Source organism: Pseudomonas sp. NMI542_15 (assembly GCF_021283425.1).
Lineage (GTDB): Bacteria > Pseudomonadota > Gammaproteobacteria > Pseudomonadales > Pseudomonadaceae > Aquipseudomonas > Aquipseudomonas fortuita.
In genome coordinates, this window is the sequence record NZ_JAJSRO010000006.1 from 57,352 (window position 1) to 171,463 (window position 114,112).

Annotated in this window: 99 protein-coding genes and 1 tRNA gene (1 of these 100 cut by a window edge); 41 read left to right on the top strand and 59 right to left on the bottom strand. The window is 62.3% G+C overall.

Annotated features, from left to right (window positions below; genetic code table 11):
* Positions 1-534, top strand: partial view of an NAD(P)-dependent oxidoreductase gene (locus tag LU684_RS11615; protein WP_232894663.1) — the 3' portion only. It extends 81 nt beyond the left edge of the window; 534 of the gene's 615 nt are visible here — the last part of the coding sequence; its start codon lies beyond the left edge, outside the window; its stop codon occupies positions 532-534.
* A 98-nt stretch (positions 535-632) separates the two neighbouring features.
* Here the strand turns inward: LU684_RS11615 and LU684_RS11620 are convergent, their stop codons facing one another.
* On the bottom strand, positions 633-1,508 hold the full coding sequence (locus LU684_RS11620) for a LysR substrate-binding domain-containing protein (RefSeq protein ID WP_016488866.1): 876 nt from the start codon (positions 1,506-1,508) through the stop codon (positions 633-635).
* Between the two features lie 114 nt (positions 1,509-1,622).
* Here LU684_RS11620 and LU684_RS11625 point away from each other — a divergent pair, with 114 nt between their 5' ends.
* A complete protein-coding gene (locus LU684_RS11625; RefSeq protein ID WP_060517523.1) occupies positions 1,623-3,260 on the top strand; it encodes a 5-guanidino-2-oxopentanoate decarboxylase in 1,638 nt (545 codons plus the stop codon).
* A 132-nt stretch (positions 3,261-3,392) separates the two neighbouring features.
* On the opposite strand, the gene LU684_RS11630 is transcribed toward LU684_RS11625, so the two are convergent.
* Positions 3,393-4,313, bottom strand: a complete 921-nt coding sequence (locus LU684_RS11630; RefSeq protein WP_060517525.1) for an AraC family transcriptional regulator — start codon at positions 4,311-4,313, stop codon at positions 3,393-3,395.
* Positions 4,314-4,515: 202 nt separating this feature from the next.
* Between LU684_RS11630 and LU684_RS11635 the strand changes: the two genes are divergently transcribed.
* Together LU684_RS11635 and LU684_RS11640 are read left to right on the top strand one after the other, a co-directional pair.
* Positions 4,516-4,809, top strand: a complete 294-nt coding sequence (locus tag LU684_RS11635) for a putative quinol monooxygenase (protein WP_016488863.1) — start codon at positions 4,516-4,518, stop codon at positions 4,807-4,809.
* A 16-nt stretch (positions 4,810-4,825) separates the two neighbouring features.
* Entirely contained in the window at positions 4,826-5,092 is a 267-nt protein-coding gene (locus LU684_RS11640) for a hypothetical protein (RefSeq protein WP_016488862.1), read from the top strand.
* On the opposite strand, the gene LU684_RS11645 is transcribed toward LU684_RS11640, so the two are convergent.
* Both LU684_RS11645 and LU684_RS11650 read right to left on the bottom strand, forming a co-directional pair.
* Positions 5,093-5,698, bottom strand: a complete 606-nt coding sequence (locus LU684_RS11645) for a flavin reductase family protein (RefSeq protein WP_016488861.1) — start codon at positions 5,696-5,698, stop codon at positions 5,093-5,095.
* 118 nt (positions 5,699-5,816) lie between these two features.
* Complete coding sequence (locus tag LU684_RS11650) at positions 5,817-6,104, bottom strand: hypothetical protein (protein ID WP_054833436.1); 288 nt, start codon at positions 6,102-6,104, stop codon at positions 5,817-5,819.
* A gap of 341 nt (positions 6,105-6,445) precedes the next feature.
* Here LU684_RS11650 and LU684_RS11655 point away from each other — a divergent pair, with 341 nt between their 5' ends.
* On the top strand, positions 6,446-7,198 hold the full coding sequence (locus LU684_RS11655) for a COG4705 family protein (protein WP_023047319.1): 753 nt from the start codon (positions 6,446-6,448) through the stop codon (positions 7,196-7,198).
* Between the two features lie 162 nt (positions 7,199-7,360).
* Here the strand turns inward: LU684_RS11655 and LU684_RS11660 are convergent, their stop codons facing one another.
* The 4 genes from LU684_RS11660 to bglX all read right to left on the bottom strand — a co-directional run bounded on the left by LU684_RS11660 (position 7,361) and on the right by bglX (position 14,435).
* Positions 7,361-8,680, bottom strand: a complete 1,320-nt coding sequence (locus LU684_RS11660) for an MFS transporter (protein WP_024717451.1) — start codon at positions 8,678-8,680, stop codon at positions 7,361-7,363.
* Positions 8,681-8,910: 230 nt separating this feature from the next.
* Positions 8,911-10,245 (bottom strand): sigma-54-dependent transcriptional regulator, encoded by a 1,335-nt coding sequence (locus tag LU684_RS11665; protein ID WP_023047318.1) that lies wholly within the window; start codon positions 10,243-10,245, stop codon positions 8,911-8,913.
* Entirely contained in the window at positions 10,239-11,996 is a 1,758-nt protein-coding gene (locus LU684_RS11670) for a sensor histidine kinase (protein ID WP_016488856.1), read from the bottom strand. Before LU684_RS11670 ends, LU684_RS11665 begins: the two co-directional genes overlap by 7 nt.
* Before the next feature lie 147 nt (positions 11,997-12,143).
* Complete coding sequence (bglX, locus tag LU684_RS11675) at positions 12,144-14,435, bottom strand: beta-glucosidase BglX (protein WP_023047317.1); 2,292 nt, start codon at positions 14,433-14,435, stop codon at positions 12,144-12,146.
* Positions 14,436-14,621: 186 nt separating this feature from the next.
* Between bglX and LU684_RS11680 the strand changes: the two genes are divergently transcribed.
* The 4 genes from LU684_RS11680 (at position 14,622) to LU684_RS30735 (ending at position 17,628) form a co-directional block, all read left to right on the top strand.
* On the top strand, positions 14,622-15,239 hold the full coding sequence (locus LU684_RS11680; protein WP_016488854.1) for a TPM domain-containing protein: 618 nt from the start codon (positions 14,622-14,624) through the stop codon (positions 15,237-15,239).
* A gap of 144 nt (positions 15,240-15,383) precedes the next feature.
* Positions 15,384-16,598, top strand: a complete 1,215-nt coding sequence (locus LU684_RS11685; RefSeq protein ID WP_016488853.1) for a class I SAM-dependent methyltransferase — start codon at positions 15,384-15,386, stop codon at positions 16,596-16,598.
* Positions 16,599-16,787: 189 nt separating this feature from the next.
* The gene (locus tag LU684_RS11690; protein WP_083283771.1) at positions 16,788-17,063 is read left to right on the top strand and encodes a hypothetical protein; all 276 of its coding nucleotides are present in this window, start codon (positions 16,788-16,790) and stop codon (positions 17,061-17,063) included.
* 301 nt (positions 17,064-17,364) lie between these two features.
* A complete protein-coding gene (locus LU684_RS30735) occupies positions 17,365-17,628 on the top strand; it encodes an SWIM zinc finger family protein (protein ID WP_146018889.1) in 264 nt (87 codons plus the stop codon).
* Here the strand turns inward: LU684_RS30735 and LU684_RS11700 are convergent.
* The 7 genes from LU684_RS11700 to LU684_RS11730 form a co-directional block, all read right to left on the bottom strand.
* Positions 17,596-18,606 carry a DUF4917 family protein gene (locus LU684_RS11700; protein WP_232894664.1) on the bottom strand — a complete coding sequence of 337 codons (1,011 nt, stop codon included), beginning with the start codon at positions 18,604-18,606 and terminating at the stop codon, positions 17,596-17,598. The two genes, LU684_RS30735 and LU684_RS11700, sit on opposite strands and share 33 nt — an antisense overlap.
* A gap of 217 nt (positions 18,607-18,823) precedes the next feature.
* Positions 18,824-20,530, bottom strand: coding sequence for a SulP family inorganic anion transporter (locus tag LU684_RS11705; protein ID WP_232894665.1), 1,707 nt, complete (start codon positions 20,528-20,530; stop codon positions 18,824-18,826).
* Between the two features lie 210 nt (positions 20,531-20,740).
* Positions 20,741-20,814: transfer RNA gene (locus tag LU684_RS11710), tRNA-Gly, on the bottom strand.
* Between the two features lie 111 nt (positions 20,815-20,925).
* Positions 20,926-21,813 carry an alpha/beta fold hydrolase gene (locus LU684_RS11715; RefSeq protein ID WP_095115995.1) on the bottom strand — a complete coding sequence of 296 codons (888 nt, stop codon included), beginning with the start codon at positions 21,811-21,813 and terminating at the stop codon, positions 20,926-20,928.
* Positions 21,814-22,158: 345 nt separating this feature from the next.
* Positions 22,159-22,851 (bottom strand): pseudouridine synthase, encoded by a 693-nt coding sequence (locus LU684_RS11720; RefSeq protein ID WP_016488848.1) that lies wholly within the window; start codon positions 22,849-22,851, stop codon positions 22,159-22,161.
* 9 nt (positions 22,852-22,860) lie between these two features.
* On the bottom strand, positions 22,861-23,073 hold the full coding sequence (locus LU684_RS11725) for a cysteine-rich CWC family protein (RefSeq protein ID WP_080641083.1): 213 nt from the start codon (positions 23,071-23,073) through the stop codon (positions 22,861-22,863).
* Positions 23,066-24,547, bottom strand: a complete 1,482-nt coding sequence (locus LU684_RS11730; RefSeq protein ID WP_016488847.1) for a sensor domain-containing diguanylate cyclase — start codon at positions 24,545-24,547, stop codon at positions 23,066-23,068. Before LU684_RS11730 ends, LU684_RS11725 begins: the two co-directional genes overlap by 8 nt.
* A gap of 212 nt (positions 24,548-24,759) precedes the next feature.
* Here LU684_RS11730 and LU684_RS11735 point away from each other — a divergent pair, with 212 nt between their 5' ends.
* Entirely contained in the window at positions 24,760-25,209 is a 450-nt protein-coding gene (locus LU684_RS11735; RefSeq protein ID WP_016488846.1) for a hypothetical protein, read from the top strand.
* 30 nt (positions 25,210-25,239) lie between these two features.
* Here the strand turns inward: LU684_RS11735 and LU684_RS11740 are convergent, their stop codons facing one another.
* The gene (locus LU684_RS11740) at positions 25,240-26,346 is read right to left on the bottom strand and encodes an enoyl-CoA hydratase/isomerase family protein (RefSeq protein WP_016488845.1); all 1,107 of its coding nucleotides are present in this window, start codon (positions 26,344-26,346) and stop codon (positions 25,240-25,242) included.
* A gap of 125 nt (positions 26,347-26,471) precedes the next feature.
* Between LU684_RS11740 and ung the strand changes: the two genes are divergently transcribed.
* Complete coding sequence (ung, locus tag LU684_RS11745; RefSeq protein ID WP_016488844.1) at positions 26,472-27,164, top strand: uracil-DNA glycosylase; 693 nt, start codon at positions 26,472-26,474, stop codon at positions 27,162-27,164.
* Positions 27,165-27,189: 25 nt separating this feature from the next.
* Here the strand turns inward: ung and LU684_RS11750 are convergent, their stop codons facing one another.
* From LU684_RS11750 to LU684_RS11775, 6 genes are all read right to left on the bottom strand, one after another.
* Positions 27,190-28,872 carry a bifunctional metallophosphatase/5'-nucleotidase gene (locus tag LU684_RS11750; protein WP_232894666.1) on the bottom strand — a complete coding sequence of 561 codons (1,683 nt, stop codon included), beginning with the start codon at positions 28,870-28,872 and terminating at the stop codon, positions 27,190-27,192.
* Between the two features lie 122 nt (positions 28,873-28,994).
* Positions 28,995-30,020: an AbrB family transcriptional regulator gene (locus LU684_RS11755; RefSeq protein ID WP_232894667.1), complete on the bottom strand. Its 1,026-nt coding sequence runs from the start codon at positions 30,018-30,020 to the stop codon at positions 28,995-28,997.
* The gene (locus tag LU684_RS11760; protein ID WP_016488841.1) at positions 30,013-31,527 is read right to left on the bottom strand and encodes a tripartite tricarboxylate transporter permease; all 1,515 of its coding nucleotides are present in this window, start codon (positions 31,525-31,527) and stop codon (positions 30,013-30,015) included. The genes LU684_RS11755 and LU684_RS11760 overlap by 8 nt, the downstream gene beginning before the upstream one ends.
* Positions 31,528-31,530: 3 nt before the next feature.
* Positions 31,531-31,989: a tripartite tricarboxylate transporter TctB family protein gene (locus tag LU684_RS11765; protein WP_016488840.1), complete on the bottom strand. Its 459-nt coding sequence runs from the start codon at positions 31,987-31,989 to the stop codon at positions 31,531-31,533.
* 199 nt (positions 31,990-32,188) lie between these two features.
* Positions 32,189-33,169: a Bug family tripartite tricarboxylate transporter substrate binding protein gene (locus LU684_RS11770; RefSeq protein WP_016488839.1), complete on the bottom strand. Its 981-nt coding sequence runs from the start codon at positions 33,167-33,169 to the stop codon at positions 32,189-32,191.
* Positions 33,170-33,215: 46 nt separating this feature from the next.
* Positions 33,216-34,505, bottom strand: coding sequence for an OprD family porin (locus tag LU684_RS11775; protein WP_060519979.1), 1,290 nt, complete (start codon positions 34,503-34,505; stop codon positions 33,216-33,218).
* A gap of 200 nt (positions 34,506-34,705) precedes the next feature.
* Here LU684_RS11775 and LU684_RS11780 point away from each other — a divergent pair, with 200 nt between their 5' ends.
* Entirely contained in the window at positions 34,706-35,377 is a 672-nt protein-coding gene (locus tag LU684_RS11780; RefSeq protein WP_016488837.1) for a response regulator, read from the top strand.
* On the top strand, positions 35,370-36,749 hold the full coding sequence (locus LU684_RS11785) for a sensor histidine kinase (RefSeq protein WP_016488836.1): 1,380 nt from the start codon (positions 35,370-35,372) through the stop codon (positions 36,747-36,749). The genes LU684_RS11780 and LU684_RS11785 overlap by 8 nt, the downstream gene beginning before the upstream one ends.
* Before the next feature lie 126 nt (positions 36,750-36,875).
* On the opposite strand, the gene LU684_RS11790 is transcribed toward LU684_RS11785, so the two are convergent.
* The gene (locus LU684_RS11790) at positions 36,876-37,682 is read right to left on the bottom strand and encodes an HDOD domain-containing protein (RefSeq protein ID WP_016488835.1); all 807 of its coding nucleotides are present in this window, start codon (positions 37,680-37,682) and stop codon (positions 36,876-36,878) included.
* Positions 37,683-37,737: 55 nt separating this feature from the next.
* Positions 37,738-38,679: a CAF17-like 4Fe-4S cluster assembly/insertion protein YgfZ gene (ygfZ, locus tag LU684_RS11795; protein ID WP_232894668.1), complete on the bottom strand. Its 942-nt coding sequence runs from the start codon at positions 38,677-38,679 to the stop codon at positions 37,738-37,740.
* 134 nt (positions 38,680-38,813) lie between these two features.
* Here ygfZ and LU684_RS11800 point away from each other — a divergent pair, with 134 nt between their 5' ends.
* Together LU684_RS11800 and LU684_RS11805 are read left to right on the top strand one after the other, a co-directional pair.
* On the top strand, positions 38,814-39,068 hold the full coding sequence (locus LU684_RS11800) for an FAD assembly factor SdhE (RefSeq protein ID WP_016498168.1): 255 nt from the start codon (positions 38,814-38,816) through the stop codon (positions 39,066-39,068).
* A complete protein-coding gene (locus tag LU684_RS11805; protein ID WP_232894669.1) occupies positions 39,052-39,510 on the top strand; it encodes a protein YgfX in 459 nt (152 codons plus the stop codon). Before LU684_RS11800 ends, LU684_RS11805 begins: the two co-directional genes overlap by 17 nt.
* A gap of 102 nt (positions 39,511-39,612) precedes the next feature.
* Here the strand turns inward: LU684_RS11805 and nadB are convergent, their stop codons facing one another.
* On the bottom strand, positions 39,613-41,217 hold the full coding sequence (gene nadB, locus LU684_RS11810; RefSeq protein WP_023047119.1) for an L-aspartate oxidase: 1,605 nt from the start codon (positions 41,215-41,217) through the stop codon (positions 39,613-39,615).
* A gap of 445 nt (positions 41,218-41,662) precedes the next feature.
* On the opposite strand from nadB, the gene rpoE reads away from it, so the two are divergent.
* The 10 genes from rpoE to pdxJ all read left to right on the top strand — a co-directional run bounded on the left by rpoE (position 41,663) and on the right by pdxJ (position 51,674).
* On the top strand, positions 41,663-42,244 hold the full coding sequence (gene rpoE / locus LU684_RS11815) for an RNA polymerase sigma factor RpoE (RefSeq protein WP_003252049.1): 582 nt from the start codon (positions 41,663-41,665) through the stop codon (positions 42,242-42,244).
* 31 nt (positions 42,245-42,275) lie between these two features.
* Positions 42,276-42,872 carry a sigma-E factor negative regulatory protein gene (locus LU684_RS11820; RefSeq protein ID WP_016488830.1) on the top strand — a complete coding sequence of 199 codons (597 nt, stop codon included), beginning with the start codon at positions 42,276-42,278 and terminating at the stop codon, positions 42,870-42,872.
* An 8-nt stretch (positions 42,873-42,880) separates the two neighbouring features.
* A complete protein-coding gene (locus tag LU684_RS11825) occupies positions 42,881-43,846 on the top strand; it encodes a MucB/RseB C-terminal domain-containing protein (protein ID WP_060519994.1) in 966 nt (321 codons plus the stop codon).
* Positions 43,847-44,055: 209 nt separating this feature from the next.
* On the top strand, positions 44,056-45,462 hold the full coding sequence (locus LU684_RS11830; protein WP_371262331.1) for a DegQ family serine endoprotease: 1,407 nt from the start codon (positions 44,056-44,058) through the stop codon (positions 45,460-45,462).
* Between the two features lie 182 nt (positions 45,463-45,644).
* The gene (gene lepA / locus LU684_RS11835) at positions 45,645-47,444 is read left to right on the top strand and encodes a translation elongation factor 4 (RefSeq protein ID WP_024717450.1); all 1,800 of its coding nucleotides are present in this window, start codon (positions 45,645-45,647) and stop codon (positions 47,442-47,444) included.
* A gap of 5 nt (positions 47,445-47,449) precedes the next feature.
* Positions 47,450-48,304: a signal peptidase I gene (gene lepB, locus LU684_RS11840; protein ID WP_016488826.1), complete on the top strand. Its 855-nt coding sequence runs from the start codon at positions 47,450-47,452 to the stop codon at positions 48,302-48,304.
* Between the two features lie 161 nt (positions 48,305-48,465).
* Positions 48,466-49,155 (top strand): ribonuclease III, encoded by a 690-nt coding sequence (gene rnc, locus LU684_RS11845; protein ID WP_016488825.1) that lies wholly within the window; start codon positions 48,466-48,468, stop codon positions 49,153-49,155.
* Positions 49,148-50,050: a GTPase Era gene (gene era, locus LU684_RS11850; protein ID WP_003252061.1), complete on the top strand. Its 903-nt coding sequence runs from the start codon at positions 49,148-49,150 to the stop codon at positions 50,048-50,050. The genes rnc and era overlap by 8 nt, the downstream gene beginning before the upstream one ends.
* 156 nt (positions 50,051-50,206) lie before the next feature.
* Positions 50,207-50,890, top strand: coding sequence for a DNA repair protein RecO (gene recO, locus LU684_RS11855; RefSeq protein WP_016488824.1), 684 nt, complete (start codon positions 50,207-50,209; stop codon positions 50,888-50,890).
* Between the two features lie 61 nt (positions 50,891-50,951).
* Complete coding sequence (pdxJ, locus tag LU684_RS11860; protein WP_218115272.1) at positions 50,952-51,674, top strand: pyridoxine 5'-phosphate synthase; 723 nt, start codon at positions 50,952-50,954, stop codon at positions 51,672-51,674.
* Positions 51,675-51,740: 66 nt separating this feature from the next.
* Here the strand turns inward: pdxJ and LU684_RS11865 are convergent, their stop codons facing one another.
* Together LU684_RS11865 and LU684_RS11870 are read right to left on the bottom strand one after the other, a co-directional pair.
* The gene (locus tag LU684_RS11865; RefSeq protein WP_060519996.1) at positions 51,741-53,123 is read right to left on the bottom strand and encodes a heavy metal sensor histidine kinase; all 1,383 of its coding nucleotides are present in this window, start codon (positions 53,121-53,123) and stop codon (positions 51,741-51,743) included.
* Positions 53,120-53,794 (bottom strand): heavy metal response regulator transcription factor, encoded by a 675-nt coding sequence (locus LU684_RS11870; protein ID WP_016488821.1) that lies wholly within the window; start codon positions 53,792-53,794, stop codon positions 53,120-53,122. The genes LU684_RS11865 and LU684_RS11870 overlap by 4 nt, the downstream gene beginning before the upstream one ends.
* A gap of 258 nt (positions 53,795-54,052) precedes the next feature.
* Here LU684_RS11870 and LU684_RS11875 point away from each other — a divergent pair, with 258 nt between their 5' ends.
* A complete protein-coding gene (locus tag LU684_RS11875) occupies positions 54,053-54,256 on the top strand; it encodes a hypothetical protein (protein WP_016488820.1) in 204 nt (67 codons plus the stop codon).
* 69 nt (positions 54,257-54,325) lie between these two features.
* On the opposite strand, the gene cmoB is transcribed toward LU684_RS11875, so the two are convergent.
* Both cmoB and cmoA read right to left on the bottom strand, forming a co-directional pair.
* Positions 54,326-55,282 (bottom strand): tRNA 5-methoxyuridine(34)/uridine 5-oxyacetic acid(34) synthase CmoB, encoded by a 957-nt coding sequence (gene cmoB, locus LU684_RS11880; RefSeq protein WP_023047123.1) that lies wholly within the window; start codon positions 55,280-55,282, stop codon positions 54,326-54,328.
* Complete coding sequence (gene cmoA / locus LU684_RS11885) at positions 55,279-56,022, bottom strand: carboxy-S-adenosyl-L-methionine synthase CmoA (RefSeq protein ID WP_016488818.1); 744 nt, start codon at positions 56,020-56,022, stop codon at positions 55,279-55,281. The genes cmoB and cmoA overlap by 4 nt, the downstream gene beginning before the upstream one ends.
* Before the next feature lie 202 nt (positions 56,023-56,224).
* Between cmoA and LU684_RS11890 the strand changes: the two genes are divergently transcribed.
* A complete protein-coding gene (locus tag LU684_RS11890) occupies positions 56,225-57,415 on the top strand; it encodes an alpha-xenorhabdolysin family binary toxin subunit A (protein WP_145913744.1) in 1,191 nt (396 codons plus the stop codon).
* Position 57,416: 1 nt separating this feature from the next.
* Positions 57,417-58,352, top strand: coding sequence for an alpha-xenorhabdolysin family binary toxin subunit B (locus LU684_RS11895; protein ID WP_060519999.1), 936 nt, complete (start codon positions 57,417-57,419; stop codon positions 58,350-58,352).
* A 6-nt stretch (positions 58,353-58,358) separates the two neighbouring features.
* Here the strand turns inward: LU684_RS11895 and LU684_RS11900 are convergent, their stop codons facing one another.
* From LU684_RS11900 to LU684_RS11920, 5 genes are all read right to left on the bottom strand, one after another.
* On the bottom strand, positions 58,359-58,751 hold the full coding sequence (locus tag LU684_RS11900) for a protease inhibitor I42 family protein (protein WP_016488815.1): 393 nt from the start codon (positions 58,749-58,751) through the stop codon (positions 58,359-58,361).
* 107 nt (positions 58,752-58,858) lie between these two features.
* Complete coding sequence (lon, locus tag LU684_RS11905) at positions 58,859-61,276, bottom strand: endopeptidase La (RefSeq protein ID WP_016488814.1); 2,418 nt, start codon at positions 61,274-61,276, stop codon at positions 58,859-58,861.
* A gap of 240 nt (positions 61,277-61,516) precedes the next feature.
* On the bottom strand, positions 61,517-63,928 hold the full coding sequence (locus LU684_RS11910) for a glucose/quinate/shikimate family membrane-bound PQQ-dependent dehydrogenase (RefSeq protein WP_023047124.1): 2,412 nt from the start codon (positions 63,926-63,928) through the stop codon (positions 61,517-61,519).
* Between the two features lie 32 nt (positions 63,929-63,960).
* Positions 63,961-65,295: a carbohydrate porin gene (locus LU684_RS11915; RefSeq protein ID WP_023047125.1), complete on the bottom strand. Its 1,335-nt coding sequence runs from the start codon at positions 65,293-65,295 to the stop codon at positions 63,961-63,963.
* A gap of 219 nt (positions 65,296-65,514) precedes the next feature.
* The gene (locus tag LU684_RS11920) at positions 65,515-67,569 is read right to left on the bottom strand and encodes a TonB-dependent receptor (protein ID WP_016488811.1); all 2,055 of its coding nucleotides are present in this window, start codon (positions 67,567-67,569) and stop codon (positions 65,515-65,517) included.
* 164 nt (positions 67,570-67,733) lie between these two features.
* Between LU684_RS11920 and LU684_RS11925 the strand changes: the two genes are divergently transcribed.
* Positions 67,734-67,955, top strand: a complete 222-nt coding sequence (locus LU684_RS11925) for a VF530 family DNA-binding protein (RefSeq protein WP_016488810.1) — start codon at positions 67,734-67,736, stop codon at positions 67,953-67,955.
* Position 67,956: 1 nt separating this feature from the next.
* Positions 67,957-68,592: a Pr6Pr family membrane protein gene (locus LU684_RS11930; protein ID WP_016488809.1), complete on the top strand. Its 636-nt coding sequence runs from the start codon at positions 67,957-67,959 to the stop codon at positions 68,590-68,592.
* Positions 68,593-68,711: 119 nt separating this feature from the next.
* Here the strand turns inward: LU684_RS11930 and LU684_RS11935 are convergent, their stop codons facing one another.
* From LU684_RS11935 to LU684_RS11945, 3 genes are all read right to left on the bottom strand, one after another.
* The gene (locus tag LU684_RS11935) at positions 68,712-69,473 is read right to left on the bottom strand and encodes a siderophore-interacting protein (protein ID WP_016488808.1); all 762 of its coding nucleotides are present in this window, start codon (positions 69,471-69,473) and stop codon (positions 68,712-68,714) included.
* A complete protein-coding gene (locus LU684_RS11940; RefSeq protein ID WP_232894670.1) occupies positions 69,466-70,014 on the bottom strand; it encodes a PadR family transcriptional regulator in 549 nt (182 codons plus the stop codon). The genes LU684_RS11935 and LU684_RS11940 overlap by 8 nt, the downstream gene beginning before the upstream one ends.
* Positions 70,015-70,103: 89 nt before the next feature.
* Positions 70,104-73,253, bottom strand: a complete 3,150-nt coding sequence (locus LU684_RS11945; RefSeq protein ID WP_095115978.1) for a transglycosylase domain-containing protein — start codon at positions 73,251-73,253, stop codon at positions 70,104-70,106.
* A 390-nt stretch (positions 73,254-73,643) separates the two neighbouring features.
* Here LU684_RS11945 and LU684_RS11950 point away from each other — a divergent pair, with 390 nt between their 5' ends.
* The gene (locus tag LU684_RS11950) at positions 73,644-75,062 is read left to right on the top strand and encodes an amino acid permease (protein WP_016488805.1); all 1,419 of its coding nucleotides are present in this window, start codon (positions 73,644-73,646) and stop codon (positions 75,060-75,062) included.
* Positions 75,063-75,102: 40 nt separating this feature from the next.
* On the opposite strand, the gene LU684_RS11955 is transcribed toward LU684_RS11950, so the two are convergent.
* Positions 75,103-76,722, bottom strand: coding sequence for an FMN-binding glutamate synthase family protein (locus LU684_RS11955; protein WP_232894671.1), 1,620 nt, complete (start codon positions 76,720-76,722; stop codon positions 75,103-75,105).
* Between the two features lie 244 nt (positions 76,723-76,966).
* Positions 76,967-81,247: a DEAD/DEAH box helicase gene (locus tag LU684_RS11960; protein WP_232894672.1), complete on the bottom strand. Its 4,281-nt coding sequence runs from the start codon at positions 81,245-81,247 to the stop codon at positions 76,967-76,969.
* A gap of 130 nt (positions 81,248-81,377) precedes the next feature.
* Between LU684_RS11960 and LU684_RS11965 the strand changes: the two genes are divergently transcribed.
* On the top strand, positions 81,378-81,791 hold the full coding sequence (locus tag LU684_RS11965; protein ID WP_023047129.1) for an NUDIX hydrolase: 414 nt from the start codon (positions 81,378-81,380) through the stop codon (positions 81,789-81,791).
* Here the strand turns inward: LU684_RS11965 and metR are convergent.
* Positions 81,775-82,692: a transcriptional regulator MetR gene (metR, locus tag LU684_RS11970; RefSeq protein ID WP_016488801.1), complete on the bottom strand. Its 918-nt coding sequence runs from the start codon at positions 82,690-82,692 to the stop codon at positions 81,775-81,777. The genes LU684_RS11965 and metR overlap by 17 nt on opposite strands.
* Positions 82,693-82,888: 196 nt before the next feature.
* Between metR and LU684_RS11975 the strand changes: the two genes are divergently transcribed.
* Positions 82,889-83,884: an alpha/beta fold hydrolase gene (locus tag LU684_RS11975; protein WP_016488800.1), complete on the top strand. Its 996-nt coding sequence runs from the start codon at positions 82,889-82,891 to the stop codon at positions 83,882-83,884.
* 29 nt (positions 83,885-83,913) lie between these two features.
* On the opposite strand, the gene LU684_RS11980 is transcribed toward LU684_RS11975, so the two are convergent.
* The 7 genes from LU684_RS11980 to LU684_RS12010 form a co-directional block, all read right to left on the bottom strand.
* Positions 83,914-84,249, bottom strand: a complete 336-nt coding sequence (locus LU684_RS11980; protein WP_016488799.1) for a GlpM family protein — start codon at positions 84,247-84,249, stop codon at positions 83,914-83,916.
* Positions 84,250-84,274: 25 nt separating this feature from the next.
* Entirely contained in the window at positions 84,275-85,603 is a 1,329-nt protein-coding gene (locus LU684_RS11985; protein ID WP_016488798.1) for a sigma-54-dependent transcriptional regulator, read from the bottom strand.
* Complete coding sequence (locus tag LU684_RS11990; RefSeq protein ID WP_016488797.1) at positions 85,600-87,504, bottom strand: sensor histidine kinase; 1,905 nt, start codon at positions 87,502-87,504, stop codon at positions 85,600-85,602. The genes LU684_RS11985 and LU684_RS11990 overlap by 4 nt, the downstream gene beginning before the upstream one ends.
* A gap of 69 nt (positions 87,505-87,573) precedes the next feature.
* A complete protein-coding gene (locus tag LU684_RS11995) occupies positions 87,574-88,308 on the bottom strand; it encodes an amino acid ABC transporter ATP-binding protein (RefSeq protein ID WP_016488796.1) in 735 nt (244 codons plus the stop codon).
* Positions 88,305-88,976: an amino acid ABC transporter permease gene (locus tag LU684_RS12000; RefSeq protein ID WP_016488795.1), complete on the bottom strand. Its 672-nt coding sequence runs from the start codon at positions 88,974-88,976 to the stop codon at positions 88,305-88,307. Before LU684_RS12000 ends, LU684_RS11995 begins: the two co-directional genes overlap by 4 nt.
* The gene (locus LU684_RS12005; protein WP_016488794.1) at positions 88,977-89,723 is read right to left on the bottom strand and encodes an amino acid ABC transporter permease; all 747 of its coding nucleotides are present in this window, start codon (positions 89,721-89,723) and stop codon (positions 88,977-88,979) included.
* Between the two features lie 142 nt (positions 89,724-89,865).
* Entirely contained in the window at positions 89,866-90,783 is a 918-nt protein-coding gene (locus tag LU684_RS12010; RefSeq protein WP_016488793.1) for a glutamate/aspartate ABC transporter substrate-binding protein, read from the bottom strand.
* A gap of 340 nt (positions 90,784-91,123) precedes the next feature.
* Here LU684_RS12010 and LU684_RS12015 point away from each other — a divergent pair, with 340 nt between their 5' ends.
* Positions 91,124-95,251 (top strand): NEL-type E3 ubiquitin ligase domain-containing protein, encoded by a 4,128-nt coding sequence (locus tag LU684_RS12015; RefSeq protein WP_191086909.1) that lies wholly within the window; start codon positions 91,124-91,126, stop codon positions 95,249-95,251.
* A gap of 37 nt (positions 95,252-95,288) precedes the next feature.
* On the opposite strand, the gene glpD is transcribed toward LU684_RS12015, so the two are convergent.
* The 4 genes from glpD to LU684_RS12035 form a co-directional block, all read right to left on the bottom strand.
* Complete coding sequence (gene glpD, locus LU684_RS12020) at positions 95,289-96,818, bottom strand: glycerol-3-phosphate dehydrogenase (RefSeq protein WP_232894673.1); 1,530 nt, start codon at positions 96,816-96,818, stop codon at positions 95,289-95,291.
* A gap of 274 nt (positions 96,819-97,092) precedes the next feature.
* On the bottom strand, positions 97,093-97,848 hold the full coding sequence (gene glpR / locus LU684_RS12025; RefSeq protein WP_016488790.1) for a DNA-binding transcriptional repressor GlpR: 756 nt from the start codon (positions 97,846-97,848) through the stop codon (positions 97,093-97,095).
* Between the two features lie 101 nt (positions 97,849-97,949).
* Positions 97,950-99,449 carry a glycerol kinase GlpK gene (gene glpK, locus LU684_RS12030; protein WP_016488789.1) on the bottom strand — a complete coding sequence of 500 codons (1,500 nt, stop codon included), beginning with the start codon at positions 99,447-99,449 and terminating at the stop codon, positions 97,950-97,952.
* A gap of 51 nt (positions 99,450-99,500) precedes the next feature.
* Entirely contained in the window at positions 99,501-100,352 is an 852-nt protein-coding gene (locus LU684_RS12035; protein WP_232894675.1) for an MIP/aquaporin family protein, read from the bottom strand.
* A gap of 303 nt (positions 100,353-100,655) precedes the next feature.
* On the opposite strand from LU684_RS12035, the gene ybaK reads away from it, so the two are divergent.
* On the top strand, positions 100,656-101,126 hold the full coding sequence (ybaK, locus tag LU684_RS12040; RefSeq protein WP_016488787.1) for a Cys-tRNA(Pro) deacylase: 471 nt from the start codon (positions 100,656-100,658) through the stop codon (positions 101,124-101,126).
* Between the two features lie 34 nt (positions 101,127-101,160).
* Here the strand turns inward: ybaK and LU684_RS12045 are convergent, their stop codons facing one another.
* Both LU684_RS12045 and argF read right to left on the bottom strand, forming a co-directional pair.
* Positions 101,161-102,270, bottom strand: coding sequence for an ABC transporter ATP-binding protein (locus LU684_RS12045; RefSeq protein ID WP_016488786.1), 1,110 nt, complete (start codon positions 102,268-102,270; stop codon positions 101,161-101,163).
* Positions 102,267-103,187: an ornithine carbamoyltransferase gene (argF, locus tag LU684_RS12050; protein ID WP_016488785.1), complete on the bottom strand. Its 921-nt coding sequence runs from the start codon at positions 103,185-103,187 to the stop codon at positions 102,267-102,269. The genes LU684_RS12045 and argF overlap by 4 nt, the downstream gene beginning before the upstream one ends.
* A 374-nt stretch (positions 103,188-103,561) precedes the next feature.
* Between argF and LU684_RS12055 the strand changes: the two genes are divergently transcribed.
* Both LU684_RS12055 and grxD read left to right on the top strand, forming a co-directional pair.
* A complete protein-coding gene (locus LU684_RS12055; RefSeq protein WP_060520013.1) occupies positions 103,562-105,670 on the top strand; it encodes a molybdopterin-dependent oxidoreductase in 2,109 nt (702 codons plus the stop codon).
* 91 nt (positions 105,671-105,761) lie between these two features.
* Complete coding sequence (gene grxD, locus LU684_RS12060; RefSeq protein ID WP_016488783.1) at positions 105,762-106,097, top strand: Grx4 family monothiol glutaredoxin; 336 nt, start codon at positions 105,762-105,764, stop codon at positions 106,095-106,097.
* A gap of 57 nt (positions 106,098-106,154) precedes the next feature.
* Here grxD and bfr read toward each other — a convergent pair whose 3' ends face one another.
* Positions 106,155-106,628 carry a bacterioferritin gene (gene bfr / locus LU684_RS12065; protein ID WP_016488782.1) on the bottom strand — a complete coding sequence of 158 codons (474 nt, stop codon included), beginning with the start codon at positions 106,626-106,628 and terminating at the stop codon, positions 106,155-106,157.
* 201 nt (positions 106,629-106,829) lie between these two features.
* Complete coding sequence (locus LU684_RS12070; protein ID WP_016488781.1) at positions 106,830-107,048, bottom strand: bacterioferritin-associated ferredoxin; 219 nt, start codon at positions 107,046-107,048, stop codon at positions 106,830-106,832.
* Positions 107,049-107,272: 224 nt separating this feature from the next.
* Between LU684_RS12070 and LU684_RS12075 the strand changes: the two genes are divergently transcribed.
* On the top strand, positions 107,273-107,875 hold the full coding sequence (locus LU684_RS12075) for a peroxiredoxin (protein WP_012273884.1): 603 nt from the start codon (positions 107,273-107,275) through the stop codon (positions 107,873-107,875).
* Positions 107,876-108,034: 159 nt separating this feature from the next.
* On the opposite strand, the gene rnt is transcribed toward LU684_RS12075, so the two are convergent.
* Positions 108,035-108,682, bottom strand: a complete 648-nt coding sequence (gene rnt, locus LU684_RS12080) for a ribonuclease T (RefSeq protein WP_217435874.1) — start codon at positions 108,680-108,682, stop codon at positions 108,035-108,037.
* Positions 108,683-108,705: 23 nt separating this feature from the next.
* Entirely contained in the window at positions 108,706-109,752 is a 1,047-nt protein-coding gene (gene pyrC / locus LU684_RS12085) for a dihydroorotase (protein WP_016488778.1), read from the bottom strand.
* 130 nt (positions 109,753-109,882) lie between these two features.
* Here pyrC and LU684_RS12090 point away from each other — a divergent pair, with 130 nt between their 5' ends.
* Both LU684_RS12090 and LU684_RS12095 read left to right on the top strand, forming a co-directional pair.
* Positions 109,883-110,836 carry a flagellar protein MotY gene (locus tag LU684_RS12090; protein WP_232894676.1) on the top strand — a complete coding sequence of 318 codons (954 nt, stop codon included), beginning with the start codon at positions 109,883-109,885 and terminating at the stop codon, positions 110,834-110,836.
* Between the two features lie 185 nt (positions 110,837-111,021).
* Positions 111,022-112,239, top strand: coding sequence for an argininosuccinate synthase (locus LU684_RS12095; RefSeq protein WP_016488776.1), 1,218 nt, complete (start codon positions 111,022-111,024; stop codon positions 112,237-112,239).
* Between the two features lie 70 nt (positions 112,240-112,309).
* On the opposite strand, the gene LU684_RS12100 is transcribed toward LU684_RS12095, so the two are convergent.
* Complete coding sequence (locus tag LU684_RS12100; protein ID WP_016488775.1) at positions 112,310-112,792, bottom strand: hypothetical protein; 483 nt, start codon at positions 112,790-112,792, stop codon at positions 112,310-112,312.
* Positions 112,793-113,161: 369 nt separating this feature from the next.
* Here LU684_RS12100 and LU684_RS12105 point away from each other — a divergent pair, with 369 nt between their 5' ends.
* Positions 113,162-113,785: a response regulator transcription factor gene (locus tag LU684_RS12105; protein ID WP_016488774.1), complete on the top strand. Its 624-nt coding sequence runs from the start codon at positions 113,162-113,164 to the stop codon at positions 113,783-113,785.
* Positions 113,786-113,840: 55 nt separating this feature from the next.
* Here the strand turns inward: LU684_RS12105 and LU684_RS12110 are convergent, their stop codons facing one another.
* A complete protein-coding gene (locus tag LU684_RS12110) occupies positions 113,841-114,017 on the bottom strand; it encodes a PA3496 family putative envelope integrity protein (RefSeq protein WP_016488773.1) in 177 nt (58 codons plus the stop codon).
* Positions 114,018-114,112 lie beyond the last annotated feature (95 nt).

Here is a 114,112-nt window from a genome sequence, read left to right on the forward strand (position 1 = left end):
GTGTTGGCCATCGCCCGCGACCCTTCGCCACTGCAAGGGCGTGAAGGGGTGACCGTCAAGGCGCTGGATGCCAAGGACAGTGCGGCCCTGCAAGCGGCGGTAACGGGTGTGGACGCGGTGTTGAGCGCGGCGCATTTCTCGACCATCGAGCCGCATGCCATCATCGAGCCGGTCAAGCGGGCCGGGGTAAAGCGCCTGCTAGTTGTGGGGGGGGCCGGCAGCTTGCTGCTGCCGTCGGGGCATCGGGTAATCGACAGCCCGGACTTCCCGGAGGCCTACAAGGCCGAGGCCACGGCCGGGGTGCGTTTTCTGGAAGCGTTGCAGCGCGACCCAGACCTGGACTGGACATTCCTCTCGCCGTCGGCGGAGTTTGTTGAAGGTGAGCGCAGCGGGCGCTACAAAGTGGGCAAGGATCATCTGCTGATCGGTGCGGATGGCAAAAGCTGGATCACCTTTGCCGACTATGCCATTGCCATGCTCGACGAGCTGGAAAAGCCGGCGCATTCGCGGCAGCGGTTTACAGTGGGCTACTGAGTCGCCTGCTTCGCGGGCATGCCCGCTCCCACAGCTACAGCACAGTTCCCAAGGCCCATGCTGTACCTGTGGGAGCGGGCGCGCCCGCGAAGAGGCACTTATTGGCTAGCCTGGCTCTCCAGCCAGTCCAGTAACTCCATCAACCCTGGCGGCAAGCTTCTGGCCTGGCTTACCAGGTAATACCCTTTCCCGGTCACTACCTTCAGCGCAAACGGCATGCACAGCCGCCCCCCGCGCAAGTCATCGCCAATCAGCGACCAGTCGCCGATGGCCACACCCGTCCCCTGCGAGGCCATGGCCATCGCCATGTCCAGTGTCTCGAAATGCTGCTTCGGCCCATGAGTGGCCAACGTCACCCCCGCTGCCTGCAGCCACAACTGCCAGTCATGTTCATCCCGCGACGGGTGGAGCAGCATGTGCCGCGCCAGGTCTTCCACCTGCTGCAACGGTATCGGCCCCTCACGCAACGAGGGGGCGCACACGGGCGTAAGTTGTTCATCGAACAGCTTGCGCACATGCAGCCCGTGGTTTGGCGCATCGCCATAAACCACCGCTGCATCGAAGCCCTCGCGACGAAAATCCACGCCATGCTGCACCGTGGTGGTCAGCTCCACCGGTACGTCCGGGCGCAGTGCCTGCCATTCCATCAGGCGCGGCAACAGCCAGCGCATCACGCAGGTTGGGGCCTTGAGCTGCAAGGTAGTGCTGCGTCCACCGACCTCACGCACGCCTTGCTCAATCAGCGCGAATACCTGCTGTACACGAGGCAGCCAGTCCTGGCCTTCGCGGGTCAGGCTCAGCCCGCGGGCCTGGCGCTGGAAAAGCGCATAACCCAGGTGCGCTTCGAGGGCAGCGATCTGCCGGCTGACGGCGCCTTGGGTGATGTGCAGCTGTTGCCCTGCACGGGTGAAGTTGCAGTGCTGGGCGGTGACCAGAAAGGTGTGCAGGGCGGGCAGGGGCGGGAAGCGTTTCATCGTGCTGAGCCATGATGACAGGACATGGCTAGTATGTGTTTTTTTGCATTGTGGCGGTAGCCGTGGCTTGGGTCCAATAAGGGCATAATCCAACAATATTCAGGGTGAAAACCGATGGCAACCTGCGGCGAAGTACTGGTCAATCTCCTTGAAGGCTATGGCGTCGACCATGTCTTCGGCATTCCCGGTGTACATACCGTGGAGCTCTATCGTGGTCTGGCAGGCTCGTCCATTCGCCACATCACCCCGCGCCACGAGCAGGGTGCCGGGTTCATGGCTGATGGCTATGCGCGCACCCGTGGCAAACCTGGGGTGTGCTTCATTATTACCGGCCCGGGCATGACCAACATCACCACTGCCATGGGCCAGGCGTATGCCGACTCGATCCCGATGCTGGTGATTTCCAGCGTGCAGTCCCGTGACCAGCTGGGCGGTGGCCGCGGCAAGCTGCACGAGCTGCCCAACCAGGCGGCACTGGTGTCGGGTGTGGCCGCGTTTTCTCACACCTTGATGACGGCTGCAGACCTGCCGCAGGTGCTGGCGCGGGCATTTGCCGTGTTCGAGAGCGCCCGGCCGCGCCCGGTGCATATCGAAATCCCGCTCGACGTGCTGGTCGAACCGGCCGACTTCCTGCTGCCGGGCCGCCCGGTGCGTGGCAGCCGGGCAGGGGCAGCGCCGCAGGCCGTGGCGCAGATGGCCGAGCGCCTGGCAGGTGCAAGGCGGCCCTTGATCCTGGCGGGCGGTGGTGCGTTGGCCGCGGGGGCTGCGCTGGCGCGTCTGGCCGAACACCTTCAGGCCCCGGTGGCGCTGACCATCAATGCCAAAGGTTTGTTGCCGGCCAGCCACCCGCTGCAGATCGGTTCGACCCAGTCGCTGCCGGCTACACGCGCGCTGGTGGCTGAGGCCGATGTGGTGCTGGCGATCGGCACCGAATTGGCCGAAACCGATTATGACGTGACCTTCAAGGGTGGTTTCGAGATCCCGGGCAGCCTGCTGCGCATCGACATCGACCCGGACCAGACCGTGCGCAATTACTTGCCCGAGCTTGCGCTGGTGGCCGATGCCGGACTGGCTGCTGATGCATTGCTCGGTGCCTTGCAGGCCCTGCCGCAACCCGTGCGTGAAAGCACTTGGGGTGTGGCGCGCGTAGCCTGCCTGCGCCAGGCTCTGGCGGCAGGTTGGGACCAGCCAACCCTGAGCCAGACGCGCTTGCTGAGCGCGATTCTCGAACGACTGCCCAATGCTGTCCTGGTGGGCGATTCGACCCAGCCCGTGTACACCGGCAACCTGACCCTGGACATGGACCAGCCACGCCGCTGGTTCAATGCCTCCACCGGGTACGGCACCCTGGGTTACGCCCTGCCTGCGGCCATGGGCGCCTGGCTGGGGAGCGCGGAGCAAATCGGCCAGCGCGCGCCTGCGGTGTGCCTGATTGGTGACGGCGGTTTGCAGTTCACCCTGCCAGAACTGGCCAGCGCGGTGGAGGCGCAGGTGCCGTTGATCGTGCTGCTGTGGAATAACCAAGGGTACGAGGAGATCAAGAAGTACATGGTCAACCGGGCGATCGAGCCGGTCGGGGTCGATATCCATACCCCGGACTTCCTCGGCGTGGCGCGGGCGTTGGGGGCTGCGGCGGAGCATGTGACGGACGTGAAGCAGCTGCAAGCGGCGCTGGGGCAGGCGGTGGAGCGCACCGGGCCGACCTTGATTCAGGTTGACCAGAATCAGTGGCAGGAAACCGTGGCGGGTTGAAGTCAAGCTATTGCCTGTACTGGCCCTTTCGCGGGCTTGCCCGCTCCCACAGGTGCTGCACATACTCTGAAGTTGTGCTGTACCTGTGGGAGCGGGCAGGCCCGCGAAGAGGCCGGTACAGGAAAAACAGGATCAGCCAGCAGTAGCCCGCAACCGCGCCACATCCCGAATCGGTGGTGCGCCGTACAGCCGGCTGTACTCACGGCTGAACTGCGACGGGCTTTCATACCCCACCCGATAGGCGGCCACCGCCGCCTCAAGCCCGTCGTTGAGCATCAACCGCCGCGCCTCCTGCAGGCGCAGCTGCTTCTGGTATTGCAGCGGGCTCATCGACGTCACGGCCTTGAAGCGATGGTGCAAGGTCGAGGTGCTGAGGTTGACCTCCCGCGCCAGATCCTCGATGCGCAGCGGCAACTGATAGTTGTTGTTGAGCCAGGTAATGGCCTGGCAAACCCGGTGAGTCTGGCTGTTGGCCAAGGCAATTTCATACAGCCGGCAACCCTGCGGCCCCCGCAGCAGGCGATAGAGAATCTCGCGGCGGAACAGCGGCGCGAGCATGGCGATGTCGCGCGGGGTGTCCAGCAGGCGCAGCAGCCGCAGCAAGGCGTCGAGCAATGCGGCATCGGTCCTTTCCACATACAGGCCACGGCCTGAGGGCCGGTTGGGTACCAGCATCGGCCCGCTTTCGGCGATCAGCTGGCTGATCTCGGCCGGGTCCAGGTCCATGCGCAGGCCAAGGCTTGGGTTCTCCGGGCTGGCGTCGAGCCTCACGCCACTCAGCGGCAAGGTCACCGAGACAACCATGTAATGCAGTGGGTCATAGGCGTATTGCTCGTCCCCGAGGAACAGGGTTTTGCTGCCTTGGGCAAGGATGCACAGTGCGGGTTGTGCCAAGGTCGGCACCGAGCGCACGTTCTCGGTGTAGCGCACCAGGTACAGGTCATCGATGGCGGATGCCGGGCCATGAGGGTCGCCGGCGTGGCGGCGGATCAGCTCGGCCAGTTCCAGGCGCTGCAGTTCCAGGGGCGGGTCGATGGACGTGGCGGTGGTCATGATGGCGTTCCTCTACTGACCGACGCAGCATAGGTTTGGGCAAAGACGGGCGCTAGTCGAAAGCTGCACGTCGATTGCCTGATCCTGCCGCGCTGCAGGATCAGGCAATCGGCGAGCAGTATTGGCCTAACGCGCCGCGCGGGTGAGCCCCTAACCTTGGCAACCTGGCTTTTCCGTCCGCCTGCTTCAAGGAGATTGTGCAATGACCCTAAAACAACCGGTCACCCATCTTGCTTTCATCCGTGCCAGCAGCGGGCGCTCGGCAGAGCTGGGCGCGCGCCTGCGCGACCTGCTCGAGCCCTCGCGGCGTGCGCCGGGTTGCCTGAGTTTCACGGTGCAGCGCTCCCAGGCCGATGCCGACCTGTGGTTGCTCAGTGGCAGCTGGCAGGATCAGCAGGCGATGAGTGGCTACTTTGCTTCGCCGACCCTGGACGTGTTTGGCGAGCTGGTGCAGGCGCAAGTGGTCAGCAGCCTGGACTTGCATACCTTCGATTGAGGGTGGATGAGGTAAAGTGACGCCCTTGTTCAACCAAGCGGATAGCAACATGGCACGTAGGGAATTCACTCATTTCGAAGCGGTATCGGCGATGGTGCCGGTGGAAGGTGGCGGCTACAGCGCCGCCATTGCGGTCAAGGCCTTGAGCATGGGCGGCGCGCCGCGCTTTCACAAGGTCCTCGACGGGCAGGTATTCAAAGGCGCCGTGGCTGCCGACGAAGCGGCCACGGCCGAGCTGCAACGCCTGCAAGGCGTCAGCGAAGAGGGCGAACTGATCTGGTGATCAGGCCGGCGGGCGGGCCATCTTGAACAGGTTGCCCAGTTCGAAATAGTCCGCCGGGCCACCACCACGCAGAATCGGTTCGGCAGCAGCGGTATCGTAGATGCCGTTTTTCAGCAGGTGCTCGGCAATATGCACCGCCACCACTTCGCCAAGGATCAGCCAGCTGGGCACCAGCTCCTGGTCGGCCCGCTTGAGCTGGACGATCTGGCTGACCTTGCATTCGAACGCCACCGGGGTTTCGCCTACACGCGGCACGCTGACGATGCGCGAGGGCGTGGCGGTGAGGCCGCTCAATTCGAACTCGCTTACCTCGGCAGCAACCGGCGCGCAGCTCTGGTTCATCTGCTCGGCCAGGGGGCGGGTGGCCAGGTTCCAGACGAATTCGCCGGTCTGCTCGATGTTGTTCAGGCTGTCTTTGCGCCCGACACTGCAGAAACCGATGATCGGCGGGATGTAGTTGAAGGCGTTGAAGAAGCTGTAGGGCGCCAGGTTCAGGCGGCCTTCGCGGTCGTGCGAGGAAATCCAGCCGATAGGGCGGGGGCCGACGATGGCGTTGAACGGGTCGTGGGGCAGGCCGTGGCCTTTGGCAGGTTCGTAGTAATACATCTGTGCTGGGCTTGTTGGCCCTACCTCCTGATGGACAAGGTGCCTAGTGTGCCAAGCCTGTGCTCGCCTGCAAATGATCAAGCCCGGCCAAAGCCGGGCTGGTTGCTCGCATCAGGTATCAGCTGATGCGGTGGGCGTTGGTGCGGTCAAAGCCGTCTTCGGCGAAGCGTTGGCCACCGGTGCGGTCGAAGCCGTCTTCGGCGAAGCGTTGGCCACCGGTGCGGTCGAAGCCGTCTTCGGCGAAGCGTTGGCCACCGGTGCGGTCAAAGCCATCTTCAGCGTAGCTAGCGGACTGTGTTTGAGCCGCGGCAAAGGTGTGAGCGCTGGTACGGTCGAAGCCATCTTCGGCGAAGGCGCCAGCTGCGAAAACCGAAAGGGCCAGGGTGAGGATCAGTTTGTTTTTCATGGTCGGTGCTCCATCTGTGCGAGAGGTTGTTTGTTTCTATGGGTTTCATCCTACGCTGATTAATTTGATTAAAAAGCGCAAATAATAGCGTCTAAAAATCGAATATATCGATGTGTCAGGGCGCACTTCGCGTGAGTCAGGTAGCGGTGTCGATCACTCGCCGTAAGCTCTCGCGTATCGTTTCATCAGCCCTTGCAGCTTGAGGGTCGGGAATTAATGGGGCGTTAAGAACGAAATGTCTTGTTTCAAAGTTCAATCAACGCTTTTTTCATACCTCACCAACCGATTTTTCAGACGCTGCTCAGCACCATCGCCGCACCTCAAACTGGAGCGGCACAACAATGAACAAACTCCCGCAAATCACCTTGGCCTTCTGGGTCATGAAGATCTGCGCTACCACCCTTGGCGAAACCGCCGGCGACTTGCTGTCGATGACGCTGAACATCGGCTATGCACTCAGCTCGTTGATGCTGATCAGCGTGTTCCTGCTGACCTTGGTCGGCCAGCTCTACTCCCGCCGCTACCATCCGATGCTGTACTGGCTGGTGATCCTCTCTACCAGCACTGCTGGCACTACCATGTCCGATTTCATGGACCGCACCCTGGGTCTGGGTTATGCCACGGGTTCGGCCCTGCTCATCGGGATCCTGCTGCTGACCTTCCTGGTCTGGCGCCTGAGCGGCAACCCACTGGACGTCACCCGCATCAAGAATCGTTCGGGCGAGCTGTTCTACTGGGTAGCGATCCTGTTTTCCAACACGCTTGGCACTGCCCTTGGCGATTACCTGGCCGATGATTCGGGGCTTGGTTTTGCCGGCGGCGCGCTGCTGATCGGCAGTGCCATCGCATTGGTGGTAGTGGCCCGTTACTGGACGCGCATCCCCGGCGTGGTGTTGTTCTGGGTGGCGTTCGTGCTCACACGCCCATTCGGCGCCACCTTGGGCGACTTCCTCACCAAACCCCATGAAAAGGGCGGCCTGGACTTCGGCACAATCGGTTCGTCGGCCGTGCTGGGCGGGGTGCTGCTGGTGCTGGTGCTGATGGCCACCTGGTACCAGCGTCGGGAACCGCGCCAGGTGTTGGAGATGTCCTGAACAGGCTCTGAGGCACGAGTGCGCCGATTAACTGAGCTATTCGGCTCACAGGATGAGCCGAATAGCATGTTTAATCGGCTCACAGCGAGATGAGTGTTGATCGAACAAATGAAAAGGGCGCACCTGGAACGGCGCGCCCTTTTCATTTCAGCAGCTTCACATTCACTCGGTAGTAATCCGCGAGTGTTGCTTGGTGTCCTTCATGGTCGCGTAAACCAGCAGCGAGCAGGCGATACAGGCGGTGACGTACCAGTAGAAGCCGCTTTCCATGCCAGCGCTCTTGAACCACAAGGCCACGTACTCGGCGGTGCCGCCGAAGATCGACACAGTCAGGGCGTACGGCAGGCCCACGCCCAGAGCGCGGATTTCCGTTGGGAACAGCTCTGCCTTGACCACGGCGTTGATCGAGGTGTAGCCGCTGACGATGATCAGTGCTGCCATGATCAGGAAGAACGCGCCCCACCAGGTCTGGATGGTGTGCAGGGTGCTGAGGATCGGTACGGTGAACAGGGTGCCTAGCACACCGAAGGCGATCAGGATCGGACGTCGGCCGATCTTGTCGGACAGGCCACCGATCACCGGCTGCAGGCACATGAACAGGAACAGCGTGGCGGCCGAGATGGTGGTCGAATCGCTGATGCTCATGCCCACGGTGTTGACCAGGTACTTCTGCATGTAGGTGGTGTAGGTATAGAACGCCAGGGTGCCGCCCATGGTCAGGCCGACCACGGTCATCAGCTCCTTGGGGTGGCGCAGCAGGGTGCGCATCAGGCTTTCCTTGGCCTTTTCCTTTTTGGTGAACGAGGCGGTTTCTTCCATGCCGCGACGCAGGTACAGGGCAACCACTGCGCACAGCGCACCGATCACGAACGGCACGCGCCAGCCCCAGGCATACAGCTGCTCTGTGGTCAGGGTCTGTTGCAGGACAATCAGTACCGCCAGGGCGATGAGCTGGCCGGAGATCAGGGTCACGTACTGGAAACTGGAGAAGAAGCCACGGCGCTCCTTGCTGGCCATTTCGCTGAGGTAGGTGGCCGAGGTGCCGTACTCGCCACCCACCGACAAGCCTTGCAGCAGGCGTGCGATGACCAGCAGGATCGGTGCGGCGACGCCGATGGTTTCGTAGCCCGGGGTCAGGGCGATGACCAGTGAGCCGGCGCACATCAGCAGTACCGAGGCCATCAGCGCGGCCTTGCGGCCTTTGCGGTCGGCGTACAGGCCCATCAGCCAGCCACCGATTGGGCGCATGAGGAAGCCCACGGCGAAGATCGCGGCGGTGTTGAGCAATTGTGCGGTGGAGTCACCGGCCGGGAAAAAGGCCTTGGCGAAGTACAGCGAGAATGCGGCGTAGACGTACCAGTCGTACCATTCGACCATGTTGCCGATGGACCCGCTGAAAATCGACTTCAGGCGGCTGGCGGTGGTTTTTTCCGCGGCGGGCGCAGTGGCCGCCCCGGCGGGCAGGGAGGTGGCGTTATCCATCAGGGATACCTTCTCGTTGTTTTTGTGGAGCGCGCCGTGGCGCAGCTTGCCAGGGCAATTGCAGAAGGTGTGCCAAATGGGGGCGGGGTGATTCATTTGAGTGCAGGACCGTGTGGTACCTGGCCTGTAGGAGCGACCTTGCGTCGCGATGGGCTGCAAAGCAGCCCCAGGATCGCTCACAGATAAGCGGATTTTTGCCTATCAACGATTGCAGGTAAGCGGAAATCCGCTCATTCGCGCCCGACAAAGTCCTCGCGCACCAGCCCATGCCGCTGCATTTTTTCGTTAAGCGTACGCCGGGGTAGCTGCAACGCCTCCATCACCGACTTGATCTCGCCCCCATGCAGTCGCAAGGCTGCGCGCAGGCATTGCGCCTCGAACGCTTCCATCTGCTCGCCCAGCGAAGGCCCGGCAGGTGTCACTTCAATGTTTGGCGAACCCAGCCCCAACGCATGCCGCTCCGCCGCGTTGGCCAGCTCACGCACGTTGCCTGGCCAGTCATGCGATAGCAGCTGCGCCAGCTGTGGACCCGTTAACGGCAAGGCGTTACGACCGAGCTTTTCACCTGCGGCACGGGCAAAGTGCTCGAACAGCAGCGGAATGTCTTCGCGCCGCTCACGCAGCGGCGCCAGGTGCAACTCGGCCACATTCAGGCGATAGGCAAGGTCTTCGCGAAAGCGCCCGGCGCGAGCTTCCTCGAGCAAATCTGGCTTGGTCGCGGCAATGACGCGCAAGTCGACGCTGATGCTCTGGTTGGCACCCAGACGCTCCAGCTTCTGCTCCTGGATCACGCGCAACAGCTTGGCCTGTTGCGCCAGTGGCATGCTTTCGATTTCATCGAGAAACACCGTGCCCCCGTTGGCGTACTCCAGCTTGCCGATGCGCTTCCCCTGGGCGCCGGTGAAGGCGCCGCTCTCATGGCCGAACAGCTCGGCCTCGAACAGCGACTCGGGGATGGCCGCGCAGTTGAGTGCGACGAAGGGTTTGCTGGCGCGCGGCCCAAAATCGTGCAGGCAGCGGGCCACGCGCTCCTTGCCACTGCCGGTTTCGCCACGGATCAGCACATTGACCGGCAGGCTGGCCAGCTCCAGTACTTGTCGGCGCAGCTGTTGCAGGCCCTGTGACATGCCCAGCAGCGTGCCTTCCAGGCGGGACTTGAGGTCTGCCTGTTCGTGCAGCCGGCGGTTTTCCAGCACCAGCTGGCGCTTTTCCAGGGCCCGGCGCAGGCTGCCCAGCAGGTGCTGCGGGGTGAAGGGTTTTTCCAGGAAGTCGTAGGCGCCGCTGCGCATGGCCTCCACTGCCATCGGCACGTCGCCGTGGCCGGTCAGCAAGATGACAGGCAAGTCGGGGTCTTCCGCCTGCAGGCGTTCGAGCAACTGCAGGCCATCCATGCCCGGCATGCGCACATCGCTGATGATTACCCCGGGAAAGTGCTGCGGCAGGTGTGCCAGGCACTCTTCTGCGCGTGCGAACAGTTGCACGCCGAAGCCGGACAGGCTCAGCCATTGCTCGACCGCGGTGCGGATACTGGCTTCGTCATCGACGACGATCACTGAATTCAACATACAGGCTCCAGGTCACGGGGCAGGATAAGGCTCAGGCGTGCGCCACCGGGCAGGTTTTCGGCCTGCAACTGGCCACCGGCCTCGTGGACGATGCCGTAGGAAATGGCCAGGCCCAAGCCCAGTCCTTCGCCCACGGGTTTGGTGGTGAAGAACGGGTCGAAGACCTTGGCCAGGTCGGGCTGGGCAATGCCGCCCCCCGAGTCCAGCACACTCAGGCACCACCGCTCGCCCTCGGGCTCGATGCGCACCTCCAGGCGTTTGTAGCGCTTGTCGGCCATGGCGTCGAGGGCATTGCGCAACAGGTTGATCAGCACTTGCTCCAGGCGGATGGCATCGCCGCGTACCCAGGCCGGGCGCGCCAGGTACAGGGCAACCTCTACCTCCTCAGTGCGAATGCGGGTTTCCAGCAGATGCAGTGCCTGGTCGACAACGGTGGCCAGGTCGAGGCGCTCGCGCAGCCCGACCGGGCTGTTGCGGGCAAAGGTTTTCAGGTGGCTGGTGAGCGCGGCCATGCGCGTCAGCATTTGCTCCAGTGGCTCCAATGCCTGGCGCGCTTCGTCATGGCGGCCATGGTCGAGCAGCAGGCGAAGGGTTTCCAGTTGCATGCGCTGGGTGGTCAGTGGCTGATTGATTTCGTGGGCCATGGCGGCCGACATCTGCCCGAGCGCCGCCAGCTTGGCTGATTGCACCAGGCCTTCTTGAGCAGTGCGCAGTTCGCGGGTGCGCTCCTCGACCTGGCGCTTTAGTTCTTGCCGGCTGCGCTGGCGCAGACGGGCCAGGCGCAGGCGCTGGCTGACGAACAGGGCGGCGAACACCAGGCTCAGCCAGACGGCAGCGGCGCCGAGGGCGGCATTGCGGCCGTCGGCGGCGACCTGCGGTTTGCGCAGCAGGTGCAAGGTCCAGTTTTCGCTTTCCAGTGGCAGGCTTTCCCACAGGTACTCGGCGCTGCCCTCGGGGCCTTGCACGCGGCTGAGGGTACTGTTGGCGGCAAAGCGCGTCAGCACCTGATGCTGCAACGGCACCAGCGGTTGCTTGTCGTACTGGCGTGTTTCGGCCAGTTCGGCACGGTCGGCACCACTGAGCGGCTGCAGCTCGCGGTAACGCCAGCCGTCCTGGTTGGCAATGAAGGTGATGCCGCGGGCGTCGCTTACCAGCAGGATGTCGCTGCCCTGGCGCCACTCGCGTTCAAGTTCAGGGAATTCCAGCTTCACCACCATGGCGCCGAGGAAGCGGCCATGCTCGTCGTTCACTGCGCTGGCGAGGAAGTAGCCCGGCACGCCACTGGTCACGCCCACGGCGTAAAAGCGGCCACTGCCCTGGCTGCGGGTCTGCTTGAAGTAGGGCCTGAAGCCGTAGTTGGAACCGACGTAGCTGCTGGGCAGCCGCCAGTTGCTGGCGGCGATGGCCAGGCCGGTGCGGTCAAGCAGTTCGAGCGTGGAGGAATTTGCGGCGCCGTTGATGCGTTCGAGCTTGCGGTTCAGGGCGTTCTGCACCTGTTCGCTGACAGGGTCGCGCAGGGCGGCGATCAGTTCCGGGTCCAGCGCCAGCACGGCGGGCAGGGCGCGGTAGCGGTCTATCAGGGTGTGCAAGGTATTGGCGTACAGGCCCAACTGCTGGCTGGCACGCCGGGCGTCGTCTTCCATGGCCTGGCGCTTGGCCTGGTGCATGGCCCACCCGGCACTGAGGGCGGTGCCCAGCACGATCAACAGGGTGATCAGCCCCAGACGCAGGGCGCGAAAGGAAAAGGGCATCGGGGCGGATCCGGATGATGGTGATATCGGGGTTGGCCTCTTCGCGGGCTTGCCCGCTCCCACAGGTACTGCACAGGTCCATCGGGCTGTGAGTATCCTGCGGGAGCGGGCAAGCCCGCGAAAGGGCCGGTACAGGCGACCTTTCAGTTACAGCAGTTCGAAGCTCTGCTGTTGCACCGCCTGGGAATCCAGCCCGACCTGGACATTGAACTCCCCTGGCTCGGCAACCCGCTGCAGCTGGCCATTGTAGAACTTCAGGTCTTCCTCACTGATGCGGAAGGTCAAGGTGCGTGACTCGCCCGGCTTGAGCATCAGCTTCTGGAAGTTCTTCAGTTCCTTTACCGGGCGGCTCATCGACGCCGACACATCTTGCAGGTACAACTGCACCACGGTCTCGCCGGCTACCTTGCCGGTGTTCGCCACCGTCACCTTGGCCTCCAGTGTATCCCCGCGCTTCAGGTCCTTGTTCGAAAGCTTCAGGCCCGACAGCTCGAAGCTGCTATAGCTCAGACCATAGCCGAACGGGTACAGCGGGCCGTTGGGCTCTTCAAAGTACTGCGAGGTGTAGTTGCCCGGTTTGCCAGGGGTGAAGGGCCGACCGATGCGGGTGTGGTTGTAGTACATCGGGATCTGCCCGACCGAGCGCGGGAAGGTGATGGCCAGCTTGCCGGACGGGTTGTAGTCACCGAACAGCACGTCGGCAATGGCATTACCGCCTTCAGTTCCGGCAAACCAGGTTTCGAGAATGGCGTCGGCCTGCTCTCGCTCCCAGCTGATCGACAGCGGCCTGCCGTTCATCAGCACCAGCACCAGCGGTTTGCCGGTGGCCTTGAGGGCTTTGATCAGCTCGCGCTGGCTGGCCGGAATTTCCAGGGTGGTACGGCTGGAAGACTCGTGGGACATACCGCGGGACTCGCCGACCACTGCCACCACCACATCGGATTGCCTGGCCGCCTTGACCGCTTCATCGATCAGCACCGCAGGCGGGCGCGGGTCGTCGACGATTTCCGGGGCGTCGAAGTTGAGGAAGTTCAGGTAATCGAGGATCGCCTTGTCGCCAGTGACGTTGGAGCCTTTGGCGAAGACCAGCTTGGCCTTGCCTTCCACGGCGCGGCGCAGGCCTTCGCGTACGGTCACCGAATGCACCGGTTTACCGTCGGCGGCCCAGCTGCCCATCATGTCGATCGGGGCATCGGCCAGCGGGCCGACCAGGGCGATGGTGCCGGCCTTTTTCAGCGGCAGGGTCTGGTTGCGGTTTTCCAGCAGCACCAGGCTGCGGCGTGCCACGTCGCGCGCAGCTTCGCGGTGCAGGCGGTCGTTGCCGTAATAGTCTTTCAGGTCGGTTTCGGCTTTGCCGATGCGCACGTAGGGGTCCTTGAAAAGGCCCATGTCGTACTTGGCACCGAGCACTTCGCGTACCGCCTGGTCCAGTTCGCGCTGGGTCACTTCGCCGGACTTCAGCAGGCCTGGCAGCTCTTCGCCGTACAGGGTGTCGTTCATGCTCATGTCGATGCCGGCCTTGATCGCCAGCTTGGCGGCTTCACGGCCGTCACGGGCGACGCCGTGGCGGATCAGCTCCTGGATGGCGCCGTGGTCGCTGATGGTCACGCCTTTGAAGCCCCACTCCTTGCGCAGCAGGTCATTCATCAACCAGGTGTTGGAGGTGGCCGGCACACCGTTGATCGAGTTCAGCGCCACCATCACCCCGCCAGCACCGGCGTCAAGCGCGGCGCGGTACGGCGGCAGGTAGTCGTTGTACATTTTCGGCAGGCTCATATCGACCGTGTTGTAGTCGCGCCCGCCTTCCACTGCACCATACAGGGCGAAGTGCTTGACGATGGCCATGATGCTGTCGGGGTTGGCCGGGCTGCTGCCCTGGAACGAGCGCACCATCACCTGGCCGATCTTCGAGGTCAGGTAGGTGTCCTCGCCGAAGCCTTCGCTGGTACGGCCCCAGCGCGGGTCACGGGCGATATCGACCATGGGGGCAAAGGTCATGTCCAGGGCGTCGGCCGAGGCTTCGATGGCGGCAGTGCGGCCGACCTTGGCGACGGCGTCCATGTCCCAGGTGGCGGCCATGCCCAGGCCGATCGGGAAAATGGTGCGTTCGCCGTGAATGGTGTCGTAGGCGAAGAACATCGGGATCTTCAGTCGGCTGCGCATGGCCGCGTCTTGCATGGGGCGGTTTTCGGGTGCGGTGCGCGAGTTGAAGGTACCGCCGATGCGGCCTGCTGCGATTTCCTCGCGGATCTTTTCGTGGGGCATTTCCGGGCCGATGCTGATCAGGCGCAGCTGGCCGATCTTCTCGGCTTCGGTCATCTGGCTGATCAGGTGCTCGATGAACGCCTGCTTGTCCTGCAGGGGCGGGGCGTAGGGGGCGGCAAGAGCCGCCTGACTGGCAAGGCCCATGGCCAGGCCCAGCAAAGACAGTTTCATCATCAATTCCGTTGTGGGGCCTCTGCCGTATCCAGGGTGATACGCGCGCGGCCGGAGTTTTCAGGCGGCTATTGTTGTACGATTTGCAGGCTTAGGTTCCAGCAGCGGATTATGCCTGAATATGTCCCCTGCGGATGAAGCCCCGAGTGCCGGGACAACAACTATAAGAACGCTCAAGAGACCGACGGCATGACCCCCTTCGACGAGTACCATCAACGGCAGATTGCCGAAGCCATTGCGCGTGCCGAACGGCGCACCGATGCCGAACTGGTGACGGTGCTGGCCCGCCGTGCCGACGATTACGCCTATTGGCCGTTGTTCTGGGCCGCCGTGCTGGCGCTGGTTGTACCGGGCCTGTTGCATTGGCTGCTGGGCTGGCCCGGCGTGCGTGGCTTGCTGGTGGCCAACGTGCTGCTGTTCGTCGGCTTGTGCCTGCTGCTACGCAACCCGCGCCTGGCCGGCTGGCTGATCCCCCGTGGCCTGCGTCGCTGGCATGCTTCTCGGCTGGCCCGCCAGCAGTTTCGCGAGCAGAACCTGCAGCGCACCGCAGGCGCCACGGGCGTGCTGATTTTCGTCAGCGAGGCGGAGCGGCATGTGGAGATCCTGGTCGATCGGGGTATCGAACACTGCCTGGATGCTGAAGCCCGCGCGGCCATGGGTGCCCGCCTTGCCGAACAGGTGCGCCAGGGCCAGACGTTGCAGGGCTTTGTCGAGTGCATCGAGGCGTGTGGCGAGCTGCTTGGCCAGCACGTGCCGGCAACCCATGCCCGTAACGAGTTGCCCAACCGGCTGGTCATTCTCGATTGATTCGGATCCGCCTGGCTTGACGCGTTCCCTGTGGGAGCGGGTTCACCCGCGAATGCTGCCTGGAGGCTACCGACGCATTCGCGGGTAAACCCGCTCCCACAGGGTGTAGAATGCGCTTCCCGCTATTCGAGGCACCGTTTCTCCATGTCCGCCAGTACTTCCGCCCACTCCGCGCCGGATGCGCGCGCTCAGTTTCTCGACCTGCTGAACGCCGCCCTGCACGGCGATACCTTGGTCAAACTGGTGCTGGCGCGCCATGTCGGTGCCGACCAGACATTGCAACGGATCATCGCCAAGCCGCTGCAGGTCAAGGGCCAGCCGTGCCTTTCGCTGGTCTACCGCCACCAGACGCGTGACATCACCCGCAACCTGCCGCTGGACCAGGCCCAGGCGCTGGTCGCCGAGCTGCTGCCAGACAGCTTCCGCAACGCCCACCTGTTCGATGCTGACGGCGAAGTGCAGCTGACCTTCAGCAAGAAGGGCAAGCCGATGCTGCAGCGTCACGGCGCACAGGCACCGCGTGATGTCACTGCCAGCAGCGGCCATGACCGCGAGAAGAAGCGTTACCTGGCGTTGTCGCGCCCGTTTTTGCGTGACCTGGGCGTAACCGATGCACAAGGCGCGCTGATTCCGTCGATGTCGCGCAAATGGAAGCAGATCAACAAGTTCATCGAGGTCTTCGACCACGCCCTGGCCAGCGCTCCGGTGCCTGCCGGGCAGGCACTGCGGGTGGCCGACTTTGGCTCGGGCAAGGGTTACCTGACCTTCGCCATGCACGATTACCTGCGCAACAGCCTGGGCCGCGACGCACAGGTAACTGGCGTGGAACTGCGCCAGGACATGGTCGACCTGTGCAACAGCGCTGCCGCACGCCTCGACCACCCGGGCCTGGAGTTTCAGTGCGGTGATGTGCGCAGCGTGGTGCCTGAGGCCATCGAAGTGATGATCGCCCTGCATGCCTGTGACATCGCCACCGACTACGCCATCCATACCGGTATCCGCTGCAACGCCGCGATCATCATGTGCTCGCCGTGCTGCCACAAACAGATCCGCCCGCAACTGCATAGCCCGGGGTTGCTGCAACCCATGCTGCAGTACGGCCTGCACCTGGGCCAGCAGGCCGAAATGCTGACCGACAGCCTGCGCGCGCTGTACCTGGAAGCCTGCGGTTACGAGACCAAGGTGTTCGAGTTTATCTCGCTGGAGCACACCAACAAGAACAAGATGATTCTTGCGGTGAAGCGGCCCAAGGCGGCAGATAACGGGGCGTTGCTGGAGAAGATTGGCCAGCTCAAGGCGTTCTATGGGGTGCAGGAGCATTGCCTGGAGACGTTACTGCGGGCGGATGGGTTGCTCTGACGGCTGCACGTCGGACCTGATTGAGGCGCACATTGGGTATGAATCTCCAATCGATGTAGGGAAATTCCTAATCGCACTTTGCGGCGATTTCTTTCATCAGCCTTTCTGTAGTGTGGCGTGCACGCTTGTCGAGCGTTTTGGTTGTCAATTGACAACTCTCGAGTGGCGGGCTCACACTGGAGAAAGCTGATGGCACGCCCCTGTCACGCCAAGAAAGAGGTCGAGCAGGCCTTGAGGCACGCAGAGTCAAAGGGATGGAAAATCGTAGTGGGCGGTGGGCACTGTTGGGGAAAGATGTATTGCCCCCTCAATGATGCCGATTGCCGGTGCGGGGAATACTGCATTGTCAGCGTATGGAGCACGCCGAAGAGTGCTGGCAATTTTGCGCGACAGCTAAAGCGTGTGGTCGACAACTGTTCGGGCAGCCGGAAGGCAGCTCATGCGCCGAATGCTTGGAAGGAGTAATCGCAATGGAGTACGAGTTCACCCTGAAGTATCAATTGGGCGAAAACGAAGATACCGATGTGCTATTGGAGCGTCTGGCTGAAGGCGGGTGTGATGATGCGTTGGTTGGCGTAGGTCAGCCGGGTCGGTTGGCACTGGCATTCATTCGCGAATCTTCCTCTGCCAAAGAGGCTATCGAGAGCGCGCTTGCTGACGTTGGCAAAATTGTTCCGCGGGCTCGCCTGATCGAAGCGACTCCCGATCTCGTGGGGCTTACCGATGTGGCTGAGATCATCGGCATGTCTCGGCAAAACATGCGGAAATTGATGGTGGCGCATTCGGTCAGCTTTCCTGCACCTGTTCACGATGGCAGTACTTCTCTCTGGCACCTTGCCGACATTTTGCTCTGGTTGCAGGAGCGAGGCAGCTACTCGATTGCTCAGGGCACCTTGGAGCTGGCTCGCATAGCGATGGCTGTCAATGTTTCCAGTTCATACAAGCGTGTTTTCGGCGAGTCTGGCTTGGCCCATTGAGCTTGAGCACCGAGCCCACCTCATCTTCGGTTAAGCGGCATCTCAATAGCTAACGCCGCCAGCCCCATCGGATGCGTACTGGCATCAAAGAAATGCACCTGCGTCCCCGCCAGATTTCCGAATCGATCAATATAGTGTTGCTTCTGGTTGATCACTGAAGCCTCGCTCAATGGCCTTATGGCAATCGACAGATGCTGTGGCCGCGCCTGGCGGATGGCTTCGAGCAGGTGCTGGTCACTGCTGTCCAGATGCTGCCCGAACAGGCATAGCCCCTGGCTTTCCCGGGCCATCTGCCCCAGGCACCAGCTCAGGTAGTCCGAGTTGCGGATGGCGCGCAGTTTTTCGTCGCTGCGGTCTTCGTTGACGAACAGCGGCACCTCTGCGGGGATGTTCACCGCAAAGCCATCGAGCAGCTCGGCGTTGTCGGCGCTGCGTTGGCGTGTGGTGCCGTCAGGCAGCTTGAGCAAGTGCAGGCCGCCATGCAGGTGCAGCACCCGGGTGCCTTCGCTGCGGGTGCGGCGCACATCGAAAAAGCCTTGCTCGTCGAACAGGTTGGCGAAGCCCTGCGGAGCATGTTGTACGGCCCAGGGCAGCAGCAAGTCGTAGTTGCTGGTGTAGATACTGCGGTAGCCGCGCAGGGCCTGGTTGAGGGCTGCCAGGGTGGTGGCTGGCATCAGTGACCACGGCAGGTGCACCGTGCGCACGGCGTGGATCAACCCTTCCTTGATCGAGTAGTAGCGGTTCAGCGGCGCGGTGGAGTTGATGGCCAGCGCGGCGTTGGCGCGCACGGTGGTGTTGAGGGCGCTGAGCACGGGCTCGAACAGTTCTGTGCCCAAGGATTTGAACAGCGCCTGGTCGCTGACCGCCAGGCCTTTCTTGCGGCCGGCGCGTTGCGCTTCCTCGAACAGCGAGAAGTAGCCAAACGGCTTCCACACTGCGCGGCTGGCACCGTTGCCCAGCAGCAGGGCGTCGCAGGGGTGGCGGGCAGCGAGTTCTGGCCAGGGGGTGAGGGTGGCGTCAAGTGCGGGCATGCTGGGGTCCGTTGGGTGGAGCGGAGAACGGGGGCGACTTTAGCATGTCATGCACGGTGTGCGAGGGTTGGTGTCCACGCCAGGGTCTTGTGTTGGCTGCACTGGCCCTGTCGCCGGCAAGCCAGCGCCTACAGGTACGGCACAGCCCATGAGCCTTGCGTCGTACCTGTGGGAGCTGGCTTGCCGGCGATAGGGCCAGTGGTCATAAAACACCTCTTTAGTCCTGCTCGGCAGCCGGCACACCGCGGTTCCGGTTGCGCCACACCCGGTACGCGCGAATCCCGGCCCGTACCGATCCGAACAGCAGCTTGTCTTCCATTTCCCGCGCCATCCCCGAGCGCACCAGCATGCGCAGGAACGTACCCCGGGCGCGTGCGATGGCAAAGAAGATGCCTTGCGCGGCCAGGGTGTCGCGTACTTCACGCAGGGCAGCGATGCCGCTGACGTCGATGTTGGTGACTGCTTCGGCATCGAACAGCACGGCCTTGGGCTGGTCCTGGCTCTGTACCGCCTCGAGCAGGCGCATCTTGAAGTAGTCGGCGTTGAAGAACAGGATCGCGTCGTCGAAGCGGTACACCACCAGCCCTGGCACGGTGCGCGCGTCCTTGAATTTGCGGATGTCGACCTGGCCTTCGGTCCCAGGCAGCCAGCCCAGTACGGCATCGGTGGGCTGGTAGATGCTGTACAGCAGGCGCAGGATCGCCAGGGTGACGGCAAACACGATACCGGGCAGCACGCCCAGACCCAGTACGCCGACCGTGGTCAGCAGACACAGCCAGAACTCGAAGCGGCTAAGACGCCGGATGCTGCCCAGTGACTTGATGTCGATCAGCCCCCAACCGGCCATGAGCAGCACGGCGCCCAGTGCACCCTGCGGGATCCACGCCATGGGCGCGGTGAAGAACAGCAGGATCAGGGCGATCACCAATGCCGCGATGATGCCCACCAGCTGGCTTTTGCCACCGACCATGTCGTTGACTGCCGTACGCGAGTCGGCGCCGCTGATGGCAAAGCCCTGGGAGATGCCGGCCGCCAGGTTGCTGACGCCCAGGGCGACGAACTCGTGGTTGGCGTTGATCGCATAGCCATGCCGGGCGGCAAAGCTGCGCGCTGTCAGCATCGCGCTGCAGAAGCTGACGGTGGCAATACCCAGGGCGTCGCGCAACAGGCTTTTCATTTCCTCCAGGTTGCTGTGCGGCCAGGCCAGCTGCGGGATGCCGGCAGGTACCGGGCCCAGGACGGCAACGCCGAAGCGGTCAAGGCCGAACAGCCCGGCCAGCAGCATGAACAGCGCCACTACCGTGAGGGCTGCAGGCAGGCGCGGGTAGCGCCGCGGCAGCCAGATCAGCAAGCCCAGGGCGGACAGGCCGATGAGCAACGTGACCCAGTGAATTTCCCCCAGGCGCTGGAAGAAATTGATCAGGCTGAGGATGAAACCGTCGCCTTCGATCTTGAACCCTACTACTTTGGACAGCTGCCCCGCGATCAGGCTCAGGCCGATGCCGTTGAGGTAGCCGATCAGGATTGGCCGCGAGAAGAAGCTGGCGATGAAGCCGGCACGGGCAAGGCCGGCAGCAATCAGCATCACGCCGACCAGCACGGTGACGATTACCGACAGTTCAACGATGCGCTGCGGGTCGCCCATGGCCAGCGGAGCCACAGCACCGGCGATCATCGCGCAGGTGGCGGCATCGGGGCCGACCATTAGTTGCCGCGAGCTGCCGACCAGGGCATAGACCATCATGGGCAGAACGCAGGCATACAGGCCGTATTGTGGCGGCAGGCCGACGATTTGCGCATAGGCGATGGCGATGGGGATCTGGATCGCTGCGACCGAGAGCCCGGCCTGCAGGTCGGCATGCAGCCACTCGCGGCGGTAGTGCAGCAGGTTGGCAAGGCCCGGTAGCCAGCGGGAAAGAAACATGCGTCATCCTTTCGAAATGTTTCACGAATCCATTGAGCATATGCGCCACAAGCCGTTTCGCGTGCACGCGTATACATCCGCAGGGCATTGAAGCGGATCAGCAGGCAATTGGCCATAGGCCAGGTCAACGTGGAGGCAGAAACGAAAAAAGGAGCCAAGGCTCCTTTGGACTGCGATGACGTTGCTGGAACGTCATGCTGGAATGCAATGTGGAGCGGGTAGAGGGAATCGAACCCTCAACTAAAGCTTGGGAAGCTTTCGTTTTGCCACTAAACTATACCCGCGTCTGCGCAGCACTTTTTACCAGAACCCTCCAGGAATTAGAAGCCCAAGTTATAAAAAAAGCTTGTCGGCACCCCATGGCTTGCGGGATCAGCTACAGAGTGCCGAGGCGCTCAGATGGCCAACGCATGCTGCCCCTGCTGAACCTGCCGGTAGTGTTGACGAGGCTCACGCACAGTCGGCTTGAGGAAGCCCAGCAGGGCGCTACGGGTATTTTCGCAGGCGGTCTTGTTTTCCATGTCGAGGAAATGCCCCGCGTCGCGGATCACGCTGAACTGGCTTCTGCCCACATGCTTGCCGAACTGCCGGGCATCTTCGGCCGTGGTGTATTCGTCGCGGTCGCCGTTGACGAACAGTACCGGGATGTCGATATTCCGCGCACCCTCCAGCGCTCGTCCCAGGTCGTGTTGCAGTACCTGGTTGATGTGAAAGTGCATCTGCGCGTACTCGTGGCTGTCCAGGCTGCTGACGTGCCGGTAGTTGAAGCGCTTGAACAGTGACGGCAAGTGCTTGCCGATGGTGTCGTTTACCAGGTTGCCGACCTGATACCGGTCGCAGGCGGCCAGGTACTGGCAGCCACGGTCCAGATAGTCGCGCATCGGCTCGTTGATCACCGGCGAGAACGAACTCACCACTGCCTTCTTCACGTTCCGCGGCTGGTGCGCCAGCGCCAGCAGCGTGCTTGCGCCACCCCACGAGAACGACATTACATGGTCTGCCTGAAAGTGCTCTATCAGCTCCAGGAGGATATGCGACTCGGTCTCCTTGCTGATCAGGCGCTCCTGACGGTTATGCGGCTTGGACTTGCCGGCATATGGCTGGTCGAACAGTACTACATTGAACTGCGGGTGCAGGTTACGTACCGTCTGGGCGAACGAGGCGGTGGTGGCCAGCGAGCCATTGATCAGGATGATCGTATTCTCGGCCGCATCCGCGCGATAGAACTCCGTGTAAACCCGATACTGACCTTGGATATCAAGTACAGCGATTTCTGGCCTCATGTCATCGACTCCTGGCGCAAAAAGGGTATTCGCGTCACCTAGGGTGCACGTTCTTTATGACAGGTAGGCATTTGCCTGAAGAGAAACCGGGGGGCCCTGTGTCGATCCTTGGCACGTGCGTCGACGGTATTGTTTTTGGCGGGCAATTTGCCGTGCCCCAAGGCATCAAGGCTTTGGGTAGCCGGCAAAAAGTGTCTTCGACTGCAAGCGTGACTTGGTAGTCACATGCAGACTGACGATTTGGATTCAAGCAGTGGGTCGCGGATCGCGCAAGTGCCGTTCGGGGGGAAATGTGACTTTTGTCGCTCAGTGGTCGTATGACGACCCTGCACTGTCTGTGCCGGCCTATACAGTGGCTATCTCTGCCGCCGTCAGCTCCCGGAAGTCCCCCGGCGCCAATCCCGGGTCCAGGCGGATCGCTCCCATGCTCTCCCGGTGCAACATCACCACCTTGTTGTCGAAGAACCCGAACATGCGTTTGACCTGGTGATAGCGCCCTTCGACGATCGCCAGCCGAGCCCGGCGCGGGCCGAGGATATCCAGCTGGGCGGGCTGGGTAGTCAGGTTCTCGAAGGCAAAGTAGAAGCCCTCACGGAACCTGGCCACATAGTGCTCGCCAATTTCGTTTTCGGTTTCCACCAGATAATGCTTTGGCAGCTTGGTGGCAGGCTGGGTCAGGCGCCGAGACCATTGGCCATCGTTGGTCAGGAGCATCAACCCGGTGGTGTTGAAATCCAGGCGCCCGGCAATGTGCAGGTCATCACGCAGTGCTGTGGGCAGCAGGTCGAGCACGGTGGGGTGTTGCGGGTCCTGGGTGGCGCTGACGCAACCCTGTGGCTTGTGCAGCATCAGGTAACGCGCGGGGCGGCCCGCCTGGAGCAATTGCTCGTCCAGCTCGACACGGTTGAATTCACGCACCTCGGTCAGCGGGTCGCTGACTACTCGGCCATCCAGGCGCACACGGCGTTGCGCCAGCATCAGGCGAACTTGCTGGCGGTTGTGGCAGGGGAGGTTGGCGAGGAAACGGTCGAGGCGCATTGGAACAGGTCAGTGGGGAGTGGTGGAGCGCAGTTGTGCTTCAACGGCGGCGCAGCGCGGGCACAGGCAGGCTTTGTCCCGCAACTCGGCGGGCAGGGCCTGCAGCACGGCCGGATCGATACTGACGCTATAGCACCAGCAAGCCTGGGTGGCCCGACGCGGGTCGGCCAGGCTGCATTGGTTCAGGGCTCCGCAAGCGGGGCAGTGTTGGCTGTCATTCATGGCGGGTTTCACTGCAGACGCGGTTGCGGCCGGCCTGCTTGGCACGATAAAGCGCACGATCGGCGCGGGTCAGCAGGGCGTGCAGGGTATCCCCTGGCTGCAGGCTGCTCAGGCCGATGCTGATAGTCAGGCGCAGCGGCTGTTCTTCGTAGCTGAAGGTCAACTGTTCGGCACGGCGGCGGATCTTTTCCGCCACCTCGATGGCCTGTCGGCCTTCGGCTTCACGCAGCAGCACGATGAATTCCTCACCGCCCCAGCGGCACAGTATATCTGACTGGCGCAGGCTGCCTTGCAGTACATTGGCGAATTGGCGCAGCACTTCGTCGCCTGCCAGGTGGCCATGGGTGTCGTTCAGCGCCTTGAAGTGGTCCAGGTCGATCAGCAATGCCACCAGCGGCCCACTGTCGCGCTGGGCTTCGTGCAGGGCTTGGGCGGCGAGCAGGTCGAAGCTGCGCCGGTTGGGCAGGCCGGTGAGGCTGTCGAGGGTAGCCAGGGCTTCGGTGCTGGCCTGGTGACGGCGGACCATGGCATGCACCAGCGCCAGGACCACCAGCGTAATCATCGCGCAGATGGCCAGGTTCAGGTACAGAGAGTGGCGGATGCGGTCGAGGGCGCCGGTTTCGCGCTTGTCCACCAACAGGTACCAGTCCAGTTCGGGCAGGTGGCGCACATTCAGGAAGTGGCTGTGGTTATCGCTGTCGCGGTATTCGTGGCTGCCTTCACCGGGCACCAACTGCTCGGCCAGTACGTCGTTCAGTTCGGGGTTGTCGCTGAGCGGCTGGCCGACCCGCAGACCATGCGGGCCACCTTCCGAGCCGGTCATCAACACCCTGCCCTTGGCGTCGGTGAACACCACCGAACGCTGGTAGCGGCGTTGATACTGGTCGATCAGCTTGACTACCGACGATACGCTCAGCCCGACGCCGGCGGCACCGATGAAGCGGTGCTGGTAGTCGTGCACCTGGTAGTTGATGAAGACCGCCAGGCTGTCCTGGTTGGCCATGTCCAGATCGACGTTGATCTCATAGGGGGCTTTGAGGTCACGCAGGCGGAAATACCAGGCATCTCGCCAGGTGCCTGGTTCGACGTGCTTCAGCACGCCTTTGGCCTGGTAATAAGTGAGGGTGCGGTCAGACACGAAAAAGGATGTGGAAGTGTCCTGCTTGCCCATGACTTCGCCAAGGTAGCGCGTCATGCGCTCGGTATCCTGCTCGCCGGACAGCACCCAGTCGCGCAGGAAGGTGTCCTGGGCCATCATCGAGGCGATCAGCACCGGACGGATAAGGTCCTTCTGGATTTCCGAGTAGACCGTGTCGGAAGTCAGCGGCAGTTCGGTATTGATGATGCCGTCGCGAATGGCGCTGCGCGAGGCGAAGTAGCTGAGCAGTGAAGTGGCGAGGAAGCCGCAGGCCAGTAGCACCAGCAGGGTAAAGATCAGCGAGCGCTGCGAAAACAGAGCGGAACGTAACGGCATGATCTTCCCGTGATGTGTGCCAGGGCGCCCATTCTAGTGAGATGGCCGGCAAATGACTGCAAGTTTTTTGGGGTTATCGCACCTGTATCAAATTATTGCATAAACGGCACTGCACCTCGGCTTCGCGGTCTTATTCAGTGTCGATGAACGCGTTATGCATCGATGCTCGCCAGCGCCGCTGTTCGGGCACTCCAGCGGTCCAGGAGGCCGCCATGTACTCTCGAATCCTGTTGATCGCCCTCTTGGGGCTGATGACTTCTGCCTGCGCCCCGTACTACGAGAGCGGGGGCTATTATCGCTCGGATTACTACTCTACCGACCGCTACGTGTCGCCAGGGTACTACCGCTATGACCGTTACTACGTGGCGCCGCAACCGCGCTATTACTACCAGCCGGCACCGCGTTATTACTATCGGTCGGCGCCCGCGCCGCAATACCGGCCGTATCCGCAGCCGGGTGTGAACCAGTGGCACGGCAACCCGCGCTATGACTATGGCAACCGCAATCGGCAGGACTACAGGCAGGATCGGGACCGGCATGATTATCGTGATGGCAGCCAGCGCTACCAGCACGGCGACTGGCACTCCAATGGGCAGGGTAATGATGGCGGACGCCGGGATGGCCGACCTGGGCAAGGGCGAGGCGGAAACTGGCAGCGTTAGTTGAATGAACGCTGCCCCAGATCCTTGAAGTCAACTCAGATCCGCCAATGGATGCCGCCCCTCCCACGCCTTGGAAAAATGCGCCTCGACTACCGCCGCCGGCACCTGAGCCACATCCGGCCAGTGCCAGCGGGGGTGGTTGTCCTTGTCCAGCAAGCGGGCTCGCACGCCTTCGCTGAATTCCGGGTGGCGGCAGCAATTCAGGCTCATGCAGTATTCCATCTGGAACACTTGCGCCAAAGACAGGTGCTGCGCCCGGCGAATCTGTTCCCACACCAGGTGCGCGGTCAGCGGGCAGCCGTCGTGCAGCCGCTGGCCTGCTTCTGCAAGCAGTGGGTCGTCATGGTGCTTGAGCCCCTCCAACGCCCGCCAGGCCGCTGCAGCATCGGCCACATCCAGCAACGCATCGATCACCTGCCGCCGTGGCAGCCACTGGGCTTCGGGCAGCTCGGCGCAGGCGCGGTGCTGTTCGGCCTTGAGCAGGCTGTTCAATTGCAGGGCGGTCTGCTCCTGCCAGTTCAGTTGCAGCAGCTCTTCGATCAGTGCCTCTTGCTGGTGCTCCCCAAAAAAGCGGTCCGCCAGGCCCAGATCGAGGGCGTCGCGTGCATTGATCGGCGCTCCGGTCAGCCCCAGAAACAACCCCAGCTTGCCCGGCAGCCGGGCGAGGAACCAACTGGCACCCACGTCGGGGTACAGGCCGATACTGATTTCCGGCATCGCCAACCGGCTACTGGGTGTGACAATGCGTACATTGGCGCCCTGCAGCAGCCCCATGCCGCCGCCCAGCACATGCCCATGGCCCCAGCACAGCAGCGGCTTGGGGTAGGTGTGCAGGGTGTAATCCAGGCGGTATTCGGCGGCGAAGAACGTGGCGGCCAAGGGCGGCACGCTGCCGGGGTGCTCACGGCAAGCCTGCACCAGTGCCCGCACATCGCCCCCGGCGCAGAATGCTTTGCTGCCGTTACCGCGCAGCAGCACGCAGACGACCCCAGGGTCGCGCGCCCAGTCATGCAGTTGTTCGCCCAGCACCTCGATCATGGGCAGGTTCAAGGCATTGAGCGCCTTGGGCGCATCCAGGGTTGCGATGCCGATGCGGGCGCCGTCGGCGCCGGTGAGTACCTCACAATGAATGGCCATGGACTACCTCGCTCAGTCATCGCACAAGTATGGCCTGCCTGCCCGAACATGCCGGTCGTCGGTCGGATCGTTTGACAAGCGGGATGGGCTTACCTAGTGTCGCGCCATTGTTTACGGATGCCCCCATGACTGACGACGATCGCATCAAACTCGAACCCAGCTGGAAAGCCGCACTGCGCGCTGAATTCGACCAGCCCTACATGCATCAACTGCGCGAGTTCCTGCGCAGCGAGCGGGCCGCCGGGAAGGAAATCTACCCGCCAGGGCCGCTGATCTTCAATGCGCTCAACTCGACACCGCTGGATCAGGTGAAGGTGGTCATACTCGGCCAGGACCCCTATCACGGGCCGGGCCAGGCGCACGGCCTGTGTTTCTCGGTGCAGCCGGGCGTGGCCACGCCGCCGTCGCTGGTCAATATCTACAAGGAATTGCAGCGCGACCTGAACATCCCGATCGCCAGCCACGGCTACCTGCAGAGCTGGGCCGAGCAGGGCGTCCTGCTGCTCAACACCACCATGACTGTGGAGCGTGCCAATGCCGCGTCGCATGCCAAGAAGGGTTGGGAGTTGTTTACCGATCGGGTGATCCAGGTGGTCAGCGAGCAGTGCCCGAACGTGGTGTTCCTGTTGTGGGGGGCGCATGCGCAAAGCAAGCAGAAGCTGATCGACGGGACCAAGCACCTGGTGCTGAAGTCGGTGCATCCGTCGCCGTTGTCCGCTTACCGCGGGTTTCTGGGGTGTGGGCATTTCAGCCGGGCCAACAGCTTCCTGGAGCAGCGGGGGCTTGTGCCCATTGACTGGGCACTGCCCCCGTTGTGAAAAACCCAGTGGGGTACGTGATTGCTCAGGGGGTCATGCTGATACGTGGCTCGCCGCTTTGGCCAATTGCAACACCCCGCGCATGGTTCTGGCGCACATACGCAACCAAGGCCTCCACGTCGGAGATGCCAGCGTCCTGACGTTGCCTTCCTTCCTTGAGCGTAGTCAAGCCACCGCCACCATCGGCCAGGAACAGATTGCTGACCACCCGGTAATAGGTCGATGGTTCAACGCGTTTGCCGTCGAGACGTACGCTTTCCTCGACAACCCGGCTGCCAGCCGGCCGTGATCCATCCCATTCATAATGGAAACCTTTGGATACTTGCAGTGGATTGAAATTGCCCCTGTTCCATTGAAGGTTGAGCAGTTCAATGATCTGCTTGCCTGTCAGCTCCTGAACCACCAGTGGGTTATCGAACGGTTGTACGGCGAATAACTGTTCGTAGGTCAGGTCACTGTTGGCAGGCTGTATAAGATCACTTCGCAACCCACCCAGATTGAGGAAGGCAATCTGTGTCTGAAATGGCTGGGTCATGGCCAGTTGGGCATCCGTGACGAAGTTCCCCAAGGTGGTTTCACCGGCGGCATTTACTTTGCGGTTAAGCTCTGCTGTGGCGATGCGGCCTATGGGTTCGAGCAATTTTTCCCCGGAGCGGTGACGCACTTCTTCCAGCAAGCTGGTCAACTTGGCATTCGGCACGTAAGCCTGCGGGTCTACCGGAAGATTGCGGGCGGTGATGGTTTTGACGTTATGGGTTCCTGGCGTTACCTCCAACTTCAACTGGGTCATGAAGTGGCCGTATTTGCCAGCCTGGGTAATGCTCAGGTCACCGACCTTGCATTGATAGCTGGCATGCGAATGGCCGCTGATCACGGCATCTACTGCGGGATCCAGCCGTTTCGCCACGTTTACGATTGCGCCATCCAGCTGGCTGCAATCCTGCTTGTCGAACGGCTCGGAGGTATGTCCCCCCTGGTGCATGACTGCAATGATTGCATTGACGCCTTTGGCTTTCAGCTCCGGAATCACTTCATTGATGGCGTGCGCTTCATCCGTGGCTTTGAGCCCTGCGAATGCTCTCGCCGAGACCACTTTTTCCATGTTCCGCGGCACTGCACCGACAAACGCTATCTTGACGCCTTTTACCTCCTGGATATGGTAGGCCGGCAGCAAGCGTTTGCCCGTCGTGGTATCGATCAGGTTGGAGGCTATGTAAGGGAAGCCACTTCCTGGAAAGGTGCCGCGGAACTTGCACGCCTTTTCCGGGCGCGTTGATTCGCACCCTCCGTGAATCTGGCGGAGGAACTCCGCCTTGCCGGCATCCAGTTCGTGGTTCCCGGATGAGCTGACAATCATGCCCATCGAGTTCAGGGCCTCAAGCACTGGCTCGTCAGCCCAGAGTGCTGAAGTTGCGGGGCTGCCCCCTATCAGGTCGCCCGCCCCAATGAACAGCAGTTCGGGGTCTTGCTTTCGCAGTTCATCGAGCATGGCGCCGAGTGTGGCAATGCCGCCATAAGTCAGGCGGGTAACGCCCTGCGCGCTGGGGTAGTCTTGAGGGTTGGGTTCCATGTAACCATGAAGATCATTGATGGCGACCACGTTGATCTGGACGGGTGCAGGTGACTCTGCGGCAAGACTGCCTCCACTGAAGGCAAGGCAAGCCCAGGCAATGGCCGAGCGACAGTTGCAAGAAAGACGGACCTTCATCATTACCTCTTGAGTGCCGGGAAGTGTGTGGGTTTGCCGCCGATGAGGGCAGCAAACCGACTCTATTCACCCAGGCACTGGGCAAGTGGTAACTATCTATTTTCAGGGGGCTTGCAGCGCGATTACCTGTTATCCCACAAGCGGAAAAGCGGTTCTGCGAGAAACAACACCAAGATCAACCGCATCACCTGCAGCGCCGTCACCAGCGGCACTGACAATTGCAACGTTTCGGCCGTGAGGCTCATTTCGGCGATACCTCCAGGCATCATGCCCAGGGTAAGCGAACGAAGGTCCAGCGCTGTCATCTCACTCAACACCCACGCGGCACTGCCGGCAATGGCCATGCACAGTGCCGTGGCCAGCAGCGTGCGGGCCAGAAACGACGGGGCCCGGCGGAAGAATGCGCGGTTGAAGTGACAGGCCAGGCCGCTGCCGATCAGCCACTGGCCGATCTGGCTGGCGCCATTGGGCAGGGCGATCTGCAGGTTACCGGCCAGGCTGACGGTGGCCGCCACCAGTAATGGCCCGAACAGCCAGGGGTTGGGTTGGCGCAACCGTTGCCAAAGGAATGCCACGGCGATGCCGAGCGGAGTGATCACCCCCAGCCAGCCCCAGCTGACGCTACCGGCGTGATTGAGCGGCACCCCGTCACCCAGCAGAAACTTGAACAGCGCGGGCACGCACAGCACCACCGCCAGTACCCGCAGGCTCTGCGCCGCCGCCACCTGGCTGAGCACTGCACCGTTACGGGCCCCCAGGTTGACCATCTCACCCGAGCCTCCAGGCATGCTGGCGAAGAATGCCGTGGCGCGGTCTTCACCGGTGCGCCGTAGCAGCCACACGCTGATTACGCTGGACAGGGTGGTGAACAGGGCGCCGAAGAGGATCAGCGCAAAATGGCTGCCCACCTGTTCGATCACCGCTGGCGTAAAGTGCAGGCCAATGCCGATGCCGATGATGCACTGCCCGCATTTGCGGCCGTTGGGAATCTCCGGCAGTTGCCAAGGTGTCAGGCAGCGCACCAGTATGATCGCCAGCAGCGAACCCACCATCCATGGCAAAGGCCAGCCGACCCGGCTGGCGAGGTAACCGCCAGCAAGGCCGACCAGCCCGGTTGCGACAAACAGCGGCAACGGTCTATCAGGCATCGGCCAGGGCCCGACGCTGCAGGCTGCGTTTGCGCCAGATGCGCAGCAGCGGCAGGGTAAGCATCAACACCACCAGCGCCCATACGCCCATGCTGATCGGGCTCGACCAGAGGATGCCCAGTTCACCGTTGGAGATCGACAGTGCGCGGCGCAGGTTCTGCTCCATCAGCCCGCCCAGGATGAAGCCGAGCAGGATCGGCGACAGCGGGAAGTCCAGCTTGCGCAGGATGTAACCCATGATGCCGATGCCGACCATCAGGAACAGGTCGAAGGTGGTGGCATGCACGGCGTATACGCCGATGGCCGTGATGATGGCGATCACCGGCACCAGCGCCCAGTTCGGCACGGCGAGGATACGGGTGAAGATGCGGATCATCGGAATGTTGAGGATCACCAGCATGATGTTGGCGATGAACAGCGAAGCGATCAGGCCCCAGACAATGTCCGGCTGCTGTTCGAACAGCATTGGGCCGGGGGTGATGTTGTACAGGGTCAGGGCGCCGATCATCACTGCGGTAGTGCCAGAGCCAGGTACCCCCAGGGTCAGCATCGGGACCAGCGCGCCACAGCAGGACGCGCCGATGGCGGTTTCCGGGGCTGCCAGGCCACGGGCATCGCCCTTGCCGAACTTGCCGCTTTCCCCAGCCAGGCGTTTCTCGGTCATGTAGGCCACGGCGCTCGCCAGCGTTGCACCGGCGCCAGGCAGAACGCCCATGATGAAACCGAGCAGGCCGCAGCGGATGTTGACCACAAATACCGAAGCCGCTTCCTTGAAGTTGAACAGCATGCGCCCGGTCGCTTTTACCGCCTGGTGACCATGGTGGGTCTTTTCCAGCAGCAACAGGATTTCACTGATGGAGAACAGGCCCAGCACCAGCACCACGAACTGGATACCGTCGGCCAGGTGCACGCTGTCACCGGTGAAGCGGTAAACGCCGCTGTTGGCATCGATGCCCACGGCCGACAGGAACAGGCCGATCAGGGCGGCAATGAAGGTTTTCAACGGTTTGTCACCCGCCATGCCGCCCAGGGCGACAATGGCGAACACCATCAGTACGAAGTATTCCGCCGGCCCGAAGGCGATGGCCCATTTCGCCAGCAGCGGGGCGAACAGCACCATGCCGCAGGTGGCGATGAAGGCGCCGATGAACGAGCTCCAGGCCGACAGCGACAGGGCAACGCCTGCCAGGCCTTGGCGAGCCATCGGGTAGCCGTCCAGGGTGGTCATCACGGTCGAGGCTTCGCCCGGGATGTTCAGCAGGATCGAGCTGATACGTCCGCCGTATTCGCAGCCCAGGTACACCGCGGCCAGCAGGATCAGCGCCGACTCTGGCGGCAGGCCCAGGGCGAAGGCGATGGGGATCAGCAGGGCCACGCCGTTGATCGGGCCCAGGCCCGGCAGCAGGCCGACCACAGTGCCGATCAGGGTGCCGGAGAGGGCGGTGACCAGGTTGTAAGGGGACAGGGCAACGCCGAAGCCCTGGCCCAGGTAGCTCAAGGTATCCATGTGTCAGTTCTCCAGTACGCTGAGCAGGCCAAGGGGCAGGGGCACGTCCATCACGCGGTCGAACAGCCAGTAGAGAAGCAGGCTCATGCCGGCTACCACGATGGCGCTCTGCAGCCAGCGGCCGCCATACAACCGGGCCATGGGCAGGCCGACCAGGATGGCGCTGAGGATGAAGCCCAGGGCTTCGAAGGTGGCCGCGAAGACGATCAGCAGGCCTACGCAGGCGGTGATCTTGGTCAGGGTTTCGCGGTCCAGTTCCGGTTCGTCGTCCTTGCGCACGATGGGCGTGGGGCGGAACACCAGGTACAAGAGGCCCAGGCTCATGAGGCCAAGCATCAGCAGTGGGTAGGCGCGCGGGCCTACCGGTTCATAGGAAAACGCCGCCTGGTAGGGCCAGGCCATCACGGCCAGGGCGGCGCACACCGCCAGCAGGGCCAGGGCGAAGATGCGTTGCAGGATCATTGGGGAATCCTCGTTGGGATTGCTCAAGTGAGATGCAAGTCCTGTAGGAGCGGCCTTGTGTCGCGATGGGCCGCACAGCGGCCCCTGGCACAGCCGATACGATGCTTCGGGCACATCGCATCGGCAGGTTTAGCGGCCGCTTCGCGCCCGATCGCGACACAAGGCCGCTCCCACAGGGGTGGTGGTGAATCCGACAGGCTTACTGGATCAGGCCAAATTCCCTGGCCAGTGCCTTGTAGTCGGCCACTTGCTTCTTCACGTAGCCGTCCAGCTCTTCGCCGGTCATGGCGAACGGGAACAGCTCGCGCTGGTCACGCAGCTTGGCGAAGTCTTCCGAAGCCAGCATCTTGTCGAACGAAGCCTTCCACCAGGCATAGTCCTCGTCGCTCACCTTTGGCCCAAGGTAGAAGCCGCGCACTACCGGCCAGACGATGTCGTAGCCTTGCTCCTTGGCGGTGGGGATGTCTTTCATCTCGGGCTCGTCCAGGCGGTTTTCCGAAAACACTGCAAGGATGCGCATGTTGCCGCTCTGAATGTGCGGCATGGAGTCGGAAATGTCGGTAGAGCCGACCTGGATGTGACCGCCCAGCAGCGCCGTGGCAATTTCGCCACCGCCTTCCAGGGCCACGTAGCGCAGGTCACGCGGGTTGATGCCGGCAGCCTTGGCGATCAAGGCAGTCTGCATCCAGTCCTGGCTGCCGACGGTGCCGCCAGAGCCGATCACCACCTTGCTCGGGTCTTTTTTCAATGCCGCGACCAGGTCGTCGAGGGTCTTGTAGGGCGAGTCGCTTTTCACGGCGATGGCGCCGTAGCTGGTGCCGACAGCCGCCAGCCACTTTACTGCGTTTTCGTCGAAGCGGCCGAACTTGCCTTGGGCCAGGTTCAGTAGTGAGCCGCTCGACCAGGCCACCAGGGTACCGGCATCGGCCGGGCGTTGGGCGACCACGGCGTTGTAGGCCACCGCGCCAACACCGCCGGGCATGTAGGTGACGCGCATGGGTTTGCTGAGGATCTTTTCCTGCACCAGGGCGCTTTGCACCAGCTTGCAGGTCAGGTCGAAGCCACCGCCCGGCGAGGCGGGGGCGATGCATTCAGGGCGTTTCGGTTCGGCGGCCAGAGCGTTGCCGGCCAACAGCAGGCAGCCGGTAGCGAGAACGAGGCGGCGCAGTGAAAAGGTCATCGTCTATCTCCGTGAGCGTTGTTGTTATTGGATTACCGCTATGGGGTTACCACAGCGCCACGCTGTAGCTGACCAACAGCCTCACTTCGTCCGCGTCGCGGGCGAAGTTGGAGCGGAAGGTGGCGTTGCGCAGGCGCACGGCGACGTTCTTCAACGGGCCGCTTTGTACCACGTACTTCAGTTCGGTGTTGCGTTCCCACTCTTTGCCTTCACCACCGGTCGCGCGGCTGACATTGTCACCGCTGATGTAGCGGGTCATGAAGGTCAGGCCGGGTACGCCGAGCGCGGCAAAGTTGTAGTCGTAACGCGCCTGCCAGGAACGCTCGTCGGCACCGGCGAAGTCGTTGATCTGGACGAAGTTGACCAGGTACGGGTCGGCGCCATCGACATATGGGAAGGCGCTGTCGCCCGACAGCTGCTGCCAGGCAGCGCTGACCTTGTGCCCGCCCAGGACGTAGCTGAGCATGCCGTTGATGGTGGTGTTGTCGATGTTGCCGGCCTTGGCGGCGCCAGCATCGTCGCTCACTGCCAGGCGCAGGTCGGCACCGAAGGTGCCCGGGCCCCAGGGTTGGGTGGCGACCATGCCGATAAAGTGCTGGCGGTAGATATCGTCGAGCTGGGCGAAGTGGTAGCTGCCGGTGATGCGGTCGGTGAACTGGTAGTCCAGGCCGCCCAGGGTCAGGTTGTCGGCGCTGAAAGTGCCACCGAAGCGGCCATTCTTGTTGTTCAGCGCCAGGTCTTCCCAGTTGGTGTCGTTGCGGTCCTTGGCCTTGTCCAGGCGCCCGCCGGTGAAGGTCAGGCCCTTGATTTCCCTGGACGTGAGCAGGCCGCCTTCGAAGGTTTGCGGCAGGATGCGCCCGTCGTTGGGCTGAAGAGTCGGCAGTTCAGGGATCAGGGTGCCGATTTTCAGCTCGGTCTGGGAGAGCTTTACTTTGCCGGTCAGGCCCAGCTTGGAGTATTCGTCGGCGGCCTTGCCGTCATCGTGGGTCGGCAGCAGGCCGGTATCGGTGCGGTCGGGGCTGGAGTCGAGCTTGATGCCGAGCATGCCCAATGCGTCCAGGCCAAAGCCTACGGTGCCATCGGTATAGCCGGACTCAAAATTGAGGATGAAGCCCTGGGCCCACTCGTCGCGCTTGGATTGTTGCGCGCTGGTACCGTCGCGAAAGTCGCGGTTGAAGTACATGTTGCGGGTTTCGAAGGTGGCCGTGCTGTCTTCGAAGAAGGCGGCCTGGCTCATCGGGGCGACACCGGCAAGCGCGAGGGCGCTGGCGATGGCTGAGGGGCGTGCGGCAAAGGAACGGGTAGGCGTGAACGCCTGCGGCTGCGATGACAGCATCGTCGATGACTCCGTTTATTGTTCTTATTTGTTGCACCTTGCTGGTGCTTTTTTCGGCGCGAGGAGCGACCGTGGTGCGATGCTAGGCAACGAACCTTTCGCTAACCTTTCAGTGAGAAAGGTTTGTTACAAGGGGCTTCACAGGCCTGAGGACAGCGGTACACTCCGCGCCACCGCCCCACCCGAGCAGGGAGAAACCGATGCGTGTGCTGCTGGTCGAAGACCACCTGCAACTGGCCGAAAGCGTGGCCCAGGCCTTGAAAAGCCACGGCCTGACCGTGGATGTGCTGCATGACGGCGTGGCTGCCGACCTGGCTCTGGCCAGTGAGGAGTACGCCGTGGTTGTGCTGGATGTCGGCTTGCCGCGCATGGATGGCTTCGAGGTGCTGGCGCGCCTGCGTGGCCGTGGCAAGACCGTGCCGGTGCTGATGCTGACGGCGCGCAGTGACGTCAAGGACCGGGTCCATGGCCTTAACCTGGGCGCCGACGACTACCTGGCCAAACCGTTCGAGTTGACCGAGCTGGAAGCACGGGTCAAGGCCCTGCTGCGCCGCAGTGTGCTCGGTGGCGAGCGTCAGCAACGCTGCGGGCCGCTGGTTTACGACCTGGATACCCGGCGCTTCACCCTCGGTGACGACAACCTGACCCTGACCTCGCGTGAGCAAAGCGTGCTGGAAGCGCTGATCGCCCGCCCGGGCCGGGTGATGAGCAAGGAGCAGTTGGCGGCGCAGGTGTTTGGCCTGGACGAAGAGGCCAGCCCCGACGCCATCGAAATCTACATCCACCGCTTGCGCAAGAAGCTCGACGGCCACCCGGTGGCCATCGTCACCTTCCGCGGCCTGGGCTACCTGCTAGAGCACCGCGATGCGTGACAACGGCAGCCTGCGCGGGCGCTTGCTGGGTAATCTGGCGCTGCTGCTGGTAGTGCTGATGCTGGCCAGCGGCCTGAGCGCTTACTGGAATGGCCGCGAGGCCGCCGACACTGCCTACGACCGCACCCTGCTGGCCTCGGCGCGGACCATCGCCGCCGGCCTGTCGCAGCGTGACGGTTCGCTGAGCGCGGATGTGCCCTACGTGGCGCTGGACACCTTCGCCTACGACAGTGCCGGGCGTATCTACTACCAGGTACTGGACATCAAGCAGCGGCTGATTTCCGGCTATGAGAACCTGCCGCCGCCGCCGCCAGGCACCCCACGCACCGATGACTACCCGGCCCTGGCACGGTTCTACAACGCCACCTACCTTGGCCAGGATGTACGGGTGGTCAGCCTGCTGAAGGCAGTGAGCGAGCCCAACATGAACGGCATGGCGGAGATCCGCGTAGCCGAAACCGAGGAAGCGCGGGTGCGCATGGCCCGTGGGCTGATGGCCGACACCCTGCTGCGTTTGGGCATGCTGGCGCTGGGCGCGCTGGTGATGGTGTGGTTTGCCGTGAGCGCGGCGTTGCGGCCGCTGGAGCGCCTGCGCACGGCGGTGGAGGAGCGCCAACCGGATGATTTGCGGGCCTTGCCGGTGGTGCAGGTGCAGCGCGAGCTGAGCCCGTTGGTGCGAGCCTTGAACCACTTTACCGAGCGCTTGCGCGGCCAGTTCGAGCGCCAGGCGCAGTTCATCGCCGACGCCGCCCATGAACTGCGTACGCCGCTGGCAGCTCTGAAGGCGCGGGTCGAGTTGGGGTTGCGCTCGTCCGAGCCGCAGGAGTGGCGGCAGACCTTGGAATCTGCCGCCCAGGGCACCGACAAGCTGACCCACCTCGCCAACCAGCTGTTGTCATTGGCGCGGGTCGAGAACGGTGCACGGGCAATTGCCGAAGGCGGTGCGCAGCGCCTGGACCTGAGCCAGCTGGCCCGTGAGCTGGGCATGGCCATGGCGCCCCTGGCGCACAAGCGCGGGGTGGCGCTGGCCCTGGAGGCCGAGGCCCCCGTATGGCTCAAGGGTGAACCGACGCTGCTCAACGAGCTGTTGAGCAACCTGGTGGACAATGCCCTGGCGCATACGCCGGCGGGGGGCAATGTGATTTTGCGGGTGGTGGCGCCGGCTGTGCTGGAGGTAGAGGATGATGGGCCAGGTATTCCCGAGGCTGAGCGCGAGCGGGTGTTCGAGCGGTTTTACCGGCGCAGTGCGCAGGGTAGCGGGCTTGGCCTGGCGATTGTCGGCGAGATCTGCCGGGCGCATCTGGCGCAGGTGAGCCTGCATGATGGCGAGAAGGGCGGGTTGCGGGTACGAGTGAGTTTTATCGCCGATTGATGTGTTGATTCCGCTGGCCCTATCGCCGGCAAGCCAGCTCCCACATAACACCGCATGGCTTGAGGTCAAGGCAGTCGAAGTGGGAGCTGGCTTGCCGGCGATAGGGCACGGGCAGGCTGACACAGCTCAGCGCAACATACTGCGCGCCTCAAGCAGTTCATCCACTTCCAGCTCGGTACCAAAAGGCAACCTCAGGTGACGGTACGCGGGCAGTGCCGCCAACGGACGTTGACGACCACGCTGGCTGATACAGCGGGCGATCTGCACGATGTCGATGTAGTCGACCTTGTCGGTCTGCCGGTCCAGGTCCTGAACCTGGCTCGGCAAATTGATCAACTGCTCCGGAAACTCCCAGGCCTTGAGAATCTTGTCCCCCAGTACCGGCTGGATCTGCTCGATCACGTAATGCAGGCAAACCGGGTCGGACAACAGCTCGTTGTGCTCTTCGGCATAGATCAGCACTGGCAGCGCACCGATCTGGTTGACCAGCCCGCCCAATGTGGCCTGTTCAGGCTTGAGCTGGGTATAGCGGCGACAAATTTCGTAGCTGATGCCTGCCACTTCCAGGCTGTTGGTCCAGATCTCGCGAAGCTTCTGTTCAACTGCCGGTGAGCGTGCATGGAAAATCTGCTCGATCACCAAACCAATGGCCAGGTTGCAGCTGTAGTTGATGCCCAGTCGCGTGATGGCGGTATGCAGGTCGGTCACCTCGACCGCCGCACGCAGCAGTGGGCTGTTGACTACCTTGATCAGGCGCGCTGAAAGGGCCGCATCCCGACCAATCACCTTGCTCAGGGCCGCTACGCTGATCTCGCTGTCTTCCGCTGCCTCGCGGATGCTCAAGGCAACCTCGGGCAGGGTTGGCAGGACCAGGTCATCCTTTTCGATGGCATCGAGCAACTGTGCTTGAACCATCTCGGCCAGCTTGTTCATTGACGTGTCTACCGCAGTGGTGGTGCGGCCCCGCCACGGGGGCGGGGCAGGCTGGTCAGCGCTGGATTTCCCGGTCGCGGTCCAGTTCGTAAGGCAGGGTCAGCACCTGCAGGCGTGGGCCTTCGAGGCTGCCCAGGTGCAGGTTGTCGTCTTCCACCGCGTCGGCGCTGAGCACCGCGAGCAGTTCGCAGCCAGCACCGTTGCCGGCGGCAATGACTACTTCACCGACCGCCGAGCTGTGGGTGGGCGAGAAGATCGCGGCACCCGGGGCCGGGATGGCCTGCTGGTCCAGTGCCAGTCGGTACTGGCGGCGCTTGAGCTTGCCCAGGTACTGCATGCGGGCGACGATTTCCTGACCGGTGTAGCAGCCTTTCTTGAAGCTGACGCCGTCGACGGCCTGCAGGTTGATCATCTGCGGGATGAACAGCTCACGGGTCGGTCCCATGACCTGGCCGATACCGGCACGAATCTGGCCTAGCAGCCATTCGTTGAGGCTGCCTTCAGGCAGGGCGCTGGCGAGGGCCTGGCGTACCGTGTCGGCATTGTCCGCCGGTACCCACAACTCCACACGTCCTGCGGACACGGCAATGGCGATCAGGCCTTCATGGCGCACGGTACTGCCGGCGTTTGCAGGCACGTCGAGCCCAAGCGCCTGTAGCGCAGCGTCACCGCCTTGCAGCCCGAAGCGTGCCCAGGCGGCGCTTTCGTCGGTCAGCGTGGCCTTGGAGAACACAGCGTACTTTTTCAGGTCGGCCAGTTGCGCCTCTAGCAGTTCGCTGGCCATGGCCAGCAGGTAACCGTTGCCTTCGGGCAAGATGCGAAAGCTCGACTGCATGCGCCCCTTGACCATGCAGCGGGCGCCGAGGCTGGAATGTTCCTGGCTGAGGTAGGTGATGTTGCAGGTCAGCTGGCCTTGCAGGAACTTGCCTGCATCGGAGCCGCGGACGGCGAGGATGCCCTCGTGGGACAGGGGGCAGAAGAAAGCGGAATCGGCCATGGGTCATCGCGGTGGCTTAAAGACTGGCGGCCATCATAGAACGCCGGTAACAAAATAGGTAGGTGACTAGACCAACGCCCGGTGTCGCCATGCTCGCCTGCCTGTATACTGGCGGGCCATTCGAGGAGGGCCCCATGGTCGAACAAACTGAACTCAACCGGCTTTTCTGGCATAGCCGCCGCGGCATGCTGGAACTGGACGTACTGCTGGTGCCTTTCACCCAGGAAGTCTACTCCACCCTCAACGAGACCGATCGCGAACTGTACGTGCGTCTGTTGAGCTGCGAGGACCAGGACATGTTCGGCTGGTTCATGGAGCGCACCGAGTCCGAAGACCCGGAGCTGCAACGCATGGTCCGCATCATCCTGGACCGTGTCCAGCCCAAGTGAGTGCTTCGAGTGCCGCTGGCAAGGCTCGCGCCTGCTGCTAGCGGCCTACCTGGTTTGCCAGGTGCTGGCGTGGCTTGCCGTGTGGGCGAGCCCGTTGCCTGATTGGCTTTCCTTTTCTGTTGTCGCCGCCTGTATCGCCCACGCTGGCTGGGCCATTCCCCGACGAATCCTGTTAACCCATGAGCATGCCGTTGTTGGGCTGCGCCGTGATGTGCGCGGCTGGCAGGTGTTCTGCCGTGCCCGTGGCTGGCAACCGGTGCGGTTGTGCCGGGACAGCGTGGCGTTGCCGCGGCTGGTGGTGTTGCGCTTTGAGCGGGCGGGGCGATGGATGGGGCAGAGCCAGTGCATACCGCAGGATGCGCTGGGGGGGGATGAGCATCGGCGCCTGCGGGTGCGGCTGAAGTTCAGCCGACGGCGCTGGGCAACGACAGCGGTGGGGTAGGGCCGAGAGGTGTTCGCCGTGGCAGGTTCAGAGCCCGGGAGACCGAGCGCAGCTCGCGATGCGCCGCGCGGGCGGCGCTCGATCTCACACACGCTGCACATTTCAGAGTGGGCTGAGGATGGTGTCCTTGGCCTCGTCCAGCATCCCCGGGTAATCCAGTGTGTAATGCAACCCACGGCTTTCCTTGCGCTGCATGGCTGACAGAATCATCAGTTCGGCCACCTGCGCCAGGTTGCGCAGTTCGATCAGGTCGCGGCTGACCTTGTAGTTGCTGTAGAACTCGTCGATTTCGTCCAGCAGCAGGCGAATGCGGTGTTGGGCCCGCTGCAGGCGCTTGCTGGTGCGCACAATACCCACGTAGTCCCACATGAACCGCCGCAGCTCATCCCAGTTGTGCGCGATGATCACATCCTCGTCCGAGTCGGTGACCTGGCTGGCATCCCACCCTGGCAGGGCCTTGGGCATTGTCACGTGTTCAAGGTGCGCCTGGATGTCGGCAGCGGCGGCGCGGCCATAGACAAAGCATTCCAGCAGCGAGTTGCTGGCCATACGGTTGGCGCCGTGCAGGCCGGTGAAGCTGGTTTCGCCGATGGCGTACAACCCTGGCACGTCTGTGTGACCGCGGTCGTCGACCATCACCCCGCCGCAGGTGTAGTGCGCCGCCGGTACGACCGGGATCGGCTGGCGGGTGATATCGATGCCAAAGGCCAGGCAGCGTTCGTACACGGTGGGGAAGTGGCCCATGATGAAATCGGCCGGCTTGTGGGTAATGTCCAGGTACACGCAGTCCACGCCCAGGCGTTTCATCTCGTGGTCGATGGCGCGGGCCACGATGTCGCGCGGGGCCAGCTCTTCGCGCGGGTCGAAGCGTGGCATGAAGCGCTCGCCATTGGGCAGGCGCAGCAGCGCACCTTCACCGCGCAGGGCTTCGGTAATCAGGAAGCTTTTGGCCTGTGGGTGATACAGGCAGGTCGGATGAAACTGGTTGAATTCCAGGTTCGCCACCCGGCAGCCCGCACGCCAGGCCATGGCGATGCCATCACCACAGGCGCCATCGGGGTTGCTGGTGTACAGGTAGACCTTTGCTGCACCGCCGGTGGCCAGTACGGTGAAGCGCGCGCCGAAGGTGTCCACCTCACCGGTGTTGCGGTCGAGCACGTAGGCGCCCAGGCAGCGCTCGCCCGGCAGGCCCAGGCGACGTTCGGTGATCAGGTCGACCGCCACGCGCTGCTCCAGCAACTGGATGTTCGGGCGCCGGCGGGCCTGTTCCAGCAGCGTGGTGAAAATGGCTGCGCCAGTGGCGTCGGCGGCGTGGATGATACGCCGATGGCTATGGCCGCCCTCGCGGGTGAGGTGGAACTCGAAGCCTCCGTCGTCAACGCTGGAGTGCTCGTCGCGGGTAAAGGGCACACCTTGCTCGATCAGCCACTGGATCGCTTCGCGGCTGTGTTCGACGGTGAAACGCACCGCCTCTTCATGGCACAGACCGCCGCCGGCATTGAGGGTGTCCTCGACATGCGACTGCACGGTATCGGTGTTGTCCAGTACTGCCGCGACCCCGCCCTGGGCCCAGAAGGTCGAGCCGTTGGCCAGGTCGCCCTTGCTGAGGACGGCAACACGCAGGTGGCTGGGGAGGTTCAGTGCCAGGCTGAGACCGGCGGCACCGCTGCCGATCACCAGGACATCATGTTGGAATTGTTGGCTCATGTCGGGACACTAGTAATCTTTAGAGGGGGCGCGGCACAATAGTCACGCGCAGATGGCATTGTGAAACTATCGTTAAACTTGGCCAGGTTGCCTTTATAGCAGCCCGAGGTGGCCAATTTCCATGCCACTTGGCCACTTACCGAGGCGCGCGGCAACCTTTGTGGGAACTTTCCGACATGGCCGGAAATCCTATGAAGGTTGCCCGCACGTCACAATTTGTCGAGGCGACGCGGGGCGGCGAGACCTGTTCGGGTTGTCCCTGCGTATTCGAAACCTGATTATCGACGTAGCCGGCCGTGCCCGCGCCGCGTCTTCCGTGCAAGCCGACCAAGGGCTGCAGGAAACTTGCTTGGAGGGGAGAACTTTTGCGAAAAGCCCGAGTCTATGGTTGCAAGCCTGATCGATGGCTGTTGCAACGCTCCTTCGAGTTCACTGAGGAGTGTTCATGCTAACCCAGGAAGAGGATCAGCAGCTTGTAGAGCGCGTTCAGCGTGGTGACAGGCGAGCTTTCGATCTGTTGGTGCTGAAGTATCAGCACAAGATTCTCGGGTTGATCGTGCGGTTCGTTCACGATACCCACGAGGCCCAGGATGTCGCACAGGAAGCCTTTATCAAGGCCTATCGTGCGCTTGGCAATTTCCGCGGTGACAGTGCGTTTTATACCTGGCTGTACCGCATCGCCATCAACACGGCGAAGAACTACCTGGTGTCCCGTGGAAGACGGCCACCAGACAGTGATGTGAGCTCTGAGGATGCGGAGTTTTACGACGGCGATCATGGCCTCAAGGATCTCGAGTCCCCAGAGCGCTCGTTGTTGCGGGATGAAATCGAAGGCACTGTCCATCGCACCATCCAGCAACTGCCCGAAGACCTGCGTACGGCATTGACCCTGCGCGAGTTTGACGGGCTGAGTTACGAAGACATTGCCAGTGTCATGCAATGTCCGGTGGGTACCGTGCGCTCTCGAATCTTCCGCGCTCGGGAGGCCATAGACAAAGCCCTGCAGCCGTTGTTGCAGGAAACCTGAGACAGCGGCGACAGCCAAGAGAGGAACCGCCATGAGTCGTGAAGCTTTGCAGGAATCGCTGTCCGCGGTAATGGATAACGAAGCGGACGAACTGGAACTGCGTCGGGTGCTGAGCGCCGTAGACGATGCTGAAACCCGTGCCACCTGGTCGCGTTACCAGGTAGCCCGTGCAGCCATGCACAAGGAGCTGCTGCTGCCCAACCTGGATATCGCCTCGGCGGTGTCTGCGGCGCTGGCTGACGAAGCCGTACCGGCCAAGGTTAACAAGGGGCCATGGCGCAGCGTCGCTCGTCTGGCGGTTGCCGCCTCGGTCACCGTTGCGGTGCTGGCAGGCGTGCGGATGTACAACCAGGATGAAATCACCGGCGCCGAGCTGGCTGCGCAGCAGCCTGCGCAACAAGGCCTGAGCATGCCACAAACTCAGGGCCCCGCTGTTTTGGCAGGCTATAGTGAAAGCAGTGAGCAACCGACCGGGCCGATGGCTAACGGCGTGCTGCAAAACCAGGCCGGCTGGGATCAGCGTCTGCCGGGCTATCTGCGCCAGCATGCACAGGAGTCCGCGCTCAAGGGTACTGAAACTGCCCTGCCGTATGCCCGTGCCGCCAGCATGGAAAACCCCGCTAAATAAGGAGGATCATGCGCGCGCTACCTCTTCTGTCGCTGCTGATTGGCAGCTGCATGACGGTGCCGGCATTGGCAGCCAACTCATCGCCCGAGGCGAACGAGTGGCTGAACAAGCTGGCACTGGCCGAGAAAAAGCAAAGTTACCAGGGCTCGTTCGTCTACGAACGCAACGGTAGCTTCTCTTCCCACGATATCTGGCACAGGGTCCAGGACGGCAAAGTCAGCGAGCGGTTGCTACAGCTTGATGGCGCCGCCCAGGAAATACTGCGCGTGGATGGCAAGGTGCAGTGTGTCAGTGGGACCTTGGTCAGCGGAGTGACCGCCCCTACGGACACTGCGCAGCGTGTGCTTGATCCGCTGAAACTGATGGGCTGGTACGATCTGAGCGTTGCAGGCAAGTCACGGGTCGCCGGGCGCGATGCCGTGATCTTGACCCTCACTCCTCGCGACCAGCACCGCTATGCCTTCGAATTGCATCTGGACCGCGCCACAGGCCTGCCACTGCGTTCGTTGATGCTCAACGACAAAGGGCAGTTGCTGGAGCGCTTCCAGATGACGCGCCTCGATACCGACGAACCGCCTGTCGACGATGACCTGCGCCCCAGTGCTTCATGCAAGCCGGTGCAGCGTGTTGCCTCTGTCAGCAACGACAGCGTCGCTGGCTGGCGCTCGGACTGGCTCCCGCCAGGGTTCGAGCTTGTCAACAGCTCGGTACGGCGTGATCCCAAACATGACAGCACGGTCAGTAGCCTGATGTACGACGATGGGTTGGCGCGCTTCTCGGTGTTCCTTGAACCCGTGAAGGACGATACCGGGACCGATGTGCGTACCCAGCTTGGCCCGACCTCGGCGGTTTCGCGACGGCTTAACACCCCCAAAGGCAAGGTGATGGTCACCGTAGTTGGCGAAATTCCGCTGGGTACGGCAGAACGCGTCGCGTTGTCGATGCGGCCCCAGGATGCCCAGGCGCGCCAGTAATGGCGCGCTTTTGAGGGCCATGCCAAGGCGAACGGATATGCGCCTGAAATGAAATTAAAGCATTGTCATTTGCAATCTACTGGCAAATTTTCTATAGGTCAGGCTTCTAGGAGCCTGGCCTTTCCTGCATTGTGCAGGGGCCTTTCTAAACTACCGCTCGTTGTGACGGGAGCCGTATGTCTACACCACGCTTGAAATCCTACCTATCGATGTTCGCCGCTGTGCTCATGCTCGGCCAGGTGCTCACCGCCCAGGCCGAGGAAGCCTTGCCGGACTTCACCACGCTGGTCGAGCAGGCCTCGCCCGCCGTGGTCAACATCAGTACCAAGCAGAAGCTGCCAGATCGTCGTATCGCCGCGGGGCAGATGCCGGACCTGGAAGGCCTGCCGCCGATGTTCCGCGAGTTCTTTGAGCGCAACATGCCGCAGCAGCCGCGTTCGCCGCGTGGCGACCGCCAGCGCGAGGCGCAATCGCTGGGTTCGGGCTTCATCATTTCCAGCGATGGTTACGTGCTGACCAACAACCACGTGGTGGCCGACGCCGACGAAATCATCGTCCGCCTGTCGGACCGCAGCGAGCTGCAGGCCAAGCTGGTCGGCACCGACCCGCGCACCGACGTGGCCCTGCTGAAAGTCGAAGGCAAGAACCTGCCGATCGTGAAGCTGGGTGATTCCGAGAAGCTCAAGGTGGGCGAGTGGGTGCTGGCCATTGGTTCGCCGTTCGGCTTCGACCATTCGGTGACCAAAGGTATCGTCAGTGCCAAGGGCCGTACGCTGCCTAATGAGACCTACGTCCCGTTCATCCAGACCGACGTCGCCATCAACCCGGGTAACTCGGGCGGCCCGCTGTTCAACATGAAGGGCGAAGTGGTGGGTATCAACTCGCAGATCTTCACCCGTTCTGGCGGCTTCATGGGCTTGTCGTTCGCCATCCCGATCGATGTGGCGCTCGATGTGTCCAATCAGCTGAAGAAAGATGGCAAGGTCAGCCGCGGCTGGCTGGGTGTGGTGATTCAAGAGGTCAACAAGGACCTGGCTGAATCCTTCGGCCTGGATAAACCAGCGGGTGCGCTGGTGGCCCAAGTGCTGGAAAACGGCCCGGCAGCCAAAGGTGGCCTGCAGGTGGGTGACGTGATCCTGAGCATGAACGGCCAGCCGATCGTCATGTCGGCCGACTTGCCGCACCTGGTCGGTAGCCTCAAGGACGGTGAAAAGGCCAAGCTGGAGATCATCCGCAACGGCAAGCGCCAGACCCTGGACGTCGGTGTGGGCGCCATGCCGGATGACGATGCCGACATCGGTACCGGTGCCGGCGCCGAAGGCAGCGCCGAGCGCAGCAGCAACCGCCTGGGCGTATCGGTGGCTGACCTGACCGCCGAGCAGAAAAAGTCCCTCGAACTCAAGGGCGGCGTGGTTATCAAGGAAGTGCAGGATGGCCCTGCAGCGATGATCGGCCTGCGTCCGGGTGACGTCATCAGCCACCTGAACAACCAGGCCATCGGTTCGGCCAAGGAATTCACCGAAATCGCCAAGGAACTGCCGAAGAACCGCTCGGTGTCCATGCGCGTGCTGCGTCAGGGGCGTGCCAGCTTCATCACCTTCAAGCTCGCTGAATAAGCGGATTTGCAGGCAGGAAAGGGCAGCTACGGCTGCCCTTTTTCATGAAAATTCACAATTGCAGACGCCAAAGCGCTGCACAGCCCGATAGAGGAATCTCCCATATCCCTGCTGCTTGAGGTACAATTCCCGGCTATTTTTCGGCGGGCGTCCCGGCTCGCAGCCTTTTCGAGTGTTGACCCGTGAGTGATTTGAGTCATATCCGCAATTTCTCCATCATCGCCCACATCGACCATGGCAAGTCGACGCTGGCCGACCGTTTCATCCAGATGTGCGGTGGCCTGTCGGCACGCGAAATGGAAGCCCAGGTGCTTGATTCCATGGACCTGGAGCGCGAACGCGGGATTACCATCAAAGCCCACAGCGTGACGCTTCACTACAAGGCGCAAGACGGCAAGACCTACCAGCTGAACTTCATCGACACCCCCGGCCACGTCGACTTCACCTACGAAGTCTCGCGCTCGCTGGCAGCCTGTGAAGGCGCACTGCTGGTGGTTGACGCCGGCCAGGGTGTTGAAGCCCAGTCCGTGGCCAACTGCTACACCGCCATCGAGCAGGGCCTGGAAGTCATGCCAGTGCTGAACAAGATGGACCTGCCCCAGGCCGACCCGGACCGCGTCAAGGACGAGATCGAGAAGATCATCGGCATCGACGCCACCGACGCCGTGGCTTGCAGCGCCAAGAGCGGCATGGGCGTGGACGAGGTTCTCGAGCGCCTGGTGCACACCATCCCCGCGCCCGAAGGCGAGATCGACGCACCTTTGCAGGCGTTGATCATCGACTCCTGGTTCGACAACTACCTGGGCGTGGTCTCGCTGGTGCGGGTGCGCCAGGGCCGCGTCAAGAAAGGCGACAAGATTCTGGTCAAGTCCACCGGCAAGGTGCACCTGGTCGACAGCGTGGGGGTGTTCACTCCAAAACACACCCAGACCGCTGATCTGAAAGCCGGCGAAGTAGGCTTCATCATCGCCAGCATCAAAGACATTCACGGTGCGCCGGTGGGTGACACCCTGACCTTGTCCTCGACCCCCGAGGTCGAAGTGCTGGCGGGCTTCAAGAAAATCCAGCCGCAGGTTTACGCCGGCCTGTTCCCGGTCAGCTCTGACGACTTCGAAGACTTCCGCGACGCATTGCAGAAGCTCACCCTCAACGACTCGTCGCTGCAGTACATGCCGGAAAGCTCCGACGCCCTGGGCTTCGGCTTCCGTTGCGGTTTCCTCGGCATGCTGCACATGGAGATCATCCAGGAGCGCCTTGAGCGCGAATACGACCTGGACCTGATCACCACAGCACCGAGCGTGATCTATGAGCTCGAGCTCAAGACCGGTGAAACCATCATCGTCGATAACCCGTCAAAGCTGCCGGACGTCTCGTCAGTGACCGACTTCCGCGAGCCGATCGTCACCGCGACCATTCTGGTGCCGCAGGAGCACCTGGGTAACGTCATCACCCTGTGCATCGAGAAGCGTGGCGTGCAGCGCGACATGCAGTTCCTCGGCAGCCAGGTGCAGGTGCGTTACGACATGCCGATGAACGAAGTGGTCCTGGACTTCTTCGACCGTCTCAAGTCCACCAGCCGCGGCTATGCTTCGCTGGATTATCATTTTGATCGCTACCAGTCGGCCAACCTGGTCAAACTGGACGTACTGATCAATGGCGACAAGGTCGATGCCCTGGCATTGATCGTGCACCGCGACAACGCGGCCTACAAAGGCCGTGCGTTGACCGAGAAGATGAAGGAACTGATCCCTCGGCAGATGTTCGATGTGGCGATTCAGGCAGCCATTGGCGGCCAGATCATCGCGCGGACAACCGTCAAGGCGCTCAGAAAGAACGTACTGGCCAAGTGCTACGGTGGTGACGTCAGCCGTAAGAAGAAACTGCTGGAGAAGCAGAAGGCCGGTAAGAAACGCATGAAACAGGTCGGCAACGTGGAAATTCCACAGGAAGCCTTCCTCGCCGTGCTCAGGTTGGATAGCTAGGTCCTATGTCGCTAAATTTCCCGCTGTTGCTAGTCATCGCCGTCTTCGTCTGCGGTCTGCTGGGCTTGATCGACCTGCTGTTCCTGGCCCCGCGCCGGCGTGCGGCAATCGCCAACTATCAGGGCAGCGTCAGCCAGCCCGAGATGGCCGTTGTCGAGCGCCTGAACAAGGAGCCGTTGCTGGTCGAGTACGGCAAATCGTTCTTTCCGGTGCTGTTCATCGTGCTGGTGCTGCGTTCATTCCTGGTCGAGCCGTTCCAGATTCCTTCGGGGTCGATGAAACCGACCCTGGAAGTGGGCGACTTCATCCTGGTGAACAAGTTCTCGTACGGTATTCGCCTGCCGGTGATCGACAAGAAGGTCATCGAGGTAGGTGACCCGCAACGCGGTGATGTAATGGTGTTCCGCTATCCGAGCGACCCGAACGTCAACTACATCAAGCGAGTGGTCGGCCTGCCGGGCGACCAGATCCGCTACACCAACGACAAGCGGTTGTTCGTCAACGGCCAGCCGATTGCCGAACAACTGGTGGGTACCGAACCGGGCACCTTGGGCAGCGCCGAGCTGTACAAGGAAAAACTCGGCGCGGCCGAACACCTGATCCGCAAGGAAATGAGCCGTTATCGCATGCCGCCGGACCAGCAGTGGACCGTGCCGGCAGGCCATTACTTCATGATGGGCGACAACCGCGACAACTCCAACGACAGCCGTTACTGGGATGACCCGAACATCCCCAAGGAACTGCACGGCATGGTTCCGGACCGGAACATCGTCGGCAAGGCCTTCGCGGTGTGGATGAGCTGGCCAGAGCCCAAGCTCAGCCACCTGCCCAACCTGTCGCGGGTCGGCCTGATCCATTGATACCCTTCGGCGCTGTCCAGCAGACAGCGCCGAATGCATTTCTGACATAGGCTGTGTTCTCAGGGATCGGGAGATTCGTCGCAAACGGCGGCGGGCCACAGCCAAACAGTCTTTCAGGATGTTGATTTGAACAACGCGTTGAACAACAAACGGGTGGTTGCATGAGTGCTTCCCTTGCCCATCTGGAGCGAAAGCTCGGTTATACCTTCAAGAATCAGGACCAGATGCTTCTGGCGCTGACCCATCGCAGCTATGCCGGGCGCAATAACGAGCGTCTGGAGTTTCTCGGTGACGCCATTCTCAACTTCGTCGCCGGCGAAGCGCTGTTCGAGCGCTTCCCTCAGGCACGCGAAGGCCAGCTGTCGCGGCTGCGCGCGCGCTTGGTCAAGGGCGAGACCCTGGCCCGCCTGGCCCGTGGTTTCGACCTGGGCGAATACCTGCGCCTGGGGTCGGGTGAGCTCAAGAGTGGCGGGTTCCGTCGCGAATCGATCCTGGCCGACGCCCTGGAGGCACTGATCGGTGCCATTTACCTGGACGCTGACATGGACACGGCCCGCGAACGTGTACTGGCCTGGCTGGCCGACGAGTTCGAAGGCCTGACCCTGGTCGACACCAACAAAGACCCGAAAACCCGGCTGCAAGAATTCCTGCAATCACGCAGCTGTGAGCTGCCGCGATACGAAGTCGTGGATATCCAGGGTGAACCGCACTGCCGTACCTTCTTCGTCGAATGCGAAGTCGTGCTGCTGAACAACAAGAGCCGTGGTCAGGGCGTTAGCCGGCGTATTGCCGAGCAAGTCGCTGCCGCGTCCGCACTGATCGCCCTGGGCGTGGAGAATGGCAATGACTGATAGCAACCCGACTCGCTGCGGCTACGTGGCCATTGTCGGCCGCCCCAACGTGGGCAAGTCGACCTTGCTCAACCACATCCTGGGGCAGAAGCTGGCGATCACTTCGCGCAAGCCGCAGACCACCCGCCACAACATGCTCGGTATCAAGACCGAAGGTGATGTGCAGGCGATCTACGTTGACACCCCCGGTATGCACAAGGCCAACGACAAAGCCTTGAACCGCTACATGAACCGCAACGCCTCGGCGGCCCTCAAGGACGTTGACGTGGTGATCTTCGTGGTCGACCGTACCAAGTGGACCGACGAAGACCAACTGGTGCTGGAGCGCGTGCAGTACGTGACCGGCCCGCTGATCATCGCAGTCAACAAGACTGACCGCATGGAAGAGAAGGCCGAGTTGATCCCGCACCTGCAGTGGCTGCAGGAGCAACTGCCAAACGCCGAAGTCATGCCGATTTCTGCGCAGCAGGGGCACAACCTCGAAGCGCTGGAAGCACAGATCGCCAAGCACCTGCCCGAGAACGATCACTTCTTCCCCGAAGACCAGATTACCGACCGTAGTAGCCGCTTCCTGGCCGCCGAACTGGTGCGCGAGAAGATCATGCGCCAGCTGGGTGCGGAGTTGCCGTACCAGATCACGGTGGAGATCGAGGAGTTCAAGCAGCAGGGCCATGTGCTGCACATTCACGCGTTGATTCTGGTTGAGCGCGACGGCCAGAAGAAAATCATCATTGGCGACAAGGGCGAGCGTATCAAGCGTATCGGTTCTGAGGCGCGCAAGGACATGGAAGTGCTGTTCGACTCCAAGGTCATGCTCAACCTGTGGGTCAAGGTGAAGGGCGGCTGGTCCGACGACGAGCGCGCCCTACGCTCGCTGGGCTACGGCGACCTCTAAGGCTCAAGGCGGCCCTTGTGGGAGCGGCCTTGCGTCGCGAAAGGGCTGCGAAGCAGCCCCAGCCATTTTGGCGGCAATGCTGAAATCCGGGGGGCCGCGTTGCGGCCCTTTCGCGACACAAGGCCGCTCCCACAATCACGGGCTGGGTGAACGCTAATGGAACAACCTGTCGGCCAGCCAGCCTACGTGCTGCACAGCCGTGCCTACAAGGAAACCAGCGCGCTGGTGGACTTGTTCACGCCGCAGGGCCGCGTGCGCGCCGTACTGCGGCGTGCGCGTGGCAAGGGCGGCAGCCTGGTGCGGCCATTCGTGCCACTTGAGGTGGAGCTGCGCGGGCGTGGCGAGCTGAAGAATGTGGGGCGGATGGACAGCGCCGGCATAGCGGCCTGGCTGCACGGGGATGCCCTGTTCAGCGGCTTGTACCTTAATGAGCTACTCATGCGCCTGCTGCCCGCCGAAGCGCCATTCCCGGCCCTGTTCGAGCACTACGCCCTGACCTTGCAGGCCTTGGCTGCCGGGCGCCCGCTGGAGCCGCTGCTGCGCTCGTTCGAATGGCGGCTGCTGGACGAACTGGGTTATGCGTTCTCCTTGAATCATGACGTCAACGATCAACCCATCGCGGCCGACGGGCTGTACCGCTTGCGTGTGGATGCCGGCCTGGAGCGGGTCGAATGGGTGCAACCCGGCCTGTTCCGCGGCATCGAGCTATTGGCCCTGGCCGACGCCGACTGGGACACCGCCGGCGCTTTGCTCGCGGCCAAGCGCCTGATGCGCCAGGCCCTGGCGGTTCATCTGGGCGCAAAACCGTTGGTCAGCCGGGAACTGTTTCGCAAGCGCTGATCACGACGTATGCTGTGGGGCTAAACCTTCAGGAGAGCCTTTCGTGACTCACAGCAACCGCATGCTTCTCGGCGTAAACATCGACCACGTGGCGACCCTGCGCCAGGCCCGGGGCACGCGTTACCCTGATCCGGTCAAGGCTGCCCTGGATGCCGAGGAAGCGGGCGCCGATGGCATCACCGTGCACCTGCGTGAAGACCGTCGGCATATCCAGGAGCGCGATGTGCTGCTGCTCAAGGATGTGCTGCAGACGCGCATGAACTTCGAAATGGGCGTCACCGAAGAAATGATGGCCTTTGCCGAAAAGATCCGCCCGGCGCACATCTGCCTGGTGCCTGAAACCCGTCAGGAACTGACCACCGAAGGTGGCCTGGACGTGGCGGGGCAGGAGGCACGGATCAAGGCGGCAGTGGAGCGTCTTGCCCGCACCGGTGCCGAAGTGTCGTTGTTCATCGATGCTGACGAGCGCCAGATCGAGGCCTCTCGCCGGGTGGGGGCGCCGGCCATCGAGCTGCATACTGGGCGTTATGCCGATGCCGAAACCCCCACCGAAGTGGCCGAGGAGCTCAAGCGTATCGTCGATGGCGTTGCGTTTGGCGTGGGGCAGGGGTTGATCGTCAATGCTGGCCACGGGCTGCATTACCACAACGTCGAGGCGGTGGCGGCGATCAAGGGCATCAATGAACTGAACATCGGCCATGCGCTGGTGGCGCATGCCTTGTTTGTAGGCTTCAAAGCCGCAGTGGCCGAGATGAAGGCACTGATCGTGGCGGCTTCGCGCTGAGAGTTTGGTTGCCTGTTCTGGCCCTTTCGCGGGTCTACCCGCGAAAAGGCCGGTACAGGCAATCGATTATTCGGCAGGAAACACCAGAGTGAAGCGGGTAGGCCCAAGGGGGCTGCTGTTCACTTCGACCCGCCCGCCATGCAGCTGCATGATCGACTTCACGATTGCCAACCCCAACCCGGTTCCGCCCTCCAGCCGCGAACGCCCCGGGCCCACCCGGTAAAACCGCTCGAACAAGCGCGACTGGTGTTCTGTAGCAATGCCAGGCCCCTGGTTCTCTACCGAAAGCCATACTTCGCTGCCTGAACGTTCAATCCGCAACTCGACTCGCTCACCCTCAGGGCTGTGCCGGATGGCATTGCTCAACAGGTTCGACAATGCCCGCTGAAACATCAGCCGGTCCCCCAGCGCCGTCCCCCAGCCCTGCACACGCAGCTCAATCGCTTTCACCTCGGCACTGAAGGCAAACAGCTCGACCACTCGCGCTGCCTCGTCAGCCAAGGCCAAGGGTTTCAATGCAACCTGCGTTTGCGGCTGGCTGACCTGGGCGAGAAACAGCATGTCATTGATGATGCGGTTGAGCCGGGTCAGCTCCTCGATACTGTCTTCCAGCACTTCCCGGTAGTTGGCGTTGTCCCGCTCACGGGCCAGGGTCACTTGCGCCTTGCCCATCAGGTTGCTCAACGGGGTACGCAACTCATGAGCCAGATCGTCGGAGAACTGCGACAACTGGCTCACGCCCTGATCGAGGCGGTCGAGCATCACGTTGATGCTACTGGCCAGTTGCGCCAGTTCTTGCGGCAGGCCGGTAGCCGGCAGGCGGTGTTGCAGGTCTTGGGCCGACACTTGCCCGGCAATACGCCGGAAGCGCCGCAGCGGTTTCAGGCCGCGCTGCATCAGCCACCAGGCACCCGCGCCGATCAACACCAGAAGCAGTGGCAAGGCGAGCAAGGTCGAGTGCAGGTAGGCTTGCAGCAGGGCGTTGTCGTCGGCGCGGTTCAGCGACATCATCACCTTCACCGGCGTGTTGTCGCGCAGGCGCATCTGCCGGGTCACGGTGAGGAACTGGTTGCCGCTGCTGTCGCGCCATGCGTGAAAGGCCAGGCGGGCATCGGTGTGCAACTCGCTCACCCGCGACTCCAGGGCCGGGCCCAGGCTGAGCAGGTGCGGGTGGCGGCCTTCCAGGGCCAGTACGCTGAGGCTGAGGTTGTCATGCCCCATGACCAGGTCGAGCAGTGGATGGGCGCGACTGCCCAGGTCCTCGCTGCGCAGATCGACGCGCAGGTTGTGCTCGACCTGCAGCATCTTGCGCGCCAGATCCTTGCGTGCGCGGCTGTCCAGTTCGTGATCCAGGGCGAACACGGCCAGGCAGGCCAGCAGCAGCACCAGCGCGGCGCCCATCAGTGTCACGCTCAGGCCCAGGCGCAACGACAGGCTCGCGTTTTTCAAACGCGGGCCTCAAGGACATAGCCTACGCCGCGCAGGGTATGGATGAGCTTGTTGTCGAACGGGTCGTCGATCTTCGCCCGCAGGCGGCGGATCGAAACCTCGACCACGTTGGTGTCGCAGTCGAAATTCATGTCCCATACCAAGGAGATGATCTGAGTGCGCGAAAGCACTTCGCCAGTCTGGCGCATCAGCAGGTGCAGCAGGGCGAACTCCTTGGCGGTCAGGTCGATGCGTTGCCCGGCGCGGTAGGCGCGGTGCCGGCCAGGGTCCAGTTCCAGGTCGGCGACGCGCAGGGTGCTGGGCTGCAGTTGCTGGTCGTTACGCCGCAGCAGGCTGCGGATGCGCGCCAGAAGTTCAGGGAATTCGAACGGCTTGAGCAGGTAGTCGTCAGCGCCCAGGTCCAGGCCTTTGACCCGGTCGGCCAGGCGACCGTGGGCGGTAAGCATCATGATGCGCGTGGCCGATTCGGCTCGCAGCCGCTGCAGCACGGTCCAGCCATCGATTTCAGGCAGGTTGACATCGAGGATGACCAGGTCATAGGGCTGTTGGCGGGCCAGGTGCAGGCCGTCGGTGCCGGTGTGGGCGCAGTCGACCACGTAGCCGTTTTCACGCAGGCCTTGTTGCAGGTAATCGGCGGTACGCAGCTCGTCCTCGATGATCAGTAGGCGCATGGGGTGCTCGGTGTGATGAAAGGGGGCAATTCTCGACCCTGTAGTGACATCAGGGTCAAGAACCAGGATGTTACGGCATGAGAAAAGGCCTGCGGTGCAGATAACGGATTTGTCATTCTGCTGTTATCTGGCTGTAGGCCAGGGCCCTGGTAGGCAACACAAGGCCAGATTGCAGGACTGTAATCCCCGCCTCACCTTGCTGTTAGCTGCCCCTCGCTAGGATGGCCGTGTCTGATCGGTTACCACGAGGCAAACACGATGAACCTGACCAAATACCTGCTGTTGGCCGCCCTTGCCCTGGGCAGTGCCAGTGTCTATGCCGAGGGCGGTGCGGAGCGCTCGAAGCAGTTCTGGCAAGCCTTCCGCGAAGACCAGCAGCGCTTGCACGGCGACAAACAACAGGCCGTCGCCGAACGCGAACGAAAGGCGCAAGAGAAGGCCCGCGAGGTGGCCAAGGATTGAGGTCACAACACCTGCGCCGCGACAGCTCCTCGCCGCAGGTGGATTCAGGCGCCCGACCGGGCGCCTTTTTTATTTGCGCGCCAGCAGGGTGGCGCGGCGGGGGGCAGGCAGGCCTTCGATGGTCTTGCTGTGGTCGTTCGGGTCGAGGAAGTCGCCCAGCGACTGGTAGCGCATCCACTCGGTGCTGCGCTGCTCCTCGACGCTGGTAACGCTCACATCGACGCAACGCACATCGCTGAAGCCGGCACGGCGCAACCAGCGCGCCAGGGCGGGTACCGACGGCAGATACCAGACGTTGCGCATCTGTGCATAGCGGTCCTCCGGTACCAGCACCTGGTTTTCGTCACCTTCGATTACCAATGTTTCCAAAACCAGCTCGCCTCCTTTGACCAGGCAGTCCTTGAGCGCCAGCAAGTGCTCGATGGGTGAGCGCCGGTGATAGAACACGCCCATGGAAAACACGGTATCGAAGCCTTCCAGGTTTGCAGGCAGTTCTTCAAGGGCGAAGGGCAGGTGCCAGGCTGGCAGCTCCGGCAGGTACTGCTGCACGGCCTGGAACTGGCAGAAGAACAACCAGTTGGGGTCGACACCAATTACCATGTCGGCGCCGGCACCGAGCATGCGCCACTGGTAATAGCCGTTGCCGCAGCCGACGTCGAGCACGCGTTTGCCCTTGAGGTCCAGGTGCGGGCTTACCCGCGACCATTTCCAGTCCGAATGCCATTCGGTGTCTACATGCACGCCAAACAGATCGAACGGCCCTTTTCGCCAGGGCGACAGGCCCATGAGTGCCTGGCGCATCTGCGCGCGGGTAGCGTCGTCGCAATCGCAGTCCAGGCGCAGCCCGTTGACCAGGTCGATTTCGCTGGGTTGCAGGGCAGGCAGGGCATCGAGCGCACCGCGCCAGCGGTCGAGGTCGCCGTGGCCTTTCTCCAGCTTGGCTTCCAGTTGTGCTTGCAGGCCTTGCGACCAGGAAGCCAGTGGCGTGCCCGCCAGGCGGCGGACGAGGGGGGACAGATCGATCATGGCAGGGCTATCAACGAGGCGAAGTTAAGGCATTGGAACCACGGCACCACTTTGGAGAAACCGGCGGCGCGCAGGCGCTCCTGGTGTGCTTGGAGCGTATCGGGGCGCATCACGTTTTCGATGGCGCTGCGCTTCTGGGCGATTTCCAGTTCGCTGTAACCGTTGGCGCGCTTGAAGTCCAGGTGCAGTTCATTGAGCAGGTCCTGCTCTTGCTCATCGGCGAAACGCAGCTTCTCCGAAAGGATCAGCGCACCCCCCGGCAGCAGCGCCTGGCGAATACGCCCGAGCAATTCCAGGCGTTGGTCGGGGGCGATGAATTGCAGGGTGAAGTTCATCGCCACTACCGAGGCAGGCTCGAAGGGCAGGGCAAGGATATCGGCTTCCAGCACTTGCACCGGCAATAGCTCCTGGAACATCGAGTCCTGAGCGGTGAGGTACTGGCGGCAGCGTTCGGCCATGGCGGCGGAATTGTCCACCGCGATCACCCGGCAGCCGTCGCTGCGAACATGGCGACGCAGCGACTGGGTGACGGCGCCCAGCGATGCGCCCAGGTCGTACAGAGCGGTGCCTGGCTGGGCGAAACGCGCAGCCAGTACGCCGAGGTTTTCGACGATGGTCGGGTAACCGGGCACCGAACGCTTGATCATGTCCGGGAACACGCGCACCACGTCTTCGTTGAAGACGAAATCGGGCACCTGCTCCAGGGGCTGCGAGAAAAGGCGGTCGGGTTGTTTGCTCACGGTGGGCTCGATACAGGGTGAAACGGGTGCGCATTTTATCCAATGGCCACGCATCTTGCCATGGCAATGCTTCAGGGTCGGAGCGTTCATGCCTGCAGCAGTGAACTTTCCCACAGCGTTAAGTTATCCGGGTGAATGTATTCAGGGGGGTTCGGGTGGACACTCCAACTGCCTTTACTTCATTGGTTTCATGGGTTGAGAAATGAATATAGCAACTGTGCAGGAAGAGCTACCCGTCGATGATCTGGACCTGGTTTCCAGAGTGAAAATATTGCCAGAACGCTATTTTTCATTCATTGAAAGCCGGCTCGATGGTGGTCAGCAAGTTGGTGGTTTGCTGACGGCAGATAATTTGAAATGCATTAAGCGGTACGTCAATACCGTTAACCATTTACCGCGGACGCAGGTGGAAATCGAGAGGGAGGTCGATTACGCCGCCCTCGGTATTAAAGCGTCGATGGTCAATGAGCTTTACGTGGCGCTGCACCGGCATGCCGCTGAATGGGACATACTGGAACGCAGTATAAAACAGCTGGGGCCTGAAATTGAGATGTTTGCCGAAAGCCTGGTGCAGCGTGGCAGTAGCCTTTTGGAAAACCTTGAAAGCAGCGACGTGTTCATGGCGATCAAGAAACGCAAGGCCGAGGAGGGCGACGATGTTTACACCTCGGCGCTCAGCGAACATGAACAAGCACAGATCGCCAGTGTGCTGACGCTCGGCATTTCCGAACTGGTGAAGGAAATTGAATGCACTCGCCGGCGTATCGTTGACGTCGACAGCCGTGCCAACTGGTTCAACAATGAAATCAAGCGTGAACTCAAGCCGCGTATGGGACGCTTGTTGAAGCACTTCGATGAGAAGGTTTCCCATCAGGAAATCCTGGAAAAACGCAAGCAACTCGATCAGTGGGACGAGCAGGTCGACCAGTTGAAGGCTGAGTACGATGCCCATGTTGGCTATGCATTCACCGGTATCTTGTTGGGGCCGATCGGTCTGGTGATAACCGGTGGCGTATTCGGAAACAAGGCAGAAGCTATCAGGGCTACAAAGAATGCGCTGATTGAAAGACGCGATGAGTTGGCCAATGCACTGGGCAAGCTGGCGCCGGCCTTGAAGGACTTCGAGCGTGTTTCGACGCTGGTCAGAGATTTGCAATTCAGGTGCAAGGATCTGTCGGCGGCGACCAAGCGGTTGGCCGATGTTTGGTTGTTCCTCGCTTCGTATGCCGACAACTCTGTCAATGAAGCCAAAGAACTGAGTACCGTCGTCCAGCTTGAATCCTTTGTTCTTGATTTTTCGGAGGTTATCAAACCGTGGACCAAAATAGGCAGTGTGTGCCATACGCTGTCAGAGCTGTTCAATGAACTGATTGACGAGTATGAGGAAGCCTGACATGGAAATTGCCAATACTCAAACCGTCACGCCAGATGTTGTAGAGATGCAAAATCTGCAGGATCAGATATTCCAGCTCATTGGAAGTTGGGAAATGAACGTGCTGCCTGCCGCACGCGAGCAACTGGATGAACTGTGTACACTGTTGCTGGCTGTCGAGCGCGCATTCAAGGAGAGCTTGATAGGCGGTATCGTATTGCTGGAGGATCGGCGATTTATTCCGGGTGTGGACAGCGGCGCTTCGCAGCGCAGGCTCGCCAGTGTACTGGAGCGTTTGAATCAGCATCACGCGCACTTGGCCAGGAAAAACTTGCGGTTGGAGCTGTTTTCGCTATCGGCGCTTGTCGACGCCTTGCCAGAGTTGGCAGCGCGAACGGCCGGCCTTCAAGTACAGGCAGTCGCATTCGATGAACGATTGATGCAACTGCAACAGCAGCGTGCAGATATTGTCCAGGCTATCGAGCTGTTCGAGAAACCTTCGGTTGCAAGCGCACTGAAAGGCCTCATCCCGAGCGATGATGAGGTCGATCAGATAATGGGATTGATCACCGATCCGAAATTCGACGCCGGCCTGTTCAAGGCTGTGACGCAAAAGCTTGCACGGCATGCTGATGCGCTTGACGGGGCCAAGACATTCGTCGACCTGGGCAAAGCCCGTGGCCGGCTGGATAGCAAGATCGAGGCTGCAGTGGACGACCAGCGGCAGGTGCAGCGAACCCTGCAAGCGGCGCGGGAAGAACTGGAAGCGGTCACGGCGCTGTCGGGCTTGGTGCCGCTGAAGAACGGGTGGCTACATGAGCTTCGCAAGGTAGAGTCTGAGTGGCAGGCGCAGGCCGCCAGACTCAGCGCAACCATGGATCTGGAAGCTGCCACAGTCGCGCTGGACGGTTTGTGTGAGTACCTGAAGGTGGTGCAACTGCTGTATGACCGCAGTTGATTGCCCTCAGCGGACGACAATCTTGCAGTCGAAGGTTTGTACCGGGGCGACTTCTGCAGCCCATGGCTGTTGGTAGACCAGTAGCAACTGGGCATCTCCGGTGCTGGTAGCCTGGAAGCGCCAGGTGGAGACACCGGCGCTTCCGACCACGTCTTGATCATCGGGGGCGTTGTAGACCTCCGGGCCGAGGCTGCGCAGCACAGCTGATGCGGCATTCTTGACGAGCCAGCGATAGCCGGTGGATGGATTGCCGGGCAAGCTCAACGTCAGTGTCTGGCCTACCTGCAGTCGCGTTGGGCATTCACTTTCGGCATCCAGCTCGACAGGCTGTGTGGGGTATTGGGCACAGGCAGAAAGCAGGGTAAAGCTCAGGGGAACGAGCAGACGAGGGGCGGTCATGTTGGCTCCGTAGGCTGACGATGCCTGAGGATAACCGATGCTGGTGGGGTTTTGTGTGCCCAGTGCCGTCCTCTTCGCGGCTTAAGCCGCGAGGAGGACGGCACAGGTCAGAACAGGACTTTGGCCACGTCGGCAAAGCGCTTGGCGAAATGCACTGTCAGGCCTTCTCGCAGGTAGTCCGGCAGCTCCTCGAAGTCGCCGCGGTTAGGCTCGGGCAGGATCAGTTCGAAGATCTTCTGCCGCCGCGCCGCAATCACCTTTTCGCGTACCCCGCCAATCGGCAGCACCTGGCCGGTGAGGGTGAGCTCGCCCGTCATGGCTACGCCTTTTTTCGGTGCCTGATCGCGGGCGAGGGACAACAGGGCACTTGCCATGGTGACGCCGGCACTCGGGCCGTCCTTGGGCGTGGCGCCTTCAGGAACGTGCAGGTGGATGAACGCTTCGTTGAAGAAGCCAGGATCGCCGCCAAACTGCTTGAGGTTGGAGCTGACGTAGCTGTAGGCAATTTCGGCCGATTCCTTCATCACGTCCCCCAGCTTGCCGGTCAGCTTGAAGCCGCGGTTGAGCGTGTGGATGCGGGTCGCCTCGATCGGCAGCGTGGCACCGCCCATGCTGGTCCAGGCCAGGCCGGTGATTACCCCTTTGCCAGCCAGTACCTGCTCACTGCGGAATACGGGAATGCCCAGTGCGGCCTCCAGGTCCTTGGTGCCGATCTTCAGCTTGGCTTCGGGGTCTTCCATCAGCTTGACCACCGCTTTGCGCACCAGTTTGCCCAATTGCTTCTCCAGCTGGCGCACGCCGGCCTCGCGGGCATAGCCCTCGATAACCAGGCGCAGGGCGCTGTCGCTGATGCTCAGGCTGGTCTTGGAAACGCCAGCTTTTTGCAGTTGCTTGGGCCACAGGTGGCGCTTGGCGATGGCCAGTTTTTCCTCAGTGATGTAGCCGGACAGGCGGATCACTTCCATGCGGTCGAGCAACGGCCCGGGGATCGAGTCGAGGGTGTTGGCGGTGCACACGAACAGCACCTTGGACAGGTCCAGGCGCAGGTCGAGGTAGTGGTCGAGGAAGTCGACGTTCTGCTCCGGATCGAGGGTTTCCAGCAATGCCGAAGCCGGGTCGCCCTGATAGCTTTGGCCCATCTTGTCGATCTCGTCGAGCATGATGACCGGGTTCATCACTTCGACCTCTTTCAGGGCCTGTACCAGCTTGCCGGGTTGTGCGCCGATGTAGGTGCGGCGGTGGCCCTTGATTTCGGCCTCGTCGCGCATGCCGCCAACGCTGAAACGATAGAACGGCCGGCCAAGCGATTCTGCAATGGATTTGCCGATGCTGGTCTTGCCCACCCCGGGCGGGCCCACCAACAGCACGATGGAGCCGCTGATTTCGCCTTTCCAGGCGCCCACGGCGAGGAATTCGATGATGCGTTCCTTGATGTCGTCGAGGCCGGCATGGTGCTGATCAAGGACTTTGCGTGCATGCTTGAGGTCGAGCTTGTCTTTGCCGTACACGCCCCACGGCAGGGCGGTGGCCCATTCGAGGTAGTTGCGGGTGACGGCGTACTCGGGCGAACCGGTTTCGAGAATGGCCAGTTTGCCCATCTCTTCATCAAGGCGCTTGCGCGCCTGGGGCGGCAGGGTCTTGCCTTCCAGGCGCTGTTCGAACTGTTCCAGGTCGGCGCTGCGGTCGTCCTTGGTCAGCCCCAGCTCCTGCTGGATGACCTTGAGTTGCTCCTTGAGGAAAAACTCCCGCTGGTGTTCGCCGATCTGCCGGTTTACCTCGGCCGAGATCTCGTTCTGCAGGCGCGCGACTTCCACCTCTTTGCGCAGCATCGGCAGGACCTTTTCCATGCGCTTTAGCATGGGCACGCAGTCGAGTACTTCCTGCAACTGGTTGCCGGTGGCCGAGGTCAGCGCGGCGGCGAAGTCGGTGAGCGGTGACGGGTCGTTGGGGCTGAAGCGGTTGAGGTAGTTCTTCAGCTCTTCGCTGTACAGCGGGTTGAGCGGCAGCAGCTCCTTGATCGCGTTGATCAGGGCCATGCCGTAAGCCTTGACCTCGTCGGTCGGCTCGGCGGACTGGCGCGGGTATTCGACTTCGACCAGGTAGGGTGGGCGGTGATGCTTGAGCCAGTTGCGGATGCGTACCCGGGTCAGGCCCTGGGCGACGAACTGCAGTTTGCCGTTTTCACGGCTGGCATGGTGCACCTTGACCAGCGTGCCGTATTGCGGCAAGGCCGAGGTGTCGAAATGGCGATGGTCTTCCGGCGGGGTGTCCATGAAGAACAGCGCCAGGCAGTGGTCCGGTGACTTGGCCACCAGGTCGAGGGTTTCGGCCCAAGGTTCTTCATTGACGATGACCGGCAGTACCTGGGCCGGGAAGAACGGGCGGTTGTGGATCGGGATCACGTAGACTTTGTCCGGCAGTTGCTGGCCGGGCAGGGCGAGGGCGTGGCCGGGTTCGGCCGGGGAGGTGTGCTCGACTTCGCTGTGTTCGTCAGGGTGTTCCGGGAAATCCTGCTGGTCGCTCATGGGGCACCTGCGTGAATGGCTATGGTGCTTAGATGGGGCGCAGGGGAATCGGTTTCAATGGTAGACGAAGGGACCAGGGGAGGGTTTCATCTGTGATGGCCTGCACCGGCCTCATCGCCGGCAAGCCAGCGCCCACAGGTAACCCACCATTTTCAAGGTCGGTGGAATACCTGTGGAAGCTGGCTTGCCGGCGATGAGGCCGGTACAGGGGAATGAGCCCTGCAAGCAGGGCTCGGTAACTTAGTCAGCCAATTTGTAAGCGATGATGTAATCGCCCATTTTGGTGCCCAGCGAGCCATGGCCGCCGGCGGTTACCAGCACATACTGCTTACCATCCTTGCCGGTGTAGGTCATCGGCGTGGCCTGGCCACCCGCTGGCAGGCGGGCACTCCACAGTTCCTTGCCGTTGTTTACATCATAAGCGCGCAGGTATTGGTCCAGGGTGCCGCTGAGGAAGCCGACGCCACCGGCGGTGACGATCGAACCGCCCATGCTCGGCACGCCAACCGGCAGGCCGATCGGTACCGGGGTGCTGTCACGAGTGGTGCCGTTCTTGTGTTTCCACACCACCTTGTTGGTGAACAGGTCGATGGCGGCGACATAGCCCCAGGCCGGTGCCTGGCACGGTACGCCTAGCGGCGACATGAATGGGTGCATGGTGACCGCGTACGGCGCGCCGGTATTCGGCTGCACGCCGCTGGTCTCGCTTTCGCGCTTGCTGCCTTCGGCCACCTGCTCGCGCGGGACCATCTTCGACACGAAGGCCATGTAGTTGGGCGAGGTGAACAGCAGTTGGCGGACCGGGTCGACGGACACGCTGCCCCAGTTGAATACACCCACGTTGCCCGGGTAGATCAGCGAACCCTGCTCGGAAGGCGGGGTGTACTGGCCTTCGTAGCGCAGTTCGCGGAACTGGATGCGGCACAGCATCTGGTCGAATGGCGTAGCGCCCCACATGGCCTGTTCGGTCAGCTCAGGGCCCAGCAGGTTGAGGTCGGAGCGGGCCTGGGTCGGCGAGGTGTGGTCGCCCTTCACTGCGCCTTGCGGGGTGGGGATTTCGCGAATCGGCACGATCGGCGTACCGTCGCGGCGGTCGAGCACGTACAGGCTGCCTTGCTTGGTCGGCACGATGATCGCGGGTTTCACCCCATCGTCAGTCTTCAGGTGGACCAAGGTCGGCTGGCTGCCCACGTCCATGTCCCACAAGTCGTGGTGGGTAAACTGGTAGTTCCAGCGGGCCTTGCCGGTGGCCAGGTCAAGGGCGACCACGCCGGCGCTGTACTTCTCGGCGCCCGGGGTGCGGTCGGCGCCCCACTGGTCCGGGGTCTGGTTGCCCAACGGCAGGTAGATCATGCCCAGGTCTTCGTCGACGCTGGCGATCGACCACATATTGGCCGAGTTGCGGCTGTACATCTTGCCGGCGGCCAACGGCTTGGTGTCATCCGGGTTGTTGCTGTCCCAGTTCCACACCAGGTGGCCGTCGTGCACGTCGTAGGCGCGGATCACGCCCGACGGCTCGTTGGTCGACTCGTTGTCGGTGACATGGCCACCAATGATCACCAGGTCACGGGTGATAGCGGCAGGCGAGGTGGAGTAGTAGCCGCCGGCAGTGAAGGGACCGATGCCGGTGGTGAGGTCGATCACGCCCTGGTTGGCGAAGCCTTCGCAGACTTTGCCGTTGTCGGCGTTGATGGCAATCAGGCGGGCATCTGCGGTAGGCAGGTACAGGCGGCGTGGGCAGGCCTGGGCTACGGCCTGGCCGGCGTCGGTAATTTTCGGCGCCGGGCTGCCGTCGCGGCTGACATAGCGGTTTTCGTCATAGTACGAAACGCCGCGGCAGGTCATGTGGGCAAAGCCTTTGAAGGTGCCGGTCGGGCTCTTGACCTGCGGGTCGTAACGCCAGATTTCCGCGCCGGTGTCCGGGTCCAGGGCCAGCAAGCGGCTGTGTGCGGTGCAGGCGTAGAGCATGCCGTTGACCTTCAGCGGGGTGTTCTGGTTGGTCAGCTCCACAGGGTCGTTGTCGGTCGGCAGGTCACCGGTGCGAATGCGCCAGGCTTCTTCCAGGCGGTAGGCATTCTGCGGGGTGATCTGGCGCAGCGGTGAATAACGGTCGCCATGCTCGGTGCGGCCGTAAGCCTGCCATTCGCCATCAGGCATGGATGGGGCGGCGCTGGCCATTTCGCTGCTTTCGCGGCCCAGTTCGCCGAACACTTCGCCGGGGTGGGTGAACTGGCTGCCCAGCGCACATGCGCCCGAAGCAACCACCGCAACGCCGAGCAGTGCAGTGTTGGCTTTGCTGGCCGGGCCGATCAACGGACGACGTGCCCACGGCAGCAGCAGCACCACGCCGATGGCAAACCAGATGGCCAGGCGTGGCACCAGTTGCCACCAGTCCAGGCCCACTTCAAGCAGCGCCCATACAGTGCTGCCCAGCAGCACCAGGCCGTACAGGCCCAAGGCAATGCGGCGTTGGGCCAGCAGCAGGATGCCCGAGAGGGCAAAGCCGATACCGGCAATCAGGTAGTACAGCGATCCGCCCAGCTGGCTTAGCTTGATACCACCGGCCAGCAGGGCCAGGCCCATCAGCAACAGCAGCGCGCCGATCAGGCGAGGGAGCCAGCGGCTTCCTTGGTTGGCACCTTCAGTGCTCATCGTAGGTTCTCCGTCAGGTCAAAAAAGGGTGGTTAGAAACTGCTCTGGATCTTCAGGCCACCGATCAGGGCGCCATCGACCTGCGACACCCCGCCCGGGTGGCGGATGTACTGCAGGTTGGGGCGTACGGTGAGCCAGTCGGCCAAGTGGATGCCGTAGTACAGCTCGGCGCTGTACTCGGTGTCCTGCACCGGCAGGAAACCTGGATTGTCATAGTCGTAGAGCCCTGCGGCCTGGTTGGCCAGGCGGGCGTTCTTGCGGTAGGCGGGGTTGACGTGCACTCGGGCCAGGGCGAAACCGATGTCGTCCTTGGCGCGGGCGTCGAAAGGCCCTTTGTATACCAGTCCTGCCTGCACATAGTTGTCGATGGCATTGGTCTTCTTGTCGTGCACCGTGGCGTTGGCGAACAGGCTCAGGCCTCGCGACTGGTCGGATGCCAGCGAGGTTACTTGCTGCTGGGCGCCGAGCCACATGCCGTGCTTGCTCGAACTGCTGCGGTAGGCGGCGCCGCTGAGGGCGGCCGGCTGGCCGTTGCTGTCCTTGAGAACATCCTGTGCCTTGGCATTACTGTAGTAGTAGCCAGCGCGATATTCCCCTTTCAAACCTTGGATACGTGGGGTCCATACCAGTTCGACTGGCATTACCGCGCCTTGGGTGCCGCTGCCGCTGAGCTTGAAGCCGTTGCCAGATTCGAGGTTGGAGGGGTTCTGCTCGAACACGCCCACCTGGGTGTAAAGCGTGTCGCTGAGGTTGTAACGCACGCGCAGGGCCCATTGGCTGACCGGCCAGTTGTACCAGATGCCACCCACCCAGTTGCCTACCTGCGAGCCGCAAAAGGCCAGGTTCTGGAAGTCGCAAGGGAAGCTGTTGAAATCTTCGCCTTCGCCGAAGCGACCGAATTTCACATCCAGCGCACCCTCGAAGTACTTCTGCTTGATCCACATCTGCGTCAGCCGCCAGGTTTCGCCACGGCCCCAGACTTCCTGGGCCGAGGTGAAGCCGCCGACGCGAGGATCGTTGATGCGGTCGTTGCTGATGTTGTCGCCGTGGCGCTCGGTAAGGGTCAGCTGGAACTCGGTGTCATGCCAGCCGAAAATCTTGTCCAGGTCCAGGTGGCTGCCAAAGGTGAACTGGTCGCTGTAGCGAGCGGTACGGTCGTGGTCGAAGCCACCGTGCAGGTTGCTGCCCATCTCGCCGGTGTAGCCGAGGGTGAAGTCGTAGCCTTTTTCCAGCAATTCGCTGCGAGTGCCGCCCCAGTCACCGAGCATCCATGGGGAGTCGCTGGCGAACATTTCGCTGGCGGCGGCGGGTGTCGCCAAGGCGCTGAGGGCAAGGCCGATGTAACAGGTTTTGGGCAGTTGGAGCATGAGATAGCGCTATCTTTTTGATTATTGAAAAAACGGCAAGCGCATCGAAGGGCGTGCCCTTCAATGGATATGGCGACAGGATGGTTTCAGTGAAGCGATTCAGCTTCAGGCGGGCAGGATATAGCGGAAGTTGTAAGAAAAAAAGACAAATTGTCGCAGGGGATTGTTGTTCAGCGGGTAACAATAGCCTGAAGAGGGGCGCAAAGCGCCCCCGCGATTTCAGAAGGTGGTACGCAACCCCACTTCGACACTACGCCCCGGCGCCGGCGCGATATCGCGCAGGATCGAGCTGGCATAACGCACGGTCTGGTCGGTCAGGTTTTCGCCGCGCACAAACGCCAACCACTGGCTCTGGCCAACTTCGAAGCGGTAGCCAATGCTTGCACCCAGTGTGGTGTAGCCATCGGTGCTGGTTTCGTTGGCCGGTTTGCGGTGCTGCGACGCGGCATGCTGGACATCGACCCGCGCCTGCCAGCGGTCCAGTTCCCACACCAGGCCGCTGTTCAGGCGCAGCGGGGCGATGCGTGGCAGCGGTTCGCCGCTGTCGAGGTTCTTGGCCCGGGTGTAGTCACCAGACAACTCCAGCGCGAAGCTGCCGTAACGGTTCTCGACCAGTTGCCAGCGGTCCTGGGCCTCGATGCCGTAAAAGCGCGCCCGCACGCCCTGGTACTGGTATTCCGGGAAACCGTCGTGGTCATGGTCATGGTCGTGATCGTGGTCGTCCTCGCCATGGTCGTGATCATGCCCGCCCTCGCGCAGGTTGCCGGTGCCGATCAGCCCGATGTAGTTGCGAAAGTGGCTGTAGAACACCCCGACACTGCCTTTGTGGGTGCCATTGTCGAAGCGCAGCGCCAGGTCGGCAGAGATGGCCTTTTCCTTGTTCAGGCTGGCGTCGCCAACTTCAAAAGCGCCGGTGGCCACGTGCGCGCCATTGGCGTACAGCTCGTAGAACGTCGGGGCGCGCTCGGTGTAGCCGAGGTTGGCGGCCAGCGACCAGATCGGGTCGAGCTGGTACACCGCACCTGATGACAGGCTGAAGGCGTTGAAGCTGCTGGCGCTGTCGGCATCGACGAAGTTTTCGTTGCCTTTGGCGTCAGGGTCTACCCGAGTGTGCTCCACGCGTGCGCCCAGGCTCAGGTTCAGCCGCTGTGTGGCCTGCCATTGCTCCAGCATGAACAGCGCGAGGCTGTTGGTATGGGTGTGTGGGACAAAAGCCTCTTCGCCCAGGGCGGAAAATTCGTTGCGGCTGACCTGAGCACCGATCACCCCCTCCACCGGCCCGAGCGGTTGGTGGCGGGCTTCGATACGGGCTTCGTAGCCCTTGTTCTTGAAGGTGGTGTGCACCTCGCCTTCTTCGATCTCGCTGTGTTCGTAGTCGGTATAGCCAGCATCGATCTTGACGGAGCTGAACGGGCCATCCAGGTCACGCAGTTCGGAGGCGAAGGCGTAGTGGTCCTGTTTCATGTCCAGGCGCACACCGGATTCGGCCACCGAGCCGTAATTGCTGTCGTAGCGGCTATAAGACAGGCCGGCGTAACCGTGATCCCAGTGATAGGCGCCACCGACGGCACCGCCATCTTGGCGGCCGTCGCTGTTTTCCAGGCGGTGTTTGCTGCCGGGCTCATCGGCGTCACGTACCTTGGCGCTGCGGGCGTAGCCGGGGATGCGCAGGTCGTTGAATTGGCGGCTGTTGGCATCGAGATGCAGGGCGAAGGCACCGTTGCCCGCCTCCAATTTGCCGGCGCTGCTGCGGGTGGTGTCGGCGCCACCGTAGCGCAGCTCGCCGGCACCGTGGATGCCTTCGATCGGTGCGTCCGGGATGCGGTTGTCGAAGGTATTGACCACGCCACCGATGGCGTTGCCGCCGTAGAGCAGGGCGGCCGGGCCACGGACGATCTCGACGCGCTCGACGGTAACCGGGTCCAGCGGCACGGCGTGGTCATAGGACAGCGATGAGGCATCCAGGGCGCCGACGCCATTGCGCAGGATGCGGATGCGGTCGCCGTCCAGGCCGCGGATCACCGGGCGGCTGGCGCCAGGGCCGAACCAGGTAGAGGCGACCCCGGGCTGCTTGTTCAGGGTTTCACCGAGGCTGCCGTGCTGTTGTTGCAGCAGGTTGTCGCCTTCGAGCACGGTGCTGGGGGCGGTCAGCTGGCGGTTGCCCAGCGGATTGGCGGTAATTACCTGTGGTTCGAGTTCCACGGCCTGGCTGGGCGATGCAGCCAGCCAGAGCGCGACGGCAAGGGGGGAGAGACGAAGCGTTGGGTACAACATGGCGATGGGGCGTTCCTTGGCAGATGCTTTTTTAGTGTTACAACATAACATAACTATTTCAGCACAGAGGTTTTACGCCTGGCCAGCAGTTTTTCTGTCGACTTGACGGATCCCGTCCGCCACTACACTCGTGTAAGGTGCGCATCTTTCCAACGGAGCACAGCATGAGCACGGCCCAACACAACGCGCTGCACGGCAAGACCCTTGAACAGATCCTCACCGAGCTGGTGGCGCACTACCAATGGCAGGGCCTGGCCGAACGCATCGATGTGCGTTGCTTCAAGAGCAACCCCAGCATCAAGTCGAGCCTGGCCTTTTTGCGCAAGACACCGTGGGCGCGGGAAAAGGTCGAGCAGTTGTACGTGAAGCTGCAGCGCCAGGCCTGATATGCCGCGTCGCCCCTGGCTGACCAGCATCGCCGTGCTCGGCTGGTTCGGCCTGACCGTGCAGGTATACCTGGTGCTGCTGGCGCGCTGGCAGGAACAGGCCAGCCTGATTGGCGGCCTGATCAACGTGTTCGGCTATTTCACCGTGCTGACCAATACCTTGGTGGCGGCGGTGGTCAGTTATGCGGCGTTCGGTCGTGAAGGCCGAGTCAGGCGTTTTTTCCTGTCGCCGTCGGTGAGTACTGCGGTGGCTGCCAGCATCGTGCTGGTGGCGCTGGCCTACAGCCTGTTGCTGCGTCACTTGTGGCAACCGCAGGGCTGGCAATGGCTGGCGGACGAGTTGCTGCACGACGTGATGCCGGTGCTTTATGCCGTGTACTGGTGGTGGGAGGTGCCCAAGGGCAGCCTGAGGCTTTGGCACTTGGCGGTGTGGGCGATTTACCCGGCGGTGTACTTCGCCTACGCGCTGTGGCGGGGGAGCGAGATTGGCGTGTATGCCTATCCGTTCATCGATGTGGCGAGCCTGGGGTATGGGCAGGTGATGCTCAATGCCCTGGGGGTGCTGGCGGGGTTCTGGGGGATAGGGCTGGTGTTGCTGGGGCTGGATAAGTGGCGCGGGTCGAACAGATTCGCTTAGCGTGCACTGGCCCTATCGCCGGCAAGCCAGCTCCTACAGGTACCCCATAGCCTTCATGGGCTGTGCAATAACGGTGGGAGCCGGCTTGCCGGCGATAGGGCCAGTGCAGGCAACCAAGATCACTCGTCGTCCGCAGTCCCGTCGGCACGCCAGTAGGCCGCTGCCTTCAGCGCATCCTCCGGCACCCCTTTTTCCAGCAATAGCGCCTTGGCCTGGCGGGTCAGGGCTTTTTCCAGCGCCACCCAGCCGTACAACCGACCTTGCGGCAAGGTCAGGTTCTTCAACAGTTCCAGCAAATCTTCTTGCTGGCGACGCACCCAGATGACTTCGACTTGTGACTTGCTCGGCAGCGGCTGGCGCTCCTGCTCGTCTTCGATCTGGATCACCGCCAGCACCTGGCGGCCAGCCGGCAGTTCGTCCAACCGCCGACCAATCGCCGGAATGGCGGTTTCGTCACCGATCAGCAGGTAGCTGTCGAAAATATCCGGCACCACCATTGATGCTCGTGGCCCAGCGATGTCCAGGGTTTGCCCAGGCGCGGCCTGGGCGGCCCAGGTGGAGGCGGGGCCATCACCGTGCAGTACGAAGTCGATGTCCAGTTCATTGGCCACCAGGTCGATGCGCCGTGGCGTGTACTCGCGCATGGTCGGCCGTGCGCCACCGTCCCGGCCCATATTACGGGCCTCGATGGCCTGCTGTTGCTCCGGCGTTTCGGCGAACAGCAGCTTGATATGGTCATCACTGCCCACGCTGGTGAAACCCTGCAGTTCGGCACCGCCGAGGGTGATGCGGCGCATGCGTGGGGTCAGTTCGGTGACCCGCAGTACCTGCAAACGGCGTTGGCGGATCTGGTGGTTGACGCGGTGGATGGTGTCACTCATGGGAAGCCTCCTCCCTGACAGGTTCGGCCGGCCCGGAGGCGATGGCCTTGGCGGTATGGTTGAGCAAGTCGCGGACCCGTTGGGTCTCTTCCGGTGTCCAGCGGCCGCTGTGCATGTGCAGTGCGTGGCGCAGGTTGCCGACTGCTTCATGGATTTCTGGCGGGCGGTCGTGGCCGCGCAGGGCGCGTTTGCTGACCTCGATGCGCATGCGCACGCCGTCCAGGGCGACAGCCTGCTCGGCCAGGGCGCTGCGCCCGGCGTCGGTGATGGCATAGAGGCGTTTGCTGCCTTGCACCTGGCCACTGATCAACTCGGCCTCTTCAAGAAAATTCAGCGTGGGGTAGATCACCCCGGGGCTAGGGCTGTAGCTGCCGTAGAACAGGTTTTCGATCTGGCGGATAAGGTCGTAACCGTGGCCGGGCTGGTCTGCGAGCAGGTCCAGCATCAGCAGCTTGAGGTCACCGGGGGCGAAGACGCGTGGGCCGCGCTCGCCGCGGCCGGGGCGCCGCTCGAAGGGATCATGGGGGGTGTGTTCGCGCATGGGGACAGGGCTCCGTCGTTTGCGATATATCGTAAGATATTACTCAAGATATATCTAAAGACAAGCCTCTGGATGCTGATGATTATCATCTAGTCATTCGATACGTTCCCTGCAGCAGTCGGTGTGTTCACGGCCACCTGCGGCGGTTTGCACTCATTCGGATTGCCGGGCTGCAGGTACGGCATGAGAATCGGGGCCATGCCTTTGAGAACCTGCACCGGCAGCGCCGAGGTGAATTTGAATGCCTCTGCCGAGCGCCCCGGCACGAAGGCGGTGAGGGTGCCGAAGTGGTTGTCGCCAAGGAAGAACACAAAGGTGGCTGTTCGGTTCAGCGAGCGCGAGCCAATCAGCCGGCCACCGGCGCCGAAGCTTTCAATGCGGTTGTCACCGGTACCGGTCTTGCCCCCCATCACCAGTGGTGTACCGTCCTGCAGCTTGAAACTGCCGGAAATACGCCGCGCCGTGCCTGCATCCACCACCTGCGACATGGCGCCTTTCAGTGCGCGCGCCACTTCCACGGGCAGAATCCGCACGCCCCGGTCCGGGTCGGTGATCAACTTGGTCTCATAAGGTGTATTGGCTGCAAAGTGCAGGGTGTCGATGCGCAGGGTAGGCAGGCGTATGCCGTCGTTCTGGATGATGCCGACCAGTTCGGACAGGGCGGCAGGACGGTCGCCCGAACTGCCGATCGCGGTGGCCAGCGAGGGCACGAGGTGGTCGAATGGATAGCCAACGCGCTTCCAGCGCTGGTGGATGTCGAGGAAGGCTTCGATCTCCACCATGGTGCGGATGCGGCTATCGCGGGCCCCTTGGTAGCGGCTCTTGAACAGCCAGCTGTACACTTCTTGGCGCTCGAAACGGCTGGCGTTGACCATTTCGGTCAAGGTCGAGCTCGGGTTCTTCAGCAGGTAGCCGAGCAGCCAAAGGTCCAGCGGGTGGACCTTGGCAATGTAGCCCTGGTCGGGCAGGTCATATTTACCGGGGCCATAGGCATCGTACATCTCTGACAGGCGGCCGTCGGTCAGCTTGCCCAAGGCAGCCTTGTCGCCCTTGAGGTGGGCACGTACGAAGGCATTGAAGGTTTCCTGCCCTGCTTCAGGGAACAGGTAGCGGTGCACCGCTGCCAGCCGCTGTGGGGTCACGCGCATGCTGTCCAGGAAGGTGTCCAGGCGCTGCTGCGAGGTTTTGCGCTGGTATTTCTTCCAGAAGCGCATCAGGTAGTTGGTGCCTTCCTTGTCGGCGAAGCGGGCCAGGTATTCCTGGCGGCGAGGGTCGGCGTCGTCCTTGAGCAGCGGCACGCGGTTGTACGGCTGCTGGTAGGTCACGTAGCGCACCAGGTCGCGCATCAGGCGGATGAACGGCAGGTTGATCGATTCGCGTAGGGCATCCTTGAGTGTCGGGTTGCGGCTGTTGTCTTCCTTGCGGAAGTTGTTGAACACGTGCATGCCGCCGCCTGTGAAAAAGGCTTCACCGGTATTGGCGGAGTATTTGCGCTCCAGCGCGGCGTCGAGCATGGCGTCCAGGCTCTGGTTCTTGCTGTTCTGCGCCAGCCATTCCAGCGACCACTGGGTAATGCGGTCGAGTTCGGCGACTTCGACCTTCTTCAACTCGGCAGCGGGCTTGCCGGCGTACTTGTCGTGCAGTTCGGCGATGATCTCCAGGTATGTGGTCAGCACCCGCAACTTGGCGGTGGAGCCCAGCTCCAGCTTGCTGCCTTCGTTGATGTCGAAGGGCTGGTTGGTGCTGTCGGTCTGCACCCGTACTCGCGAGCCGTCGGCCGTGCGCTCAAACAAGGTGAAGCTGTAGCTCACTTGGTCGGTGGTCTTGGTGGTGAGCAGGCGCTCGCCGATCAGCCCCATCTGCGCGGCAAACTCGGGGTCGGCAAGGTTTTTCAGGTACTGGCTGACCTGCAGTTGCAGGTCGGCCTGCAGGGTACTGGTGGCCGACACATCGAGGCGGTCGAGATCATACAGCGGGCGGTTGAGCATGGCTGCCAGCCGGTTACGCGCCAGGCTGATGCCCTTGTTGGTGACGATCGGCACGATGGTTGGCTGCGCTACCCAGTCGCGATAGACCGCTTTGCTGGCCAGTGCGGCTTCGGCCAGTGGCTGCTCTATCACATTGTTTGCGGCGAGCACGCGGATGTGCGAATCGGTGAGTTCGGCCAGCTCGACCCGGCCCTTGGACAGGTAGTGGGACGGGCGGCGCTGGGCAATCATCAGCGACAGCACCTGGCGCAGGGCAAGGCCGCGTGTGGCCATGCTTTCGGCGTCAGTGGCGGTGGAATTCAGCGCCAGGTTGACTTGGTCGAAGTCGGCGCCGTACCACACCCGCAAGCCTTCGGCCATGCCGTGTACTTCGCCGTGCCCGGGCACGGCCGACAGCGGCACACTGTTGAGGTAGTCGCGCACGATGCGCTGGCGTGCTTCGGTGGTATCCGGGCCGCCCCGGTAGGCGCGCACGCTGGCAGAAATCATCTGTCGGATTTTCTCGGCACCCGACACGGTCAGGCCGTCCGGTGAGTGGCGGTACTTTTCCAGTTGCGTGGCCAACGTGCTGCCGCCCGCAGACTGACCAGGCAAAGCCAGGTACTTGGCCACCTGGCTGTAGGCGGCTTTAGCAAAGCGTGGCCAGTCCACGGCGGGGTTGTTGCGCGGGTCCTGGGTATCGAGCAGGTCGCGGTTCTCGATGAACAACAGGCTGTTGACCATCACCGGCGGGATCGCGGCAAAGTTCGGGTACAGGTGCTGTGGATAGTTGTACTGGTACAGCGTGTCGCCGCGGCAGTCAGTGATCGACAGGCCGGCCTGAATTTTCTCGATATAGGGCGCGAACAGCCCATGATCGACGTAGTTCATCAGCGCAGGGGAGAACCTCACCTGTTCAGTGATCAGGTAATCGCGCTTGAGCAGGCGTGGCAGGAATTCGCCCAGAGCGCTGTAGCCCAGTCGTTTGTCGAACGGCCCTTCACCGGGGTAGATAATGGCGTCACTAGGGCCAGGCTCCAGCGAGTAGGTCAGCGTAGCGGCCAGTTTGCTGAACTCGCGCGATTGCAGTTCGGAGGTGCGGAATTCGTCATACGCAGCGAAGCCGATGGCTACCAGCGCCACCAGCAGGATGAGGATGATCAGCCGCCACCAAAGCCGACGCTGACGGGGGGGCTTCGGTTGGGGCGTCTCGGCCGGAGGTATCTCGGGTGCTTCCGTTCTGCTTGGTTCCGATTGCCACAGTGCGCCCATAGTCTTCAATCCGGCCAGGTGTTTTCGTCTTGCTTGTCTGAAGCTTAGACGTTGAGCGGGTGAGGTGAAAAATTTGTAGGAGGTGGAGAAAAGCGGGTAGGGCTATGCGGCTTTGGTGTGGGTTTTTTGACCCCGAGATGTTGCTATGGTGCCGGGGCAGTTTTCCGGGCCGCTGCACGGGCGAGAAAACTTGCTGATTATTCCTGTATATACAGCGAAAAACCCTGCAACGGTCTTCCTATACTGCTCGGCCCCTTCGCCCTGCCGGGCGCTCTACCCCGGCACACGGGCCGGCCCACGAAGCCAGCCTGGCAAGCAGACGCCACGCCTATCGGCCTGGCCGGTGCTGCACGAAGGTCAAATCCAATAACAAAATGAGGTTGTATTGCTATGCCAGTCGGCAACCACTCTGCCCATGGCCAGGCCAATGAAGGCGGCCCGCTCAAGCGTGAACTGGGCGAACGGCACATCCGCCTGATGGCGCTGGGCGCCTGTATCGGCGTCGGTCTTTTCCTCGGTTCGGCCAAAGCCATCGAAATGGCCGGCCCTGCCATCATGCTGTCCTACATCATCGGTGGCTTGGCCATCCTGGTGATCATGCGCGCCCTTGGCGAAATGGCCGTGCATAACCCGGTCGCCGGGTCGTTCAGCCGCTATGCCCAAGACTACCTCGGCCCGCTGGCGGGCTTCCTCACCGGGTGGAACTACTGGTTCCTCTGGTTGGTGACCTGTGTCGCCGAAATTACTGCAGTAGCCATCTACATGGGTATCTGGTTCCCCGACGTGCCCCGCTGGATCTGGGCCCTGGCAGCCTTGGGTAGCATGGGCGCCGTTAACCTGGTAGCGGTGAAGGCCTTTGGTGAATTCGAGTTCTGGTTCGCCCTGATCAAGATTGTCACCATCATCGCCATGGTCCTTGGCGGCATCGGTGTCATTGCCTTCGGCTTCGGCAATGACGGTGTGGCTGTAGGTGTCTCCAACCTGTGGAGCAACGGCGGCTTCATGCCGAATGGCGTGACCGGCGTGCTGATGTCGCTGCAGATGGTGATGTTCGCCTACCTGGGTGTGGAAATGATCGGTTTGACCGCCGGCGAAGCACGCAACCCGCAAAAGACCATCCCACAGGCCATTGGCTCGGTGTTCTGGCGCATCCTGCTGTTCTACGTCGGTGCGTTGTTCGTGATCCTGTCGATCTACCCGTGGAACGAAATTGGCAGCCAGGGTAGCCCGTTCGTCATGACCTTCGAGCGCCTCGGCATCAAGACCGCCGCCGGCATCATCAACTTCGTGGTCATCACCGCGGCGCTGTCGTCGTGCAACGGCGGGATTTTCAGCACCGGGCGCATGCTCTACAGCCTGGCACAAAACGGCCAGGCCCCTGCCGCCTTTGCCCGTACCTCGAAGAATGGCGTACCGCGCAATGCACTGCTGCTGTCGATCGGCGCGCTACTGCTGGGCGTGCTGGCCAACTACCTGGTGCCGGAAAAAGTGTTTGTCTGGGTAACGTCGATTGCCACCTTCGGTGCAATCTGGACCTGGGTGATGATCCTGCTGGCGCAGCTCAAGTTCCGTGCCGGTCTTTCCACTGCTGAGCGCAAGGCACTGAAGTACCGCATGTGGCTGTGGCCGCTGAGCTCCTACCTGGCGCTGGGTTTCCTGGTGCTGGTGGTTGGCTTGATGGCGTACTTCGAGGATACCCGTGTGGCCCTGTACATTGGCCCGGCGTTCCTGGTGCTGCTGACCGTGCTGTACTACGCGTTCCGTCTGGCGCCGAAAGACGTACAAGGTGTGGCCAGTACCGCTTCCTGATCTGAAATAGCCGGGGCTGCGTAGCAGCCCCAGGGCTCTATCAGGCAGCCACTTCGCTGTGTGGCTCAAAGCTGTCGGCCCGGGCCAGTTGCCACATGCGTGAATAGAACTGCCCGTTCACCTCGCCGGTCAGCAACTCGCCCGGTTTCAAGAACACATGCATCTGCGAGAACAGCTTGATCTCGGTGGCCGAGACGCGCCGCACCAGGTGCTTGGCTTCCAGCTGCGCCGGGTGGTCCAGGCCCGCCGCCGCGAGCATTTCGGCCAGGGCATGCAAGGTGTTGTGGTGGAAGTTCAGCACCCGTTGGGCCTTGTCCGGCACCACCAGAGCGCGCTGGCGCAGTGGGTCTTGCGTGGCCACGCCGGTGGGGCACTTGTTGGTGTGGCAGCTCTGCGACTGGATGCAGCCAATGGCGAACATGAAGCCACGCGCCGAGTTGGCCCAGTCAGCACCAATGGCCAGCACGCTGGCGATGTCGAAGGCGCTGACGATCTTGCCGCTGGCCCCGAGCTTGATCTTGTCACGCAGGTTCAGGCCAACCAGCGTGTTGTGCACGAACAGCAGGCCTTCGCGCAGCGGCACACCGATATGGTCGGTGAACTCTACCGGTGCGGCGCCGGTGCCGCCTTCCTTGCCATCGACGACGATGAAGTCGGGCAGGATGCCGGTTTCCAGCATGGCCTTGGCGATGCCCATGAACTCCCACGGGTGGCCCAGGCAGAACTTGAAGCCGACTGGTTTGCCGCCGGACAGCTCACGCAGCTGGGCAATGAACTGCATCATCTCGATCGGCGTGGAGAAAGCGCTGTGGCGCGACGGCGAGATGCAGTCTTCGCCCATCAGCACGCCTCGGGTCTCGGCAATCTCTTGGGTTACCTTGTGTTTGGGCAGGATGCCGCCGTGGCCGGGCTTGGCGCCCTGGCTCATCTTGATTTCGATCATGCGCACCTGCGGGCTGCGCGCCTGGGCGGCGAAGCGTTCGGGGTCGAAACGCCCGTCCGGCGTGCGGCAACCGAAGTAGCCGCTGCCCAGTTCCCAGACCAGGTCGCCGCCATGCTCGCGGTGATAAGGGCTGATACTGCCTTCGCCGGTGTCATGGTGGAAGTTGCCCAGCTTGGCGCCCTGGTTGAGGGCGCGGATGGCATTGGCGCTGAGCGAGCCGAAGCTCATGGCCGAAATGTTGAAGATCGAGGCCGAGTACGGCTGGCTGCACTGCGGCCCGCCGACGATGACGCGGAAGCTGCTTGGGTCGGCCAGCGGCGCCGGGCGCATGGAGTGGCCGATGAACTCGAAACCAGACTCGTATACGTCTATCAGGGTGCCGAACGGTTTGTCCGAGGCTTCGTTCTTGGCCCGGGCGTACACCAACGAGCGCTGAGCGCGGGAGAATGGCAGGGCGTCGCTGTCGGACTCCAGCAAGTACTGGCGGATTTCCGGGCGAATGGCCTCGACCAGATAGCGGATGTTGCCCAGGATCGGGTAGTTGCGGCGTACGGCATGGCGTTGCTGCAGCAGGTCGAACAAGCCGATCAGGCTGAGGATGCCCGTGGTCAGGGTGAACGGCCACAACCATTCGTGGTGGGTGAAGGGCAAGCTCGCCAGGGTGAACAGCACACAGGCTGCGAAGAAGGCATAGCGACTGAGGAGTGACAGGCTCATACAGGGTCCTTGCGATGGCGCGGTCAGGCTCAGGGCCTGGGGGCAAACCCCGACCATAGCCAAGTTGCAGGGCCCTGCAAATTAAAATCGGGGTAGCGAAAATCATTCTCGTCAAGTTATGTACTGGCTGTACCGGCCCTATCGCCGGCAAGCCAGCTCCTACAGGTCATCACCAGCTTCGAGCGAAGTGACATCTTTGTGGGAGCTGGCTTGCCGGCGATAGGGCCGGTACAGCCGCTAACGCTCAGTGCTTGTCACGCAGCAGTTTCTGCCGCCAGATTTCCTGCTCTTGTGCGGGCGCCTCGACCAGATACGAGTAACGCCCGGCCACCCGTACCGCCACCGGTACCCCGTCGCGATACAACAAGCGGTTACCACTCACCGCTGGCACTTTCGCCCCGGGCAGCAACGAGCCGGTCAGGTTCAGCGGGTCATTGCCACTCACTACCAGCAACGTCCCGTCCGGGTCGCGGCGGCGCACCTGCCGCAGCAACCCCACCGCCTCCGGCAAGGCGAACTGTTCACCCGCCAGCCCGGCAATGAAGCGCCCACCACGGATCTCGCCACGCGCCTCCAGCCGGTGATAGCAGCGCAGCAGTTCACGCCAGGGCGGCAGTACATCACTCTCGCGCTCCAGCAGCCGCCAGCAGATCACGCCATAGCGGCGCAGCAGGGTGCGGGCGATGTACTCCAGGCGCGGGTCTTGATCCGGTGGCGTAGCGCTGCGGCGCAGCAGTGCCCAGCGCCCGGCATGCGCCATGCTGCTGGAAAGCGGCGGGTGGCCACGGCGGCTGTTACGCGAGCTGCGCTTGGCTGCAGGGGTGATCAGGCTGCGTAAGCCGGTGAAACTGTCCGCACCGACCAGGCCCGAACCCACCAGCTCCTGCAGCGCAGTTTCCAGTTCGCTGGGCAGCAGACGTGCCTCATGCGCCAGTTCATCGAAGAACAGCGCCCCCTCGGTTTTAAGCGCTTCGTGCACACGTTGCGCACGCAGGCCAAGGGCATCCACCGTTGGGGCGGGCGCCAGGCTGCGCCATGTGTTCAGCTGGTCGCGCGGCAGCAGCACCAGTGGGGTACTTGATAGGGTGCTGCTCGCCAAAGTTGCCGCCAGCCGGCTCCAGGCAAACTGGCCGCTGCGGCAGGCATCGTCGAGCCAGTGGGGGCTGTAGTCCTTGATGCGCGAAGGCAGCAGTTCCGCCTCCCACGCCCCGGCGGCGCTGGGAAACCCCTGCAACTGGCCCAGCACTTCGGCCAGCGCCTGCGGACCACGCAAGCGCTCGTCAGGTGCCAAGTGCTGCCAGTCGAACAGAAAGCGCATGAAGTCCTGGAGGCTGACCGGTTCGATCTCCCGGCGCAGGCGTTTCACGGTGTAGCGATGAATGCGCGCCAGCAAATGGCGTTCGCACCACTGCAGGTCGGTTGCACCAGGGCTGAAATGCCCGCGCAGCACATAGCCTTCAGCTTCCAGGCGGGCCAGTGCCTGCTCGACGGCTGGCAACGGCTTGCCAAGCGGTGCGGCTATCTGTGGCGCGGTGCTGGGGCCATGGCCACTCAGACGGGCACGTAACAGTTCAGTCAGGGCAAGGTCCGGCTCGGGGGCCTGATCGAACCCAGGCAGCATCTGCAAGGCAGGTTCCAGCACAGCGTCCGGATACACGCTCTGCAGCAGGCCCAGTCGCTCACGCGCCAACCACAGCTTTTCGTCCGCCAGGCGCAAGGCCCGACCATTTTGGGCCAGTTGCCTGAGCAACAGGTCCCAGCTGGCATTGCCCTGCACTTCAGCTTGGCTGATGGCGCCCAGGCCCATCAGCGCTTCGTGCATTTCGTCTGCATTGCCTGGCTGTGGCCAGGCTTCTGCCGCGACGGCGGCGATGGCATCAGCGTCCAGCGCGCCCAGGTCGTCGCCACTGTGCACTTCGCTCCAGCGTCGGTTGAGTACTGCCTGGGTGCGCCGTTCTTCCAGCGGGGCATCGTCCAGAAAAGCGTACGGCCTGGCATTGAGAATGGCAGAGGCCAGTGGCGAAGGCGCGGGCAGGTCGCGGCACAGCAGACGTACCGCCCCGCTTTCCATGCGTCGCAACAGGGCCAGCCAACCTTCGCTGTCCATCGCCTCATGCAGGCAGTCGTCCAGGGTTTGTTCGACCAGCGGGTGATCGGGTATCTGCCGCTCGCCGGCAATGTTTTCCAGGCAGGCGATCTGGTCTGGGAACACAGCGGCCACCAAGTCTTCGCTCTTCATGCGCTGGATCTGTGGCGCGACCTTGCGCCCGCCCACGAAGCGCGGGAGGGCCATTGCAACGCCGGCGTTCCAGCGCCAGCGTACGCCAAACAGCGGCGCATCCAGCACCGCCTGGACGAGGATCTGCTCGGCACTGCGGCTATTGAGGTAACGCCACACCTCGTCCAGCGCGAAACTGTGGCTGGTCGACAGCGACAGCACGATGGCATCCTCGCTGGCGGCAGCCTGCAGCTCGAAATTGAAGGTGCGGCAGAAGCGTTTGCGCAGGGCCAGGCCCCACGCGCGGTTGATGCGGCTGCCGTAGGGCGAATGGATGATCAGCTGGGTCCCGCCGGACTCATCGAAAAAGCGCTCCATCACCAGCGTGTCCTGCGAGGGCAGGGCGCCAAGCACCTCGCGGGTGCGGGCCAGGTAGTCGAGCAACTGGCTGGCGCTGTCTTCGTCCAGTTCGAAGGTAGCCTGCAACCATGCCAGTACCTCGACCATGTCGCCGTCAGCCTGGGCCAGTTGCTGGTCGACCCGTGCCTGCAGCCGCGCCACGGCGGCAGACAGCTCGTTGCTGCGCCCGGGCGCTTCACCCAGCCAGAACGGAATGGTCGGCGGCAGGCCATGGGCATCTTCCACCCGTACGCGGCCCGCCTCGACGCGCAGAATGCGATAGGAGGCGTTGCCCAGCTGGAAGATATCGCCGGCAATGCTCTCCACGGCAAAGTCTTCATTGACGCTGCCAATGTTCAGCGCCTGTGGTTCCAGCAGTACGGTGTAGTCGGCGTTGTCAGGGATGGTGCCGCCGCTGGTCAACGCCGTCAGTTGGCTGCCGCGACGGCCGCGCAAGGTGCCGCTGACCGCATCGCGGTGCAAATAGGCGCTGCGGATACCCTGGCGGCCGTTGTAGCCCTCGGCGAGCATGCTGAGCAGCGCCTGGTAGTGGCGCTGGTCGAGCTCGGTGTAGGGCGTGGCCTGGCGCAAGCAGTCGAACAGGGCTTGTTCGTGCCAGTCCTGGTTACTGGCTTCGGCCACGATCTGCTGGGCCAGCACGTCCAGCGGTGCCCGGGGTATGTGCAGCTCGTCCAGTTCGCCTTGGCGCACGCAGTCCAGCAGGGCCACGCATTCGATCAGGTCATCGCGTGAGGTGGCGAACAGGCGCCCCTTGGGCACGCCGTCCACCTGGTGGCCGGCGCGGCCAACCCGTTGCAGGAAGGCGGCAATCGAACCTGGCGAGGCGATCTGGCACACCAGGTCGATATCGCCGATATCAATGCCCAGCTCCAGCGAAGCGGTGGCGACCAGCACCTGCAAATGGCCGCGCTTGAGCCGCTGCTCTGCACCCAGGCGCAGCTCCTTGGACAGGCTGCCATGGTGCGCGGCGACCGCCTCCTTGCCCAGCCGGTCGCTGAGGTGACGGGTGATGCGCTCGGCAAGGCGCCGGGTGTTGACGAATACGAGCGTGGTGCGGTGTTCGCGGGCGAGGGTGGCCAAGCGGTCGTAGACCAGGCCCCAGACATCGTTGGCCATTACCGCGCCAAGTGGCACCGGCGGCACTTCGATGGCCAGATCGCGTTCGCGCGCATGGCCTACATCGACGATGGCGTAGGGGCGCCCGCTACCGACCAGAAACTGTGCCACCCGCTCGACCGGGCGTTGCGTGGCGGACAGGCCGATACGCCGCAGTGGCCGTTTGCACAAGGCTTGCAGGCGTTCGAGGGTCAGCGCCAGGTGGGCGCCACGCTTGTTGCCGGCCAATGCGTGAATTTCGTCGACGATTACCGTGTGCACGTTGGCCAGGCCTTCACGGCCCGAAGCCGAGCCCATCAACACGTACAGCGATTCGGGGGTTGTCACCAGAATGTGCGGGGCCAGCTTGCGCATGGCAGCACGTTCCTTTTGTGGCGTGTCGCCCGTGCGCACGGCTGTGGTGATGTGTGGGGCGTTCAGGCCCTGGTCTGTGAGGGCCAGGCTGATGCCTTCGAGCGGGGCCTGGAGGTTCAGGCGAATATCATTCGACAGGGCCTTCAGCGGTGAAACGTAGATCACCTGGGTTTGCGCGGGCAGCTCACCTTGGTGCTCCAGGCCTTCACGGAACAGCTCGTCGAGCACCGCCAGGAAAGCACTGAGGGTTTTGCCCGAACCGGTCGGCGCGGCCAGTAACATCGACTGGCCCGCATGGATCAGCGGCCAGGCCTGTGCCTGGGCTTCAGTGACCGTGGCGAAATGGCGACGGAACCAGGTGCGCACGGCAGGGTGGAACAGCGCGAGCACCGGGTGGTGTTTGGCGGGCAGGTTCATGTGTTGGTTATGGAGTGTATGCGGCGGGTTGGCAAGGGGCCGTTCGTCGCGGATGCTATGTTGCCTGCGCTGGCCCTATCGCCGGCCAGCGCAGGCGATACCTTCTTTGATTTCTTGAGTGAGCTGATCCATGCCGAACATAATCCGCATCGCCGCCGCCCTGCTGATCGACCCTCAGGGCCGAACCCTGCTGGTGCGCAAGCGCGGCACCGGGGCTTTCATGCAGCCAGGCGGCAAGATCGATGCCGGTGAAACGCCGGTGCAGGCACTGGTGCGCGAGTTGAACGAGGAGCTGGGCTTGCACATCGACCCGGCCCAGGCCGTGCACCTGGGCCAGTTCAGTGCCCCAGCCGCCAACGAGCCTGGCTTCGAAGTGCAGGCCGAGTTGTTTCGTGTCGACAGCGCCGCAGCCGTGGTCCCGGCTGCGGAGATCGAAGAGGTTGTCTGGCTGGCCGCTGACCAGGCGCCCGTCATGCCACTGGCGCCGCTGACCCGCGACCTGATCCTGCCGCTGTACCGCCAGGCGCTCAACGCACCGCGCTGACCCCATCGAGGGTGGCGAACGAGGTGTCTTTGGCGGTCAGCAAAAAGTCGCGCATGTAAGGCGCATCGAGCATGTCGGTGCGCACGGCCGCATAAAGGGTGGCGAACAGGCCTTTCTCACCCAGGCGTTTGCCCTTCACATAGCCGCGCGAGCTGTACTCGTGCAGTGCCCAGTGCGGCATGCCGCATACCCCGCGGCCGCTGGCTACCAGCTGCATCATCATTACCGTCAGCTCCGAGGTGCGTACGGCGGCCGGCTCGATGTCGGCCGGCTCCAGGAAGCGGGTGAAGATGTCCAGGCGGTCGCGCTCCACCGGGTAGGTGATCAGCGTCTGGTCGAGCAGATCTTGCGGCACCATGTAAGGCTTGCTGGCCAGCGGGTGCTGGTTGGCCACCGCCAGCATTGCCTCATAGGTGAACAGTGGCACATACGTGATGCCTGCCAGGTCCACCGGGTCGGAGGTCACCACCAGGTCCAGGTCGCCGCGGGCCAGGGCCGGCAATGGGGCGAAGGCAAAGCCGGAGGCCAGGTCCAGCTCCACCTCCGGCCAGGCGTCGCGGAACTGGTCGATGGTTGGCATCAGCCACTGGAAGCAGCTATGGCATTCGATGGCCATGTGCAGGCGCCCGGCAGTGCCGCCGGCCAGGCGCGCGATGTCGCGCTCGGCGCCGCGCAGCAGCGGCAGGGTGGCATCGGCCAGTTGCAGCAGGCGAAGCCCGGCACTGGTGAAGCGGATCGGCTTGGTCTTGCGCACGAACAGGGGCAGGCCCAGGCGTTCTTCCAGTTCCTTGAACTGGTGCGATAGCGCCGACTGGGTCAGGTGCAGGCGCTCGGCGGCCTCCACCAGGCTGTCGGCTTCGCGCAGGGCATGAAGGGTTTTCAGGTGGCGGATCTCCAGCACTGCTGACTCCGGGGTTGAAATTTAAAGAAACAGGGGGTGAGTTGAGTTTCCCTCATGTTGGCGCGGCTGTCGACTGGGCATTTGGATGCACCGCCTGGCGGGAGTCATGAAACTGTCACCGAACTGTGGCAGCGCGCTCGAACAGAATTCATCAGACTCGCGCTCTACTGGGGATCTGCATTCTGGTGTTTCTTTCATGCGGGCTTTTTGGCTTTTTCTTTTCTTCATGTTCAGCGTACCGGCGAGTTTCGCCGAACAGCATTGTGACGCCCATGTGCCGGTGCAGCGTGCCGAGCTGGGCGCCGTCAGCCTGGTGTACCAGAGCGTCGGGGCGCAGCGTGACCCGGCCTTGCTGCTGGTGATGGGCCTGGGCGGGCAGCTGATTCATTGGCCGGACGATGTGGTCGAGGCCCTGTGCCGCCAAGGCTTTCGGGTGATCCGCTATGACAACCGCGATGTCGGCCTGTCACGCTGGAACCAGGTGCCACCGTCGGCCAACCTGACGGTCGAGCTGTTGCGTTACAAGCTGGGCCTGCCGGTGGCGGCGCCCTATACCCTGACGGATATGGCCGATGACGGTTTGCGCCTGATGGACGCATTGGGTGTACGCCAGTTTCATGTCTTGGGCGTGAGCATGGGCGGCATGATCGCCCAGCATCTGGCAGCCATGGCCCCCGAGCGCGTGCGCAGCCTGACATTGGTCATGTCCAGTTCAGGGGCAGCGGGGCTGCCTGCGCCGGCCCCGGCGCTGGTGCAACTGCTGGCCCGGCGTAGCGCGCCGAACCGCGAAGTGGCCATCGAGCAGCAGGCCGACCTGCTGGCGGCTTTAGGCAGCCCCGAGGTGCGGGACGACCGCGCGGTATTGCTGCGCCAGGCGGCGGTCGCCTATGACCGGGCGTTCAACCCGGACGGGGCCAAGCGCCAGATCATGGCGATACTGGCCGAGCCCAGCCGCGTCGAGCTTTTGAACCAGCTTCGTGTGCCGACGCTGGTGGTGCATGGCACGGCCGACCCGTTGTTGCCGGTGATGCACGGCGTGCACCTGGCGGCGCATATCCAGGGCAGCCAGTTGCGCCTGATACCTGGGTTGGCGCACCGCTTTCAGGAGCCGTTCAAGGCGCCGCTGCTGGGGGCGGTATTGCCTTATTTGCAGGCGCACAGGCAAGAGGTCACGCACATCGCCGGGCTCTGACTCCGCGAAGCAGCCAGCGCGCATTTTGATCAGTGCATCCGCACCCACAAGGTCACCAGCACGGTCGCGGCCATCAGCCACGCTACCGTGGCCAGGGCCATCGACGTCTCCAGGCGCAGGCGGTCGACCAGCACATACAGGGTTGCCAGGTACACGAAATAGGGAATGATCGACCACATGCCGAACAGGATGGTGGCCTTCAAGTCGGCAATGCTGCGCCCCTTGCCAACGATGTAGTGGGCAATCAGGGCAAAGGTGGGAAACAGCGGCACCAGCCCTGCGATGTAGTAGTTGCGCGTTTTCGACAGCACCGCCAGCAGCAGCACCACGCCAGCACCGAGCGCAGCTTTGAATACCAGGTCCACGTTTTCTTTCCAGTTTGGGTTGAGGTCAGCCGAGGCCGTACTTTTTCACTTTGTCGAACAGCGTGGTCTTGGCCATGCCCAGCTCCTGGCTGGCCTGGCTCAGGTTGCCGCCCGTGCGTTGCAGTGCATCGCTGAGCAGGTTGCGCTCGAACGCTTCCACTGCCTCGGCAAAGCCCAGGCCCTGGCTGGCACCGCCGCTGGGGCCCTTTTTGAACGCCGGCAGGCCCAGGGCATAGCGTTCGGCCACGTTGCGCAACTCGCGCACGTTGCCCGGCCAGTCGTGGGCCATCAGGCGTGACAGGATCTGGCTGTCCAGCATCGGTGCTTCACGGTCGAAGCGCAGGGCTGACTGCTGGAGGAAGTGTTCGAACAACTGCGTGATGTCTTCACGGCGCTCGCGCAGGGGAGGCAGCTCCAGGGTTACCACGTTCAGCCGGTAGTACAGGTCGCTGCGGAACTGGCCGCTCTGGCCCATGCTATCGAGGTCGGCCTTGGTCGCTGCAATCACCCGGCAGTCCACCGGGATGCTCTGGTTCGAGCCCAGCCGCTCCAGCGTGCGTTCCTGCAGTACGCGCAGCAGCTTGATCTGCAGGTTGATCGGCATGCTTTCCACTTCATCGAGGAACAGCGTGCCTCCGTTGGCGTGTTCGATCTTGCCGATACGGCGTTTGCCGGCGCCAGTGAAGGCGTTGGCCTCGTGGCCGAAAATCTCGCTCTCGAACAGGTTTTCCGGCAGGCCGCCACAGTTCAGCGCTACAAAGGGCTGGCCCTGGCGCCGGCTGAAATCGTGCAGGCAGCGGGCGACCAGCTCCTTGCCGGTACCGGTCTCGCCTTCGATCAGCACGTTGGCCGAGGTATCGGCGACGTTGGCGATCAGTTCGCGCAAGTGTTCCATGGCCGGCGAACGACCAATGATGCGTCCCTCCAGGCTGCTCTGCTCGGCCAGTTGACGGCGCAGGGCCACCACCTCGCGTGACAGCCCGCGATGTTCGAGGGCGCGGCGCACCACGTCGACCAGGCGTTCGGGGGAGAACGGTTTTTCCATGAAGTCGTAGGCGCCATTGCGCATGGCACCGACCGCCATGTCGATGTCACCGTGACCGGTAATCAACACCACCGGCAGGCTGCGGTCACGGGCCTTCAGGCGGTTGAGCAGTTCCAGGCCATCGATGCCCGGCAGGCGGATATCGCTGACGACGATGCCGGCGAAATCGTCGCCGATGCGTTCCAGCGCTTGCTCGGCGCTGCCCACGCCCTCGCAGGCGATGTCCTCCAGGGCCAGTGCCTGCTGGCAGCCGAGCAGCACATGCGGGTCGTCTTCAACGATCAGGACGGTAAGTGGCGCTTGGTTCATGGTTGCTCTGCCGGTTCGCTAGGAGGGGTGACCAGGGGCAGGGCCAGGACGAAGGCCGTGCCGCCAGTGGCGGGGTGCTCGACATTGAGGCTGCCCTTGGCGGCGGCAGCAAGGCTCGCCGACAGGGTCAGACCCAGGCCCAGGCCATGTTCGCCCGGTTTGGTGGTGAAGAAAGGTTCGAACAGGTGCTTGCGCGCCTCAGCGTCGATGCCGTGGCCATTGTCGCGCACCTGCAAGCGGTACTTGTCACCCTGCAGCTCGCCTTCCAGCCACAGCTCGGGCAACGGTTGTGCGGCCATGGCATCGAGGGCGTTGCCGATCAGGTTGACCAGAATCTGCTCCAGGCGGGTCTGGTCGATGGCCAGTTGCTGGTCCTCGAACTGGTGATGCAACTGCAAATGGCAGGCGCTGATGCGGTTGGCCAACACCTGCAAGGTGGCCTCTACCGCCTTGGCCAGTGAGGCCTGGCCGCTGTCGTCACTGCGCCGGGCGAACGAGCGCAGGCTGGCGGTGATGCGCCCCATGCGGTCGATCAGGTCGTTCATGGTACGCAGGTTGGTACTGGCCGTTTCCAGCGCCCCGCGTTCGAGGAAGCGCACGGTGTTGCCAGACAACGTGCGCAGCGCGGCCAGCGGCTGGTTCAGTTCATGGGCAATGCTGGTGGACATCTGCCCGATGGCGGCCAGCTTGCCAGCCTGCACCAGCTCATCCTGGGCGTGGCGCAGGGTCTGCTCGGCATGCCTGCGCTCGCGAATCTGGCCTTTCAGGCGTTCGTTGCTGGCGCGCAGGTCTGCCGTGCGTTCGGCAATGCGTCGCTCCAGCTGGTTGTTGGCTGCCTCAAGTGCTTCGCGGGCCGCCAGGCGGGTGGCAATGACCTTGCGCCGCTCGTTCCAGGCGATGCCGAGTATGGCCAGCAAGGCAAAGGCTACGCCCACCAGGACGCCCTGCACCATGGATTCGCGGCGCAGGTCCTGCAGCGGGGTCAGCAGGGTGAAGTGCCAGGGTGTATCGGCCAGGCGCCGGGTCTGGGCCAGGTAGGCGACTTCGTGCTGCTTGCCGTGCGCGGTTTCACTGTTGGCCGGAAAGGTCAGCTTTTCCACGCCATCGGCCAGGGTTTCCCGGGCCAGTGGCTGCAGTTCGTTGAGCGGCCACCAGTAGTATTGCAGGCTGCGCGCCAGGCGCTCCTTGATTTGCGGGGTCAGCGGGCGCACCGACTTCAGGCGTCGGGCCGGGTCACTGGAGAGGATGATGATGCCGTTCTCGTCGCTGACGAATGCCTCCAGGCGGGCACGCTGCCAGCGCTCCTCGAGCGTATCCAGACGCACCTTGATCACCGCCACGCCAATGATCTTGCCGTGTTCTTCAAGCCCATGGGCCAGGTAATAGCCGGCTTCGCCCGTGGTACTGCCGATGCCGTAGAAACGCCCGGGTTCGCCGCGCACAGCCGTCTGAAAGTAGGCGCGGAACGACAGGTCTTCACCGAGAAACGAGTCGGCGTCGCGCCAGTTGCTGGTGGCCTGTACCCGGCCATTGGTGTCGAGGACGAAGATGGCGCGGCTGCGGCTGCGCCGATTTAGCCCCTCAAGGTATTCATTGACCGTTTGGCGCGAGCCGCCGTCCGGCTCGGTGAGCAGGTGTGAAACGCTGTCTTCCAGCTCGAGCAGGCTGGGCAGGTAGGTATATTTGCTGATTTCGCTTTCGACCGTACGCGCGTGCAGCTCCAGCTGGCGCTCGCCGTTTTCGCTGAGGGTGCGGATGCCGTTGCTCTCGCTGATCAGGTAGCCAGCCATTCCCAGGCCGACCATCAGCAGAATGATCAGTGGCGGTAACAGCAATTGTCGGATCAGGCGGGAATTCACGGCAGGCTTGGCAGGGAGCAGTAGCGAGGGGTCGCATTTCATCACAGTGGCCTTGTCACGACCAGCATCCGCTGCCCGGTGGGTCCCGTGGCAGCGGATGCAGTGGCCGGATTAGTGCTGCAGGATCTTGCTGAGGAAGTGCTGGGTGCGCTGGTCGCGGGCACTCTGATCGCCGAAGAACTCTTCCTTGGTGCAGTCTTCGATGATGCTGCCCTTGTCCATGAAGATGACCCGGTTGGCGACCTTGCGGGCAAAGCCCATCTCGTGGGTCACGCACATCATGGTCATGCCTTCGTGGGCCAGTTGCACCATCACGTCCAGCACCTCGCTGACCATTTCCGGGTCCAGTGCCGAGGTGGGTTCGTCGAACAGCATGACGACCGGGTCCATTGCCAAGGCGCGGGCGATGGCCACGCGTTGCTGCTGCCCGCCGGAGAGTTGGCCGGGGTGCTTCTTGGCGTGGGCGCTGAGCCCTACACGGTCGAGCAGGGCCAGGCCCTTTTGGGTGGCTTCTGCCTCGCTGCGGCCCAGCACCTTGCGCTGCGCAATGGTCAGGTTCTCGGTGATGGTCAGGTGCGGGAACAGTTCGAAGTGCTGGAACACCATGCCCACCCGCGAACGCAGCTTCGGCAGGTTGGTCTTCGGGTCGGAGATCGACGTGCCGTCGACCACGATGTCGCCCTTCTGGAACGGCTCCAGCGCGTTGACGCACTTGATCAGGGTGGACTTGCCCGAGCCCGACGGGCCGCAGACTACCACCACCTCACCTTTCTTGACCTCGGTGCTGCAATCGGTCAGTACCTGGAAGTCGCCGTACCACTTGTTGACGTTCTTGATGGAAATCATACGGTGATCCTTTTTTGCAGGCGCTTGACCAGCCACGAAGCGGAGAAGCTGATGATGAAGTAGACGACGCCGGCGAAGATCAGGAACTCATGGGAGCGCCCGATGATATCGCCGTTGGAACGTGCCGAGTTGAGGAAGTCCACCAGGCCCACGGTGTATACCAGCGAGGTGTCCTGGAAGAGGATGATGCTCTGTTGCAGCAGCAACGGGGTCATCTTGCGGAAGGCCTGGGGCAGGATGATCAGGCGCATGGTCTGCGCGTAGTTCATGCCCAGCGCTTGCGCGGCGCCCATCTGGCCTTTGGAAATCGACTGCACGCCGGCACGCACGATCTCGCAGAAGTACGCCGCCTCGAACATCATGAAGGCTACCACGCAAGAGGTGAACGCACCCACTGGCGTGTCTTCGCCGGTAATCCACCGCAGCACGAACGGCACCGCCAGGTAGAACCAGGTGATCACCAGCAGCAGCGGGATCGAGCGGAAGTAGTTGACGTAGGCACCTGCCACACGTGACAGCAGCTTGCTCGACGACAGGCGCATCAGCGCCAGGATGGTGCCCAGTGCGATACCGCCGACAACGCCCATGACCATCAGCTGCAGGGTCATGACCATACCTTCCCAGAGGGCTGGCAGGGCCGGGATGATTTCGCTGAAATCCATGTCCATTTACTTGCCTCCCACGGAAATCAGGCCAGGCACGGCGACTTTCTTCTCGACCATGCGCATCAGCAGCATCAGGCCCATGTTCAGGGTGAAGTAGATCAGCGTGGCCAGGGTGAACGCCTCGAAGAGGTTGGCGGAGAACTCGGCGGTCTGCTTGGTTTGCGCCAGCAGTTCCATCAGGCCGATCAGCGATGCCACCGAGGAGTTCTTGAAGACGTTGAGGAACTCGGAGGTGAGCGGCGGAATGATGATCCGGTAAGCCTGCGGCAGCAGCACATTGTTGTAGATCTGTGGGAGGCTGAAGCCCATGGCGCGTGCGGCGGCTTCCTGGCCTTTGGGCAGCGCCTGGATACCGGTACGTACCTGTTCACAGACGCGGGCGGCGGTGAACAGGCCCAGGCAGACGACCACGCTGATCAGCGCCGAGGTAGTCGGGTTGAGGTCCTGCTTGAACCATTCCTGCAAGCCTTCCGGCAGCAGGTCCGGCACCAGGAAGTACCAGATGAACAGCTGCACCAGCAGTGGCACGTTGCGGAACAGTTCCACATAGGCGGTAGCGATGCCCGATACCAGACGGTTCGGCACGGTACGCATGACACCGAGGAGTGACCCCAGCAGCAGCGCAATGATCCAGGCGGTGATGGCGATGGCGATGGTCCAGCCCAGGCCGGTGATGTACCAGTCCAGATAGGTTTCGCTGCCCACGCCGGTGGACTTGAAGAACACGCCCCAGTCCCAGTTGTAATTCATCGGGATTTCCCCTCAGACGGTTGTTTCACGGGCACCTTCGAGCATCCGGGGGCGCTTGGCGCCCTCGGATGAAAGGTTAGACACTAATGAGTGGCCTGCAGAATTGATTCGTGCTGTTGAGCACCAGGCCACTATCTGAGGATCAGGACTTCTTCTCGTCCGCAGCCTTGTCGGTCGGCTCGGCGATCAGCTTTTTCAGCTCGTCGCTCATCGGGAACTGCAGGTTCAGGCCTTTAGGCGGGATCGGCTGATTGAACCACTTGTCGTAGCTCTTGTTGACTTCGCCCGATTTGAAGTAGCCCACGATGGCGTCGTCGACCGCTTTCTTGAACGCCTCATCTTCCTTGCGCACCATGCAGCCGTAAATTTCGTACGACTGCGGGGTACCGGTGATGACCCAGTCGGATGGCTTGCGTGCCTTGGCCATTTCACCGGCCAGCAGCGCATCGTCCATCATGAAGGCCACGGCGCGGCCGCTTTCGAGCATGTTGAAGGCTTCACCGTGGTCCTTGGCGGAAATCACGTTCATCTTCATTTGCTTGTCGGCGTTCATCGCCTTGAGGATGCGCTCGGAGGTGGTACCGGCGGTGGTCACCACGTTCTTGCCGGCCAGGTCCGGGAAGTCTTTGTATGCAGGTTGACCGTCCTTGACCTTGGTCAACAGGCGGGTACCGACTTCGAAAATGCCGACCGAGAAGCCGACTTGTTGCTGGCGCTCGACGTTGTTGGTGGTGGAGCCGCACTCAAGGTCGACGGTGCCGTTCTGCACCAGCGGGATGCGGGTCTGGGAGGTGACCAGGTTGTAACGGACCTTGATGTCCGTACCCAGTTGCTTCTTCAGGGCGTCGACGACAGCCAGCTGGATGTCATGCGAGTAGCCCACGGGCTCGGGTTTGCCGGCCAGGTAGGAAAACGGGATGGAGGAGTCGCGGTGGCCCAGGGTGATGGTGCCCGATTCCTTGATCTTCTTCAGGGTGCCAGTCAGTTCTTCGGCCATGGCCGGCGAAGCGATCACAGCGGCCGCGATGGCGGCGCCCAGCAATTGACGAACGATACGCATCAAATTTTCCTCGACGTGTTTGTTTTTTTTATGGAGCCGTTGGCGGACTCTTTCGTTCAACGAATACAGCAAGAAGCGAGTGCATTCGGCTACCAAGTGTAGAGCATGAGTCGTGCCAAGCCCTGCCAATGATCATAACCCCGCGCAAAGCCTGGGCATGAACCCTGTATGAAGGTTTTTGAGCATTCTTCTGTTGTCGGATTACCGAACGAGGGGCGGTATCGCGTTCGGCTATCCGAACGAATGCCGGCGCTCTGACCGCGGTGCGCCAGCATTAAGTAACACCCGCCACTTAAGGCGAGCTGTTGAGCTTGCAGCTTCATCTTGTGGAGCTCCTGCCGTGTCCGTGATCCCGATACCTTCTGATTCCGTCGACGCCTTCATTGCCCGCCAGATGGCGGATTGGTTGAAAACGGCCGATGCCGACCTTCTGTTGACCTTGCACCGGGCGCTGCGCACTCAGCAGGCAGCAGCCGAACGTGTAAAGGAAACGCTGGCCAGCATACCCAGCCTGGAGGCCTTTGCCACACAGGTGCTCGAGCCGGCATTGCGCGCCGAGGGGCTGGCCGACGTCGATGTGCGCAGCATGCGGGTGTACATCGAGGATGATGTGCCGATGCCCAGCGCTGCGCCACGCCTGCATACGCCTTGGCGCACGCTCTACAGCGTGCAACCTTTACTCACGGCCGCGCTGCACAACTTCCACGAAGCCGATACCGTGCCGTCATTCATGCGGCGTGCCCACCTGCAGGACGCGCAGGGGAGCAAGCTGGCGCTGACCTATGAGGCGTTTGCCCGCTGCTGCCGGAAACTCGATATCGGTGGGCAGTACCAGCAAAAGTTGCGCGCCCAGCTGTTCCCGAAAAGCCGGCCGCCAGCGCCTGAAAACCTGGCCCGGGAAGCGGTGCAGCGCATGCTTGAAGAGAGCTTGCGGGCGAAGATGGATGTTGCGGTGCGCATGGCCCGCATCAAGTCCGAGCTGGACGAGGTCGACTACCTGCGCTTGTTGCCTGTGTTCGCCGCCAAACCTGTCGTGCCTGCGGTCACTGGCGTTGTCACACCGCGTCAGTTGTACCTGCTGGGCAAGCGTATCCATGGGGTGGTCACGCTGGAGTTGCGCGAACACGCCGACGGGCCGCTGGAAGGCATCGTCAGCTGGATCCCCCTGGACCCGCAGCGAGCGGTGGCCAAGCACGCTTCCTGGGAGGCTTTTTACCTGTGGCTGGCCAAGCGCATGCGCGCGCCCCACTACCGCTGGTTTTTCAGTCGCTTCATCAGCGAACGGGACAGGCCGACCTTCACGGCAACCCTTGAGCGCTTGATCGCGGCGAGCAGTGCGCAGGCACCCGCGGTTCTGGATGGACGGCATTTCGCCATCGAGACACCGCTTTTTGCCTACCTGCGTGGCTTGCAGGTAGACAAGATGCTCGATGATGCAAGAATCCTGGCGGTGCCGACCGCTGACGAGGCCGCTATCGAGCGCCATGAGCGGCTGGAGGTCCTCAAGAGTGCAGGGCTCGATACACTGAATCTGGCGGCACTGTTCATTCCGGTACTGGGCGAGGTGATGTTCGCCGTGGCAGCGGTGGATGTGGTCAGCGAGGTGTACAAAGGCTATGAGGACTGGCGCCTCGGCGACCGTCAGGGGGCGCTCGATCACCTCATGGGCGTGGCGCAGAACCTGGCGGCCGGCGCCGTGGTGGGCGCTGTGCATGTGGGCGTAAGCCGTGTGCTCGAACGTGTGCCCTTTGTCGATGCGTTGAGGCCCCTACACGAGGGCGAGGGCCGGGCCAGGCTGGCGCACTGGCCGCCTTCTGCTCATTACCTGGAGGGTGGTGGTGCGCTGATGCGCAGGTTTGACGGCGCCCTGGCGCAAATCCCTGACCAACAGGCTGAAACGCTCCTGCGTATCACCGGCCTGGATCACGAGCAGTTGCGCCATTTGCACCTGCAAGGTCAGCCCGGCCCTGCGCGCCTGCGCGATGCCCATGAACGCTACGAGCTCCATGCGTCGGAGCCTCATCTGCAGGGGCGCGCATTCGAACGAGAGCTGGCCGCCGGGCAAGATAAGGCATCGGTTGCGGGGGCTTCGCTGATCAAGGTCTTCCCCGGCTTGTCGGTGCGTGGCGCCGAAGAGATCCTTGCCTTGGCCAGTGGGGCACAGATCAAGGCATTGCTGGACAGTGGCCGGGTGCCGCTGGTCTTGGCCGAGCGTGCCCGCTGGTTCTTGCGCGAGAGCCGGGTGGACCGTGCGTTGATGGGATTCGAGCACGAAGGAGCGGTAAATGCCGATACCCAGCGTGTGATACTGGGATGGATTGCTCATCGGGCCCCTTGGCCGGCTTCGATGCGTATCGAGTTGCGCCTGGGTGAGGCGGGGGGGCGTCTGGTAACCGCCAGCGGGGACGTCAACGCAACTGATATCAGAACCATCATCCACACCGAACAGGGTTATCAATTGGCCGATGCCCGCGCCCCGGTACTGGGCCAGGGCTTTCTGCCATGCCTGATCCACACGCTGGACGCGGGGCAGCAGGCCATGCTTGGCGCAAGCCAGCTCACGGCGCATGAACTCGGCGACCGGATTGCGCGTCTGGCCAGTGCGGATCGGGAAAGAACGGCGAAGTTGATGGGGCTGACGCCTATTGCAGAACGCTATCGTCCGCCGCTGCGAATCGACAGCCGCGTCGGTTATGCACTCAGTGGAGGGGGCGAAAGCAGCCGGCGGGCAATCCGTAGCGGCATCCATGACATTTTCCCGACCTTGACTGACGCACAGCTGGACGCTTATCTGCGCAATCTTGCGGACCGCGGGGTTGGCCTGTGGGACCACCTCAGCCAGCTTCAGCGGCAGCTGCACAGTTTGCGCGAGGCGCTGGACACCTGGCAACGCCAGCGCGTGAGCTTCATGGACGGGCTGCGCAGGCAACGTGTGGCCAACCAGATACGGCGGACCTGGCGGCGCAAGACCGCTGGCCTCGCCGGTGACGATTTTTCACTGCATATCGACGGCGAAGAAGTGGGCAGCCTGCCGAGCTTGCCGGCGGACATCGACTTTGGCCATGTTCGGCGCCTGACGTTGCGCAATATGGCCCTTGAGCAGATCGAAGAGGATTTTCTGCGCAGGTTCACTCACCTTCGCGAACTCGACTTGCGCAACAACCAGTTGACCCGTTTGCCGGTTGGCCTGGAGCAGTTTACCGGCCTGCGCAGCCTGCATCTGGCGGGTAACCAGATCATCGTCGATACCCCAGGCAGCCAAAGGCTGGCCAGCCTCACGTCACTCCAGGTGCTCGACCTGAACTACAACCCGTTGGGTCAGGTGCCTGACCTTTCAAGCTTGCGCCACTTGCGTGAGGTATCGCTGCGCGCAACCGGGCTGCAAACCTTGCCCGATGAAGCTGCGATGCCGTGGCGTGGCCTGGTGGACATGCGGGAAAACCAGATCCGCCAGGTCACCGGGCATCTGCGTACACTGGGCGCCCGTCTGCAACGCCTGTCGCTGCATGACAACCCTCTGGACGAAGCGAGCGAGGCGTCGATTGCCAGTAGCCTCAGCGATTCGCCGGTCAACCGCAGCAGCTCCTATCATCATGCCATTGCCGATGTCGGCACGTTTGAGGAATGGCTGGGAAGTGCAAGCGAGGCGGTACGCACCCGGCGCATGCAGATCTGGACCCAGCTGGCCGAGGAGCCGCAGTCGGCAGACCTGTTTCGTTTTCTGGCAGATTTCGCCGGCTCTGACGACTTCATCGAACACCCGCGCTATTACCGAGCAAGGGTATGGCGGATTCTGGAGCTGTGTACCGACAACACCGACGTACGCGAAGCCGTGTTCTGGCAGACCCAAGGGCGCCGGACCTGTGAGGACCGGCTGCTGCTGATTCTCAGTCAGCTGGAAGTCAGGGCCCACATTGCCCTGAGTTCGCCCGGTAACGGTTCTGCCATCCAGGCCGAACAGGCATTGCTGCCCCTGGGGCGTTCCCTGTATCGCCTGGATCAGGTGGACAGCATCGCCGCCCGGCATATTCAGGAGCTGCGCCGTGACCCTTACGCTGCCGTGGATGATATCGAGGTTTACCTCGCCTACCGCGTCAACCTGGCTGAGCGGCTTGGGCTGCCAGCGCAACCTGGGCACATGAATTACCCCGAACACAGCCGTGTGACGGCAACCCAGGTACGGCGTGCGGGCGCTGAAGTGCTGGCTGGAGAGAACATCGAGGTGCTCAGCCGCGCACTGGCGGAGCGCGATTTCTGGCAAGAGCATGTGCGTACCCGTTACCTGGAGCGCTTCGAAGCGCTGGCTGCTCCCTTTCATGAACAGTTGGAGCAGGCCGAGCGCGAGGTCGCAGAAGCGGGCGAGCAGCGCTATCTGGAGCGCGCCGCTGCGTTGATGGAGTCGCTCAATGCCCAAGAGCGCGAACTGTACCTGGAATTGGCCCGTGAGGCGTACCAGCGGGAAGCCTAAGGGGAGGGGGCGACCGGCTGGCGGTCGCCCGGGCGGTTCAGGCGGCGTTGCTGCGGGCGTCGCCTTGAGCCAGGTAATCGGCCAGTGCCCCCTGCTCGCTGGGGCTGGTGAACAGGCCAAGTTTGCTGCGCCGCCACAGGATGTCCTGAGGGGTGACGGCCCACTCGGTCGCACGCAGGTAGTCGACTTCGCGGGTGAACAAGCCACCCCCCATGGCCTGGCCCAGGTCTTCCGGGCCCTGTGCGCCGTCCAGCAGTTGCCAGGTGCGGCTGCCATAGGTCACCGCCCAGCGTTTGGCGATATCCACTGCCAGCCATTGATGCCGTGCCAGCAGCGCTTCGACCAATGCCTGGGGCGTGCTCATGTCTTCACCGCCGGGCAATGGTGCGTCGGCAGTCCAGCTTTTGCCCATCTGGCTGAAGAACGGCTTGAGTTCGCTCATGGCCGACTCCGCCAGCTTGCGATAGGTGGTCAGCTTGCCGCCAAACACCGACAGCAATGGCGCCTCGCCAGACGCTGCGCTAAGCGCGAGGGTGTAGTCACGTGTGACGGCAGACGGGTTGTCGGATTCATCGTTGCACAGCGGGCGCACGCCGGAGTAGGTGTGCAGGATATCACCGTGGCTGAGTTGATGATTGAAGTGCGCGTTGACCACTTTCAACAGGTAGTCGGTTTCCTGTTCGGTGATCGCCACCTTGGCAGGGTCGCCGCTGTACTCGCGGTCCGTGGTGCCTATCAGGGTGAACCGGTCCAGGTAAGGGATACAGAAGACAATGCGCTGGTCTTCGTTCTGCAGGATGAAGGCATGTTCCCCTTCGTACAGGCGCGGCACGATGATGTGGCTGCCCTGAATCAGGCGGATGCCGTACGGCGCATCGAGCTTGAGGTCGTCCTTGATGAAACTGGCGACCCATGGGCCGGCGGCGTTGACCAGGGCGCGAGCACGAATGCTCTGCAGGGTGCCATCGGCATGCTGCAATTCGACCTGCCATACGCCGTCTACGCGCTCTGCGCGCAGGCAGCGGGTGCGGGTATGGATGTGCGCGCCATGCTCACGGGCGGCCATGGCATTGAGCACCACCAGCCGCGCGTCGTCCACTGCACAGTCGGCGTATTCGAAGCCGCGGGTGATCGCCGGCTTGAGCGGGTAACCCGGGCCAAAGCGCAGGCTGCGCGAGGGCCCCAGGCGCTTGCGTTTGCCCAGGTGGTCATACAGGAACAGGCCGGCGCGAATCATCCAGGCCGGGCGCAGGTGTGGGCGATGGGGCAGAACGAAACGCATCGGTTTGACGATGTGCGGTGCCTTGGCCAGCAGCACTTCGCGTTCAGCCAAGGCTTCGCGCACAAGGCGGAACTCGTAGTGCTCCAAGTAGCGCAAGCCACCGTGAATCAGCTTGCTGCTGGCCGACGAGGTGTGCTGCGCCAGATCGTCCTTTTCGCAAAGGAACACCTTCAAGCCGCGCCCGGCGGCGTCGGCAGCGATGCCCACGCCATTGATGCCACCGCCGATCACGGCGAGGTCATAGCAGTCAGCGAGTGGTGGCTGGGACGAAACGGGCTGGGACACGGGCAAGGCCTCCTGAGGCTGTTCACATCGAATATGAACATTTATGTTCGTTTCCGAAAATACTAGCGCAACAGAAAGCCCGTCGCCAGTCAGTCTTTATAGAAAAAACTGATCAGATGACAATAAAGTGAACATTTTCGAAAATTTCGGCGGTATGGTTTGAGGTTGGCGGGTGCATGCCGGAATAGTTGTGGCGCCTGTGAGATCGAGCGCCGCCCGCGCGGCGCACGATCTCACAGGCGCCAAAAATGTTGCGACAAGCACCCGTCAGCCCTCAAACCACCTCGAGGCGGATCTTGTACTGGTTCAGCAACTGAGTGAGGGTAGGGGTAGGCGCCTGGTCAGTCACCAGGCAGTCGACCAAGCTGATCGAGCCCAGACGCACCATGGCGTTGCGTCCGAATTTGCTGGAGTCCGCGGCAAGGATCACTTGCCGGGCATTGGCGATGATCGCCTGGGATACCCGCACTTCCTGGTAGTCGAAGTCGAGCAGGCTGCCGTCCTCGTCGATGCCGCTGATACCCACCAGGGCGAAATCCACCTTGAACTGGTTGATGAAGTCGACACTGGCCTGGCCGACCACACCGCCGTCGCGGCGCACCGTGCCACCCGCCACCAGCACTTCGAAATCGTCTTTGGCAGCCAGGATCGCCGCCACGTGCAAGTTGTTGGTGATGACCTTCAGGTGATTGTGGTTGAGCAGTGCGCGGGCGATGGATTCGGTGGTGGTGCCGATGTTGATGAACACCGAGGCATGGTCAGGAATCTGCCGGGCCACGGCGTCGGCGATACGCTGCTTTTCGTCGCGCATCTGGTCGGCACGCATGGCGTAGGCCGTGTTCTCGATACTGGAGTCATACGCCGCGCCACCGTGGTAACGGCGAAGCAGGTTGAGTTCGGCAAGCTGGTTGATATCACGACGGATGGTCTGGGGTGTCACGACGAACAGCTGCGCCATTTCTTCGATACTGACGTAACCGCGCTCGCGCACCAGTTCGAGGATTTGTTGTTGGCGGGGTGGCAGATTCATGGGCGGTCCTTTGGGGCAGCCGGACAAATTCTGCAATGATGCCGTAGGAAGGGGATGACGGCCAGTAGACGATGGGGGCCGCATGGCGGCCCCCATGTGCTTTACGCCTCGTGATCTTCCCAGTCACGGGTGCGTTCGACGGCCTTCTTCCAGCCGGCGTACAGCTTCTCTTTCTGCGTTTCATCCAGCTGCGGGCTGAACTCGCGCTCGATGATCGCCTTGTCGCGCAGTTCGTCCAGGCCGCTCCAGAAGCCGCAGGCCAGGCCGGCCAGGTAGGCAGCGCCCAAGGCCGTGGTTTCGCGCATTTGCGGGCGTTCTACGCACGTTCCGAGAATATCGGCCTGGAACTGCATGAGGAAGTTGTTGGCCACCGCGCCACCGTCCACACGCAGCTCGGACAGGCGCTGGCCGCAGTCCTGTTGCATGGCATCGAGCACATCGCGGGTCTGGTAGGCGATCGACTCCAGTGCAGCGCGGATGATGTGGTCCACCTTCACGCCGCGGGTCAGGCCGAACAGCGCACCACGGGCATAGGGGTCCCAGTACGGTGCACCCAGGCCAGTGAAGGCCGGCACCAGGTAGACGCCGTTGCTGTCCTTGACCTTGCTGGCGAAGTACTCGGTATCCAGGGCGTCGTTGACGATCTTCAGCTCATCACGCAGCCACTGCACGGTGGAACCACCGTTGAACACCGCGCCTTCCAGCGCATAGGCCACCTCGCCGCGCGGGCCGCAGGCGATGGTGGTGAGCAGGCCGTGGGACGATTTGACCGCCTGTTCGCCGGTGTTCATCAGCAGGAAGCAGCCAGTGCCGTAGGTGTTCTTGGCCTGGCCCGGCTCCACGCACATCTGGCCGAACAGTGCCGACTGCTGGTCACCCGCAATGCCGGCAATGGCAATCCCGCTTTTGGTATGGCCATACACTTCGGAAGAAGAACGAACCTCGGGCAGCATCTGCCGCGGGATGCCGAGGATTTCCAGCAGCTTGTCGTCCCACTGCAGGCTATGGATGTTGAACATCAAGGTGCGCGAGGCATTGGTGTAGTCGGTGACGTGCACCTTGCCGCCCGAGAACTTCCAGATAAGCCAGGTATCGATGGTGCCGAACAACAGTTCGCCACGCTCGGCGCGTTCGCGGGCGCCCTCGACATTGTCGAGGATCCACTTCAGCTTGGTGCCGGAGAAGTATGGGTCGGTGACCAGGCCGGTGGTTTCGCGAATGTAGTCTTCATGGCCGTCACGCTTGAGCTGGGCGCAGATCTCGGTGCTGCGGCGGCACTGCCAGACGATGGCGTTGTAAACCGGGCGGCCGGTTTCCTTGTCCCATACCACGGTGGTTTCGCGTTGGTTGGTGATGCCGATTGCGGCGACCTGGGCATGACTGATGCCTGCCTGTGCCAAGGCCTCGACCATGGTCGCGCTCTGCGTGGCGAAGATTTCCATCGGGTCGTGCTCGACCCAGCCCGCCTGCGGATAGTGCTGGGCGAACTCGCGCTGGGAGGTGCCCACCACATTGGCGTCGCGGTCGAAAATGATGGCACGCGAACTGGTGGTGCCCTGGTCCAGGGCGATGATGTAGTTCTTGTCCTGGGTGTCTGTCATGGTCGTAGGCCTTGCAAGAATAGGAGGTCAGGGCTGTGCGTGTTGCCGGCATCAATTGGCTTGAGTATCGCCCTGGCGATTGTCATTTGTCTCAGGGTTCGCGGCAGGTGCCATTGGCAAGTTGCGGGCAATCAGGCCGCGATAGGTCGCGGCACCCAGGCAGGCGCCAAGGATCGGTGCGAACACCGGAACCAGGAAATACGGTATGTCCCGACCGCCAGTGAAGGCGATTTCACCCCAACCGGCCAGGAAGGTCATGAGTTTTGGCCCGAAATCGCGGGCAGGGTTCATGGCAAAACCGGTCAGCGGGCCCATGGCGCTGCCGATCACCGCGATCAGCAGGCCGATCAGCAGCGGGGCCATGGCGCCACGTGGCAGGCCGTTGTTGTCGTCAGTCAGGGCCATGATCACGGCCATCAGGATAGCAGTGATGACTACTTCAACCAGGAACGCCTGGCCGGTGGACAGCGACGGGTGCGGGTAGGTGGAGAACACCGAGGCCAGCTCCAGGCTGGCTTCGCTACCGCGCAACATCGCATGGGCCTGTTCGAAATCGAAGAACAGATTGCTGTACAGGGTGTAGACCAGCGCCGCGCCACAGAACGCGCCGCATACCTGGGCCAGCATGTAGAAGGGCAGCTTGCGCTTGTCGAAACCGGCGAACAGGGTGAGGGCGATGCTCACCGCCGGGTTCAGGTGCGCGCCGGAAATGCCGGCCGTGAGATAGATCGCCATGCTTACGCCGACGCCCCAGATGATGCTGATCTCCCAAAGGCCGAAACTGGCGCCGGCGACCTTGAGCGCGGCAACACAGCCGGTGCCGAAGAAGATGAGCATGGCAGTGCCGAGAAACTCGGCCAGGCACTGGCTGGACAGCGTGGGTTGGCGTAGAGCAGTCGTCATGTATGACCTCGTTTTTTTTGTTGTGAGGCGCGTGGCGCTCGACAGCAAAGCCCGGTGTCGATCCCCATTGACCCCGGGCAGATACAGGAAACGCACCTTAAAAGTGCGCCATTTGTTCAGATGCGAAAAAATATAGACAAGAAACGCTGATGTCAAAGGTCGAAAGTGAACGACCAGTCACGAAATGGCCCGTAAAATCAGTCGCGGATGCCCGTACTAGAGGCGCGCGATTGTGGTGCGCTGGCTGGGATGTGGGATTTGTCCTAAAGTAGCCGCCGAGCCGTCCCAGACCGGAGCCTTTGCATGACCCCCGCCCTAGACCTGTTGAAGAAGCATCGCGCCGAACACCGTGTGCACAGTTATGAGCATGACCCCAAGTCGGCTTCTTACGGTCTGGAGGCAGCGGAAAAGCTTGGCCTGGACCCGCAGCAAGTGTTCAAGACCTTGTTGGCGAGCAGCGAGAAGGGGGAGTTGCTGGTAGCGGTGGTGCCTGTGGTGGGTACCCTGGACCTCAAAGCCTTGGCCCACGCTGCCGGGGTAAAGAAATGCGAGATGGCAGACCCGGCGGCGGCGCAGCGGGCTACGGGTTATCTGGTAGGTGGGATCAGCCCGTTGGGGCAGAAGAAGCGCCTGCGCACCTTTATTGATGACTCGGCGCAAAATTTTGCAACTATCCATGTCAGCGCCGGTAGGCGCGGGTTGGAAGTGGAGTTGGCGGCGGCGGTGCTGGCCGAGCATACCCAGGGCAAGTTTGCCGGGATCGGCAGAGGCTGAGATCTGGGCCGCAAAGCGGCCCAGGAATCTGCAATCAGGTCGCGGAACTGTACCGACGCACGCCATTCTCCTGCTGCGGCAACTGCGCCGCAACGCTGCCAGGCACCGGGAACAGCACCAGGTGATCAGCTTGCACCTCAATCCCCACATCCTCACCGACCTCATGGTCGTTATGGCTAGGGAAGATTGCTTCCAGCTGGCTGCCGGTCGGCAATTGCAGGCGGTACAGGGTCGATGCCCCCAGGAAGCTCTTGCCGATGATGTTCGCCTGCAGCGCGCTGCCCGGTGCATGCACGATATCGTCGGGGCGCAGCAGCACGTCCACCGAACTGCCGGGCGCCATGATGTAGGCACGGTTGCCGCGCAGTTCACCCAGCTCGGTATTGACGGCCTCGTGGCTGCTCATCTGGCCACGGATGAAGTAGCCTTGGCCAATGAAGCTGGCCACGAACGGCGTCTGTGGTTCGTGGTAAAGGTTGTAGGGCGTGTCCCACTGCTCCAGGCGCCCCTCCTTGAACACACCGACCTGATCGCTGACGGCAAAGGCTTCTTCCTGGTCATGGGTAACCAGGATGGCGCTGGTGCCACGGCTTTTGAGGATATCGCGAACCTCATGGCTCAGGCGCCGACGCAACTCCACGTCAAGGTTGGAGAACGGCTCGTCGAGCAGCAGCAACTGCGGTTCAGGCGCCAGCGCGCGGGCCAGGGCGACCCGTTGCTGCTGGCCACCAGACAGCTCATGCGGGTAACGCCCGCCCAGGCCCCCCAGCTTGACCAGTTCGAGCATCTCTTCGATGACGGCGGCCTGGCGTGGGTGCTTGGCAATGCCAAAGGCAATGTTCTGCGCCACGGTCAGGTGCGGGAACAGCGCGTAGTCCTGGAACACCATGCCGATGCGGCGCTTTTCCGGGGCCAGTGTGAAGCCAGCGCGGGAAATGACCTCGCCGGCCAGCTGGATCTCGCCTTCATGCACCGGTTCGAAACCTGCAATGGCGCGTAGCGTGGTGGTTTTCCCGCAACCGGATGAACCCAGCAGGCAACCGATGTCGCCTGCGTTCAGGTGCAGGTTGAGGTTCTGGACGATGCGCTGGTCGCCGTAGCCGCAGGCGAGGTTGCGCAGGTTGAGCAGTAGGGGTTGACTCATGCGTGGTGGTAAGCCGGTTCTACAAGAAATTCGAGAAGCGCCTTCTGTGCATGCAGGCGGTTTTCAGCCTCGTCCCAGGCGACCGAACGTGGGTCGTCGAGCAGGTCCTGGCTGATTTCCTCGCCACGGTGGGCGGGCAGGCAGTGCATGAAGAGGACATCGGGTGCCGCCAGGTCGAGCAGTTCGCGGGTGACCTGGTAAGGCGCGAAATGCGCCAGGCGCCGTGCAGTTTCCTCCTCCTGCCCCATGGAAGTCCAGACATCGGTAACCACAAGGTGTGCGCCACGCACGGCTTCCTTGGCATCACGGATGATCTGTACGCGGTCACCGCCCAGCGCCATGAAGCGCTGATCCGGCTCGTAGCCTTCTGGGCAGGCGATGCGCAGCTGGAAATCGAACTGCCTGGCGGCCTCGATGTAGGAGTTGCACATGTTGAAGCCATCGCCGATCCAGGTCACGGTTTTGCCCTGGATCGAGCCGCGGTGCTCGAGGAAGGTCTGCATGTCGGCCAGCAGTTGGCACGGGTGCGACTCGTCGGACAGGCCGTTGATCACCGGTACGCGCGATTTGGCGGCGAACTCGGTCAGGGTGCTGTGGGCGTGGGTACGAATCATCACCACATCGACCATGCTCGACAGCACGATGGCGCTGTCACCGATCGGCTCGCCACGGCCCAGCTGGGTGTCGCGTGGCGACAGGAAGATGGCCTGGCCGCCCAGCTGGATCATGCCAGCCTCGAACGACACGCGGGTACGGGTCGAGGATTTCTCGAAGATCATGCCCAGCACGCGGTTCTTCAGGGGCTCGAACAGCACGCCTCGTTTGCGCAGGTCCTTCAGCTCGATGCCGCGGCGGATCACCCCGAGCAATTCGTCGGTGGTGAAGTCCAGCAGGGAGAGAAAGTGCCTAGCGCTCATGATTGACTACCTTATCTGCAACGGTATGCAGGTCGACCGTATGGTTTTTTTTGACAACGGGATTGACCTGCGGCGTAAGCCGCACGGGGCGGACGAAAATAGGGAAAGGCGCAATACTATAAGTAAATGTCGCCTGAAGCCAAGGGGGAACAGCGGCCTGATTGCAAAGGGTGTTGCAAAGGGTGTCTTCACCCGGCGGCCTGTGCTGTTTTTTATTTGCTACACGAGGTTGTACAGGGCTTGCTGGCAATTTGGCAAATGGCTGTCGCAAATCGTGTGCCTGATGTCGGTGGATTCACGCGGCGAAGGGCGCTGGCGGGGGGCTGGGACCGGGCGCATAGTCACTGTTCGACAACAACAAGGCAGAGGCGGCCATGACCAAGACCCTGCATCACCGTGCCTGTCACCTGTGCGAAGCAATCTGCGGGCTGAACATCGAAGTCAGCCATGAAGCTGACGGGCAGGCGCTAATCAGCTCGATCAAGGGCGACCCCCAGGACCCGTTCAGCCGTGGCCACGTCTGCCCCAAGGCCGTCGCCTTGCAGGACATCCAGAACGACCCTGACCGCCTGCGCCAGCCCCACAAGCGGGTAGGGGAGCGTTGGCAGGCCATCGGCTGGGACGAGGCCTTTGCCCTGGCCGCCGAAAAGTTGTGGGCGGTCCAGCAGGCTCACGGGCGCAATGCCGTGGCGGTCTACCAGGGCAACCCAAGCGTGCACAACTACGGTTTGATGACCCACAGCAACTACTTCCTCGGCCTGCTCAAGACACGCAACCGTTTCTCGGCCACCTCGGTGGACCAGCTGCCACAACACCTGGTCAGCCACCTGATGTATGGCCATGGCCTGCTGCTGCCGATTCCGGATATCGACCACGCCGACTTCATGCTGATTCTTGGCGGCAACCCGCTGGCCTCCAACGGCAGCATCATGACCGTGCCCGATGTGGAAAAGCGCCTCAAGGCCCTGCTTGGCCGGGGCGGGCGCCTGGTGGTGGTGGACCCTCGGCGCAGCGAAACGGCGGCCATGGCCGATACCCACTTGTTTATCCGCCCGGGCGGAGATGCGGCCTTGTTGTGCGGCCTGCTCAACACCCTGTTCGAGGAAGGCCTGGCGCAAGGTTCGCACTTGCCGATCAACGGCCTGCAGCAGGTGCGCGAAGCGCTTGCACCGTTCAGCGCCGAAGCCATGAGCACGCACTGCGGTATTGCCGCCACGCAGATTCGCCAGCTGGCACGGGACTTCGCCGCGGCAGAAAAAGCCGTGTGCTATGGCCGCATGGGCGTTTCGACCCAAGCCTTCGGCACCCTCTGCCACTGGCTGGTGCAACTGATCAACTTGGTAACCGGCAACCTCGACCGTGAAGGCGGCGCTTTGTGCACCGAGCCCGCTGTCGACCTGGTGGCTGCCACCTCCGGCGGCCATTTCAACGCCTGGCAGAGCCGGGTGTCGGGTTTGCCCGAGTACGGCGGCGAGCTGCCTGTGGCGGCCCTGGCCGAAGAGCTGCTTACACCGGGCGAAGGGCAGGTTCGCGCCTTGGTGACAGTGGCTGGCAACCCGGTGCTGTCCACGCCTAACGGCCGTCAGCTGGATGCGGCACTGCAAGGCCTGGAGTTCATGCTCAGCATCGACCTCTACATCAACGAAACCACGCGCCATGCCGACCTGATCCTGCCGTCCACGTCGTCGCTGGAAAACGACCACTATGACAGCACCTTCAATTTGCTGGCCGTGCGCAACGTCACCCGCTTCAACCGGGCGATTCTGGCCAAGCCGGACGGGGCGTTGCACGACTGGGAGATCTTCGTCGGCCTGGCCCAGGCGTTTGCCAGGCGTGCCGGGCTTGAATTGAAGCCGACCTTGGCACCTGCGCAGATGATCGATCTGGCCTTGCGCAAGGGGCGCTATGGCCAAGCAACACCTTGGCGCCTTTCCCTCGCAACACTGGACGATCATCCGCACGGCCTGGACCTGGGCCCTTTACGCAGCAACCTTGCTGCACGCCTGGCGACTGCCAGTCAGGCTGTCGAGGCCGCACCCCAGGTGTTGCTGGACGACCTGCGCCGGCTGACGCAACTGGCACCTCCTGTACCGGGTGAACTGCTGCTGATCGGCCGCCGCCATGTGCGCAGCAACAACTCGTGGATGCACAATTTCCACCGTCTGGTGAAAGGCAAACCACGGCATCAGCTGTTGATGCACCCGCAAGACTTGCAGCAACGGCAACTACAGGACGGCCAGCGGGTACGTATCCGCTCGCGTACGGGTGATCTCGAAGTCGAGGTGCAAGCCTGCGAGGACATGATGCCCGGTGTGGTCAGCCTGCCCCATGGCTACGGTCATGCTCGTCAGGGTGTGCACCTGCAGATCGCCCAGGCGCAAGCCGGCGTGAGTGCCAACGACCTGACCGACGAGCGCTTTCGCGACCCGGTGTCCGGCAACGCTGCGCTCAATGGCGTACCTGTGCAGGTGGAGGCCGCGTAAGGAACAGTAAGGCCGAGCACGCTGCTCGGCTTTCCGTTACAATGCGCCACCGTGCCGACAACAGCGTCGCAAAGTTAAGCCGAGGTGCTACATGGATATCATCGAAACGATCAAAGAGCAGATTGCCAACAACACCATTCTGCTTTACATGAAAGGCTCGCCGAATGCCCCGCAGTGCGGGTTCTCGGCCAAGGCATCGCAAGCTGTGATGGGTTGTGGCGAGAAGTTCGCCTACGTCGACATCCTGCAGAACCCGGAAATCCGTGCCAACCTGCCCAAATATGCCAACTGGCCGACCTTCCCGCAGCTGTGGGTAGCCGGCGAGCTGGTTGGCGGTAGCGATATCATGCTGGAAATGTTCCAGAACGGCGAGCTGCAGACCCTGATCAAGGACGCTGCTGCCAAAGCCAAGGCTTCCGAAGCCTGATTTTCCGGCAAGCATAAAAAAACCCGCTGATCGCGGGTTTTTTTATGGGGCGAATATTTACTCTTCGCCCATCTGCGACTGCAGATAATTTTCGATGCCGATCTTGTCGATCAGACCCAGTTGGGTTTCCAGCCAGTCGATATGCTCTTCCTCGGATTCGAGGATATCTTCGAGCATGTCACGCGAGCCGAAGTCGCCAGCGGTTTCGCAATGGGCAATGGCTGCCTTCAGGTCGGCCAGGCCTTTCTTTTCGAGCTTCAGGTCGCACTCGAGCATTTCCTTGGTGTGCTCGCCGATCAGCAGCTTGCCCAGGTCCTGAACGTTGGGGATGCCTTCGAGGAAGAGAATACGCTTGATCAATTTGTCAGCGTGCTTCATCTCATCGATGGATTCCTTGTACTCGTGCTTGCCGAGTTTGTTCAGGCCCCAATCTTCATACATGCGTGCGTGCAGGAAGTACTGGTTGATCGCGACCAGCTCGTTTCCGAGGATCTTGTTGAGATGCTGGATGACGCTTACGTCGCCTTTCATTTCGGGTTCCTGCCCTGTAGAAGTGTGCCAATACAGTGAAGTTTGAGCCCGATACTTAAGAGTGTCAAACCTAAGTGATTGAATAATAAGTGAAAATTAATAGGAATAAGAATGTTTGTGAACCGCGTTGGAGCGCTAACTTATTGAATTTAAGGCATAAAAAAACCGGACACAGGGTCCGGTTCTTGGAATCAGGGGCTTTCAGGCTGCGGTAAATTCCACGGGGTAGGGCAGGGCTGCCTGGCTGACCTGCAGCTCGGTCAGGGTCTCGCGGACCACTTCCTTGGCCAGGCAGGCGCATTTGCCACACTGGCTTGCGACATTGGTCGCGGCTCGCACTTCCTTGTAACTGCAGCATCCTTCATAGATCGCATCGCGGATCTGTCCGTCGGTGACGCCGACACAAAGACACACATACATAAGGGCTGACCATCGCGGGTTGAGTCGATGGATGGGAGCTTAATGTGAATGAGAATGCTTGTCAAAGTGCTTTCTGAAAAGGCCGTGCTTGAGCGACCGGTGGTTGTCTGCCTGATGGATTCGGCCTGTCATCAGAAGCCGTGTATGATGGTCGGCCTTTGTTGGATGTCGGGCAAGCCCGTCTGGCCCGGCAAACGGTTTTTCACCCTCATCAGGAGATTACAATGAGCGTACTCGTTGGTAAGAAAGCCCCCGATTTCACCGTTCCAGCCGTGCTGGGCAATGGCGAGATCGTCGACAGCTTCAACCTGGCTTCGGCCATCAAGGGCAAGTACGGCCTGGTGTTCTTCTACCCGCTGGACTTCACCTTCGTCTGCCCGTCCGAGCTGATCGCCCTGGACAACCGCATCCCTGACTTCCAGGCGCGCAACGTCGAAGTGATCGGCGTGTCGATCGACTCGCACTTCACCCACAACGCCTGGCGTAACACCCCGGTCAACAACGGCGGCATCGGTCAGGTGAAGTACACCCTGGCTGCCGACATGACCCACGAAATCTGCAAAGCCTACGACGTAGAGTCCGAAGGCGGCGTGGCCTTCCGTGGCGCCTTCCTGATCGACACCAACGGTGTTGTACGCTCGCAGATCATCAACGACCTGCCACTGGGCCGTAACATGGACGAGCTGCTGCGCTTGGTCGACGCCCTGCAGTTCCACGAAGAGCACGGCGAAGTCTGCCCTGCCAACTGGAAAAAAGGCGACAAAGGCATGAACGCTTCGCCAGAAGGCGTTGCTGCCTACCTGAGCGAGAACGCCGGCAAGCTGTAATTGCCGCTCGCATAAAAAAACCGGCCCTCGTTGGCCGGTTTTTTTATGCCGTTCTGTGCCGGCCTCTTCGCGGGCGCGCCCACTCCCACCGATTCTCTGCATGCCTGACGGCAAAGGTGAACCTGTGGGAGCGGGCATGCCCGCGAATGCTTTTGCAGTTCAATCGTTGAAGTCGCGCCAGCCGCCCATCTCTTTCCAGCGGTTGACGATGCCGCAGAACAGCTCGGCCGTCTTCTCGGTGTCATAACGCGCCGAGTGCGCCTCACGCCCGTCGAAGTCGATGTCCGCGCTCTGGCAGGCACGCGCCAGCACGGTCTGGCCATACGCCAAGCCCGCGAGGGTAGCGGTGTCGAAGCTCGAAAACGGGTGGAACGGATTGCGCTTCAGGTCGTTGCGCGCCACCGCCGCATTGAGGAAGCCCAGGTCGAAGCTGCTGTTGTGGCCGACCAGGATCGCCCGCTTGCAGCCATTGGCCTTGAGTGCCTTGCGTACACCGCGGAAGATATCGGTCAGCGCGCTTTCCTCGCTAACAGCCATGCGCAGCGGGTGGTCCAGCTTGATGCCGGTGAACTCCAGTGCGGCGGCTTCGATATTGGCGCCCTCGAACGGTTCCACTCGGTGGAAGTAGGTGTGTTCGGGGAACAGGAAGCCTTTCTCGTCCATGCCGATCGTGACGGCGGCAATTTCCAGCAGCGCATCGGTGGCGCTGTTGAAACCACCAGTCTCCACATCCACCACCACCGGCAGGTAGCCGCGGAAGCGCTCGGCCATCGGGTGGCGCGAACCGCTGCTGCCCTGGGTGTCCATGTCGTCTTCGTAGAGGTCTTCGCTCACGCGTTTTCCTCCAGCAGGCGCCAACGTAGTTTTTCACCGGCGCGCAGCGGGATCACGGTCTGCTCGCCAAACGGCAGGCTGTCCGGGGCGGTCCATTCTTCACGCACCAGGGTAATGGTGTCGGTGTTCGCTGGCAGGCCGTAGAAGGCAGGACCGTGCAAGCTGGCAAAGCCTTCGAGCTTGTCCAGCGCGTTACGCTGTTCGAACGCTTCGGCGTACATTTCGATGGCCGCGTATGCGGTGTAGCAACCGGCGCACCCGCAGGCGGCTTCCTTGGCGTGACGGGCGTGCGGTGCCGAGTCGGTGCCCAGGAAGAACTTCGGGTTGCCGCTGGTGGCCGCGTCCAGCAGCGCCACCTGATGGGTGTTGCGCTTGAGGATCGGCAGGCAGTAGAAGTGCGGGCGAATGCCGCCAACCAGCATGTGGTTGCGGTTGTACAGCAGGTGCTGTGCAGTGATGGTCGCGCCGACGTTGGCCGGGGCCTCGGTGACGAACTGAGCGGCATCGCCGGTGGTGATGTGTTCGAACACCACTTTCAGCGTCGGGAAGCGCTCGACCAGACGACGCATGTGCTCGTCAATGAAGCGCTTCTCGCGGTCGAACACGTCGATCTCGCTGCGGGTCACTTCGCCATGCACCAACAGTGGCATGCCGACTTCCGCCAGCGCCTCGATGGCCGGGAAGATGTTGTCGATGCTGGTCACGCCCGAGTCGGAGTTGGTAGTGGCGCCGGCCGGGTACAGTTTGGCGGCGTACACGATGCCGCTGGCCTTGGCCGCGCGGACATCCTCGGGGCTGGTGCGGTCGGTGAGGTACAGCACCATCAGCGGCTCGAAGCGGCTGCCGGCAGGGCGGGCGGCCAGGATGCGCTCACGGTAGGCACTGGCCTCGTCGGCATTACGCACCGGAGGAACCAGGTTTGGCATGATGATGGCACGGGCAAAAGTGCGCGCCACGTCGCCAACGGTGTGGGGCAGGACGGCACCATCGCGCAGATGGATGTGCCAGTCGTCGGGGCGCAGGAGGGTCAGGCGATCGGACATTGGGGATTCCAGGCGGGTCGAACTCAAGCCCCAATGCTACCGGAAAAGCCTGGGGCGAGCACGGCTATCAAGTTTTCCGGCCGGCGTCCGATAGCCTGCAGGTAAGCCGTCAGAATTTGTGGAGCCGCCCGTGCGCCAGCGTTACCTCACCCTGTTGACCCTGTTCGCCAGCCTGCCGGCCGGTGCACTGACTTTTCAGACGCGCATGGAAAATATTGCCTGGAAGGTCGAGGGCGACCCGTTCGAGTGCCGTCTGATCCAGCCGATAGAAGGTTTTGGTAGCGGTGAGTTCGTGCGTCGGGCAGGTGAACAGCCCGTTTTTCAGCTACGTTCGGACAACAATGTACTGGGTGCAGGTACAGCCAGCCTGCTGGCGGCGGCGGCGCCGTGGCAGCCTGGGCGGGGTGATATCAACCTGGGCAACGTGCGGATGGCCCGCTCCGGTGTGCTGTTCAGTTCTTCCCAAGGCCAGGCCAGCCGCCTGATCAACGGCTTGCTCGACGGGCGTAGCACAGTGGTGCGCAACTACACCGGTGAGGCCGGAAGGCCAATGGAGGTACGCGTTCTGCCGGTCAGCTTCGCCAAGGCCTACAGCGACTATCTGGTCTGTGCCGGCAAGCTGCTGCCTATGAATTATGATCAGGTGCGCCAGACCCAGGTGGGTTTCCCCGGGGGCGGCACCGAGCTGGACGCGTCGGCGCGTGCACGGCTGGATGTGATCCTGGATTACATCAAAGCTGACCCGACGGTGAACCACATCGAGCTCGACGGCCACTCCGACAACAGTGGCAACCGCCTGACCAACCGAGACCTGTCGCGCCGTCGTGCGCTGGCTGTGGCTGATTACTTCAAGGCCCATGGATTGACTGAAGAACAGATCACGGTGCGCTTCCATGGCGAGCAGTACCCGTTGGTGAAGAACAACAGTGCGGCCAACCGGGCACGCAATCGCCGGGTAAACATCGAGCTGGATCGGGTTTCGGTGGTTGAGAAACCTGTGGAAAAACCGGCTGAGCCAGCGGCGCCTGCCGCCCCAGCACCAGCCAGCCCGGCTGCTGCCGCGCCGGGGGCGAAGGCACCCTGAGATCGGGGGGGGCCTTCAGGTGTTTGCCACGACATTTCCAGCGCCTGTGAGATGGTCATGCATACCCCCGTCGCCCTTCCGACAGTTCTTGTCGCTTTGTCGTCAGAAGCTGTCGCCCCACTGTAAATTTTTCCGCAAGGCCGTTAGAATCGACCCCTTTCCGTACAACCCCGTGGAGTGATGGCATGGCGGACGTAAAAAAGGTCGTACTGGCGTATTCCGGCGGCCTTGATACTTCGGTGATTCTCAAGTGGCTGCAGGATACCTATAACTGCGAAGTGGTGACCTTCACCGCTGACCTGGGTCAGGGCGAAGAGGTCGAGCCGGCCCGTGCCAAGGCCCAGGCAATGGGTGTTAAAGAGATTTACATCGACGATCTGCGCGAAGAGTTCGTGCGTGATTTCGTGTTCCCGATGTTCCGCGCCAACACCGTCTACGAAGGTGAGTACCTGCTGGGTACTTCCATTGCCCGCCCGCTGATCGCCAAGCGCCTGATCGAAATCGCCAACGAAACCGGCGCTGACGCCATTTCCCATGGCGCTACTGGCAAAGGCAACGACCAGGTTCGTTTCGAACTGGGTGCATACGCCCTGAAACCAGGCGTCAAGGTTATCGCCCCGTGGCGTGAGTGGGACCTGCTGTCCCGCGAAAAACTGATGGACTACGCCGAAAAGCATGGCATTCCGATCGAGCGCCACGGCAAGAAGAAGTCGCCGTACTCGATGGACGCCAACCTGCTGCACATCTCCTACGAAGGCGGTGTCCTGGAAGATACCTGGACCGAGCACGAAGAAGACATGTGGCGCTGGAGCGTCTCGCCTGAGAATGCCCCGGACCAGGCCACCTACATCGAGCTGACCTACCGTAACGGTGACATCGTTGCCATCGACGGCGTCGACAAGAGCCCAGCCACCGTTCTGGCCGATCTGAACCGTATCGGTGGTGCCAACGGCATCGGCCGCCTGGACATCGTGGAGAACCGTTACGTCGGCATGAAGTCGCGTGGCTGCTACGAGACCCCTGGCGGTACCATCATGCTCAAGGCCCACCGTGCCATCGAGTCGATCACCCTGGACCGCGAAGTCGCTCACCTGAAAGATGAGCTGATGCCGAAGTACGCCAGCCTGATCTACACCGGTTACTGGTGGAGCCCGGAGCGTCTGATGCTGCAGCAGATGATCGACGCCTCCCAGGTCAACGTGAATGGCGTAGTGCGCCTGAAGCTGTACAAGGGCAACGTCACCGTGGTCGGCCGCAAGTCGGACGACTCGCTGTTCGATGCCAACATCGCCACCTTCGAAGAAGATGGCGGCGCGTACAACCAGGCGGACGCTGCCGGCTTTATCAAGCTGAACGCTTTGCGCATGCGCATTGCTGCCAACAAGGGCCGTTCGCTGCTCTGATTGCTGGCGCGTGTCTTGAAAACCCCGGCTTAGGCCGGGGTTTTTTATGTGCTCAGAAAAGTTTGGGCATTCAGTGCTCGTCGTTCACGACGTGGCCATCAAGTGCACTGATGGACAGCTGCGCACATTGACGTCTGTCCAGGTTGCAAAAGCGCCAGGTTCGCGCCGGTAGGGGAGGTTGGGCAAGTGCAGAAAGCAGTTGCTGCTCCATCATGCGATTGGCGTCGGGGCCGGAAAACATGAATGTGACAGGCTCCCCTTGAACTGCTTCGCGGGCACCGTCGGCCATTGCAGGCGTGGCCACGCTATTTTCAGCCAGCGTGGTGCCGTTCGCCGCCCTGTCGGATGATGGACTGTAGAACGACTTGTAGTTGAAATTGAGCGTCAGGAAGAACAGCGCAGTCAGAAAGAATGGGAAACCCACCAGAAACCAGGTGTAGAGCTTCTGGCTAGACTCGCTAAGAAACGGAAGTGTGGCAAGGGCAGAGGCTTCGATTATCCCCGCGAAGATGGCAATGATCGTCAGCGGGGCGACAGGTTGTGCTTGGGTCATTTGGGCCGTCTCCAGCAGTTTTAGCCATCTTTACCTACCGTTGCGCTCAACTAAATACCGGATTGATTTCCGGGCGAGGAATAATCGCCAAATAGCCTGATAGCTCCGACTTTTCACCTTTTTCGAATTGGCTCTTTCTTCAATTGAGCGTCAGTTTTCAACTGGTGCGCACCTGCAGCCCAATGCTACCGTCAGTTTGGGAATAAAGATTTTAGTTGTTACAACTATCGCCGTTATTTGTAGGAAATTTCTCTAACTTATGTAGGTTTCATCTGCTCATGAGTTTCGCCGAGAATTCGCCGCGCCATCGGGCGCCCTGTCGGTTATCGTGGCGTGCCAAAGCAAAAATAATGAATCAATGGATATCGCATGAATAAAGTGCTTATCGTGGATGATCATCCGGTCATACGCCTGGCCGTGCGCATGCTGATGGAGCGGCATGGGTACGACGTCGTGGCGGAGACCGACAATGGGGTGGCTGCACTGCAACTCACTCGGCAACACTTGCCGGATATCGTGGTGCTCGACATTGGAATCCCCAGGCTGGATGGCCTGGAGGTTATTGCGCGCATGGCCACTTTCAGCCCAGGCAGCAAGGTGCTGGTGCTGACGTCGCAGGCTCCCGGCAACTTCTCGATGCGCTGCATGCAGGCGGGGGCATCGGGTTACGTCTGCAAGCAGCAGGAACTCACCGAGCTCCTGAGCGCTATCAAGGCCGTGTTGTCGGGTTACAGCTACTTCCCCAATCAGGCCCTCCATGCGTCGCGTGGCAGGGGAGGGGGGAGCGAGACGGATATGGTAAACCGTCTCTCGGCGCGCGAGATGACGGTGTTGCAACAGCTGGCGCGGGGGCGCTCGAACAAGGAAATTGCCGACAGCATGTTCCTCAGCAACAAGACGGTCAGCACCTACAAGTCCCGCCTGTTGCTAAAGCTCAATGCGCGGTCGCTGGTTGACCTGATCGAGCTGGCGCAGCGGCAAGGGCTCAACTGACTGCCGGCCCGCAAAGCCTCCATTCAGGAGGCTTTGCCAGTGCTCCGCAGCCGCACTACAGGTCGTAGTCGAAATCGGCCAGCTGCTTTTGCAGGCGCCGTTCTTCCAGCATGTTGTCGATGGTGCGGCGTTTGCTCAGGTTGGTCTTGGCGATCTCCACCTGGGGTTCCGCTTCATCTTCTGTGGCAACAAAATCATCTTCGATCGACAGTTCGTCTTTATCGGTGCTCATGAGTCGCTCCAAGCCAAGGGGCCATTGGCCGTCCTTATAACCAGAAAGCAGACGCCGGTAAAAAAGATTTTTTCAATCGCTCGAGTGGTTTCAAG

Excerpts from the sequence above, each read along its gene's own strand:
- LU684_RS11830 (WP_371262331.1), top strand. The coding sequence starts at position 44,056 with ATGTTCGCCGCTGTGCTCATGCTCGGCCAGGTGCTCACCGCCCAGGCC.
- LU684_RS11725 (WP_080641083.1), bottom strand. The coding sequence starts at position 23,073 with ATGAATGACAGCCAACACTGCCCCGCTTGCGGAGCCCTGAACCAATGC.
- LU684_RS11910 (WP_023047124.1), bottom strand. The coding sequence starts at position 63,928 with ATGAGCACTGAAGGTGCCAACCAAGGAAGCCGCTGGCTCCCTCGCCTG.
- era (WP_003252061.1), top strand. The coding sequence starts at position 49,148 with ATGACTGATAGCAACCCGACTCGCTGCGGCTACGTGGCCATTGTCGGC.
- LU684_RS11915 (WP_023047125.1), bottom strand. The coding sequence starts at position 65,295 with ATGCTCCAACTGCCCAAAACCTGTTACATCGGCCTTGCCCTCAGCGCC.
- LU684_RS11690 (WP_083283771.1), top strand. The coding sequence starts at position 16,788 with ATGGCACGCCCCTGTCACGCCAAGAAAGAGGTCGAGCAGGCCTTGAGG.
- LU684_RS11900 (WP_016488815.1), bottom strand. The coding sequence starts at position 58,751 with ATGACCGCCCCTCGTCTGCTCGTTCCCCTGAGCTTTACCCTGCTTTCT.
- LU684_RS11820 (WP_016488830.1), top strand. The coding sequence starts at position 42,276 with ATGAGTCGTGAAGCTTTGCAGGAATCGCTGTCCGCGGTAATGGATAAC.
- LU684_RS11875 (WP_016488820.1), top strand. The coding sequence starts at position 54,053 with ATGAACCTGACCAAATACCTGCTGTTGGCCGCCCTTGCCCTGGGCAGT.
- recO (WP_016488824.1), top strand. The coding sequence starts at position 50,207 with ATGGAACAACCTGTCGGCCAGCCAGCCTACGTGCTGCACAGCCGTGCC.
- LU684_RS11660 (WP_024717451.1), bottom strand. The coding sequence starts at position 8,680 with ATGGATAACGCCACCTCCCTGCCCGCCGGGGCGGCCACTGCGCCCGCC.
- LU684_RS11765 (WP_016488840.1), bottom strand. The coding sequence starts at position 31,989 with ATGATCCTGCAACGCATCTTCGCCCTGGCCCTGCTGGCGGTGTGCGCC.
- LU684_RS12070 (WP_016488781.1), bottom strand. The coding sequence starts at position 107,048 with ATGTATGTGTGTCTTTGTGTCGGCGTCACCGACGGACAGATCCGCGAT.
- LU684_RS11930 (WP_016488809.1), top strand. The coding sequence starts at position 67,957 with ATGCCGCGTCGCCCCTGGCTGACCAGCATCGCCGTGCTCGGCTGGTTC.
- LU684_RS11650 (WP_054833436.1), bottom strand. The coding sequence starts at position 6,104 with ATGAAAAACAAACTGATCCTCACCCTGGCCCTTTCGGTTTTCGCAGCT.
- argF (WP_016488785.1), bottom strand. The coding sequence starts at position 103,187 with ATGAGCGCTAGGCACTTTCTCTCCCTGCTGGACTTCACCACCGACGAA.
- LU684_RS11760 (WP_016488841.1), bottom strand. The coding sequence starts at position 31,527 with ATGGATACCTTGAGCTACCTGGGCCAGGGCTTCGGCGTTGCCCTGTCC.
- LU684_RS11990 (WP_016488797.1), bottom strand. The coding sequence starts at position 87,504 with ATGAAATGCGACCCCTCGCTACTGCTCCCTGCCAAGCCTGCCGTGAAT.
- LU684_RS11735 (WP_016488846.1), top strand. The coding sequence starts at position 24,760 with ATGTACTCTCGAATCCTGTTGATCGCCCTCTTGGGGCTGATGACTTCT.
- LU684_RS11940 (WP_232894670.1), bottom strand. The coding sequence starts at position 70,014 with ATGCGCGAACACACCCCCCATGATCCCTTCGAGCGGCGCCCCGGCCGC.
- LU684_RS11685 (WP_016488853.1), top strand. The coding sequence starts at position 15,384 with ATGTCCGCCAGTACTTCCGCCCACTCCGCGCCGGATGCGCGCGCTCAG.
- pdxJ (WP_218115272.1), top strand. The coding sequence starts at position 50,952 with ATGCTTCTCGGCGTAAACATCGACCACGTGGCGACCCTGCGCCAGGCC.
- grxD (WP_016488783.1), top strand. The coding sequence starts at position 105,762 with ATGGATATCATCGAAACGATCAAAGAGCAGATTGCCAACAACACCATT.
- LU684_RS12055 (WP_060520013.1), top strand. The coding sequence starts at position 103,562 with ATGACCAAGACCCTGCATCACCGTGCCTGTCACCTGTGCGAAGCAATC.
- LU684_RS11985 (WP_016488798.1), bottom strand. The coding sequence starts at position 85,603 with ATGAACCAAGCGCCACTTACCGTCCTGATCGTTGAAGACGACCCGCAT.
- LU684_RS11960 (WP_232894672.1), bottom strand. The coding sequence starts at position 81,247 with ATGAACCTGCCCGCCAAACACCACCCGGTGCTCGCGCTGTTCCACCCT.
- LU684_RS11800 (WP_016498168.1), top strand. The coding sequence starts at position 38,814 with ATGGTCGAACAAACTGAACTCAACCGGCTTTTCTGGCATAGCCGCCGC.
- LU684_RS12045 (WP_016488786.1), bottom strand. The coding sequence starts at position 102,270 with ATGAGTCAACCCCTACTGCTCAACCTGCGCAACCTCGCCTGCGGCTAC.
- LU684_RS11790 (WP_016488835.1), bottom strand. The coding sequence starts at position 37,682 with ATGAACAAGCTGGCCGAGATGGTTCAAGCACAGTTGCTCGATGCCATC.
- rpoE (WP_003252049.1), top strand. The coding sequence starts at position 41,663 with ATGCTAACCCAGGAAGAGGATCAGCAGCTTGTAGAGCGCGTTCAGCGT.
- LU684_RS12075 (WP_012273884.1), top strand. The coding sequence starts at position 107,273 with ATGAGCGTACTCGTTGGTAAGAAAGCCCCCGATTTCACCGTTCCAGCC.
- LU684_RS11935 (WP_016488808.1), bottom strand. The coding sequence starts at position 69,473 with ATGAGTGACACCATCCACCGCGTCAACCACCAGATCCGCCAACGCCGT.
- LU684_RS12005 (WP_016488794.1), bottom strand. The coding sequence starts at position 89,723 with ATGAATTACAACTGGGACTGGGGCGTGTTCTTCAAGTCCACCGGCGTG.
- LU684_RS11925 (WP_016488810.1), top strand. The coding sequence starts at position 67,734 with ATGAGCACGGCCCAACACAACGCGCTGCACGGCAAGACCCTTGAACAG.
- LU684_RS11630 (WP_060517525.1), bottom strand. The coding sequence starts at position 4,313 with ATGACCACCGCCACGTCCATCGACCCGCCCCTGGAACTGCAGCGCCTG.
- LU684_RS11655 (WP_023047319.1), top strand. The coding sequence starts at position 6,446 with ATGAACAAACTCCCGCAAATCACCTTGGCCTTCTGGGTCATGAAGATC.
- LU684_RS11955 (WP_232894671.1), bottom strand. The coding sequence starts at position 76,722 with ATGAGCCTGTCACTCCTCAGTCGCTATGCCTTCTTCGCAGCCTGTGTG.
- glpK (WP_016488789.1), bottom strand. The coding sequence starts at position 99,449 with ATGACAGACACCCAGGACAAGAACTACATCATCGCCCTGGACCAGGGC.
- LU684_RS11670 (WP_016488856.1), bottom strand. The coding sequence starts at position 11,996 with ATGCCCTTTTCCTTTCGCGCCCTGCGTCTGGGGCTGATCACCCTGTTG.
- pyrC (WP_016488778.1), bottom strand. The coding sequence starts at position 109,752 with ATGTCCGATCGCCTGACCCTCCTGCGCCCCGACGACTGGCACATCCAT.
- LU684_RS11705 (WP_232894665.1), bottom strand. The coding sequence starts at position 20,530 with ATGTTTCTTTCCCGCTGGCTACCGGGCCTTGCCAACCTGCTGCACTAC.
- LU684_RS11775 (WP_060519979.1), bottom strand. The coding sequence starts at position 34,505 with ATGCTGTCATCGCAGCCGCAGGCGTTCACGCCTACCCGTTCCTTTGCC.
- glpR (WP_016488790.1), bottom strand. The coding sequence starts at position 97,848 with ATGAATCTGCCACCCCGCCAACAACAAATCCTCGAACTGGTGCGCGAG.
- nadB (WP_023047119.1), bottom strand. The coding sequence starts at position 41,217 with ATGAGCCAACAATTCCAACATGATGTCCTGGTGATCGGCAGCGGTGCC.
- LU684_RS11665 (WP_023047318.1), bottom strand. The coding sequence starts at position 10,245 with ATGTTGAATTCAGTGATCGTCGTCGATGACGAAGCCAGTATCCGCACC.
- LU684_RS11895 (WP_060519999.1), top strand. The coding sequence starts at position 57,417 with ATGGAAATTGCCAATACTCAAACCGTCACGCCAGATGTTGTAGAGATG.
- lepB (WP_016488826.1), top strand. The coding sequence starts at position 47,450 with ATGTCGCTAAATTTCCCGCTGTTGCTAGTCATCGCCGTCTTCGTCTGC.
- LU684_RS12105 (WP_016488774.1), top strand. The coding sequence starts at position 113,162 with ATGAATAAAGTGCTTATCGTGGATGATCATCCGGTCATACGCCTGGCC.
- LU684_RS12000 (WP_016488795.1), bottom strand. The coding sequence starts at position 88,976 with ATGGACATGGATTTCAGCGAAATCATCCCGGCCCTGCCAGCCCTCTGG.
- LU684_RS11625 (WP_060517523.1), top strand. The coding sequence starts at position 1,623 with ATGGCAACCTGCGGCGAAGTACTGGTCAATCTCCTTGAAGGCTATGGC.
- bglX (WP_023047317.1), bottom strand. The coding sequence starts at position 14,435 with ATGATGAAACTGTCTTTGCTGGGCCTGGCCATGGGCCTTGCCAGTCAG.
- LU684_RS11780 (WP_016488837.1), top strand. The coding sequence starts at position 34,706 with ATGCGTGTGCTGCTGGTCGAAGACCACCTGCAACTGGCCGAAAGCGTG.
- LU684_RS11755 (WP_232894667.1), bottom strand. The coding sequence starts at position 30,020 with ATGCCTGATAGACCGTTGCCGCTGTTTGTCGCAACCGGGCTGGTCGGC.
- LU684_RS11620 (WP_016488866.1), bottom strand. The coding sequence starts at position 1,508 with ATGAAACGCTTCCCGCCCCTGCCCGCCCTGCACACCTTTCTGGTCACC.
- LU684_RS11945 (WP_095115978.1), bottom strand. The coding sequence starts at position 73,253 with ATGGGCGCACTGTGGCAATCGGAACCAAGCAGAACGGAAGCACCCGAG.
- LU684_RS11715 (WP_095115995.1), bottom strand. The coding sequence starts at position 21,813 with ATGAGGCCAGAAATCGCTGTACTTGATATCCAAGGTCAGTATCGGGTT.
- LU684_RS11890 (WP_145913744.1), top strand. The coding sequence starts at position 56,225 with ATGAATATAGCAACTGTGCAGGAAGAGCTACCCGTCGATGATCTGGAC.
- LU684_RS11720 (WP_016488848.1), bottom strand. The coding sequence starts at position 22,851 with ATGCGCCTCGACCGTTTCCTCGCCAACCTCCCCTGCCACAACCGCCAG.
- rnc (WP_016488825.1), top strand. The coding sequence starts at position 48,466 with ATGAGTGCTTCCCTTGCCCATCTGGAGCGAAAGCTCGGTTATACCTTC.
- LU684_RS11785 (WP_016488836.1), top strand. The coding sequence starts at position 35,370 with ATGCGTGACAACGGCAGCCTGCGCGGGCGCTTGCTGGGTAATCTGGCG.
- LU684_RS11825 (WP_060519994.1), top strand. The coding sequence starts at position 42,881 with ATGCGCGCGCTACCTCTTCTGTCGCTGCTGATTGGCAGCTGCATGACG.
- bfr (WP_016488782.1), bottom strand. The coding sequence starts at position 106,628 with ATGAAAGGCGACGTAAGCGTCATCCAGCATCTCAACAAGATCCTCGGA.
- LU684_RS12110 (WP_016488773.1), bottom strand. The coding sequence starts at position 114,017 with ATGAGCACCGATAAAGACGAACTGTCGATCGAAGATGATTTTGTTGCC.
- LU684_RS11950 (WP_016488805.1), top strand. The coding sequence starts at position 73,644 with ATGCCAGTCGGCAACCACTCTGCCCATGGCCAGGCCAATGAAGGCGGC.
- LU684_RS11750 (WP_232894666.1), bottom strand. The coding sequence starts at position 28,872 with ATGAAGGTCCGTCTTTCTTGCAACTGTCGCTCGGCCATTGCCTGGGCT.
- LU684_RS12095 (WP_016488776.1), top strand. The coding sequence starts at position 111,022 with ATGGCGGACGTAAAAAAGGTCGTACTGGCGTATTCCGGCGGCCTTGAT.
- LU684_RS11740 (WP_016488845.1), bottom strand. The coding sequence starts at position 26,346 with ATGGCCATTCATTGTGAGGTACTCACCGGCGCCGACGGCGCCCGCATC.
- LU684_RS12035 (WP_232894675.1), bottom strand. The coding sequence starts at position 100,352 with ATGACGACTGCTCTACGCCAACCCACGCTGTCCAGCCAGTGCCTGGCC.
- LU684_RS11920 (WP_016488811.1), bottom strand. The coding sequence starts at position 67,569 with ATGTTGTACCCAACGCTTCGTCTCTCCCCCCTTGCCGTCGCGCTCTGG.
- LU684_RS11965 (WP_023047129.1), top strand. The coding sequence starts at position 81,378 with ATGCCGAACATAATCCGCATCGCCGCCGCCCTGCTGATCGACCCTCAG.
- LU684_RS11680 (WP_016488854.1), top strand. The coding sequence starts at position 14,622 with ATGACCCCCTTCGACGAGTACCATCAACGGCAGATTGCCGAAGCCATT.
- LU684_RS11635 (WP_016488863.1), top strand. The coding sequence starts at position 4,516 with ATGACCCTAAAACAACCGGTCACCCATCTTGCTTTCATCCGTGCCAGC.
- LU684_RS11870 (WP_016488821.1), bottom strand. The coding sequence starts at position 53,794 with ATGCGCCTACTGATCATCGAGGACGAGCTGCGTACCGCCGATTACCTG.
- LU684_RS11995 (WP_016488796.1), bottom strand. The coding sequence starts at position 88,308 with ATGATTTCCATCAAGAACGTCAACAAGTGGTACGGCGACTTCCAGGTA.
- ygfZ (WP_232894668.1), bottom strand. The coding sequence starts at position 38,679 with ATGGCCGATTCCGCTTTCTTCTGCCCCCTGTCCCACGAGGGCATCCTC.
- LU684_RS11700 (WP_232894664.1), bottom strand. The coding sequence starts at position 18,606 with ATGCCCGCACTTGACGCCACCCTCACCCCCTGGCCAGAACTCGCTGCC.
- lon (WP_016488814.1), bottom strand. The coding sequence starts at position 61,276 with ATGAGCGACCAGCAGGATTTCCCGGAACACCCTGACGAACACAGCGAA.
- rnt (WP_217435874.1), bottom strand. The coding sequence starts at position 108,682 with ATGGACACCCAGGGCAGCAGCGGTTCGCGCCACCCGATGGCCGAGCGC.
- LU684_RS11730 (WP_016488847.1), bottom strand. The coding sequence starts at position 24,547 with ATGCCGTTACGTTCCGCTCTGTTTTCGCAGCGCTCGCTGATCTTTACC.
- LU684_RS12010 (WP_016488793.1), bottom strand. The coding sequence starts at position 90,783 with ATGCGTATCGTTCGTCAATTGCTGGGCGCCGCCATCGCGGCCGCTGTG.
- ung (WP_016488844.1), top strand. The coding sequence starts at position 26,472 with ATGACTGACGACGATCGCATCAAACTCGAACCCAGCTGGAAAGCCGCA.
- LU684_RS11645 (WP_016488861.1), bottom strand. The coding sequence starts at position 5,698 with ATGTATTACTACGAACCTGCCAAAGGCCACGGCCTGCCCCACGACCCG.
- ybaK (WP_016488787.1), top strand. The coding sequence starts at position 100,656 with ATGACCCCCGCCCTAGACCTGTTGAAGAAGCATCGCGCCGAACACCGT.
- cmoB (WP_023047123.1), bottom strand. The coding sequence starts at position 55,282 with ATGATCGATCTGTCCCCCCTCGTCCGCCGCCTGGCGGGCACGCCACTG.
- LU684_RS12100 (WP_016488775.1), bottom strand. The coding sequence starts at position 112,792 with ATGACCCAAGCACAACCTGTCGCCCCGCTGACGATCATTGCCATCTTC.
- LU684_RS11770 (WP_016488839.1), bottom strand. The coding sequence starts at position 33,169 with ATGACCTTTTCACTGCGCCGCCTCGTTCTCGCTACCGGCTGCCTGCTG.
- LU684_RS11975 (WP_016488800.1), top strand. The coding sequence starts at position 82,889 with ATGCGGGCTTTTTGGCTTTTTCTTTTCTTCATGTTCAGCGTACCGGCG.